Source organism: Aeromonas sp. 160P (assembly GCF_055193095.1).
Genome location: NZ_JBUXKV010000001.1, coordinates 1,114,276 through 1,229,618, shown reverse-complemented (window position 1 = coordinate 1,229,618; position 115,343 = coordinate 1,114,276). Strand labels below are relative to the sequence as shown.

General features: G+C 58.4%; 102 protein-coding genes, 5 tRNA genes and 1 other RNA gene (2 of these 108 only partly in view). 33 read left to right on the top strand and 75 right to left on the bottom strand.

Annotated features, from left to right (window positions below):
• The 5 genes from argB to ACY8FN_RS05810 all read left to right on the top strand — a co-directional run.
• Positions 1–51, top strand: partial view of an acetylglutamate kinase gene (gene argB / locus ACY8FN_RS05830; RefSeq protein ID WP_101348150.1) — the 3' end only. The gene continues 729 nt to the left of window position 1, outside the view; only the last 51 of its 780 coding nucleotides appear in the window; its start codon lies beyond the left edge, outside the window; it ends in the stop codon at positions 49–51.
• 25 nt (positions 52–76) lie between these two features.
• Positions 77–988 carry an ornithine carbamoyltransferase gene (locus tag ACY8FN_RS05825; protein ID WP_463099457.1) on the top strand — a complete coding sequence of 304 codons (912 nt, stop codon included), beginning with the start codon at positions 77–79 and terminating at the stop codon, positions 986–988.
• 73 nt (positions 989–1,061) lie between these two features.
• Positions 1,062–2,297: an argininosuccinate synthase gene (locus ACY8FN_RS05820; RefSeq protein WP_101326072.1), complete on the top strand. Its 1,236-nt coding sequence runs from the start codon at positions 1,062–1,064 to the stop codon at positions 2,295–2,297.
• Positions 2,298–2,876: 579 nt separating this feature from the next.
• A complete protein-coding gene (gene argH / locus ACY8FN_RS05815) occupies positions 2,877–4,259 on the top strand; it encodes an argininosuccinate lyase (protein ID WP_463099456.1) in 1,383 nt (460 codons plus the stop codon).
• 118 nt (positions 4,260–4,377) lie between these two features.
• Entirely contained in the window at positions 4,378–5,013 is a 636-nt protein-coding gene (locus ACY8FN_RS05810) for an FMN-binding negative transcriptional regulator (protein ID WP_463099455.1), read from the top strand.
• A gap of 62 nt (positions 5,014–5,075) precedes the next feature.
• On the opposite strand, the gene ACY8FN_RS05805 is transcribed toward ACY8FN_RS05810, so the two are convergent.
• Positions 5,076–5,531: a hypothetical protein gene (locus ACY8FN_RS05805; protein WP_463099454.1), complete on the bottom strand. Its 456-nt coding sequence runs from the start codon at positions 5,529–5,531 to the stop codon at positions 5,076–5,078.
• Between the two features lie 433 nt (positions 5,532–5,964).
• On the opposite strand from ACY8FN_RS05805, the gene ACY8FN_RS05800 reads away from it, so the two are divergent.
• Positions 5,965–6,657 (top strand): B3/B4 domain-containing protein, encoded by a 693-nt coding sequence (locus tag ACY8FN_RS05800; protein ID WP_463099453.1) that lies wholly within the window; start codon positions 5,965–5,967, stop codon positions 6,655–6,657.
• A 22-nt stretch (positions 6,658–6,679) separates the two neighbouring features.
• Here ACY8FN_RS05800 and ACY8FN_RS05795 read toward each other — a convergent pair whose 3' ends face one another.
• Positions 6,680–6,856: a ClbS/DfsB family four-helix bundle protein gene (locus ACY8FN_RS05795; RefSeq protein WP_256028992.1), complete on the bottom strand. Its 177-nt coding sequence runs from the start codon at positions 6,854–6,856 to the stop codon at positions 6,680–6,682.
• Between the two features lie 133 nt (positions 6,857–6,989).
• Between ACY8FN_RS05795 and ACY8FN_RS05790 the strand changes: the two genes are divergently transcribed.
• On the top strand, positions 6,990–7,322 hold the full coding sequence (locus ACY8FN_RS05790; RefSeq protein WP_463099452.1) for a hypothetical protein: 333 nt from the start codon (positions 6,990–6,992) through the stop codon (positions 7,320–7,322).
• Positions 7,323–7,408: 86 nt separating this feature from the next.
• Here ACY8FN_RS05790 and ACY8FN_RS05785 read toward each other — a convergent pair whose 3' ends face one another.
• The 6 genes from ACY8FN_RS05785 to plsY form a co-directional block, all read right to left on the bottom strand.
• Entirely contained in the window at positions 7,409–8,581 is a 1,173-nt protein-coding gene (locus ACY8FN_RS05785; protein WP_139717712.1) for a CD0519/CD1768 family membrane protein, read from the bottom strand.
• 104 nt (positions 8,582–8,685) lie between these two features.
• Positions 8,686–8,761 (bottom strand) — tRNA-Asn (locus ACY8FN_RS05780).
• 8 nt (positions 8,762–8,769) lie between these two features.
• Positions 8,770–8,845 (bottom strand) — tRNA-Phe (locus ACY8FN_RS05775).
• An 11-nt stretch (positions 8,846–8,856) separates the two neighbouring features.
• A tRNA-Thr gene (locus ACY8FN_RS05770) sits at positions 8,857–8,932 on the bottom strand.
• Positions 8,933–8,984: 52 nt separating this feature from the next.
• Positions 8,985–9,060: transfer RNA gene (locus tag ACY8FN_RS05765), tRNA-Phe, on the bottom strand.
• Positions 9,061–9,107: 47 nt separating this feature from the next.
• Complete coding sequence (plsY, locus tag ACY8FN_RS05760) at positions 9,108–9,770, bottom strand: glycerol-3-phosphate 1-O-acyltransferase PlsY (RefSeq protein WP_042019534.1); 663 nt, start codon at positions 9,768–9,770, stop codon at positions 9,108–9,110.
• A gap of 156 nt (positions 9,771–9,926) precedes the next feature.
• Here plsY and folB point away from each other — a divergent pair, with 156 nt between their 5' ends.
• Together folB and folK are read left to right on the top strand one after the other, a co-directional pair.
• Positions 9,927–10,298 carry a dihydroneopterin aldolase gene (gene folB, locus ACY8FN_RS05755; RefSeq protein WP_068978960.1) on the top strand — a complete coding sequence of 124 codons (372 nt, stop codon included), beginning with the start codon at positions 9,927–9,929 and terminating at the stop codon, positions 10,296–10,298.
• Positions 10,298–10,807: a 2-amino-4-hydroxy-6-hydroxymethyldihydropteridine diphosphokinase gene (gene folK, locus ACY8FN_RS05750; RefSeq protein ID WP_463099451.1), complete on the top strand. Its 510-nt coding sequence runs from the start codon at positions 10,298–10,300 to the stop codon at positions 10,805–10,807. The genes folB and folK overlap by 1 nt, the downstream gene beginning before the upstream one ends.
• 44 nt (positions 10,808–10,851) lie before the next feature.
• Here folK and mdtD read toward each other — a convergent pair whose 3' ends face one another.
• The 6 genes from mdtD to ACY8FN_RS05720 all read right to left on the bottom strand — a co-directional run bounded on the left by mdtD (position 10,852) and on the right by ACY8FN_RS05720 (position 21,987).
• A complete protein-coding gene (gene mdtD, locus ACY8FN_RS05745) occupies positions 10,852–12,264 on the bottom strand; it encodes a multidrug transporter subunit MdtD (protein ID WP_463099450.1) in 1,413 nt (470 codons plus the stop codon).
• 85 nt (positions 12,265–12,349) lie between these two features.
• A complete protein-coding gene (locus ACY8FN_RS05740) occupies positions 12,350–13,477 on the bottom strand; it encodes a CobW family GTP-binding protein (protein WP_463099449.1) in 1,128 nt (375 codons plus the stop codon).
• A 9-nt stretch (positions 13,478–13,486) separates the two neighbouring features.
• Entirely contained in the window at positions 13,487–14,881 is a 1,395-nt protein-coding gene (locus ACY8FN_RS05735; protein ID WP_463099448.1) for a D-arabinono-1,4-lactone oxidase, read from the bottom strand.
• Between the two features lie 158 nt (positions 14,882–15,039).
• Positions 15,040–16,617, bottom strand: coding sequence for an EAL domain-containing protein (locus ACY8FN_RS05730; RefSeq protein ID WP_463099447.1), 1,578 nt, complete (start codon positions 16,615–16,617; stop codon positions 15,040–15,042).
• A gap of 281 nt (positions 16,618–16,898) precedes the next feature.
• Entirely contained in the window at positions 16,899–19,496 is a 2,598-nt protein-coding gene (gene acnB, locus ACY8FN_RS05725) for a bifunctional aconitate hydratase 2/2-methylisocitrate dehydratase (protein WP_463099446.1), read from the bottom strand.
• A gap of 229 nt (positions 19,497–19,725) precedes the next feature.
• Positions 19,726–21,987 (bottom strand): patatin-like phospholipase family protein, encoded by a 2,262-nt coding sequence (locus ACY8FN_RS05720; RefSeq protein ID WP_463099445.1) that lies wholly within the window; start codon positions 21,985–21,987, stop codon positions 19,726–19,728.
• 236 nt (positions 21,988–22,223) lie between these two features.
• On the opposite strand from ACY8FN_RS05720, the gene ACY8FN_RS05715 reads away from it, so the two are divergent.
• Positions 22,224–24,134 carry a methyl-accepting chemotaxis protein gene (locus ACY8FN_RS05715; RefSeq protein ID WP_463099444.1) on the top strand — a complete coding sequence of 637 codons (1,911 nt, stop codon included), beginning with the start codon at positions 22,224–22,226 and terminating at the stop codon, positions 24,132–24,134.
• 85 nt (positions 24,135–24,219) lie between these two features.
• Here the strand turns inward: ACY8FN_RS05715 and ACY8FN_RS05710 are convergent, their stop codons facing one another.
• The 6 genes from ACY8FN_RS05710 to ampD all read right to left on the bottom strand — a co-directional run bounded on the left by ACY8FN_RS05710 (position 24,220) and on the right by ampD (position 33,269).
• The gene (locus ACY8FN_RS05710; RefSeq protein WP_463099443.1) at positions 24,220–25,182 is read right to left on the bottom strand and encodes a sensor domain-containing diguanylate cyclase; all 963 of its coding nucleotides are present in this window, start codon (positions 25,180–25,182) and stop codon (positions 24,220–24,222) included.
• 127 nt (positions 25,183–25,309) lie between these two features.
• Positions 25,310–26,737, bottom strand: a complete 1,428-nt coding sequence (gene lpdA, locus ACY8FN_RS05705; protein WP_101320383.1) for a dihydrolipoyl dehydrogenase — start codon at positions 26,735–26,737, stop codon at positions 25,310–25,312.
• 162 nt (positions 26,738–26,899) lie between these two features.
• The gene (gene aceF / locus ACY8FN_RS05700; protein ID WP_463099442.1) at positions 26,900–28,786 is read right to left on the bottom strand and encodes a pyruvate dehydrogenase complex dihydrolipoyllysine-residue acetyltransferase; all 1,887 of its coding nucleotides are present in this window, start codon (positions 28,784–28,786) and stop codon (positions 26,900–26,902) included.
• 124 nt (positions 28,787–28,910) lie between these two features.
• Positions 28,911–31,571 (bottom strand): pyruvate dehydrogenase (acetyl-transferring), homodimeric type, encoded by a 2,661-nt coding sequence (aceE, locus tag ACY8FN_RS05695; RefSeq protein ID WP_042019551.1) that lies wholly within the window; start codon positions 31,569–31,571, stop codon positions 28,911–28,913.
• 79 nt (positions 31,572–31,650) lie between these two features.
• Positions 31,651–32,415 carry a pyruvate dehydrogenase complex transcriptional repressor PdhR gene (pdhR, locus tag ACY8FN_RS05690; RefSeq protein ID WP_101326100.1) on the bottom strand — a complete coding sequence of 255 codons (765 nt, stop codon included), beginning with the start codon at positions 32,413–32,415 and terminating at the stop codon, positions 31,651–31,653.
• 269 nt (positions 32,416–32,684) lie between these two features.
• Entirely contained in the window at positions 32,685–33,269 is a 585-nt protein-coding gene (ampD, locus tag ACY8FN_RS05685; RefSeq protein ID WP_463099441.1) for a 1,6-anhydro-N-acetylmuramyl-L-alanine amidase AmpD, read from the bottom strand.
• Between the two features lie 130 nt (positions 33,270–33,399).
• Here ampD and ACY8FN_RS05680 point away from each other — a divergent pair, with 130 nt between their 5' ends.
• The 9 genes from ACY8FN_RS05680 (at position 33,400) to yacG (ending at position 41,294) form a co-directional block, all read left to right on the top strand.
• Positions 33,400–33,870, top strand: a complete 471-nt coding sequence (locus tag ACY8FN_RS05680) for a retropepsin-like aspartic protease family protein (protein WP_139691296.1) — start codon at positions 33,400–33,402, stop codon at positions 33,868–33,870.
• Positions 33,871–33,873: 3 nt separating this feature from the next.
• Entirely contained in the window at positions 33,874–34,749 is an 876-nt protein-coding gene (gene nadC, locus ACY8FN_RS05675) for a carboxylating nicotinate-nucleotide diphosphorylase (RefSeq protein WP_463099440.1), read from the top strand.
• A gap of 314 nt (positions 34,750–35,063) precedes the next feature.
• Complete coding sequence (locus ACY8FN_RS05670; protein WP_463099439.1) at positions 35,064–35,498, top strand: pilin; 435 nt, start codon at positions 35,064–35,066, stop codon at positions 35,496–35,498.
• A 6-nt stretch (positions 35,499–35,504) separates the two neighbouring features.
• The gene (tapB, locus tag ACY8FN_RS05665) at positions 35,505–37,211 is read left to right on the top strand and encodes a PilB family type IVa pilus assembly ATPase TapB (RefSeq protein ID WP_098970883.1); all 1,707 of its coding nucleotides are present in this window, start codon (positions 35,505–35,507) and stop codon (positions 37,209–37,211) included.
• Positions 37,212–37,451: 240 nt separating this feature from the next.
• Complete coding sequence (locus ACY8FN_RS05660; RefSeq protein ID WP_068978945.1) at positions 37,452–38,693, top strand: type II secretion system F family protein; 1,242 nt, start codon at positions 37,452–37,454, stop codon at positions 38,691–38,693.
• A gap of 143 nt (positions 38,694–38,836) precedes the next feature.
• On the top strand, positions 38,837–39,709 hold the full coding sequence (locus ACY8FN_RS05655) for a prepilin peptidase (RefSeq protein WP_463099438.1): 873 nt from the start codon (positions 38,837–38,839) through the stop codon (positions 39,707–39,709).
• A gap of 3 nt (positions 39,710–39,712) precedes the next feature.
• Positions 39,713–40,327 carry a dephospho-CoA kinase gene (gene coaE / locus ACY8FN_RS05650; RefSeq protein ID WP_463099437.1) on the top strand — a complete coding sequence of 205 codons (615 nt, stop codon included), beginning with the start codon at positions 39,713–39,715 and terminating at the stop codon, positions 40,325–40,327.
• A 37-nt stretch (positions 40,328–40,364) separates the two neighbouring features.
• Positions 40,365–41,087: a cell division protein ZapD gene (gene zapD, locus ACY8FN_RS05645; protein ID WP_162515526.1), complete on the top strand. Its 723-nt coding sequence runs from the start codon at positions 40,365–40,367 to the stop codon at positions 41,085–41,087.
• A 12-nt stretch (positions 41,088–41,099) separates the two neighbouring features.
• Entirely contained in the window at positions 41,100–41,294 is a 195-nt protein-coding gene (gene yacG / locus ACY8FN_RS05640; protein ID WP_042019568.1) for a DNA gyrase inhibitor YacG, read from the top strand.
• Positions 41,295–41,364: 70 nt separating this feature from the next.
• Here the strand turns inward: yacG and mutT are convergent, their stop codons facing one another.
• From mutT to rsmI, 20 genes are all read right to left on the bottom strand, one after another.
• Complete coding sequence (mutT, locus tag ACY8FN_RS05635; protein ID WP_101320360.1) at positions 41,365–41,769, bottom strand: 8-oxo-dGTP diphosphatase MutT; 405 nt, start codon at positions 41,767–41,769, stop codon at positions 41,365–41,367.
• 165 nt (positions 41,770–41,934) lie between these two features.
• Positions 41,935–44,655, bottom strand: coding sequence for a preprotein translocase subunit SecA (gene secA, locus ACY8FN_RS05630; protein WP_463099436.1), 2,721 nt, complete (start codon positions 44,653–44,655; stop codon positions 41,935–41,937).
• A gap of 58 nt (positions 44,656–44,713) precedes the next feature.
• Positions 44,714–45,619 carry a M23 family metallopeptidase gene (locus ACY8FN_RS05625; protein WP_101320356.1) on the bottom strand — a complete coding sequence of 302 codons (906 nt, stop codon included), beginning with the start codon at positions 45,617–45,619 and terminating at the stop codon, positions 44,714–44,716.
• Positions 45,620–45,759: 140 nt separating this feature from the next.
• Entirely contained in the window at positions 45,760–46,683 is a 924-nt protein-coding gene (gene lpxC, locus ACY8FN_RS05620; protein WP_005336146.1) for a UDP-3-O-acyl-N-acetylglucosamine deacetylase, read from the bottom strand.
• Between the two features lie 99 nt (positions 46,684–46,782).
• On the bottom strand, positions 46,783–47,934 hold the full coding sequence (ftsZ, locus tag ACY8FN_RS05615) for a cell division protein FtsZ (protein ID WP_042019576.1): 1,152 nt from the start codon (positions 47,932–47,934) through the stop codon (positions 46,783–46,785).
• A gap of 39 nt (positions 47,935–47,973) precedes the next feature.
• Positions 47,974–49,233 (bottom strand): cell division protein FtsA, encoded by a 1,260-nt coding sequence (gene ftsA / locus ACY8FN_RS05610; protein ID WP_042019577.1) that lies wholly within the window; start codon positions 49,231–49,233, stop codon positions 47,974–47,976.
• The gene (locus ACY8FN_RS05605; RefSeq protein ID WP_042019579.1) at positions 49,214–49,966 is read right to left on the bottom strand and encodes a cell division protein FtsQ/DivIB; all 753 of its coding nucleotides are present in this window, start codon (positions 49,964–49,966) and stop codon (positions 49,214–49,216) included. The genes ftsA and ACY8FN_RS05605 overlap by 20 nt, the downstream gene beginning before the upstream one ends.
• 97 nt (positions 49,967–50,063) lie before the next feature.
• On the bottom strand, positions 50,064–51,518 hold the full coding sequence (murC, locus tag ACY8FN_RS05600; RefSeq protein WP_101326111.1) for a UDP-N-acetylmuramate--L-alanine ligase: 1,455 nt from the start codon (positions 51,516–51,518) through the stop codon (positions 50,064–50,066).
• A 111-nt stretch (positions 51,519–51,629) separates the two neighbouring features.
• Complete coding sequence (gene murG / locus ACY8FN_RS05595; RefSeq protein WP_463099435.1) at positions 51,630–52,712, bottom strand: undecaprenyldiphospho-muramoylpentapeptide beta-N-acetylglucosaminyltransferase; 1,083 nt, start codon at positions 52,710–52,712, stop codon at positions 51,630–51,632.
• Positions 52,712–53,893 carry a cell division protein FtsW gene (ftsW, locus tag ACY8FN_RS05590; protein WP_042019584.1) on the bottom strand — a complete coding sequence of 394 codons (1,182 nt, stop codon included), beginning with the start codon at positions 53,891–53,893 and terminating at the stop codon, positions 52,712–52,714. Before ftsW ends, murG begins: the two co-directional genes overlap by 1 nt.
• A 91-nt stretch (positions 53,894–53,984) precedes the next feature.
• The gene (gene murD, locus ACY8FN_RS05585; protein WP_463099434.1) at positions 53,985–55,268 is read right to left on the bottom strand and encodes a UDP-N-acetylmuramoyl-L-alanine--D-glutamate ligase; all 1,284 of its coding nucleotides are present in this window, start codon (positions 55,266–55,268) and stop codon (positions 53,985–53,987) included.
• 4 nt (positions 55,269–55,272) lie between these two features.
• Positions 55,273–56,355 carry a phospho-N-acetylmuramoyl-pentapeptide-transferase gene (gene mraY, locus ACY8FN_RS05580; RefSeq protein ID WP_042019586.1) on the bottom strand — a complete coding sequence of 361 codons (1,083 nt, stop codon included), beginning with the start codon at positions 56,353–56,355 and terminating at the stop codon, positions 55,273–55,275.
• A complete protein-coding gene (locus tag ACY8FN_RS05575) occupies positions 56,349–57,704 on the bottom strand; it encodes a UDP-N-acetylmuramoyl-tripeptide--D-alanyl-D-alanine ligase (RefSeq protein WP_463099433.1) in 1,356 nt (451 codons plus the stop codon). The genes mraY and ACY8FN_RS05575 overlap by 7 nt, the downstream gene beginning before the upstream one ends.
• Entirely contained in the window at positions 57,701–59,197 is a 1,497-nt protein-coding gene (gene murE / locus ACY8FN_RS05570) for a UDP-N-acetylmuramoyl-L-alanyl-D-glutamate--2,6-diaminopimelate ligase (RefSeq protein WP_463099432.1), read from the bottom strand. The genes ACY8FN_RS05575 and murE overlap by 4 nt, the downstream gene beginning before the upstream one ends.
• A complete protein-coding gene (locus ACY8FN_RS05565; RefSeq protein ID WP_101320345.1) occupies positions 59,181–60,935 on the bottom strand; it encodes a penicillin-binding transpeptidase domain-containing protein in 1,755 nt (584 codons plus the stop codon). The genes murE and ACY8FN_RS05565 overlap by 17 nt, the downstream gene beginning before the upstream one ends.
• The gene (gene ftsL / locus ACY8FN_RS05560) at positions 60,932–61,246 is read right to left on the bottom strand and encodes a cell division protein FtsL (protein WP_042019590.1); all 315 of its coding nucleotides are present in this window, start codon (positions 61,244–61,246) and stop codon (positions 60,932–60,934) included. The genes ACY8FN_RS05565 and ftsL overlap by 4 nt, the downstream gene beginning before the upstream one ends.
• Positions 61,247–61,249: 3 nt before the next feature.
• Positions 61,250–62,188 carry a 16S rRNA (cytosine(1402)-N(4))-methyltransferase RsmH gene (rsmH, locus tag ACY8FN_RS05555; RefSeq protein ID WP_101320343.1) on the bottom strand — a complete coding sequence of 313 codons (939 nt, stop codon included), beginning with the start codon at positions 62,186–62,188 and terminating at the stop codon, positions 61,250–61,252.
• Positions 62,189–62,647, bottom strand: coding sequence for a division/cell wall cluster transcriptional repressor MraZ (mraZ, locus tag ACY8FN_RS05550; protein ID WP_042058663.1), 459 nt, complete (start codon positions 62,645–62,647; stop codon positions 62,189–62,191).
• Positions 62,648–63,076: 429 nt separating this feature from the next.
• An RNA gene (rnpB, locus tag ACY8FN_RS05545) (RNase P RNA component class A) lies at positions 63,077–63,463 on the bottom strand.
• A 167-nt stretch (positions 63,464–63,630) separates the two neighbouring features.
• Complete coding sequence (gene rsmI, locus ACY8FN_RS05540) at positions 63,631–64,464, bottom strand: 16S rRNA (cytidine(1402)-2'-O)-methyltransferase (protein WP_042019593.1); 834 nt, start codon at positions 64,462–64,464, stop codon at positions 63,631–63,633.
• A gap of 199 nt (positions 64,465–64,663) precedes the next feature.
• Between rsmI and ACY8FN_RS05535 the strand changes: the two genes are divergently transcribed.
• Genes ACY8FN_RS05535 through dolP form a run of 4 tightly spaced genes read left to right on the top strand, consistent with a single transcriptional unit; the run spans position 64,664 to position 67,947 of the window.
• Entirely contained in the window at positions 64,664–66,451 is a 1,788-nt protein-coding gene (locus tag ACY8FN_RS05535; protein WP_463099431.1) for a penicillin-binding protein activator, read from the top strand.
• Positions 66,393–66,764 carry a YraN family protein gene (locus tag ACY8FN_RS05530; RefSeq protein WP_463099430.1) on the top strand — a complete coding sequence of 124 codons (372 nt, stop codon included), beginning with the start codon at positions 66,393–66,395 and terminating at the stop codon, positions 66,762–66,764. The genes ACY8FN_RS05535 and ACY8FN_RS05530 overlap by 59 nt, the downstream gene beginning before the upstream one ends.
• Before the next feature lie 9 nt (positions 66,765–66,773).
• A complete protein-coding gene (locus tag ACY8FN_RS05525; protein ID WP_042019598.1) occupies positions 66,774–67,364 on the top strand; it encodes a D-sedoheptulose-7-phosphate isomerase in 591 nt (196 codons plus the stop codon).
• A 4-nt stretch (positions 67,365–67,368) separates the two neighbouring features.
• Complete coding sequence (gene dolP / locus ACY8FN_RS05520) at positions 67,369–67,947, top strand: division/outer membrane stress-associated lipid-binding lipoprotein (protein ID WP_042019599.1); 579 nt, start codon at positions 67,369–67,371, stop codon at positions 67,945–67,947.
• A gap of 42 nt (positions 67,948–67,989) precedes the next feature.
• Here the strand turns inward: dolP and ACY8FN_RS05515 are convergent, their stop codons facing one another.
• The 8 genes from ACY8FN_RS05515 to zapE form a co-directional block, all read right to left on the bottom strand.
• The gene (locus ACY8FN_RS05515) at positions 67,990–68,415 is read right to left on the bottom strand and encodes a ClpXP protease specificity-enhancing factor (RefSeq protein ID WP_042019602.1); all 426 of its coding nucleotides are present in this window, start codon (positions 68,413–68,415) and stop codon (positions 67,990–67,992) included.
• A complete protein-coding gene (gene sspA, locus ACY8FN_RS05510; protein ID WP_068978373.1) occupies positions 68,412–69,041 on the bottom strand; it encodes a stringent starvation protein SspA in 630 nt (209 codons plus the stop codon). Before sspA ends, ACY8FN_RS05515 begins: the two co-directional genes overlap by 4 nt.
• An 87-nt stretch (positions 69,042–69,128) precedes the next feature.
• Positions 69,129–69,863 (bottom strand): cytochrome c1, encoded by a 735-nt coding sequence (locus tag ACY8FN_RS05505; RefSeq protein WP_463099429.1) that lies wholly within the window; start codon positions 69,861–69,863, stop codon positions 69,129–69,131.
• Positions 69,860–71,077 carry a cytochrome b gene (locus tag ACY8FN_RS05500; RefSeq protein ID WP_463099428.1) on the bottom strand — a complete coding sequence of 406 codons (1,218 nt, stop codon included), beginning with the start codon at positions 71,075–71,077 and terminating at the stop codon, positions 69,860–69,862. The genes ACY8FN_RS05505 and ACY8FN_RS05500 overlap by 4 nt, the downstream gene beginning before the upstream one ends.
• 2 nt (positions 71,078–71,079) lie before the next feature.
• A complete protein-coding gene (petA, locus tag ACY8FN_RS05495; protein ID WP_101326135.1) occupies positions 71,080–71,670 on the bottom strand; it encodes a ubiquinol-cytochrome c reductase iron-sulfur subunit in 591 nt (196 codons plus the stop codon).
• 295 nt (positions 71,671–71,965) lie between these two features.
• Complete coding sequence (rpsI, locus tag ACY8FN_RS05490) at positions 71,966–72,358, bottom strand: 30S ribosomal protein S9 (RefSeq protein ID WP_042019610.1); 393 nt, start codon at positions 72,356–72,358, stop codon at positions 71,966–71,968.
• 15 nt (positions 72,359–72,373) lie between these two features.
• Entirely contained in the window at positions 72,374–72,802 is a 429-nt protein-coding gene (gene rplM / locus ACY8FN_RS05485) for a 50S ribosomal protein L13 (protein ID WP_042019612.1), read from the bottom strand.
• Positions 72,803–73,068: 266 nt separating this feature from the next.
• Positions 73,069–74,163 carry a cell division protein ZapE gene (gene zapE / locus ACY8FN_RS05480; protein WP_463099427.1) on the bottom strand — a complete coding sequence of 365 codons (1,095 nt, stop codon included), beginning with the start codon at positions 74,161–74,163 and terminating at the stop codon, positions 73,069–73,071.
• A gap of 140 nt (positions 74,164–74,303) precedes the next feature.
• Here zapE and ACY8FN_RS05475 point away from each other — a divergent pair, with 140 nt between their 5' ends.
• The 4 genes from ACY8FN_RS05475 to ACY8FN_RS05460 all read left to right on the top strand — a co-directional run bounded on the left by ACY8FN_RS05475 (position 74,304) and on the right by ACY8FN_RS05460 (position 78,422).
• On the top strand, positions 74,304–74,684 hold the full coding sequence (locus ACY8FN_RS05475; RefSeq protein WP_042019615.1) for a Z-ring associated ZapG family protein: 381 nt from the start codon (positions 74,304–74,306) through the stop codon (positions 74,682–74,684).
• Between the two features lie 81 nt (positions 74,685–74,765).
• The gene (locus tag ACY8FN_RS05470; RefSeq protein ID WP_101320274.1) at positions 74,766–76,127 is read left to right on the top strand and encodes a Do family serine endopeptidase; all 1,362 of its coding nucleotides are present in this window, start codon (positions 74,766–74,768) and stop codon (positions 76,125–76,127) included.
• Between the two features lie 109 nt (positions 76,128–76,236).
• The gene (gene degS / locus ACY8FN_RS05465) at positions 76,237–77,370 is read left to right on the top strand and encodes an outer membrane-stress sensor serine endopeptidase DegS (RefSeq protein ID WP_068978369.1); all 1,134 of its coding nucleotides are present in this window, start codon (positions 76,237–76,239) and stop codon (positions 77,368–77,370) included.
• Positions 77,371–77,750: 380 nt separating this feature from the next.
• Complete coding sequence (locus ACY8FN_RS05460) at positions 77,751–78,422, top strand: DUF6933 domain-containing protein (protein WP_438579850.1); 672 nt, start codon at positions 77,751–77,753, stop codon at positions 78,420–78,422.
• A gap of 94 nt (positions 78,423–78,516) precedes the next feature.
• Here the strand turns inward: ACY8FN_RS05460 and ACY8FN_RS05455 are convergent.
• Positions 78,517–78,602, bottom strand: a tRNA-Leu gene (locus ACY8FN_RS05455).
• 143 nt (positions 78,603–78,745) lie between these two features.
• Between ACY8FN_RS05455 and ACY8FN_RS05450 the strand changes: the two genes are divergently transcribed.
• Positions 78,746–79,273 carry an RDD family protein gene (locus tag ACY8FN_RS05450; protein ID WP_139719142.1) on the top strand — a complete coding sequence of 176 codons (528 nt, stop codon included), beginning with the start codon at positions 78,746–78,748 and terminating at the stop codon, positions 79,271–79,273.
• Between the two features lie 84 nt (positions 79,274–79,357).
• Here ACY8FN_RS05450 and lptG read toward each other — a convergent pair whose 3' ends face one another.
• Both lptG and lptF read right to left on the bottom strand, forming a co-directional pair.
• The gene (gene lptG, locus ACY8FN_RS05445) at positions 79,358–80,428 is read right to left on the bottom strand and encodes an LPS export ABC transporter permease LptG (protein WP_101326145.1); all 1,071 of its coding nucleotides are present in this window, start codon (positions 80,426–80,428) and stop codon (positions 79,358–79,360) included.
• A 25-nt stretch (positions 80,429–80,453) separates the two neighbouring features.
• On the bottom strand, positions 80,454–81,566 hold the full coding sequence (gene lptF, locus ACY8FN_RS05440; RefSeq protein WP_463099426.1) for an LPS export ABC transporter permease LptF: 1,113 nt from the start codon (positions 81,564–81,566) through the stop codon (positions 80,454–80,456).
• 172 nt (positions 81,567–81,738) lie between these two features.
• Here lptF and pepA point away from each other — a divergent pair, with 172 nt between their 5' ends.
• From pepA to ACY8FN_RS05415, 5 genes are all read left to right on the top strand, one after another.
• Positions 81,739–83,247 carry a leucyl aminopeptidase gene (gene pepA / locus ACY8FN_RS05435; protein ID WP_042019624.1) on the top strand — a complete coding sequence of 503 codons (1,509 nt, stop codon included), beginning with the start codon at positions 81,739–81,741 and terminating at the stop codon, positions 83,245–83,247.
• 174 nt (positions 83,248–83,421) lie between these two features.
• The gene (locus tag ACY8FN_RS05430) at positions 83,422–83,877 is read left to right on the top strand and encodes a DNA polymerase III subunit chi (protein WP_098971001.1); all 456 of its coding nucleotides are present in this window, start codon (positions 83,422–83,424) and stop codon (positions 83,875–83,877) included.
• 65 nt (positions 83,878–83,942) lie between these two features.
• Entirely contained in the window at positions 83,943–86,795 is a 2,853-nt protein-coding gene (locus tag ACY8FN_RS05425) for a valine--tRNA ligase (RefSeq protein WP_068978364.1), read from the top strand.
• 345 nt (positions 86,796–87,140) lie between these two features.
• Complete coding sequence (locus tag ACY8FN_RS05420; protein WP_463099425.1) at positions 87,141–87,863, top strand: MarC family NAAT transporter; 723 nt, start codon at positions 87,141–87,143, stop codon at positions 87,861–87,863.
• A gap of 159 nt (positions 87,864–88,022) precedes the next feature.
• Positions 88,023–88,226: a hypothetical protein gene (locus ACY8FN_RS05415; RefSeq protein ID WP_042019766.1), complete on the top strand. Its 204-nt coding sequence runs from the start codon at positions 88,023–88,025 to the stop codon at positions 88,224–88,226.
• A 132-nt stretch (positions 88,227–88,358) separates the two neighbouring features.
• Here ACY8FN_RS05415 and tldD read toward each other — a convergent pair whose 3' ends face one another.
• The 24 genes from tldD to ACY8FN_RS05295 all read right to left on the bottom strand — a co-directional run.
• The gene (gene tldD, locus ACY8FN_RS05410) at positions 88,359–89,807 is read right to left on the bottom strand and encodes a metalloprotease TldD (protein WP_172954031.1); all 1,449 of its coding nucleotides are present in this window, start codon (positions 89,805–89,807) and stop codon (positions 88,359–88,361) included.
• 241 nt (positions 89,808–90,048) lie between these two features.
• A complete protein-coding gene (locus ACY8FN_RS05405) occupies positions 90,049–90,855 on the bottom strand; it encodes a carbon-nitrogen hydrolase family protein (protein ID WP_463099424.1) in 807 nt (268 codons plus the stop codon).
• Between the two features lie 25 nt (positions 90,856–90,880).
• Positions 90,881–91,201, bottom strand: coding sequence for a Dabb family protein (locus tag ACY8FN_RS05400; RefSeq protein WP_463099423.1), 321 nt, complete (start codon positions 91,199–91,201; stop codon positions 90,881–90,883).
• A 48-nt stretch (positions 91,202–91,249) separates the two neighbouring features.
• Entirely contained in the window at positions 91,250–95,140 is a 3,891-nt protein-coding gene (locus ACY8FN_RS05395) for a YhdP family protein (RefSeq protein WP_463099422.1), read from the bottom strand.
• Complete coding sequence (gene rng / locus ACY8FN_RS05390) at positions 95,141–96,610, bottom strand: ribonuclease G (RefSeq protein WP_042019644.1); 1,470 nt, start codon at positions 96,608–96,610, stop codon at positions 95,141–95,143.
• Between the two features lie 93 nt (positions 96,611–96,703).
• Positions 96,704–97,291 (bottom strand): Maf family protein, encoded by a 588-nt coding sequence (locus tag ACY8FN_RS05385; protein ID WP_042019646.1) that lies wholly within the window; start codon positions 97,289–97,291, stop codon positions 96,704–96,706.
• A gap of 2 nt (positions 97,292–97,293) precedes the next feature.
• Positions 97,294–97,779, bottom strand: coding sequence for a rod shape-determining protein MreD (gene mreD / locus ACY8FN_RS05380; protein ID WP_068978355.1), 486 nt, complete (start codon positions 97,777–97,779; stop codon positions 97,294–97,296).
• A complete protein-coding gene (mreC, locus tag ACY8FN_RS05375; RefSeq protein WP_042019650.1) occupies positions 97,779–98,669 on the bottom strand; it encodes a rod shape-determining protein MreC in 891 nt (296 codons plus the stop codon). The genes mreD and mreC overlap by 1 nt, the downstream gene beginning before the upstream one ends.
• Before the next feature lie 42 nt (positions 98,670–98,711).
• On the bottom strand, positions 98,712–99,752 hold the full coding sequence (locus ACY8FN_RS05370; RefSeq protein ID WP_042019651.1) for a rod shape-determining protein: 1,041 nt from the start codon (positions 99,750–99,752) through the stop codon (positions 98,712–98,714).
• Positions 99,753–99,956: 204 nt separating this feature from the next.
• Positions 99,957–103,655: a DUF6701 domain-containing protein gene (locus tag ACY8FN_RS05365; protein ID WP_463099421.1), complete on the bottom strand. Its 3,699-nt coding sequence runs from the start codon at positions 103,653–103,655 to the stop codon at positions 99,957–99,959.
• Positions 103,652–104,119 (bottom strand): MSHA biogenesis protein MshP, encoded by a 468-nt coding sequence (locus tag ACY8FN_RS05360; protein ID WP_463099420.1) that lies wholly within the window; start codon positions 104,117–104,119, stop codon positions 103,652–103,654. The genes ACY8FN_RS05365 and ACY8FN_RS05360 overlap by 4 nt, the downstream gene beginning before the upstream one ends.
• Positions 104,109–105,023 (bottom strand): PilW family protein, encoded by a 915-nt coding sequence (locus tag ACY8FN_RS05355; RefSeq protein ID WP_463099419.1) that lies wholly within the window; start codon positions 105,021–105,023, stop codon positions 104,109–104,111. The genes ACY8FN_RS05360 and ACY8FN_RS05355 overlap by 11 nt, the downstream gene beginning before the upstream one ends.
• A complete protein-coding gene (locus ACY8FN_RS05350; RefSeq protein ID WP_463099418.1) occupies positions 105,023–105,643 on the bottom strand; it encodes a type IV pilus modification PilV family protein in 621 nt (206 codons plus the stop codon). Before ACY8FN_RS05350 ends, ACY8FN_RS05355 begins: the two co-directional genes overlap by 1 nt.
• Positions 105,630–106,121 carry a prepilin-type N-terminal cleavage/methylation domain-containing protein gene (locus tag ACY8FN_RS05345; RefSeq protein WP_463099417.1) on the bottom strand — a complete coding sequence of 164 codons (492 nt, stop codon included), beginning with the start codon at positions 106,119–106,121 and terminating at the stop codon, positions 105,630–105,632. The genes ACY8FN_RS05350 and ACY8FN_RS05345 overlap by 14 nt, the downstream gene beginning before the upstream one ends.
• A 60-nt stretch (positions 106,122–106,181) precedes the next feature.
• Entirely contained in the window at positions 106,182–106,640 is a 459-nt protein-coding gene (locus ACY8FN_RS05340) for a prepilin-type N-terminal cleavage/methylation domain-containing protein (protein ID WP_463099416.1), read from the bottom strand.
• A gap of 14 nt (positions 106,641–106,654) precedes the next feature.
• Entirely contained in the window at positions 106,655–107,326 is a 672-nt protein-coding gene (locus ACY8FN_RS05335) for a prepilin-type N-terminal cleavage/methylation domain-containing protein (RefSeq protein ID WP_463099415.1), read from the bottom strand.
• A gap of 77 nt (positions 107,327–107,403) precedes the next feature.
• Positions 107,404–107,865: a hypothetical protein gene (locus tag ACY8FN_RS05330; protein ID WP_463099414.1), complete on the bottom strand. Its 462-nt coding sequence runs from the start codon at positions 107,863–107,865 to the stop codon at positions 107,404–107,406.
• 87 nt (positions 107,866–107,952) lie between these two features.
• Complete coding sequence (locus ACY8FN_RS05325; RefSeq protein ID WP_098971035.1) at positions 107,953–109,173, bottom strand: type II secretion system F family protein; 1,221 nt, start codon at positions 109,171–109,173, stop codon at positions 107,953–107,955.
• A gap of 74 nt (positions 109,174–109,247) precedes the next feature.
• Positions 109,248–110,957: an MSHA fimbrial ATPase MshE gene (mshE, locus tag ACY8FN_RS05320; protein WP_068978345.1), complete on the bottom strand. Its 1,710-nt coding sequence runs from the start codon at positions 110,955–110,957 to the stop codon at positions 109,248–109,250.
• Positions 110,958–111,025: 68 nt separating this feature from the next.
• The gene (locus ACY8FN_RS05315) at positions 111,026–112,105 is read right to left on the bottom strand and encodes a tetratricopeptide repeat protein (RefSeq protein WP_463099413.1); all 1,080 of its coding nucleotides are present in this window, start codon (positions 112,103–112,105) and stop codon (positions 111,026–111,028) included.
• Positions 112,102–112,992 (bottom strand): MSHA fimbrial biogenesis protein MshM, encoded by an 891-nt coding sequence (mshM, locus tag ACY8FN_RS05310; RefSeq protein ID WP_463099412.1) that lies wholly within the window; start codon positions 112,990–112,992, stop codon positions 112,102–112,104. The genes ACY8FN_RS05315 and mshM overlap by 4 nt, the downstream gene beginning before the upstream one ends.
• 92 nt (positions 112,993–113,084) lie before the next feature.
• Positions 113,085–114,824, bottom strand: a complete 1,740-nt coding sequence (gene mshL / locus ACY8FN_RS05305; protein WP_463099411.1) for a pilus (MSHA type) biogenesis protein MshL — start codon at positions 114,822–114,824, stop codon at positions 113,085–113,087.
• Between the two features lie 70 nt (positions 114,825–114,894).
• A complete protein-coding gene (locus ACY8FN_RS05300) occupies positions 114,895–115,224 on the bottom strand; it encodes a SctD/MshK family protein (RefSeq protein WP_139729221.1) in 330 nt (109 codons plus the stop codon).
• Positions 115,217–115,343, bottom strand: the end of a protein-coding gene (locus ACY8FN_RS05295; RefSeq protein WP_463099410.1) for an MSHA biogenesis protein MshJ. It continues 521 nt past the right edge of the window; 127 of the gene's 648 nt are visible here — the last part of the coding sequence; the start codon falls outside the window, past its right edge — the gene reads right to left on this strand; its stop codon occupies positions 115,217–115,219. The genes ACY8FN_RS05300 and ACY8FN_RS05295 overlap by 8 nt, the downstream gene beginning before the upstream one ends.

Genomic DNA, 115,343 nt, shown 5'->3' with positions numbered 1-115,343 from the left:
CTGCTCAAGCTGCTGGCTGGCGGCGCGGTCGGCACCCAAGTCGCTATTTGATCTCCACCGGAACAAGGAACATCCGATGCAACATCTTCTGAAAGACAGTGATCTGAACAAAGCCCAGATCGAAGCGTTGATTGCGCTGGGCAAAGCGGTCAAGGCCGACCCGAAGAAGTACAGCCAGGCGCTGGCAGGCAAGAGCGTGGTCACATTGTTCGAGAAGCCCTCCCTGCGTACCCGGGTCACCTTCGACATCGGCATCGCCCGGCTCGGCGGCCACAGCGTCTATCTGGATCAGCAGAACGGCGCGCTGGGCAAACGGGAATCGGTGAAGGATTTCGCCGCCAACCTGTCACGCTGGTGTGATGCCATCGTCGCCCGTGTGTTCGACCACCAGACCTTAGTGGCGCTGGCAGAGCACGGCACAGTGCCGGTGGTAAACAGCCTGTGCAACCTCTACCACCCCTGTCAGGGGCTGGCCGACTTTATGACCATTGCCGAGCACTACGACGATCTGTCGAAGGTGAAACTCGCCTACCTCGGTGATGGCAACAACGTCAGCCACTCTCTGCTGCTGCTGGGGGCCACTCTGGGCACCGATGTCACCCTGATCTGCCCGAAAGGCCATGGCCCGGATACCCAGATCTTCCTGCAGGCGCAGGCGCTTGCGGCCGATTCCGGCGCCACCATTCACATCAGCGATGACGTGGCGGATATCGAAGGATTTGACGTGGTTTACACCGATACCTGGGTCTCCATGGGTGACAGCACGCCAATGGAGCAGGTAAAAGATATCTTTATGCCTTATCAGATCAACCAGGCCCTGCTCGACCGCACCGGCATCCAGCATGTGCTGCACTGCCAGCCGGCGCACCGGGAGCTGGAGATCACCTCGCAGGTGATGGATGGCCCCGCCTCCCTCATCATGGACGAGGCCGAAAACCGGATGCATATCCAGAACGCCGTGTTGCTGACCCTGTTTGGGCATAAATAATCAGGGCAACAAGTAACGCGCTACTCAAGCTGAATCACGACACCTTTATCGAATCATCATGGAGAGAAGTAAAATGAGCGGAATCAACAAGATCGTACTGGCTTACTCGGGTGGACTGGATACCTCGGCCATCATTCCCTGGCTGAAAGAACACTATGACGCCGAAATCATCGCCTTCGTGGCCGACGTCGGTCAGGAGCGCGACGATCTGGAAGGGATCGAGCAGAAGGCCATCGCCTCCGGCGCCACCAAGTGCATCGTCCAAGACCTGCGCGAAGAGTTCGTCAAAGAGTACGTCTACCCGACCCTGAAGACCGGCGCCGTCTATGAAGGCACCTATCTACTGGGCACCTCCATGGCCCGCCCGATCATCGCCAAGGCGATGGTAGAAGCAGCACTGGCGGAAGGGGCTGATGCCATCTCCCACGGCTGCACCGGCAAGGGCAACGATCAGGTGCGTTTTGAAGGGGCAGTCGCCGCACTGGCGCCCCAGTTGAAAGTGATCGCCCCGTGGCGGATCTGGGACATGCGCTCCCGGGAAGATCTGCTGACCTATCTGGAGACCCGCGGCATCCCCTGCAAGGCGACCCTGAAAAAGATCTACAGCCGCGATGCCAACGCCTGGCACATCTCCACCGAGGGTGGCGAGCTGGAGAGCACCTGGAACGAGCCCTCCGAAGCGGTCTGGCAGTGGACCGTGCCCGCCGAGCAGGCACCGGATCAGCCAGAGTACGTCAAGCTGACCGTGGCGCAGGGTGAAGTGGTGGCCGTTGATGACCAGCCGCTGAGCCCGCACCAGATCCTGATGACCCTGAACGAGCGTGCCGGCAAGCACGGCGTGGGCCGCATCGACATCACCGAAAACCGCATGGTGGGGATGAAGTCCCGTGGCTGCTACGAGACCCCGGGCGGTACCGTGATGGTCGCCGCACTGCGCGCCGTGGAAGAGCTGGTACTGGACAGACCGACCCGCGCCTGGCGGGAAAAGCTGGGGGCCGAGTTCTCCCATCTGGTCTATGACGGCCGCTGGTTCACCCCACTGTGCAAGGCCATTGTCGCCTCTGCCAACGCCATCGCCGAAGATCTGGACGGTGAAGTCATCCTGAAGATGTACAAGGGTCAGGTCACTGCGGTGCAGAAGAAGTCACCGAACAGCCTCTACTCCGAAGACTTCGCCACCTTCGGCGCCGACGAAGTGTATGACCAGAGCCATGCCGAAGGCTTTATCCGTCTCTACACCCTGGCCAGCCGGATCCGCGCCATGAAGGAGCAGCATCAGGCCATCGGTGGCGATCACACCCACGGCTAAGCAAGCGCGATAACCCGTTGATTCCGTTGAGGGGGCATAGCCCCCTCTTCTATAGACAGAGGGCATAGCCCCTGATCCATCATCGGCGGGAGTGACAAGAGCGGCAGCACCTCGGCCGCTTCTGTGAGATAACAGGGGTGGTTTCAATACGCTGCTGAAACATTTACCTCCCTTCTCCCCTTGAGGGAGAAGGGTTGGGGATGAGGGGAATTGCCCTCACCCTAACCCTCTCCCAAAGGGAGAGGGAACCGATCGCGTTTAGGTGAACAACAGCTGGCTAACCATTTAGCGCTGACAAGTTATCACACGTGGTTCGACAGAACAGCGCTCCGCTCCCTTCTCCCGCTTACTTGAAAAACAAGGGGATAAGGGTTGGGGATGAGGGGGAATTGCCCTCTTCCGGAGGGAGAGGGAACCAGTTCGCAGTTGCTGGATGTGACGTGTTCAACGGCAACAGCATCGCTCACCACTGCACTGTTATGCAGAAAAATACAGGGCAAGATTTCTGCGCGCAGGCCAAGGGGCCGCGCGAGTACGGCAGGCGCAAGCGCCGCCGACAACGCATTCAAGGAGAGCAGTATGGCACTTTGGGGTGGACGCTTCAGTCAGGGAGCCGATAGCCGGTTCAAGCAGTTCAACGATTCGCTGCGGTTCGATTACCGCTTGGCGGAGCAAGATATTCAGGGCTCCATGGCCTGGGCCAAAGCGCTGGTGAAAGTGGGCGTATTGACCGCCGATGAGCAGGGCAAGCTGCAACAAGCGATGGAGGTACTGCTCGCCTCGGTGCAGCAGGATCCGCAGCAGATCCTCAATTCGGACGCCGAAGATATCCACTCCTGGGTCGAGAGCGCGCTTATCGCTGCCGTCGGCGATCTCGGCAAAAAGCTGCACACCGGCCGCTCGCGCAACGATCAGGTCGCCACCGACCTCAAACTCTGGTGCAAGGCGCAGGGCGAGCTGCTGCTCGGCTCCATCACCGCCCTGCAGCAGGGGCTGGTCGCCTCCGCCCGGGCCAATCAGGCCGCGGTGCTGCCGGGTTACACCCACCTGCAGCGGGCCCAGCCGGTCACTTACGCCCACTGGGCGCTGGCCTATGTGGAGATGCTGGAGCGGGACTACTCCCGGCTGCAGGATGCCCTCAAGCGGCTCGATACCAGCCCGCTCGGCTGCGGCGCGTTGGCGGGCACCGCCTACGCCATCGACCGCGAAGCGCTGGCGCTGGACATGGGCTTTGGCGGCGCCACCCGCAACAGTCTGGATTCGGTCTCCGATCGGGATCACGTGGTGGAGCTGATGCACGTGGCATCCCTCTCCATGACTCACCTGTCGCGCTTTGCCGAAGATCTCATCTTCTACAACACCGGCGAGGCGGGCTTTGTCGAATTGTCCGATGCGGTCACCTCCGGCTCCTCCCTGATGCCGCAGAAGAAAAACCCCGATGCGCTGGAGCTGATCCGTGGCAAGACTGGCCGGGTGGTCGGCGCCCAGATGGGCATGCTGATGAGCCTCAAGGCGCTGCCGCTGGCTTACAACAAGGACATGCAGGAAGACAAAGAGGGGCTGTTCGATGCCCTCGACACCTGGCACGACTGCCTCGATATGGCGGCGCTGGTGCTGATCGATCTGAAGGTGAATGGTGAGCGCACCATGGCGGCGGCGCAGGGCGGCTACGCCAATGCCACCGAGCTGGCGGACTATCTGGTGGCCAAGGGAATTCCATTCCGTGAGGCGCACCATATCGTCGGCGAGACTGTGGTATTTGCCATCAGCGTAGGCAGACCGCTGGAGGAGCTGACCATCGGCGAGTTCCAGCGCTTCAGCCCGGTGATCGAGTTCGACGTCTACCCCAATCTGGAGCTGGAAGCGACCCTGGCCAAGCGAGTCGCCAAAGGCGGCGTCGCCCGCGAGCAGGTAGAAGCAGCCCTGATTGCCGCCGAAACCTGGCTGGCAAAACGCAGCTAATCACCGTTGATACAGAGAGAGGGCGCCAGCCCTCTTTTTTGCGCCCGAAACGGCTTGTCCCGCTGACTGGATGCCTGTACCTGTTGAATGGATTTCAGCCTAGATAGAAGGAATCTGCATGTATCTGCCACCTCATTTCGCCACCGATGACCCCGAGGCTCTGCATCAACTGATGCGGGCACATCCGCTAGGAGCACTGATCACCCACGGCTCACAGGGGCTGGATGCCAACCATCTGCCATTCGAGTTTGCAAAGGAAACCGGAGGGCAGGGTGTCTTGCGTGCCCATGTCGCACGCAACAATCCGCTCTGGCAAGAGGTCAGAGATGGGGACGACGTGCTGGTGATCTTCAAGGCTGCTGATGCCTACATCTCCCCCAATTGGTATCCGAGCAAGCATGTGCATCACAAGCAGGTGCCGACCTGGAACTACAGCGTGGTACATGCTCACGGCCGCATCAAAATTCGTGATGATGCTCGTTTTATTCGCCGTCTACTGGCCAATCTGACCCGAATCCATGAAGCTGGGGAACCCTCACCATGGAAGATGGCGGATGCGCCGAGAGAATATATGGAAAGCATGGTGCAGGCCGTCGTCGGTATTGAGATCGAGATAGAGCGGCTGGTTGGCAAGTTCAAACTTGGCCAGAACAAGGATGAGTCAGATCGCCAAGGGGCAGCTAACACCTTGCAAGCAAGGGGGCAGGTGGAAGTAGCCTGCGACATGGAGAACCCGCCATCACCTCGCTCATAACGTGTTAAACCACAAACAGAAACGGCAACCCGAGGTTGCCGTTTTTTATTGCTCGCCGCCCGTCACGCACTGGCATTTAGCAGTTTGCCAACCCCCTCCCCCTTGCCATTGGGCAGGGTCTGTTTAAAGGCGCCGAGCAGCTGATCGAGGTTGAGATTGCTGGCACCGAGGGAATCCTTAAGGGTATTGAGCTCGCTTTGCAGGGCATCAAAACGGGTGCTCTGGGTGCCGTTGGCCAGCTGGCCGCGGGCGCTATCGATGGCGGCAGGGAGGGATTGACCGCCATTCTCCTGCCCCAAGGTCTGCATCAGATCCCCCATAAAGTGGTTGATGGCCGCACGGTTCTGTTCGCTGTCGGCATCCTTGATGCCGAGCCGCTGAAACAGGTTCTGGACGGTCGGTGGCAGGCGCTCCTCCTGCACGGTTTGTTGCACGGGCTGGGGTTTGCTACTGCTGCTGAGCAACTGGCTGCCCAGCTTGAGGGCGATAGAGGTAAGGGGAAGCAGGGTACTGATCATGATATCTCTCCGCGACGGCAGCCCTTGGTGGTGTTGCAAAGAGATGTGCATAAGCGGGGCCAGAACGATGAAAAAAAACGCCAACCATAGCCAACTCATTGAGCCGCCGCACGATTTGAATGGCCGCCTCGTGCTTGGGCATGACAACTGCGGGTATCAGGAGGGAGCCGGGCGGCCAGCGGCTGCCGCGGTGGGTCAGAGCGGCAAAGGAAGATTGCCGGAGCAAACCGAAAGCGACGGGATTCCCTTCCCTCCACTCCTGCCATCCCCTCGATCACGCCATTTTTCATTCAAGAAACTTATGACCATTAAGATCATGTAAATTCTCTTATTTAACATATTCACGCATGATGGCTCTCAAACCGAATTTGCCGCTGCCGCTATGCTGGCCGGCAGCCGCTCTCCCCTTGCCTCTTTCGATTCTGGAGTCGTTATGTCCCTGATTACCCCATATATCTCCCCCGAAGTCAGCCAACTGGCTCCCGCCTTTCGCGCCCTGAGCATCACGGTGCAGGCCGCGGCCGTGGTTGACCCGAACGTGGGGGCGCGCGCCCTCGATGAAGCCTGCACCGCCATGCTGACTGCCGATGTGCCGTGGGCAGAGGCACACCTCGCCGCCTGGGGCGATCTGTTCAGAAAGTTCGGCGCCAAGCCGCAGCGGACCCCCTGCTCCGCCGAGGCCCTGAGAAAACGGGTCGCCCGAGATGGCAACATGCCCGCCATCGACCCCGTGGTCGATCTCTACAACGCCATCAGCATTCGCTACGCCATTCCGGTCGGGGGCGAAAACCTGCTTGCTTATGAAGGGCAACCGCGACTGGTAGTGGCCGATGGCAGCGAGCAGTTCGATACCATGAAAGGGGGCGAGCCCACCCAAGAGCCGGTGGAGCCCGGCGAAGTGGTCTGGCGGGATAACAAGGGGGTCACCTGTCGGCGCTGGAACTGGCGGCAGGGTGTGCGTACCCGACTAAGTGTCGATTCGGGCCAGATGTGGTTCATTCTGGAGAGCCTGCCCGAGATGCCGCTAGCAGCGCTGCATGAGGCGGGGGAAAAGCTGATTGCAGGACTGCGGGATATGATGCCGGAGGCGGTGATCACGCAGTGCCTCATCGGCCATATTGAATAAACCGGAGACCAGACGAGTTTCGTCAGCAGATAAGGTAGGCCAGCAGATTGGCGACGCTCATGGTGGTTCCCTTGCTGCGCCCTGCAATGGTCAGCTCCCGTACCCGGCTCTCGGGTACGACCTGCAACGCCTTGAACAGCATGCCGAAATTGGTCTCGATAGCGAGCAACAGCTCGGCCTTGTTTTGCGGGCTCCCCACTCCTCTCCCCCGTTCAGGTTTGCTTGCGGCGCATCCGAGGCGATTGCCGCAGCCAAGGCAGCGCGCTAGGCTAGCCCTCTTCCATCCTGTGCAGCTCATCCAGTGCAGGCCAACCATCACGGCAAGATCAGCAATGAATCAACTAATCAGCTATATCAGGGCCATTCATCGACAGGCGAGCACCGTCACCCTCACCCGCCAAGAGAGTGAACACTATAGCGAGCATGATGAGAGCGGCACTGTGATCCGGCACCAGATAACGACCAGCTGGTTTGCCAATGGGGTCGTCATCCGCCAGCAAAACGAGCAGGACGAAGCGCCATCGCAGCAGCTTTGCGCCGAGTGCTGGATCAGCTATCGGGTCATCGCCAGTCCTATCCCCATCACCCCCGCCAGCAAGCTGTTTCACAACCACTGTCAGGAGCAATTCTGGCTAAAGATGCAGGGCATCACGCCGCAAGGGTGATTGATGCGCCCGTGAGCAGGGCGCGGCAGGGAGAAACGCAAAGAGGCTCCGCAGAGCCTCTTTTTGTATCCGTATCTGAACCCGACTCAGCCCAGCAGCATATAAAGCTGGTGAGCCGCCACACCGGCACTCAAGCCGCCGATGGTGTGGGCGACGATGGCGCGGGAGGTGAGGTGGCGATAACCAAGGGCATCCAGCATAGCGGTGTGGGTGCTCAAGAAACCGCTCCAGCACATCCCCATGGCGGTAAACACAGCAACCTCGTTGCCGGTGATCCACCCCTTGGCGATAAAAGGCGGCACCAGCGACATGGCGGCACCGACCGCACCGAGCGAGGTGGCTGGAAAGGCGACCAGCTCCGGCTGCTTGAAACCAAACAGCAGGTCAAACAGCCAGCTCACCTTGGCGGCCAACACCGGCAGCAGGGCAACCCCCTGAAACGCTTCGCCGGTATACCCCTTGTCGCCCGGGCCGAAGGTCAGCAGCATCACGAAGGTACTGATGATCAGCACCCCGGGGATCACCGCCATCCCCAGCTCCACGCCGGATTTGCCGCCATCGAGCAGTGAGTTGAGGATCCGCAGCCAGCCGGGGGCGGCCTCTTTGGTCACCCCTACCTTGGGGCCGTTGCCCGCAGGCTGGTCATCGATCAGCTCCTCCCCCACTAACGGGCGGATCATCCGCTGCATCAGTCGGGTAGAGACCACCGAGCCCACCAGAGCGCCCAGCAGACCGATCAGCGCCGCGCTGGCAGTGGATTCACCGCTGGGCAACTGCAAGGTGGCCATAAAGGTCACCACGATCAGCCCCATGCCAAAGGCGGTGCCGAAGTTGGTCAGCGATACCAGCTGCCAGGGGGTGAAGCCTTTGCGAAAGCGGCTGTCCTTGGCGAGGCTGATCACCGCAGGGTTGTCGGAGAAGAAGGTCATCAGCGCCGCCAGCGCGGTGCGACCGGGCAGGCGAAACACCGGCTTCATCAGCGGGGCCAGCAGCACCTCCAGCAGGCGGATCACCCCAAATTCGCTCAGCAGCTGACTCAGGGCACCGGAGAGCACAGTGATCCCCATGATAAAGAGCACGGTATTGAGCAGCAGCTGGTGGGCGGTATTGAACAGGGTGTTGACCATGGCAGAGAGGCCCATCTGGCTGCCGAGGTAACCGAACAGGCTGCCGAGAATAAGCAGCACCAGCACCGGCTCCAGCCAGTCCCGAATGGCGGCAAGTCGCCCCTTTGACTCTATAACTACATGATTTTCCATATCTATCCTGCGGTTCATCTGTGCGTGTGTGGTTGTTTTTATGGTTATAAACGGGCTTGGCCCAATAGAAAAAAGCCCTTGTCTTGCGACAAGGGCTTTTTAAATGGCTCCTCCTACTGGACTTGAACCAGTGACATACGGATTAACAGTCCGCCGTTCTACCGACTGAACTAAGGAGGAATTGTACTTGGTGCCCAGAGACGGAATCGAACCGCCGACACGGGGATTTTCAATCCCCTGCTCTACCGACTGAGCTATCTGGGCAAATCTATAAATGGTGCCGGCTACCGGAATCGAACTGGTGACCTACTGATTACAAGTCAGTTGCTCTGCCTACTGAGCTAAGCCGGCACACTTTAAACTATTGTGCATGAACAAATTTTTATTTCATGGCACCAAATCTTGGTGCCCAGAGACGGAATCGAACCGCCGACACGGGGATTTTCAATCCCCTGCTCTACCGACTGAGCTATCTGGGCGTGGGCGCTATTAAACGGATTTTAAGGCTGATGGTCAACGGGAAATTTCACTTTTTGTTTCGTTCGTCTTTTTTTTGCGCAACATCACTCATTTTTGCCACTTCCTCGGCGCAGTTGCCGGATTTTCGCCCCCATAGCCGGGGTTCCTCCCCCTTTAGCAGGCGGGAGATGTTCTCGTGATGGCGGATCAGAATGAGGCAGGAGAGCAAAGAGACCGGCAGGGTGTACTCAGGTTTGAGCAGGTAGGTAAAGAGTGGGCTCAGTAACACCGTAATGATCGAGGCCAGCGAGGAGTAGCCGCTCACCAGCAGCACCAGCAGCCAGGTGCCGATAACGGCGCCGCCCATGGTAAAGCCGAGCGGCATCATGGTACCCAGTGCTGTGGCGACTCCCTTGCCCCCACGGAAATGAAAGAAGAGGGGATACATATGACCAAGGCAGGCGGCAACCCCGATAAAGCCGAGGTAGACGGGTTTGATCTGCAGATACCAGGCGAGATAGACGGGAGCTGTGCCCTTGAGCACATCGAGCAGCAGCACCACCAGCGCAGCAACTCGACCACCGAGGCGCAGCACATTGGTTGCCCCCGGATTGTGGGAGCCATGATCCCGCGGGTCGGGCAGACCGCTACAACGGGAGACCAGCACAGCACTGGATAGTGAACCACCCAGGTAGGCCAGAATAATCATTAAAATCGTCAGGGCCGTCATCTTGGTCGTTTTTACCACGATATGAATGGGGTATGATGCCGCCACACACGCTGGCATGGGTCCTTGCCCAACCTGAGCGCGCCGGCAAGCCTGTTGCCCGGCCAGCATCCCTGCGCTGTTATCACAGCCCATCAAGAGTAAAGAAGAAGTACAGTCATGGACAAGGTGTTTATTCGCGGACTCGAGGTTTTGACCACTATCGGTGTATATGAGTGGGAGAAGGGCATTCGCCAGAAGCTTCGCTTTGACCTCGAGATGGGGTTCGACAACCGCCCCGCAGCAGCAACTGACGATATCAAGCTGGCATTGGATTATGCCGACCTCTCCAACAAAATCTGCGCCCATGTCACCGGCAAGGTGGTCGAACTGGTCGAGACCATGGCCGAACAGGTCGCCATGCTGGTGCTGGATGACGAGCGAGTGCAGTGGGTCAAGGTGACCCTGACCAAACCGGGCGCAGTGCCCAATGCCGCCGGTGTCGGCGTCGAGATCCTGCGCCATCGTACGCCGGCCGCGAGCAGCAACTGATGACCACCATCTATATCAGCTTGGGTTCCAACATCGAGCGGGATCGCCATATCCGTGCCGGACTCGATGCCCTGCATGCCGAGTTTGGCGAACTGCAGGTCTCCCGGGTATTCGAGAGCGAAGCGGTCGGTTTCAACGGCCGCCCCTTCTACAACCTGGTGGCTGCTGCCGAGACCGAGCTGCCGCTGACCACCGTCTGCCAACAGCTTCGGGCCATGGAGTTCGCCCACGGCCGCGAGCCGGATGCCAAGAAGTTCGCCCCGCGCACCCTGGATCTCGATCTGCTGCTCTACGGCGATCTGGTCTGCGAGACGCCGCTGATGCTGCCGCGCGGTGAAGTACTCACCAACGCCTTCGTGCTGTGGCCGCTGGCCGAGCTGGCTCCCGCCCTGAGCCACCCCGTCGATGGCCGCACCATGGGGGAGCTGTGGCAGGCCTATGACAAGGCCTCCCAGCAGCTGTGCCCCATTCCCTTTCACTGGGAAGCGTGCGAATTGCAGCAGCACTGATCGACAAGGGCGCCTCGTGGCGCCCTTGTTGTTGATGCTACTTCTTATCCTTTGGCCTGAGCCGAAATCGTTCCCCCATCGCGCGCCAGCTGGGCGAAGATCAGCGCCGCCAGCATGGAGAGCAGCCCGACACAGAGGTAGGTAAGGTGAAAGCCCCCCAGCCACTGACCATTGGCCGCTGACGTACCCGCCGAGAAAAGCCCCAGCAGACTGGCGGATATCGCCACCCCCAAACTCATGGATAGCTGCATCACCACCGAGAGCAGGCCGTTGCCGCTGCTGGCCAGCGTCGGGCTGAGATCTTGCAACGTGAGAGTGTTCATGGCGGAGAACTGCAGCGAGTTGATGGCGCCGAAGATCGCCAGCCAGCCCAGCAATACCCCGTAGGGGAGCTGGTTGTCGATAAAGTAGAAGCTGGCGATCATCGCCCCAAGAGCCAAGGTGTTGCCGATCAGGATGCGGCGATAGCCCACCTTGGGAATGAGCTTGTTCACCAGCGTTTTGGTCAGCATGGCACCCAGCACTGTGGGGATCATGGTCATCCCCGCCTTGCTCGGCGAGAAGCCTAGCCCCAGTTGCAGAAACAGCGGGGTAAGGAACGGCATGGAGCCGCTGCCGAGGCGGGCAAACAGGTTGCCCCAGATGCCGATGGCGAAGCTGGATGTTTTGAACAGGCTCAGGCTAAAGAGCGGCTGCTCGGCATTGGCAGCATAGAGCCAGTAACTCGCCATCGCCGCCAGCCCGAAGATCAACGCAAACAGCGCCCAACCGGTGGCGATGCTGTGCTCCCCCAGCCCCTGCAAGCCGACCGACACCAGCACCATGCCGACGCTGAACATCACAAATCCCTGCCAGTCGAATCGGGCGGTCTGCTGTCGCAGATCCGGCATAAAGTGCCAGCTGGCGATAAAGCCGAGCAGCCCCACCGGCAGGTTGATGAGAAACACCCAGTGCCAGCTCGCTACTTCCACCAGCCAGCCACCGAGCGCCGGCCCCATCAGCGGGCCGAGCAGCCCCGGGATGGTGACGAACGACATCACCCGCAGCAACTCGTGTTTGTCATAGACCCGCAGCACCGCCAGTCGCCCCACCGGCATCAACAAGGCGCCGCCGACCCCCTGCAACACCCGGGCCGCCACCAACATGGAGAGGGAGTTGGAGGCGGCGCAGGCGAGCGAGCCCAGGGTAAAGAGCGAGATGGCGGCCAGATAGATGCGGCGGGTGCCGAACCTGTCCGCCAGCCAGCCGGAGGCCGGGATCAGCAGCGCCACCGTCAGCATGTAGGCGATGATCACCGACTGCATCTGCAGCGGGCTCTCCCCCAACGTCTCGGCCATGCTGGGCAGGGCGGTGTTGAGGATGGTGCCATCCAGCGCCTGCATAAAGAAACCGACCGCCGCCAGCAGGGGCAGCCACTTGCGCTGGGCGGGAGTCACCCTCTGTGAATGTTCTGACATAACCGCCACCCTCCTCTCTCGCATCGCTTGCATAAAAAGAGACCCGCACTCGTTGGGTTGCAACGGGGCGGGTCACGTTGGCCTGTCAGGCGTCCGGTTGGCCGAGCATGGCTTTGAGCCGATCTTCGAGGCTGGGCTCGGGGGCCTTGAGGGTCGCCATAAAGAGCTGCTCGATACCGGCCTTGTCCTGACTTTTCACGATAAACACCAGTCGGGACTGGGCCTTGCCCTCCGGCCAGTCGCCCAGCGCCTGCAGCGGATAGAGCTGGCCGTGGACGCCGTGGATCACCACTGGCTGGCTCTCCCCTTCCAGCTGCAAGATCCCCTTGAGGCGCAGCAAGGCATCGCCATATTGGGCCTGCACCGCATCGATGGCGGCCAGCAGGCGGGAGGGCTTGAGCGGCTCGCCGATGCGCAGGGAGAAGCTTTCGATATTACCGTGATCGAAGTGGGTCGGCGCCGCGGTGCCCACCTTGGCAGCGAACGGCTGCATCTTCGGTTGCATCGGTGATGCCAGCCCCTGTTTCGGGGATTCGGTGCGCAGCCAGGCCAGCAGCTGGCGCACGTCGCGCCCGGCCGCCTCGTTGTAGGCACCCAGCTTCTCCAGCACCTTGGGCGAGAGCTCGCCATTGGTCACCCGCTCGATGGGTGCCGCCGGGTTGAGGGCTGCCAGCTGGGCTTCGACCCGTGCCAGCTGCTCGCCATCCACCAGATCTCCCTTGCTCACCACCAGCAGATCCGCCAGCGCCACCTGCTTCACCGCCTCATACTGGGCTGCCAGCTGCTGCTCGATATGACCGGCATCCACCACTGTCACTGTGCCGTCGAAGCGGTAGCGCTGGGCGATAAAGCCCTCTTCACGCAGGGTAAACAGTACGGGGGCCGGGTCGGCCAGACCGGTGGTTTCGATAATCAGCCGCTTGAACGGTTTGATCTTGCGCTGGATGGCCTTCATAAACAGCCCCTGCAGCGCCTCCACCAGGGAGCCCTGCACCGAGCAGCAGATGCAGCCGGAGTCGAGCAGCATCACCTGCTCGTCCACCTGCTGCACCAGATGGTGATCCAGCCCCACCGAGCCGAATTCGTTGATCAGCACCGCGCACTCGCCAAGCTCCGGCTGCTTGACCCAGTGATTAAGCAAGGTGGTCTTGCCGCTGCCGAGAAAGCCGGTCAGCAGGGTTACAGGAATGCGAGTATCTTGCATATCGGTCATGTCGAGTCCTTACCGGTTGGCAAACAGGTCGGCGAGCCAGCGGTTTTCAAAGCGGCCATGGGGATCGAGCTCGGCTTTGAGGGCCACGAAGTCGTTCCAGCGTGGCAACAGGGCCGGGAAGTCGTAGAGATCCATCGCCAGATGCTTGCCAAAATGGGGAATGCCGCCGAGCGGCACTAGCAATTGCTGCAGCTCGCGCATCTGCTCCATGGAGCCGTTGACGAAAGTGCCGTCCGCCGCCAGATAGACCAGAAAACCGATCCAGCAGACCGACTGATCATAAGCGGCGCTGAGCCACGCCTCGGAGGGGCCGGTGCAGCGCAGAATAAAGGGATAGTGCAGCACGCCCGGATTGGCCTGCTGCCACGCTTGCAGAGTCTCCAGCGCCTCGTTCATGCGATGAAGCGGCACCGCCACCTCACAGTTGATCTGGGGGGCCGGGATCCCCTTGCAGAGGATCTGGTAGACGTTGCCCACCAGATCGGAGGCATCCTTGAAGCGACGCACCGTCTCGAAGTGCTCGCCGGCCAGCGCCTCATCCTTGGTATCTTTCGCCATCTTCTGCAGGGTGGCATCAATGGTAGCGTTCATGCGGGCGTCGATATCGCCATCCAGCAGCAGCGGCTCGCTGCCGCCAGCACGGTAGCGGGCCACCTCGTCATCGGAGGCGGGATCCACCAGCCAGATGTGGCTCTCACCGGTCCAGGCAAACCACCAGCTCTTCACGAAGCCGTGCTCGCGGTTGAGCCGCTCGTTGTGTTCCAAGAGGAAGGGGTAATCGGTGGTGAACTTGGTGCAGCGCATGATGCGGTTGGGCACGGTACGCAGGGTCACGTCGAGCAATATGCCGAGCATCCCCATCCCCATCACGAAGGCGCCAAAGCGCGGGTCATTGCGATCCACTCGGATGATGTCGCCATTGGCCAGCATCACCGTCATCGCCTCCACCGCATCGCAGAGGGCAGATTGGTGCAGCCCCTGGCCGTGGGTGCCGGTGCTGAGCGCACCACCCAGGGTCTGGATACCGATAACGCCCGGGGATGCGGGCAGCATCCGCTCCATAGCAATCAGCTCGGCATAGACGATGTCGAGCGGCGTACCCGCCTGATAGGTCACGGTATCGGCGGTTTTCGCCAGCTGGCCACGCAGGTGGTGCAAGTCCACCAGCAGCGCCTGACTACCCTCGGCATAGACGCTGTGAATGGGTTCAAAAGAGAGGCCGGAACCGATAAGGCGCAGCTTGCGCTCGGGATGTTCCCGCAACAGCGCCTGCAGCTGGTCGCGGGTTTTCGGGCGCCACACCTGATCCAGCGCCCCGAGGGGATTGGTTCTCGACCAGTTGAACAGCACCTCCCGATTTCCGATCGCCTTGATGCTGTGAAATGCCTGGAACTGAACCGTCATACCGCTCCTCATCTTTTACTGACGTCAAAATGAGCGCCGATTCTACCGAAAAGCGAGCCACAAGGCATGGAAAACAAGCCCCTGTAGTTGAGGCGGATTACCGGAAATCGGGCCGACACCCTTTACCGGGAGCGTGGGGGATATGGCGCAGCAACGCCTCAGGTAACTGCCCGCACGGCTTCAGGCAAGGCCGCCCGCGCCACTTGCGGAGAGAGCGTCTCACAAAATTGACGCAGCGGCATAGGGCGGGCGAACAGGTAACCCTGTAGGTAATCGACCCCCTTGGCCCTGAGGTAGTCCGCCTGACGCTCGGTCTCAACCCCTTCCGCCACCAGCGCCAGCCCGAGCCGGGTCGCCAGATCGATCACGTTATCCACGATATGTTCCGAGAGGGATTCGGTGCCGATGCGGGCGATAAAGGACTGGTCGATCTTGAGGTAATCCACATGAAACTGCTGCAGGTAAGCCAGGCTGGAGTGGCCGGTACCAAAGTCGTCGATGGCGAGTTTAACCCCCATCTCGTCCAGCTGGCGGAATAGGGAGAGGGTCTGGGGATCCGACATCAGCAGTTCCCGCTCGGTCAACTCCAGCACCAGCACCACTTTGCCGGGGACGAAGTGGCCAAGGAAGGCGCGACACTCGGCCAGCAGGGCAAAGTCGTGACAGTGGGCGGCGCTGATATTGAAGCTGAGATGAAAACCGTCGGGCAGTTGCTCCTGTACCCGGCTTAACTGACTCGCCACGCTGTGCATGATCTGGTTGGTCATGGGAACGATCAGCCCCGACTCTTCCGCCTGAGGAATAAACAGATCGGGGCGGATCATTCCCTCAGTCACATGTTGCCAGCGCATCAATACCTCTGCCCCTATCATACCGCCGCCATTACTGGCTACCAGCGGTTGTAGATAGGGCACAAACTCCCTGGCCCGCAGGGCTCGGCGCAGCTCGTCACTGGGTGAGCCGGGACGCCCCAGGATCCACCACACAGCCCAAGCCAACAAAAATGAAGACACCGCCAGCCACAACCGTGCCGTACGCCGCACCTCCCACACCGACTGCCAGTAACGCGGCAGGGAGTAACCGGCATGAATGGTGAAGGGATAGTGCGATGAGCTTAACGCCAAGCCGGTGCTGCGGTGCAGTTTGGGCGGGTCGCTCAGATAGCGACCCGACTCATCAAGGCGGGCCGACCCTACCTGCAAAAACAGCTCGCTGGATTGGCCACTCAGGGAGAGCATAAAACTGAGCTGGGTGCTGTCGATGGCACTCAAGGCGGCGTCCCTGCCCTGCTCGGTGCGCACCACCAGCAGCGGGTGATTCTGCCGCACCCGATTGCCACTCATCAGCAGCAGCTTGCGTCCGGTATAGATGGAGCCGTCGTCAGCATCATTGACCTCACCAAACAGCGAGGTGCAGTTGATGATGCCATTGCGAACCAGATTGACCGAACGCAAGAAGGGCTCCAGCGCAACCTTGGTCCGCAGGACCAACTTATTCTCGGCGCAAGGGGCATTGACCAGCGGCAATACCTCCCGATTGGCCTGCTCCGCATGATCCAGCATGGCCTCCAGCAGGGCTCTGGCCTTGTGGGCCGAGGCGCTGGAGTCCGCTTTCAAATCCTCTACATAATTGCTGTTGATGATCCAGCTCCCCGCCAACAGTGGCAGGACAAACACCAGCAAGGTGGCGCCGAAACGTAACCGGGTTTGGGATAGATCTAGCCTGAACAGAAACATTAATAACCACGCCGCAATTCGTCAGGCCTGCCCGAAGCAAGCACCCAGTGAACAAACACCCATCTTCCCTCGATAACGATGCCCCATCATTACCGCTCATAGCCGAACAACATAACGCAAAGGGTTTATAAAACGAACCACCAAACAGGTGGTTGGATCTCTCTAGCAAGGATCGTGCAAACAATCTTCAAAAAAGACGACAAATGACACACAAATAAATAATGCCGCGTAAATACGCGGCATTATTGGTTTCTTGGTGAGCTAAATGCGCAATAACTCGGTTAGACCGCTTGCTGCAAAATTACCGCATCGGCCTTCTTGGTGTAGGAGGCGATCTCGTTGAAGTTGAGGTAGCGGTAAGTATCTGCCGCTGTGGCATCCAGGGTCTTGGCGTACTGCAGATACTCGGCAACGGTCGGGATCTTGCCGAGGATGGCGGCCACCGCTGCCAGCTCCGCAGAGGCCAGATAGACGTTGGCCCCTTTACCCAGACGGTTCGGGAAGTTACGGGTGGAGGTAGAGACCACTGTGGCCCCTTCCGCTACCCGCGCCTGGTTACCCATGCAGAGGGAGCAGCCCGGGATCTCGATGCGGGCACCGACGCGACCGAAAATGCCGTAGTAGCCCTCTTCGGTCAGCTGATCCTTGTCCATCTTGGTGGGCGGGGCAATCCACATGCGGGTCGGCAGTTCGCCCTGATACTTCTCAAGCAATTTACCCGCAGCACGGAAGTGGCCGATGTTGGTCATACAGGAACCGAGGAATACCTCGTCGATCTTGTCACCAGCAACACTACTAAGCAGGCGGGCATCGTCCGGATCGTTCGGCGCACAGAGGATTGGCTCCTTGATGGTGGCCAGATCGATCTCGATGATTTCGGCGTACTCGGCATCCTTGTCCGCTTCCATCAGCACAGGGTTGGCCAGCCACTCTTCCATCCCCTTGATGCGACGGGTGATGGTGCGCGGGTCGCCGTAGCCTTCGGAGAGCATCCATTTCAGCATCACTATGTTGGACTTCAGGTACTCGATGATCGGCGCCTGATCCAGCTTGATGGTGCAACCGGCGGCGGAGCGCTCGGCGCTGGCGTCGGCCAGTTCGAATGCCTGCTCTACCTTGAGAGTCGGCAGACCTTCGATTTCGAGGATGCGGCCGGAGAAGATGTTCTTCTTGCCCGCTTTCTCGACAGTCAGCAGCCCTTTCTGGATGGCGGCATAAGGGATGGCATGGACCAGATCACGCAGGGTGATGCCCGGTTGCAACTCGCCCTTGAAGCGCACCAGCACCGATTCCGGCATGTCCAGCGGCATCACGCCGGTGGCGGCGGCGAACGCCACCAGACCGGAGCCCGCCGGGAAGGAGATACCGATGGGGAAACGGGTGTGGGAGTCACCACCGGTGCCCACGGTATCCGGCAGCAGCATGCGGTTCAGCCAGGAGTGGATGACGCCGTCACCCGGACGCAAGCTCACACCGCCACGGTTCATGATGAAGTCCGGCAGGGTGTGGTGAGTCTGCACGTCGATGGGCTTGGGATAGGCCGCGGTGTGGCAGAAGGACTGCATGGTCAGGTCGGCGGAGAAGCCGAGGCAGGCTAGATCTTTCAGCTCGTCGCGGGTCATCGGGCCCGTGGTGTCCTGGGAGCCGACCGTGGTCATCTTGGGCTCGCAGTAGGTGCCCGGGCGAATGCCCTGCACACCGCACGCCTTGCCCACCATCTTCTGGGCTAGGGTGAAGCCTTTGCCGGTATCGGCCACCGGCTGCGGGCGACGGAACACGGTAGAGAACGGCAGACCCAACGCTTCGCGGGCCTTGTCAGTGAGGCCGCGACCGATGATCAGCGGGATACGGCCACCGGCGCGCACTTCGTCGATCAGCACCTCGGTTTTCAGTTCAAACTGCGCCAGCACCTGCTCGGTACCGTGCTTGCAGATCTTGCCGGCAAACGGGTAGATGTCGATCACATCGCCCATCGCAAGCTCAGAGACGTCCACTTCGATGGGCAGCGCGCCGGCATCTTCCATAGTGTTGAAGAAGATCGGGGCAATCTTGCCACCCAGACAGACACCGCCAGCGCGCTTGTTCGGCACAAACGGAATGTCGTCACCCATAAACCAGAGCACCGAGTTGGTGGCGGATTTTCGGGAAGAACCGGTACCGACCACGTCACCCACATAGGCCAGCGGGAAGCCTTTCTCTTTCAGGGCATCGATGGTCTTGATGGGGCCGACGGCGCCATCTTTGTCGGGGGTGATGCCGGGACGGGCGTTTTTCAGCATCGCCAGGGCATGTAGTGGAATATCGGGGCGGGACCAGGCGTCCGGTGCCGGAGAGAGGTCGTCGGTGTTGGTTTCGCCGGTCACCTTGAACACGGTGACGGTGATCTTCTCGGCCAGTTCCGGGCGAGAGAGGAACCACTGCGCATCAGCCCAGGATTGCATCACCTGCTTGGCGTGGGCATTGCCCGCCTTGGCCTTCTCTTCCACGTCGTGGAAGGAGTCAAACATCAACAGGGTGTGGGAGAGCCCCTTGGCGGCCAGCGGCGCCAGGGTGGCATGATCCAGCAGATCGATCAGCGGCTGAATGTTGTAACCACCCTGCATGGTACCGAGCAGCGCAACGGCTTCTGCTGCGGTCAGGATCGGCGAGTGGGCTTCGCTCTTGGCGACGGCGGTGAGAAAACCGGCTTTAACATAGGCAGCTTCATCAACTCCGGGTGGAATGCGGGAGGACAACAGCTCTTTGAGAAAGTCTTGTTCGCCAGCGGGCGGGTTCTTGAGAAGCGTTACCAGGGCGGCGACTTGCTCTGCATCCAGAGGCTTGGCGACCACGCCCTCGGCAGCACGTTCTGCGACGTGTTTACGGTATGTTTCAAGCACGACTAATTCCTCTTTGGTCTTTTTTTGGGGTTCGCCCACGCTCGCGGCGATCGTCCTTGCAGGACACCCCGTAGGGTGCTCCCCACTATATAAGTTTTAACGACTAATTAAAATCCAAACCCTGTTTACTTATTCATCACAAAAACGTAACCAACTAACCAGCCTGATATTTTTTGAAAAATTACTGCCCACCATCAACCAGAGTTAACAAATTGGCAGCAATTTGGCATTATTCGAACGTACTGCCCAATTGCAGATAGAAGACGTCATTGCCCCCCTCCGCCATGCCGTAGCCAAGGAAGATGGGGCCAAGGAAGCTCTCGACTCCCACATAGACAGAGCCAGCCGTAAACGAGCTCTCCAGGCTGATATCATCGCCTTTGTTCCAGACCCCGCCCTGCTCGATGGATCCCCCCAGATAGAGCGGCACCTTGAGCGCGCCGAAGTCGTTGTCTGCCACCCGATAGATGTAACGCAAGCCGCCAAACAGGCTGTAGCGGCCACTCAGTTGGTAGCGCTGGAAACCGGATAGGCGGAACAGCCCCCCCAGATCCTGAATGTGCAGCGGCACCACCTCTTCACTGCCTGAGCCGCCCCCTTCGAGGATCAGGTTGAGACTATGGCGGTCCCAGGACCAGGGTTTGATCATGGAGAGGTGATAGTTCCACCCCTCACTGCGGGAGCTCTCGGAGGGCTCCCCAGCCAGATCGACGTGGGAATAGCCCAGCTTCATATCCCACTTAACCCCTTGGTAAGGGAAGTAGAGACTATCGAGGGTATCGTGCTCGAAACGGGCATAAGGGCCCCATGCATTGGCATCCACCTCCAGGTCATTGATATTTTTCACATCAATTTTGCCTGTCTGCCCCTCCAGCCCCATCGACAAGCGGCTCCATGGCTGGCGATTCCAGCCAACAGCGATATTAGTGCTGAAGAAAGAGTATTCAGAGTCGAGATAACTGAGCTGCACTGACGAGGGGTCAGGGTCGGGGAAGAACAGCCGGCGCTGCGTCTGGTCATAGGCCAGACTGGCCTCGCCATAGAAGGTCTGGGAAGGCTCAAGCGGGGTATAGAAGTTGGTCTTGATGTGCTTGGCGGTGCCCAGCGATGCCTCGGTCAGCCACTCGGCGCCCCAATCGTTGACGTTGGTGAGGGTATAAGACATGCCAACGTTGTAGTTGGAGGTGTTCTCGAAGTCATCAGAGAAGCCAAACTGAAAGTTGAGGTAACCCGGCCCCCAGCTCTTCTCGCTGGCATCCACCACCAGCACATTCTCCCCATCGCGCTCTTCCACCTCATAGGTGATGCGATCAAACGACTCAAGTGCATAGAGGCGACGAATCCCCGCCTCCAGACTCTCGTTGGTCTGCACCTTGTCCGGCCGCACTTTAAGCATGGCGCGCACTGTCTCGTCGGAGAGGCGCGACTTGTTGATGATCTCCACCTTGTCGATAAAGTAGGCGGGTTGACCACTGCGCTCGGCACGACGGCTCAATTTCTGGTTGCGATAGGCGGCGTACTGCTCTTTGCTGAGGGACAGCTTATCGAGCTGCAGCGCTGCCTTTTCGGCGACCGCCTCCCCCATCTTGATCCCCTCCGGCATGCGGGCGAAGTCGGCGATCCCCATGCCACCAAACTCGGGTACTAGCAAAATATCCTGAGGCCCCAGCAGCGCCTTCTGTTTTTCAGTGCCCACCTGGGTCATGTAGGTGGTGAGCTGATCGATCATCGCCAGACCAGACTTGAGGGACTCTCGGGTGCGCAGCTTGGCGCTGATATCCACCGCGATCACCACATCGGCCCCCATCGCCTTGGCGACATCCACCGGCATGTTGTTGACACTGCCCCCGTCCGCCAGAATATGCCCCTCCCAATCGACGGGCTTGAGCGCCCCCGGGATAGACATGGAGGCCTGCATCGCCTTGGCGAGACTGCCGCTCCCCAGCACAAAGGGGGTGACTGTCTCCATGTCGGTCGCTACCGCCCGATAGGGGATCGGCAGGTCATCGAAACTGTGCTGCACCGGCAGATTGGAGGTCGCCCCCCGCAGCAGACTGGCCATGGATTGGCCCTGGAAGAAGCCATCCGCTAACTGCACTGCATCGCCATTGACCCCGATATCGGTACGCAGCTGGTACTGCTCGTTTTGCTGCTTCTTGCGCAAAGAGAGCTCATCGCGGCCCACTTTGTCCTGATAGCCCTTGTTCCAGTCAATGGCCAAGGTGGTGCGCTCCACCTCTTCGGCGCTGAGCCCCATAGCGTACATCCCCGCCACGTAGGAGCCCATGCTGGTACCCACTATGATGTCGACCGGAATACGCTTTTGCTCCAGCACCTTGAGGATGCCGATATGGGCCGACCCCTTGGCGCCGCCGCCGCTGAGCACCAGAGCAATCTTGGGACGCCCACCATCAGCGGCGTGAACCAGCAGAGGGCTGAGCGCCACCAACATCAAAAGCAGACGGGTCCATCCCGCACCAAAGCTGCGCATCATATTTTCCATATTATTCAGGGGGTCAGTCACCAAAGATGGCTTCTACTATAAGGAGCGTGGCGGTTAGCGCAACCGCCAATCAGCATCCCGAATGGTCAGCACGCAGGAAGCGCGAACAGTCACCCCTGTGAGCGCAAACGTAATCCGTAAATTAAAGGAGTGCCAGCCTCATGGGTGGGGCTGCGCTGCCGCTAATATGAGGGTCGTCAACCCTCCACCCTTTGAGCACGTTTATGCTGGCAACCCTCACTCTTAAACAGAAAATACTGGCTACGGTCACCCTGGCCGTGGTCGTCTCCTGCCTGCTGGTAGGCTACTTCAGTCAACGCTCGGCCCAGCAACTGATCGAAAACCGGATGTTCGAGCAGGAGCTGCCCAACCTGACCCAGCGGATCAGCAAGGAGATTGAACAGGATCTCCATGGCATCGCCCAGGCCGCCCGCCAACTGGCCACCGACCGCTTCATCCTCGACTGGGTGGATCGGGGCATGCCCAAAGAGCAGGAGCCCATCCTCATCAACCAGCTCAAGGATGTGGCCAACCAGTATGGTCTGGTGACTGCCTCTTTCGCCGATCGCCAAACCGCCGCCTACTACAACCAGGATGGTTTTCTGCGCAACCTGACCCCCGCACAGGATGGCTGGTTCTATGACTACACCAAGAGCCAGAAGGAGATGACCCTCAGCATCTTTCGCGAGAGCAACGGCGAGGTGAAGCTGTTCGTCAACTTCCAGCAGCTCAACGGTCGCGGGCTGGCCGGCTTTGCCAAATCCCTCGACAGCATGGTGACCATGGTCGCCAACTTCCGGCTGGAAGAGAGTGGCATCGTCTTTATGGTCGATGGCAGCGGCAAGGTGAAGCTGCACCCCGAGGCCAACCGCATCGAACGTGACACCCTTGGCAGCATTGCCAGCGGTGATACCGGCAGCCTGCTGGCCAAACGCCCCTTTGCCGTCATCAACGCCGAGGTGAATGGCGAGCCCATGGTGCTGGCCAGCAGCTATATCCCGCTGCTCGACTGGTATCTGGTGGCCCAGGTGCCACAAGCCGAGATCTATGCCGAGCTGGATCAGACCCGCAACGAGATCCTGATGATCTCGCTGGTAATTGCGCTGACCATGGGGCTGATGGGGGTGCTGCTGGCAGGCTCGGTCAGTCGTCCGCTCAACGAGCTGGCCCACCTGTTCAAGGAGCTGGGCAGCGGCGATGGAGATCTCACCCAGCGCCTCAAGGTGGAGGGGCGTGACGAACTGAGTCAGGTCGCCACCGGCTTCAACAACTTCGTCGCCAAGATCCACGCCTCCATCGAACAGGTGGCAGAGAACTCCCGCCAGCTCGCCGACACCGCCAACGAGGTGGCCAACAAGGCGCAGCTGACCCAGCATAACTGTACCGCCCAGCGCGACCGCACCGTGCAGGTGGCGACCGCCATCCACGAGATGGGGGCCACGGTGAGCGAGATCGCCGGTAACGCCTCGCTGGCAGCGGACGTTGCCAAACAGGCCAACGATCAGGCCGATGCGGGGGCGGTAGTGGTGGCACAGGCACGCCATGGCATCGTCGGGCTCTCCGGCGATATTGAGCAGGTGGCAGGGGTCATCGAGTCGCTGGCAAGCCAGACCGACTCCATCGGCAGCATCCTCGAAACCATCCGCAGCATCTCGGAGCAGACCAACCTGCTGGCACTGAACGCCGCCATCGAGGCCGCTCGCGCCGGTGAACAGGGTCGCGGTTTTGCCGTGGTGGCGGATGAGGTGCGCAATCTGGCCAACCGCTCCGCCGCCTCGACCGCCGAGATCCAGGGGATGATCAACCGCTTGCAAGAGCAGAGTGCCCGCGCCGTCAGTGCCATGGCACAAGGGCGTAACCAGAGTCTGGAAGTGGTGAGTCAGGCCGATGCAGCCAACGCGGCCCTCGGCCATATCACCGCCCACATCACCCAGATCAACGACATGAATATCCAGGTCGCCACCGCCACCGAGGAGCAGTCCAGCGTGGTCGGCGAGATCAACCGCAATGTGGAGGATATCAACCAGCTCACCATGGAGACCGCCGATATCGCCCACCAGCTGACCGAGTCCAGCCGCAGCCTGCAGCAGCTCTCCGGTCAGCTGGACAAACTGGTTGGCAACTTCCGGCTCTGACCCTTCCCTTGACCTGAGCTATCAACAACAGAGAGCGCCGCGGCGCTCTCTGTTGTTTCTCGTGGCAGCTCCGTCGGTATAACCGTCAGCCCTTGCTATCCCGCTTGCGCTGATACATCAGCTCATCGGCGCGGGTGAGCAGCTCGGCCAGCGAGACACAACTGCGTCCATCATAGCTGACGATCCCGGTACTGCAGGCCAGCGCATAACCGCAACTACTTTGCCGATTGTGCTCGGCCAAGATGGTGTTGAAACGCTCATAAGCCAGTTGCGCCTGCGCCTCCACCACATTGGGCAACAGGACGGCGAACTCATCGCCCCCCATGCGGGCAAACACGTCAGCGCCACGAAAAGCCTGTTTGAGCAGAGTGGCAAAGACAATCAGGGCCCGATCCCCTTCCGCATGTCCCCAGCGATCATTGATCCCCTTGAAACCATTGAGATCGAGATAGAGCAACGCCAGTGGCATCTGCAAGCGACTGGCCAGCGAGAGACTCTTCTCTGCCAGCATCACGAACCCGCGCCGATTGGAGATCCGGGTCAACTCATCAATGGTGGCCAGTTGTACCGCTTCGAGCTCCCGCACCACCATCGCCGCCAGATCCTTGAGCAGCCCCACATCTTCGTCACTCAAGACCCGTGGCACAGTATCGATGATGCAGAGGGTCCCCAGCTTGCAACCGTTGGCGATCTGCAGTGGCTGTCCGGCATAGAAGCGGATGCAAGGCCCGCCCACCACCAGCGGATTGTCGGCAAAACGGGGATCAAGGGAGGCATCCGGTACGATGAAGGTCTCATTGCCCATGATGGCGTGGCCGCAGAATGAGATATCCCGCGCGGTCTCACTGACCTCCAATCCGATACAGGATTTGAACCACTGGCGATCTTCATCCACCAGGCTCACCAGCGCGATCGGGACATCAAACACCCGTCGGGCCATGCGGGTCAGCCGGTCAAACCGCTCCTCTGCTTCGGTATCAAGCAAAGAGAGCCGCCGCAGGGTGTCCAGTCGCAATGCCTCATCGGGTGGAATAGGAGCCTCTAGCATTGGGTATCTCTCGTCCGTGATAAAACCTATCTTTAGCATATTTGGCGTTAGAAAAGTCGGCGGGCTACGGAGAAAATAAAAAGCCGCTCGAATTGAGCGGCTTTTTCAGGCTAGCGGGGGAAGAAAATTACTTTTTCTTCTTGGCTTTGGCGTTCGGCAGGTCGGTGATGGAGCCTTCGAACACTTCGGCAGCCAGACCCACTGACTCGTGCAGAGTCGGGTGAGCATGGATGGTTAGCGCGATATCTTCGGCGTCAGCACCCATCTCGATGGCCAGACCGATTTCACCCAGCAGTTCACCACCGTTGGTACCGACGATGGCACCACCGATGACGCGGCCACTCTCCTTGTCGAAGATCAGCTTGGTCATACCGTCGGAGCAATCGGAGGCGATGGCGCGACCAGACGCAGCCCACGGGAAGGTGGCGACTTCGAAGTTCAGCCCTTGTTGCTTGGCTTCCTTCTCGGTCACACCGACCCACGCCATCTCTGGCTCGGTATAGGCGATGGACGGGATCACTTTCGGGTCGAAGTAGTGCTTCTTGCCGGCGATCACTTCGGCGGCAACGTGGCCTTCGTGAACACCCTTGTGGGCCAGCATCGGCTGACCAACGATGTCACCGATGGCGTGGATGTGCGCCACGTTGGTACGCAGCTGCTTGTCCACCTCGATGAAACCGCGCTCGGTCACGATCACACCGGCCTTCTCGGCATCCATCAGCTTGCCGTTCGGCACACGACCCACTGCCACCAGCACGTTGTCGTAACGTACCGGCTCGGCAGGGGCATGTTTGCCTTCGTAAGAGACGTAGAGACCATCTTCACGGGCTTCAACTGCGGTGACCTTGGTCTCCAGCATGATGTTGAATTTCTTGGCCACGCGCTTGGTGTAGATCTTGACGATGTCTTTGTCGGCAGCAGGAACCAGCTGGTCGGCAAATTCCACCACGTCGATCTCGGAACCCAGCGAGGAGTAAACAGTGCCCATCTCCAGACCTATGATGCCACCACCGATAACCAGCAGTTTGCCAGGCACGGTTGTCAGCTCCAGCGCATCGGTAGAGTCCCATACGCGGGGGTCGTCGTGGGGGATGAACGGCAGCTTCACCGGACGGGAACCGGCGGCGATGATGGCGTTGTCGAAGGTGACGGTGGTCTTGCCATCTTCCCCGGTGACTTCGAGGGTGTTCGGGCCGGTAAATTTACCAAAGCCGTTAACAACCTGAACTTTACGCATCTTGGCCATGCCAGCCAGACCGCCGGTCAGCTGGTTGATGACTTTCTCTTTCCACAGACGGACTTTGTCGATGTCGGTTTGCGGGGCACCGAAGATGATGCCGTGTTCGGCCAGCGCCTTGGCCTCTTCAATCACTTTGGCAACGTGCAACAGCGCCTTGGAGGGAATACAACCCACGTTCAGGCAGACGCCACCCAGGGTGGAGTAACGCTCGACGATAACAGTATCCAGACCCAGGTCAGCCGCACGGAAAGCAGCGGAATAACCGGCAGGGCCAGCACCCAGTACTACGACCTGAGTTTTGATTTCTTTACTCATCATGACCTCTTTGTCGTTCTTATATCCCCGGACGGCGCAGTCTCAAGCCTACTTTTTACTTAAATAAGAGGGCGGCTGCGGCCGTGAAAAAACGGGGCAAGTTTACAATCCTGTTAATGAAATGAGAAGTAAAAAGGGCAGGCTCTGGGCCCGCCCTCTCACTTACAGGACCAGTCGACGAATGTCGGACAGCACGCCGTTCATGGTGGTGACGAAGCGGGCACCGTCGGCACCATCGATCACGCGGTGGTCGTAGCTCAGAGCCAACGGCAGCATCAGGCGCGGCGCGAACTCTTTACCGTTCCACTTCGGCTTCATCTCGGACTTGGAGACACCGAGGATAGCCACTTCCGGCGCGTTGACGATCGGGGTAAAGCTGGTACCGCCGATGCCACCCAGGCTGGAGATGGTGAAGCAACCGCCCTGCATGTCGGCAGCGGTCAGCTTGCCGGCACGGGCCTTCTTGGAGATCTCGGCCAGATCGCGCGACAGCTCCATGATGCCCTTCTTGTTAACATCGCGCACCACCGGAACCACCAGACCGTTGGGGGTATCCACCGCCACACCGATGTTGATGTACTTCTTCATGATAATCCGGCTGCCATCTTCAGACAGGGAGCTGCAAAAACGCGGGTGCGCTTCCAGCGCCTTGGCGGCGGCTTTCAGGATGAACACCAGCGGGGTGATCTTCACGTCCGACTTCTGCTTCTCGAGCATCAGGTTCTGCTCTTTGCGGAACGCTTCCAGCTCGGTGGTATCAGCTTCGTCGAACTGGGTGACATGAGGGATCATGGCCCAGTTGCGGTGCAAGGCAGGACCAGAGATCTTCTGGATCCGGGTCAGTTCGACCTCTTCCACTTCACCGAACTTGCTGAAATCGACCTTCGGCCACGGCAGAACGCTCATGCCGTTGCCAGTGCCGGTGCCAGCAGCCGGAGCGGATTCGGCGCGCTTGATGGCATCCTTCACATAGGCTTGCACGTCTTCTTTGACGATACGACCCTTGCGACCTGAACCTTTGACCTTGGCCAGATTGACGCCGAACTCGCGGGCCAGACGGCGAACCGCCGGAGACGCGTGTACGTAAGCATCGTTGGCAACGAAATCGGTAGCGGCAGCAGCCTGAGCAACCGGTGCCGGAGCAGCGGCAACGGGTGCAGCAGCGACCGGAGCGGCAGCTTGTGCCACCGGTGCGGCAGCAGGAGCAGCGCCAGCCACTTCGAATACCATGATCAGGGAACCGGTGGAGACCTTGTCACCCGCCTTCACCTTGATCTCTTTAATAACACCGGCGAACGGCGCAGGCACTTCCATGGAGGCCTTGTCACCTTCCACGGCGATCAGCGACTGGTCAGCTTCAACCTTGTCACCCACGGCAACCATGATCTCGGTGACTTCCACTTCGTCGCCACCGATATCCGGTACGTTGACCTCTTTGGCAGCGGCGACAACCGGGGCAGCAGCCACGGGAGCGGCGGCTTGAGCCGGAGCAGCAACGGCAGCAGGGGCAGCGCCAGCCACTTCAAACACCATTACCAGGGAACCGGTAGAGACCTTGGCGCCAGTGGCAACCTTGATCTCGACCAGGCGACCGGCGAACGGTGCCGGCACTTCCATGGAGGCCTTGTCACCTTCCACTGCGATGATGGACTGGTCGGCTTCAACCATGTCGCCCACGGCAATCATGATCTCGGTTACTTCGACTTCGTCATCACCGATGTCCGGTACGTGTACATCTTTGCGCACGGCGGCAGCAGGAGCGGCGGCCGGTGCAGCAGCAACCGGGGCGGCAACTGCAGCAGGGGCGGCAGCTGCGCCCTCTGCTTCGAAGATCATGATCTGGGAACCGGTGGCAACCTTGTCGCCCACCTTGATCAGGATCTCTTTGACGATACCGGCGGCAGGAGCCGGGACTTCCATGGAGGCTTTATCACCTTCCACAGCGATCAGGGACTGGTCGAGCTCGACCTTATCGCCCACCGCCACCATGATCTCGGTCACTTCCACTTCATCGGCGCCGATATCCGGCACCATAATCTGTTTGGACATTGTGCTTTATCCTCTTGCGTGCATCCGCGTGACTGGCTGACCGCCCTCACGCGTATCGCGCGTTAACCGTTTACTGTAAACCTAGATAGTGTCGCGCCGCAGTGCGGCGCGACACTTGATCCTCTTACGCGTACAGCGGGTTGACCTTGTCGGCATCGATGCCGTACTTGGTGATGGCATCAGCCACAACCTGCTTGTCGATCTCGCCGCGCTTGGCCAGTTCGGTCAGGGCAGCAACCACCACGTAGAATTCGTTCACTTCGAAGTGACGACGCAGGTTGGCGCGGCTGTCGGAACGGCCGTAACCATCGGTACCCAGCACACGGTAGTGCTCGGTCGGAACGAAGGCGCGAACCTGATCGGCGAAGGACTTCATGTAGTCGGTCGCAGCGATGGTGGCTTCGGAACCCAGTACGGTAGCGATGTAGGGCACACGGGCCTCGGCGGTCGGGTGCAGCATGTTCCAGCGATCCACGTCCTGACCGTCACGGGCCAGTTCGTTGAAGGAGGTGACGCTGAACACGTCGGAACCGACGCCGTACTCGCTGGCCAGGATCTGGGCGGCGGTGCGCACATGACCCAGGATGGAACCACAACCCAGCAGTTGAACCTTGCCCTTGCTGCCAGCAACGGTTTCCAGCTTGTAGATACCCTTGCGAATACCCTCTTCCGCGCCTTGCGGCATGGCTGGCATCGCATAGTTCTCGTTCAGGGTGGTGATGTAGTAGAAGACGTTCTCCGGCTTCTCACCGTACATGCGGCGCAGGCCGTCTTGTACGATCACCGCCACTTCATAGGCGTAGGACGGATCGTAGGAGACGCAGTTCGGGATGGTGTTGGCCAGGATATGGCTGTGACCATCTTCGTGCTGCAGACCTTCGCCGTTGAGGGTGGTACGACCGGAGGTCGCGCCCAGCAGGAAACCACGGGCTTGCTGGTCACCGGCTGCCCACGCCATATCGCCGACACGCTGGAAGCCGAACATGGAGTAGTAGATGTAAAACGGGATCATCGGGCAGTCGTTGGTGCTGTAAGAGGTCGCAGCAGCCAGCCAGGAGGACATGGCGCCCAGCTCGTTGATACCGTCTTGCAGAACCTGACCCTGCTTGTCTTCCTTGTAATAGGAGACGATGTCGCGGTCTTGCGGGGTGTACTGCTGACCGTGCGGGCTGTAGATACCGATCTGGCGGAACAGACCTTCCATACCAAAGGTACGAGCTTCGTCGGCCAGGATCGGTACGATGCGCTTGCCGATGGACTTGTCTTTCAGCATCACGTTCAGAGAACGCACGAACGCCATGGTGGTGGAGATTTCGCGCGCCTGCTCACCCAGCAGCGGGCCAAAGGTTTCCAGCGCCGGGATTTCCAGCTTGGTGGTGCTCTCCTGCAGACGGGTCGGCACATAGCCTTTCAGCGCGGTGCGACGGTCGTGCAGGTATTTGTGCTCGGCAGAACCGGCTTCGATCTTCAGGTAAGGCAGATCAGCCAGCTGCTCGTCGGCCACCGGCAGGTTGAAGCGGTCACGCAGGTGACGCACGGAGTCCAGCTCCATCTTCTTGACCTGGTGCGCGATGTTCTTGCCTTCAGCCGCTTCGCCCATGCCGTAACCCTTGATGGTCTTGGCCAGAATAACGGTCGGCTTGCCCTTGGTCTGGGTCGCCTTGTTGAACGCAGCGAACAGTTTGCGAGGATCGTGACCACCACGGTTCAGGGTAAAGATCTCCTCGTCGGTCATGTCTTTGACCAGCGCGGCAGTTTCCGGGTAACGGTTGAAGAAGTTCTCGCGGATGTAGCCACCGTCGCGGGACTTCATGGTCTGGTAGTCACCGTCCACGGTTTCGTTCATCAGCTGGATCAGCTTGCCGGAAGTGTCTTTCTTCAGCAGCTCATCCCACTTGCGACCCCAGATCACCTTGGTGACATCCCAACCGGCGCCAGCAAACAGACCTTCCAGCTCGTTGATGACCTTGCCGTTACCGACCACAGGACCATCCAGACGCTGCAGGTTGCAGTTGACCACGAATACCAGGTTGTCGAGCTTTTCACGCACGGCAACGGTCAAGGCACCCTTGGCTTCCGGCTCGTCCATCTCGCCGTCACCCAGGAAGGCGTAAACGGTCTGCTCGGAGCAATCCTTGAGACCACGATCGGTCAGGTACTTCAGGAAACGCGCCTGATAGATGGCGGCGATAGGGCCCAGACCCATGGAAACGGTCGGGAACTGCCAGAAGTCCGGCATCAGTTTCGGGTGCGGATAGGAAGGGATACCCTTGCCATCCACTTCCTGACGGAAGTTGTCCAGCTGCTCTGCGGTCAGACGACCTTCGGCAAAGGCGCGGGCATAGATGCCCGGGGAGATGTGACCCTGGAAGTAGACCAGGTCACCACCATCCTTCTCGCTGCGAGCGCGGAAGAAGTGGTTGAAGCAGACATCATAGATGGTCGCAGAAGAGGCGAAGGAAGACATGTGACCACCGAGGTCCAGATCTTTCTTGGACGCGCGCAGCACGATCATCATGGCGTTCCAGCGGATGATGGCGCGAATGCGGCGTTCCATCTCCAGGTCGCCCGGGTAGTCCGGCTCATCACTGGACGGGATGGTGTTGATGTAATCGCGATTTGCCTTGGCAGCCACGTCCACACCGCTTGCGCGGGCTTTCTCAGCAAGCTGTTCAAGAATGAACTGAGCGCGTTGCGGACCCTCTTCACGCAGCAAGGATTCCAGAGAGGCAAGCCACTCCAGCGTTTCTATCGGGTCCACATCGTTCTTCAGGATATCAGACATGGCTGGTTCCTATTTTGTTGTGATTGCACGGCATTGCGCGGCGAAGGGCGCAAACATTCGACAATAAAGCCTTGTGGGATTAGTTTTCCTGCTGACGGATCCGACGCATGGATCGCTGGATCCGGGTCTCTTCCCTCTGCATATCCAACAAGGTGTCCTCGATAAAGGCCAGATGCTCATGACAAGCAGTTCTGGCCCGCTCCGGAGCCCCCGAAAGAATAGCCTCGATCAGATTCGCACGATGGCGACGGATCTTGGCTACCACTCCCGGGCGGCGATTCAAAATTTCGTTATTTTGCAGAATGTTCTGCTCAAGCATCGGGCCCATCGCCCGCAACAGGTGCAGCAGCACCACGTTGTGGGACGCCTCCGCCACCGCCAGATAAAACTGGGTGACAGCGGCGGATTCAGCCGCCAGCGAGCCCAATTGGCCCGCCTCTTCGATGGTGATTTGCACCTGACGAATGCGCTCGAAATCAGACTCGGTCCCGCGCAACGCTGCATAGTAGGCACAGATGCCTTCCAGCGCGTGACGAAACTCCAGCAGGTCATACTGGGCTTCCGGGTGGGTACTGAGCAGTTCAAACAGCGGATCGGCGATCCCCTTGTTCAAGGCATTCTGCACATAAGTGCCGCCGCCCTGACGGCGATAAAGCAACCCGCGCGCTTCCAGCCGCTGAATGGCTTCGCGCAGGGAGGGGCGCGATACCTGAAACTGGATGGCGAGTTCCCGCTCGGGCAACAATTTCTGCCCGGACTGCAGACTGCCTTCCAGAATCATCTGTTCCAGCTCGGCGACAATGGCGTCGGCCAACTTGGGTTGCGTAATCTTGCGATAGGGCATGAGGCTACTTTGTTAAATTGGTATTACCAATTTCATGGATGGGGCGAAAATTAGCAGAGGCCTTTTGAAAAGTCCACTCAAAAGATGATCTGAATCAAGAACCAACCCCACCACTTAAGGGGTAAAACGGGGTAAACATGATTTAGCTCATAGAAATTGGTCTGACCAATAAATTTGATGGCGCTCACAGATAACATTTGAGCAACTGGCGGGGGCAATGGCCTGCCAGTTCGGCAAGCCATTGATTTTAAAATCTAAACTAAATTTTATTATTTACTTTCAAGATTGAGTAACTGGCGCAGATGATCCCACTGAAAACTGGCACCGGGATCCGTCTTGCGCCCCGGCGCGATGTCGCAATGACCGACAATTTTTTCGTGGGTAATCGCCGGATAACGGCCTGAGATGGCTCGGGTGAGCCCTGCCAGTGCCCGATACTGGGCCTCGCTATAGGGGGTCTCATCGGTTCCTTCCAGCTCGATGCCGATGGAGAAGTCGTTGCACGCCTCCCGCCCCTGCCAGCTCGATACCCCCGCATGCCAGGCGCGCGCGCCAAATGGCACATACTGCACCAGCTCGCCATCACGGCGGATCAAACAGTGGGCCGAGACCCGCAACTGATGGATAGCAGCAAAATAGGGGTGAGCGTCAGGGTCGAGCCGCCCCATAAAGAGATCGTCGATAAAGGGGCCGCCAAACTCCCCCGGCGGCAGGCTGATGCCGTGCACCACCAGCAGGGAAATATCGTCCGGCGCGGCCCGTTCGTTGTGATGGGGAGAGGGCACCCGGCGCGCCTGCAGGCACCAGCCTGCGGCATCGATAGCAAAGTGAGGTTGCAAAGCGAGTTGAGTCATCGGCTACTCGATATGGCTGACAAATGGCGAAAAGAGGAAGATGCGTGATGGGTAAACCTGCAGCAACTCGCTGAATCAACGGGAAATTGTATGTTAGGCTGACTCATCTTCCACTCGATATGGATGGGCTATGCAGCAAACGGCGCGCTGGTTGTGGTTACTGGCCTGGCTCTCTTTGATGGGCCTGCTGACCCTCTATTTCCACTCCCGCTCGCAACCGAGCGTCACCGCCAGCGGCGAGCTGCTACTGCGGGCCGACCAGAGCGGCCACTATCGTCTGGAGGGTGCCATCAACGGCCAGCCGGTGCAACTGCTGCTCGATACCGGCGCCACCCGCGTCACCATACCGCAGCAGGTTGCCGAGCGGCTCGGCCTGACCGCCCGGGGCAGCAGCCAGGTCAACACCGCCGCGGGGCAGATCAGCGTTGGCAATGGCACCATCGAAACGCTGGCGATGGGGCCATTGACCTTGTACGATCTGGCCATCTTTATCAATCCGGCGGCAGACGGTGACGAAGTGCTGGTTGGCATGAACGCCCTCGGTCGGCTGGAGCTGGTTCAAAAGGAGCGGCAGTTGCTGCTCAGACCCTTGCAGGAATAAGGCATGTTTCAACAGGATGTCAGCCGCGCCGTGCGCGCCGCACTACTCGAAGATCTGGGCGATGCCCTCACCACACTGGATCAACCGGATGCCAGCGCCGATATCACCGCCCAGCTGATCCCGGCCGACCGCATGGCCAGCGCCCGGATCATCACCCGCGAAGCGGGTGTGTTCTGCGGCCAACCCTGGGTGGACGAAGTCTTTTTGCAACTCAATGCCCAGTTCGGTGGCGACGTGCAGGTCGAGTGGCAAGTGCAAGATGGCGAGCTGCTCGCCCCCAATCAGGAGCTGTTCCGCCTGCACGGCCCTGCCCGCCTGCTGCTGACCGGCGAGCGTACCGCGCTGAACTTCGTGCAGACCCTCTCTGGCGTCGCCACCCTCACCGCCCGCTATGTAGCAGAGCTGGAGGGCACCGACTGCCGCCTGCTCGACACCCGCAAGACCCTGCCGGGGCTGCGCACCGCCCAGAAGTACGCGGTCACCTGTGGCGGCGGCAAGAATCACCGCATCGGCCTCTATGACGCCTACCTCATCAAAGAGAACCATATCCTCGCCTGCGGTGGCATTGCCGAGGCGATTGGCGAAGCGCGCCGCCTCAATCCAGGCAAACCGGTAGAAGTGGAGGTTGAATCGCTGGCCGAGCTGGAGCAGGCGCTGGCGGCCCACGCCGATATCGTGATGCTCGACAACTTCGACGTAGCCATGATGGGCGAGGCTGTGGCCATCAATCAGGGACGGGCCAAGCTGGAGGTCTCAGGCAATGTCACCCTCGACACCCTGGCTGAATTTGCCGCCACCGGGGTCGATTTTATCTCGGTAGGTGCACTCACCAAGCATCTGCGGGCGCTCGATCTCTCTATGCGTTTTATCCAGCAGTAAGGCGAACCACCGGGACTGAGCAAATACTCGACCTAACCGGATAAACAACTTGCAAAAGGCGCCATTGGCGCCTTTTCTTTATGCAGGATCCCGCAGCAAAGGAGTGTGATGATGGGTCTTCCCCAACCGCTAAAAAAGAGTCGATAGAAGCCGCTTATTTTATGATTTATATCATGTTTTTGGTAAATGATAGAAAAGTGGTTAACAAAGAGCGCGATCTCTGTTGCCACCCCTGATAGCTCGGATAAGATACTGACGTGCGGACGATTTTCTACCGGCACTTCCCAGGAACCAAGGATAAAAGGATATTTTCCATGAAAAGCGAAATGAAGAAACAATCGGGTTTTACCCTTATTGAACTGATGATCGTAGTCGCGATCGTGGCCATTCTGGCGGCGGTAGCGCTGCCGGCGTATCAGAACTACACCAAAAAAGCCAAATTTACTGAAGTTATAGCAGCCACAGGGGCCGCTAAAGTTGGTGTCGAGGTTTGCTTTAGTAACCTCGGAACTGTCACTGGTTGCACTGGGGGTGTACAAGGGGTTCCTGGAAATGTAAGTGCCGCAACAGGAAGCTTGGTAAACAGTGTCACGACTGCTAATGGTGTTATTACAGCTATTGCAGTTGGCACATCAGCAGCAGCAGCAAGCGGCTTGAGTGGAGAAACGTACGTTTTAACTCCCAATACGACCTCAGGTAAGATTGTCTGGGGCGTTACTGGTACCTGTACAACCGCCGGTATCTGTTGATTAGGCATGACTTCTAGCCCTAATAGCGGCCTGGCGTTAAGCCTGGCCGCCTCTTCATTGATCAGTGAAGAGGACTCCCAGCGCTATCTGAGCCAGGCCAAGGCCCAGCGCAAGCATTTTGTCACCTTTCTGATCGAGAACGACATCCTCGACAGCAAGGCGCTCGCTGATTTTTGCGAGCTGGAGTATGGGGTACCTCTGCTGGATCTTGCCGCCTTCGATTTGGCCGAGATCCCGCAGAAGTACCTCAATCAGAAGCTGATTGAGAAACACCATGTGCTGCCCATCTACACCCAGGGCCACACCCTCTATATTGCCATGTCGGACCCGACCAATGTCTCAGCGTTGGAGGACTTTGGCTTCAGCTTCGGCCTGCATACCGAGGCGCTGTTGGTGGAGGAGAACAAGCTCACCATCGCCATCGGCAAGCTGCTGGAGAGCGAAAACGACGCCCTCGGCATGGAAGAGATCGACGAATCCGAGATCTCCGAACTCGAGGTCTCTGACGAAAACAGCAGGCTCGATGAGAGCGTCAATACCGCCGATGACGATGCCCCCATCGTCAAGTACATCAACAAGATCCTGATGGATGCCATCAAACGCGGCGCCTCCGACCTGCATTTTGAACCCTACGAGTTCAAGTATCGGGTGCGCTTTCGCATCGATGGCATTCTCCATGAAATCGCCACTCCGCCGGTCAACCTCTCCAATCGCTTCTCCGCCCGGCTCAAGGTAATGGCGCGGCTCGATATTGCCGAACGGCGCTTGCCGCAAGATGGCCGCATCAAGTTGAAGCTGTCGCGCAACAAATCGATGGATATGCGGGTCAACACCCTGCCCACCATGTGGGGGGAGAAGATCGTTATCCGGCTGCTCGACTCCTCGGCGGCCCGACTCAATATCGAGCAGCTCGGTTTTGATGACCGCCAGAAGGCGCAATACCTGCGGGCGCTGGCCAAGCCGCAGGGGATGATCCTGGTGACCGGCCCCACCGGCTCGGGCAAAACAGTCTCGCTCTATACCGGCCTCAATATTCTCAATACCACAGAGGTGAACATCTCCACCGCCGAAGATCCGGTGGAGATCAACCTGCCCGGGGTCAATCAGGTGCAGGTCAACCCCAAGGCTGGGCTCACCTTCGCCAGCGCCCTGCGCTCCTTCTTGCGGCAAGACCCGGACGTGGTGATGGTGGGGGAGATCCGCGATCTCGAAACCGCCGAAATCGCCATCAAGGCGGCGCAGACCGGCCACCTGGTGCTCTCCACCTTGCACACCAACTCCGCCGCCGAGACCCTGACCCGGATGATGAACATGGGGGTGCCCGCCTTTAATATCGCCTCCTCGGTGACTCTGATCATGGCCCAACGGCTGGCCCGTAAACTGTGCGATCACTGCAAGGCGCCAGAAGTGGTGCCGGAAGCCGAACTGCTGGAGCTGGGTTTTACCCCGCAGCAACTGGCGGCTGGCTTACGGCTGTTCAAGCCAGTGGGCTGCAAAGAGTGTTCGGCTGGCTACAAAGGGCGGGTCGGTATCTACGAAATCATGCTGATGTCAGAGAACATCGCCAAATTGATCATGCAAGGGGCAAACTCGCTGCAGATCGCCGCCATTGCCCAGAAAGAGGGGATGCGTACCCTGCGGATCTCCGGCTTGGAGAAGGCCCGCCTCGGCGTCACCAGCCTGGCTGAAATCAACCGGGTGACCACCAACTAGATCGCGTGACGAAGCGTTTCATCAGTTTGGTTGGCAAAGGGTATCGGTCGTTCACGAATACGGAACGGATGATAGCCACGGCAACAGAGTAATCAGACATTCAAGTTACTGGGCTGGCGCCAAGAAGGTACCACCCACCCTATCAGTACCCCGCAGGCATCAAGCCTGCCGGGCACCTTGACCCAGTTGGTGATGCGCAGAGCCCGGCTCTGACAACCAACCCCATTGCAGGATGCAGTCATGGCTACGCTAGCAAAAAAGAGTAATGCGCCCAAAAAAGTCTTCGCCTTCCGCTGGCACGGGGTCAATCGCAAAGGACAAAAAGTGTCCGGCGAACTGCAGGCTGACAGCATCAGCACCGTCAAGGCCGAGCTGCGCAAGCAAGGGGTCAACGTCACCAAGGTCGCCAAAAAATCCCAGGGGCTCTTCTCCAAGGGGGGCGCCAAGATCAAGCCGATGGATATCGCCATCGTGTCACGCCAGATCACCACCATGCTCTCTGCCGGGGTGCCGCTGGTGCAGAGCCTGCAGATCATCGCCCGCAGCCATGAAAAAGCGGCAATGCGCGAGCTGATGGGGCAAATTGCCTCAGATGTCGAGACCGGCACCCCGATGTCGGAGGCGCTGCGCCGCCATCCCCGCCACTTTGACGAACTTTATTGCGATCTGGTGGAGGCCGGTGAGCAATCCGGCGCACTGGAGACTATCTACGACCGTATCGCAACCTACCGGGAAAAATCGGAAGCGCTCAAGTCGAAGATCAAGAAAGCGATGTTTTACCCCGCCATGGTCATGCTGGTGGCCATTGTGGTGACCTCGATCCTGCTGTTGTTCGTGATCCCCCAGTTCGAGGATATTTTCAAAAGCTTTGGCGCCGAGTTACCAGCCTTCACCCAGTTTGTCATCGGCATCTCCCGCTTTATGCAGAACTGGTGGTACCTGATTTTTGGCGGTGTGGGGCTGGGGATCTTCCTCTATGTGCGCGCCTGGCGCGCCTCGCAAACGGTCAAAGACAACACCGACAAGTTTGTACTGACTATTCCGGTGGTCGGAATGATCCTGCACAAGGCGGCAATGGCGCGCTTTGCCCGCACCCTGTCGACCACCTTCTCAGCGGGTATCCCGCTGGTAGATGCGCTGATTTCGGCAGCTGGCGCCTCCGGTAACTATGTCTATCGCACCGCCGTGCTGGCCATTCGCAACGAGGTGGTGGCAGGGATGCAGATTAACGTGGCAATGCGCACGGTCGATCTCTTCCCGGACATGGTGATCCAGATGGTGATGATCGGTGAGGAGTCAGGTGCTATCGATGATATGCTCTCCAAGGTCGCCACCATCTTCGAACAGGAAGTGGATGATCTGGTCGATGGCCTCACCAGCCTGCTCGAACCCCTGATCATGGTGGTGCTCGGGGTGCTGGTTGGTGGCATGGTGGTCGCCATGTACCTGCCCATCTTCAAGCTCGGTGATGTCATTGGCTAAGGATGCGCGATAGACCCGCGTGCCCGAGCCCAGCCATTGCAACGCTCGATTGCTCTGCACTAACCAGACCGGTTCACACTGGCGATCCAGCAGGTCTGGTTTAACAGACCTTTTTTCACCCTTTGTTAGTAACGGTTGTTCTTATGCTTCTATTTATCGAGCTGGCTCACGGCTTGCCCTGGCTCTACCTCTCTCTGGTTTTTCTCTTCTCCCTGATGATTGGCAGCTTTCTCAACGTGGTGATCCACCGTTTGCCGATCATGCTGGAGCGGGAGTGGCAAGCGGAATATCGCGGCTACTTCACTCCCGATGAGGAGGCCGCTTCAGCAGAGCGTTACAACCTGATGGTACCGCGCTCCGCCTGCCCTCACTGTGGTCACGCTATTACGGCGCTAGAGAATATCCCGCTGCTGAGCTGGCTCTGGCTCAAGGGGCGCTGCCGTGACTGCCAAGCCCCGATCTCGGCCCGCTATCCGCTGGTGGAGCTGTTGACCGCCCTGCTCTCGGTTGCCGTTGCCATGGTGATTACCCCGGGTTGGGGCACGCTGGCAGCCCTGCTGCTGACCTGGATGCTGGTAGCCCTCACCTTTATCGATCTCGACAAGATGCTGCTGCCCGACCAGCTCACCCTGCCGCTGCTGTGGGGTGGCCTGCTATTCAACCTGCTGGGTGGTTTTGTGCCACTGGGGGATGCCGTGATCGGCGCCATGGCCGGGTATCTGGTGCTCTGGAGCCTCTACTGGGCCTTCAAGCTGCTCACCGGCAAGGAGGGGATGGGTTATGGCGACTTCAAGTTACTGGCGGCACTGGGTGCCTGGCTGGGCTGGCAAGCATTGCCCATCGTGTTGCTGCTCTCATCCTTGGTCGGCGCCATTATCGGCATCGCCCTGATCGCCTTGCACAAGCACCATCAGGGCAAACCGATCCCCTTCGGCCCCTATCTTGCCATCGCTGGCTGGATCGCCCTGCTGTGGGGCGATACCATTACCCGCTGGTATCTTCAGATGGTGCTCTAACCCATGTATGTAGTCGCAATTACCGGTGGCATTGGCAGCGGCAAGACCACCATCGCCAACCAGTTTGCCGAACTGGGCATCGAGGTAGTGGATGCCGATGTGATCGCCCGCGAGGTAGTGGCACCGGGTAGCACGGCACTGGCGGCCATCGCTGCGCATTTTGGCGCTGACCTCATCGATCCGGCCGGTCAGCTCGATCGTCGCCGCCTGCGCGAACAGATCTTTGCCGATCCACAGGCCAAGGGGTGGCTCAATGCCCTGCTCCACCCGCTCATTCGCAATGAAATGCTGCGCCAGTGCGCCGCTGCCCGCCCACCTTACTGCCTGCTGGTGGTGCCACTGCTGGTAGAGAACCAACTCACCACACTGGCCAACCGGGTGCTGGTGATCGATGTGGACGAAGCGACCCAGATTGAGCGCACCTGCCGCCGGGATGGGGTGTCAGCCGAACAGGCCCGTTTGATTATCGCGGCCCAGGCGAGCCGGTCGGAGCGTCTCGCTGCGGCAGATGATGTCATCGAAAACCACAATGGCGGCGAAATGGCGATTAAAACGCGGATTTTGGCGCTGCACGAAACATATCTGGCATTTGCCTCTCAACAAGCCCACCAACTGTGAGTACACTAGGCCGGTTTATGGCTGGCCAGGATTAGGCATGATTTACGATTTTCCTCTCAATGAAAAAAGCCGGACCTATCTTCGTCTGGAGTCTCTGTTTTCCCAGATCCGCGACAATCTGGAGAGCGACCAGCCTTGGGCACATATCGCCTTCTTCAAAGGGTTGTTTGACCTGCAAGAGTTGCTGGAACGGGGTGACCTGCGCGCCGATCTTATCAAGGATCTGGAGCGCCTCAGTCAGCGCCTGAGCCACTGGGCCAGCTTGCCTGACGTCGATCTGGAGCAGATCAAGCAGATGCAGCAAGAGAGCAGCCAGCTCTCCCGCAGCCTGCTCAAGTCCCCTCGCCCCGGCGCACGACTGAAAGAAGATCGCCAGCTTGCGGCGATCCGCCAGCGTTTCTCTATTCCCGGCGGCCTGTGTGCCTTCGATGTGCCGCAACTGCACCACTGGCTCGGTACCCCGGCCATTGCCCGTCACCAGCAGATGCAAAGCTGGCTTGCCGACATCAACTTGTTGATGAATTCCATTACCCTGCTACTGGGGCTGTGGCGCGACTCGGGTGCTTTCAGCGAACAGGTTGCCAGCAACGGCTTCTTCCAGGATACCGCCGAGAGCGCCGAGCTGATCCGCATCAAGCTGCCAGCCAATCTCTCTTGCTACCCGACCCTGAGCGGCCATAAAAATCGCTTTGCCTTGCGGTTTTTGTCCACCTCTGAACAGCTGGTTGGTGATGTGCCGTTCCAGCTCGCTTGCTGTTAAGGAGACATCCAGATGGTCACCAAGGTTAAGTGCCCGACTTGCCAAACTGAACTGGAATGGGGTCCACAGAGCCCGTTTCGCCCCTTCTGCAGCAAGCGCTGCCAGCTGATCGATCTGGGCGAATGGGCCGATGAAGAGAAGCGGATCCCCGGGGCGATCAACCCGGATCTGCTACCAGAGCCGGAAGAGGGTGATCAGTGGCTATAAGCCCGTGGTCACTCACCTCTGCAACATGAAAAAAGGGCCGAATGGCCCTTTTTCTTTTCTTGTTACCAGCTCACGCCAGGGTGGCCTGTAGCCGCGCCACAATCGGGCCATTGGCATCAGGGAACTGATAGTGGTGCAGCTCTGTTACCGGCACCCACAAGCACTCCTGCCCCTCTTTGCCGAACGGTTCACCACTGAAACGGGTCACCTTCCAGATATCCAGCAACACCTGTTTCTCGGGGTAGTCGTGCTGCAACTCCATGAAGGGTGCACAATCCTGCACCCGGATACCGATCTCTTCCCACAGCTCCCGATCCAGTGCGCCGAGCAGATCTTCGCCTGACTCCACCTTGCCACCGGGAAATTCCCAGCGATCCCCCTGATGACGATCGGAAGATCGTTTGGCAATAAAGATCTCACCCTGCTCATTCTCGATGACGCCAACCGCCACCCAGATCCGCTTTTTCTGTTCCATCTTGTTACCTTTGCACCATCTGCTTAATCAAGCTGCTCGATACCGCCAATCCCTGATTAGCGCTCACATCTGCTGTGGCTTGATATCGACAACCCTGGCGGTCTTCGCTCGTTTGATAAAAACAAGGCGGGCACCGGGCCCGCCTTGTTATGGCATTGCAATCGATCAGGTCAACTGACCATGGCAATGCTTGTACTTTTTGCCGGAGCCACAAGGGCAAGGATCGTTGCGGCCAACCTTCTGCTCGTCGCGCACGAAGGTGGTGTGACCCTCTTCACCTGCGGCCTCTTCATCGGCCAGCTGGCTCTCTGCGGTGGCGTGGGTGTAGGTACGGGGAGCGGCTTCTGCCTGCTGGCGCTGCTGCTCTTCCATCACTTCTACATCACGCTCTTGCACCTGAACCCGGCTCAGGATGCTGACGACATCGCGCTTGAGGGTTTCCAGCATCTGGGTAAACAGATCGAAGGATTCACGCTTGTACTCCTGCTTGGGGTTCTTCTGGGCATAACCACGCAGATGAATACCCTGACGCAGGTGATCCATCGCCGCCAGATGCTCCTTCCACAGGCCATCCAGGGTTTGCAGCATCACCGCCTTCTCGAAGTTACGCAGCACTTCGACCCCGACCAGCTCCTGCTTGTGGCTATAGAGCTTGTTGGCTTCTTCCAGAATGCGCTCGCGCAGCTTCTCTTCATAAAGCTTGTCATCTTCTGCCAGCCACTGTTGCAGCGGCAGATCCAGCCCGAAGTCAGCCTTCAAGCGTGCTTCCAGACCGGCGACATCCCACATCTCTTCCAGTGACTGGGGCGGAATGTACTCGTCGATCACCGCGCCGTACACATCGTCACGTATGACGTGGATGGTCTCGGAGATGTCGTTGGTATCCAGCAGCTCGTTGCGCTGCTCGTAAACCACCTTACGCTGGTCATTGGCCACGTCATCAAATTCAAGCAAACTCTTGCGGATGTCGAAGTTGCGACCTTCCACCTTGCGCTGGGCGTTTTCGATCGCCTTGGTGACCCAAGGGTGCTCGATGGCTTCACCCTCTTCCATGCCCAGCTTCTTCATCATGCCGGTCACGCGATCGGAGGCGAAGATCCGCATCAGGGTATCTTCCATGGAGAGGTAGAAACGGGAGGAACCTGGGTCACCCTGACGACCGGAACGGCCGCGCAGCTGGTTATCGATACGACGGGATTCGTGACGCTCGGTACCGATAATGTGCAGACCACCGGCAGCCAGCACCTCATCGTGGCGCACCTGCCAGGCCGCTTTCAACTCGGCGACTTGCTCGCTGGACGGGCTCTCCAGCGTGGCAATCTCTGCCTGCCAGTTACCGCCCAGCACAATGTCAGTACCACGACCAGCCATGTTGGTCGCAATGGTGACCGCGCCAAGCTGGCCCGCCTGAGCAACAATTTCCGCTTCCATGGCGTGGAACTTGGCGTTCAACACCTTGTGCGGGATCTGTTCTTTGTTCAGGATGCCGGAGAGCAACTCGGAGTTTTCAATGGAGACGGTACCGACCAGCACAGGTTGGCCCTTGGCCACACACTGGCGGATATCTTCAACGATGGCGGCATACTTCTCATTGGCGGTCAGATAGACCAGATCGCCCATGTCTTTGCGCACCATCGGCTGGTTAGTCGGGATAACCACGGTATCCAGACCATAAATCTGCTGGAATTCAAAGGCTTCGGTATCTGCAGTACCTGTCATCCCCGCCAGCTTGTTGTAGAGACGGAAGTAGTTCTGGAAGGTGATCGAGGCCAGAGTCTGGTTCTCGTTCTGGATCTTGGTCCCTTCTTTCGCTTCAACCGCCTGATGCAGACCATCGGACCAGCGACGACCCGGCATGGTACGGCCGGTATGCTCATCGACGATGACGATCTCGTCCTTCTGGACGATGTAATCCACGTTGCGCTCAAACAGAGTGTGAGCACGCAGACCGGCGTTGACGTGGTGCAGCAGGCTGATATTGGTGGCAGAGAACAGGGAGTCATGCTCATCGAGCAGCCCCTCTTTCTTGAGCAGCTCTTCCACGAAAATCTGACCGTTCTCGGTCAGCAGGGCCTGACGGTTCTTCTCGTCAACCGTGTAGTGCCCCTCACCGGTGTACTCCTCGGTGTCTTCTTTGTCCTGCTTGACCAACAGCGGGATCAGCTTGTTGATCTGGGTATACATGGCAGAGCTGTCTTCAGCCGGGCCAGAGATAATCAGCGGGGTGCGGGCTTCATCGATCAGCACCGAGTCAACCTCATCCACCAGCGCATAGTTGAGCGGACGCTGTACGCGCTGCTCCGGCGAGAACGCCATGTTGTCGCGCAGGTAGTCAAAACCGAATTCGTTGTTGGTACCGTAGGTAATATCGGCAGCATAAGCGTCACGCTTTTGCGACGCATCCATACCCGGCACGTTGCAATCCACGGTCATGCCGAGGAAGGTAAACAGCGGACGGTTGGCTTCGGCATCGCGCTTGGCCAGATAGTCGTTCACTGTCACCACGTGGACGCCACGGCCGCTCAGGGCATTGAGGTACGCTGGCAAGGTTGCGGTCAGGGTTTTACCTTCACCGGTCTTCATTTCAGCGATGCGGTTGGAATCCAGCACCATGCCGCCGATCAGCTGCACGTCGAAGTGACGCATGCCGAACACCCGCTTGGAGGCTTCACGCACGGTCGCGAATGCTTCCGGCAACAGCTGCTCCAGGGTCTCACCCTGCTCCAGACGCTGACGGTACTCGGCCGTCTTGGCCTGCAGCTCAGAGTCAGACAGAGCTTCGAACTGAGGCTCCATTGCATTGATTTGTTTTACAATTTTGCGCAAAGCCTTGAGCGTTCTATCGTTCCGGCTGCCAATAATCTTGGTAAGCAGTGTGCTAATCATGGGTACCAACTATTTCTGGTTATAAAAGCGTTCCGTCATGGGAACCTGGAGAAAAAACCTAACCCCGTCCGGCACTCAGAAAGCGTGCGGGGTTGACCTGACGACCGTCTTTCAACACTTCGTAATGCAAATGGACGCCGGTCGCGCGACCGGTGCGCCCCATCAAGGCAATCTTCTGGCCCTGATCAACCAGGGTACCCACTTCAACCAGCAGCTTGGAGTTGTGGGCGTAACGGGTGACCAGACCATTGCCGTGATTAATCTCCACCATATTGCCGAATTCCGGATGACGTCCCGCCCAGCTGATAATGCCGGGACCGGTGGCCAGAATGGGAGTGCCTGGTTTACCGCGGAAATCGACACCTTTATGCATTTTGGCTCGCCCATTGAACGGATCGACCCGTCCACCAAATCCGGACGAGACCCAAACTCGTTCCTGTTTGACTGGCGTGCCAGAAATAAAGCCAGCATCGGTGATATGGTGATTCATGATGAAAGATTCAAGTACCGACAGCTGCTCTTCGCGGCTACTGAGTTGCTGGCTAAGGTGTTTCATCGAGGCTTGCAGCTCGTTGAGGTTCACTTCCAGCTCTTCATCATAAGAAGGGCCGCCCATGGGAGGCAGCTCTTTGAAATTGAACTCGTCAGGATCGAGATCAGCCTGCTCGGTCAGTCGTTCACCGAGGGCATTCAAACGGCCCAACTGACCCTGCATGGTGCCCACCTGAGCCGCCAGCATTGCCAACTGTTCACGAGCCTCGTCGCCACTCTGGTCGACAGACTGCTGCTCGGCAACGGCCAGCGCCACTTCCAGCGCTTCCATTTTCTGGTGCCAGCTCTGCCAGAGCCAACCACCACCAAGAATGGCCAAAGAGAAGAGAATACCGCCGACCCAGGCCAGACGTTGTTTGGGTAAGTGCAACTTGCGTCGCTGCTTGCCGTGGAGGATCAGGGTAATGCTCATAGAAATCTGTCTGCTCGGTCAGGTGCGGCCAACAGCCTGCACAGGAAATAAAACCGGGAGATAATCGGTATTAAAGGATGGAGTCAATAAATGACGGAACGTCGGTGCGGAGAGAGGACCGACGTTCCGTTGCACAGCTATCAGGCCAGAACCAGACCGTTGTCGTAGTAAGCGATAGGCGCTTTGTCGCCCTCACCCTCGAAGGTCACCAGTTCCCAAGCCTCCTGCTCGGCCAGCAAGGCACGCAGCAGCTTGTTGTTCAGGGCATGTCCGGTTTTGTAGGCACGGAACTCACCGATGATGCTGCGGTTACACATATAGAGGTCACCGATCGCATCGAGCATCTTGTGCTTGACGAACTCGTCCTCATAACGCAAACCATCTTCGTTCAGCACCCGATAGTCGTCCAGTACCACGGCGTTTTCCAGGCTTCCGCCCAGTGCCAGGTTCTGGGAACGCAGGTACTCGATATCGCGCATGAACCCGAAAGTACGGGCACGGCTGATCTCTTTCACGAAGGAGGCACCGGAGAAGTCCAGTACGCAACGCTGGTTGCGCCCTTCAAACACCGGATGCTGGAAATCGATCTCGAGATCCATCTTGAAGCCATTGCGATAGGGGTGGAATTCCGCCCACTTGTCGCCGTCTTCAACCCGGATGCTCTTCTTGATCCGCACAAACTGCTTGGCAGCATTTTGCTCACGGATCCCGACTTCCTGCAGCAGGTAGATAAAGGGATGCGCACTGCCGTCCATCACCGGGATCTCGGGCGCGTCAACCTCGACATAGAGGTTGTCGATCCCCATCCCGGCCAGCGCGGCAGAGAGGTGCTCAATGGTTGAGACACGGACGCCGGCTTCGTTGACCAGTGCGGTACAGAGCACGGTATCGCGCACCTGATCGGCATTGGCTGGCAGCTCTACCACAGGATTCAAGTCGGTACGCAAGTAAACGATTCCTGTGTTCACAGGTGCCGGACGGAACGTCATTGTGACTTTCCGGCCCGAATGCAAGCCGACGCCAGTCGCCTGTACACTCGTTTTCAAGGTTCTTTGTCTAATCATGGGTGTACCCTACACAGCTTAAATTCCGGACCAGATGGTCGTTGGCTGGCCATCTTAGCACAATCCTTGAACAACAAACAAACCAGAGCCATAAGAGGCTTAGTCAGCTTGCTTGCGCAGGAATGCCGGAATATCCAGGTAATCCGGTTCGCGACGAGCTTGCGGCTCGGCGTTGACCACCTTGGCCGGGGCTTCGTCCATCACGCGGCCTTGCATCATGTCGCTCACCAGCGGCTGACGTACCGGGCGCTCTTGCACCTGGCTGCTCTTGACCAGGGTGATGTCCGGCTTGCGCTCGGCACCGATACCGGTCGCAACCACGGTGACACGCAGTTCGTCGTGCATTTCCGGGTCGATTACGGTACCCACAACAACGGTAGCGTTCTCGGACGCAAAGGCCTTGACCGCGTTACCCACGGTTTCGAACTCTTCGATGGTCATGTCCATGCCAGCGGTGATGTTGACCAGGATGCCACGAGCACCGGCCAGATCCACGTCTTCCAGCAGCGGGCTGGAGATGGCTTTTTCGGCCGCTTCTTCGGCACGGTCATCACCTGAGGCGGAACCGGTACCCATCATGGCAGTACCCATTTCACGCATCACGGTACGCACGTCCGCGAAGTCGACGTTGATCAAGCCCGGACGGGTGATCAGCTCGGCGATACCCTGTACCGCGCCCAGCAGTACATCGTTGGCAGCCTTGAAGGCATCCAGCAGGGAGATGCCGCGACCCAGCACCTTCAGCAACTTGTCGTTGGGGATGGTGATCAGGGAGTCGACGTTCTTGGAAAGCTCTTCGATACCATGGGCAGCAAACGCCATCCGCTTCTTCCCTTCGAAGGAGAACGGCTTGGTCACCACAGCAACGGTCAGGATGCCCATCTCGCGCGCCACTTCGGCCACAATCGGTGCAGCACCGGTACCGGTACCGCCACCCATACCGGCAGCAATGAACACCATGTCAGAACCGGTCAGCAGCTCACGCAGCGCTTCGCGATCTTCCATGGCCGCATCACGACCCACTTCCGGATTGGCGCCAGCCCCCAGACCCTTGGTGATGCCACCACCGATCTGCAAGGTGGTGTTGGCACTGGAATTACGCAGCGCCTGGGCATCGGTGTTGACGGTAATAAACTCAACACCTTCAATATTTTGACGAACCATGTGCTCGACAGCGTTGCCGCCGCCGCCACCTACACCGATCACTTTAATGACGGCTTCGTCAGTGTGGCTATCCATAAATTCAAACATGTTGTCTCTCCGCTTTATTTGCCTGACTCAGCAAAATTCTTAGAACTCGCCACGCAGCCAGTTGCTAACCCGTTTGACCAGGCCACCGACACTTGCCTTGGCGGTATATTCTTTGTTGCTACCAGTGGCTTGATGGGTGCGGCCATATTGCAGCAACCCGACTGCAGTCGAGTACACCGGTGCCTGCACGTAATCACTCAAACCACGTATGTTCATGGGCTCTCCCACCCGGACCTGGCATTGGAAGACCTGCTCTGCACACTCCACAATGCCTTCGATCTGGGCTGCGCCGCCGGTCAAGACCACACCGGCTGCCAGCTGATGCTTGACTCCCTGCGCTTTCAGTTCGCTTTGTACCCGCACCAGCTCATCATTCACCATGGAGAGCAACTCGGTGTAACGGGGCTCAATCACTTCAGCCAGTGTCTGCCGTTGCAGGCTACGCGCCGGACGACCGCCGACACTGGGCACTTCAATCGTGTCTTCTTTGCTGACCAGACGGCCGAGGGCGCAGCCGTAGCGCACCTTGATCGCTTCCGCATCGAGCGGCGGGGTGCCGAAGGCGTAGGCGATATCGCTGGTCACTGTGCTACCGGCGTATGGGATCACCTTGGTGTGACGCAGGGCACCGCCGGTAAACAGCGACATGTCCATGGTGCCACCACCGATGTCCACCACGCAGACACCCAGCTCTTTCTCATCTTCGGTCAACACGGCATAGCTGGAGGCCAGCGCGGAGAAGATCAGCTGATCCACCCGCAGTCCCACCTTCTCCACACATTTTTCAATGTTGCGGGCCATGTCGTTGTGGCAGGTGATCAGGTGCACCTTGGCGGCCATCCGCACACCGGACAGGCCAACCGGATTCTTGATCCCTTCCTGATAGTCGATGGCGAACTCCTGAGGCAGCACATGCAGCACCCGCAGCTCGTCGGAGAGACGGACCGACTTGGCGGTATGGATGACGTTGTCCACGTCCTCCTGGGTCACCTCTTCATCGGAGATGGGCACCATACCGGTCTCATTGCGGCAGTCAATATGCTTGCCAGACAATCCCAGATAAACCGAGCTGATCTGGCAATCGGCCATCATTTCGGCCTCTTCTACCGCACGACGCAGTGACTTGACCACGGAGTCGAGATCATTGACCCCGCCCTTCTCCATTCCGCGGGAAGCGTGACTACCCATGCCGATGACATTCAGTTCACCGTCCGGCAATACTTCCCCGACCAGAACCGCCACCTTGGTTGTGCCGATATCCAGTCCGACAATCAAATTCCTATCTGCGGTGTTGGTCATGCACTTTCTCTTCGCTCTTCTTCCAGCCAACTGCCACTCCGGTGTCGTATCGAAGATCCACGTAGGCAACCTGCGCACGGGGTTCGATCACCGGGAAGGCATCGATAAACCGCTGTAACCGGAGCGCAATATCGTTGCGCCCGAGGAACAGCTTGATGTTGCCATCCAGGGTCAGTTCCCAGGCATGGCGCGAGGTCAAATTCACCCCTTGCAACGTATATCCTTTGGCAGCCAGCTGCGACTGGTACTGCCGACTCTCTTTTAACACCCGGGCAGCCTGGTCATCCGGCCCTGACAGTTGCAGCAGCGGCGTCTTGACTCTGTCCGGGGCACTGAACACCTTGCCCTTGGCATTGACGAAGCGATTACCATTCCAGCGCGCCGCCACATCCTGTTCAGTGAGGTAGATCTTGATCTTGTTCGGCCACTTTTTTCGTACCGAGACCTGAGCTACCCATGGCAGGGCATTGAGCCGTGCCTGTAATTCGTTGACATCCAACTCGAAGAAGTTGCGCAGCTCGGCGCCATCCAGCACGGCCAGCCGCAACTCCTCGGTTTCCAAATACTGGTGTTGCCCCTGTAGCAACAGCTCGCTCATGGGCAACCGGTTGGCATCTGTCAGCCAACCTTTAACATCCAGCGCAGTCTGATAGCAGCCCCATAACACCAGCAGGAAAAACACTACGCCTGCGATGAAGCCACCCTTGGTGCGCCCTTCTGCCCTTGCCTCCACCCGACGATCCCCGTGTAACGCGCTAAACCGGCCTTTTGACAGACCGGTTCGCCATTATATAGGCCCCGGCTTGGCGGTCAAAATACTCATTGGGCCCTCAGGCGCCAGATTTCATGCTATCTATGCTCAATTTCATCTCTCCGAGACGACGGGCAAGCGCCCCGACGTTGCCGGCACCCTGAGTCAGCACCAAATCTCCCTCGCCGATCAGGTCGGCCAGCACGGCTGGCACGTCATCTGGCGTGGCGACGAAGATGGGTTCGAGGTTGCCACGGGAGCGAATGGAGCGGCACAGTGCCCGTCCGTCGGCACCCGGGATCGGCTCCTCACCGGCAGCATAAACCTCCAGCATCACCAGCACGTCTACCTTGGAGAGCACGTCAGCGAAGTCCTCGTAGAGATCGCGGGTGCGGGTATAACGGTGTGGCTGGAATACCATCACCAACCGCTGGTCGGGCCAACCGGCACGGGCAGCGTTGATGGTGACCTTCACTTCGCTCGGGTGGTGACCGTAGTCGTCCACCAGCATCGCCTTGCCGCGACCGGTTTCGAACTCGCCATATTGCTGGAAACGACGCCCCACCCCTTCAAACTTGGCCAGTGCAGAGATAATCGCCTCATCGCTGACACCGTCCTCGGTCGCGACAGCTATCGCCGCTGCAGCGTTCAATGCGTTGTGAATACCCGGCAAATTGAGGGTGACCTGCAACTCACCGGCATCTTTACGGCGTACCCGGAAGCAGCTGTGGTTGGTGGTCTGGACAAAATCCAGCACCTGCACGTCGGCATCGTCGGCGAGACCGTAGGTCAGAGTCGGGCGGGCAATCTCGGGCAACATGCCACGGATCACCGGATCATCGACGCAGACCACCGCCAACCCATAAAAAGGCAGGTTGTGCAAAAACTCGATAAAGGTGGCTTTCAGTTTGGCGAAATCGCCACCGTAGGTTTCCATGTGATCCGCTTCGATGTTGGTCACGATAGAGACCATCGGCTGCAGATGCAGGAAGGAGGCATCACTCTCGTCAGCCTCGGCGATCAGATAGCGGCTGCTACCCAGGCGAGCGTTGGTACCGGCGCTATTGAGCAGACCACCGATGACGAAAGTCGGGTCACGGTCAGCTTCGGCATAGATGCTCGCCACCAGACTGGTGGTGGTAGTCTTGCCATGAGTACCAGCGATGGCGATACCATGACGAAAACGCATCAGCTCGGCCAGCATCTCGGCGCGGCGCACTACCGGGATCCGCAGTTCGCGAGCAGCCAGCAGCTCGGGGTTATCCTGCTTGATGGCGGTAGAGACCACCACCACGCTGGCTCCTTCGATATGCTCGGCACTGTGACCAACGAAGATGTGAGCACCCAATCCGGCCAACCGCTCGGTCACTGCATTACGGGCCAAGTCAGACCCTGTTACCTGATACCCTTCGTTGGCAAGCACTTCAGCGATCCCGCCCATACCGGCACCACCTATGCCGATAAAGTGAATGCGACGCACGCGGCGCATTTCGGGGATCACAGTACGCAGTTTTGCCAATTCAACCTTGGTCATAATCGTCTCGCTAGTCTGCCGCTGGCCGTGTGCTGTCAAAGGGCAGCTGCACGGCGGCATCAATATAGTCAGGTACAAGGCTGCACAGTGTCACCGCGGCAACCTTGCTCATCAATCTTTACCACTCTGTCCGGTTGCGAGTCGCTTGCACTCGTCCGCTACCCGCTCGGCCGCATCCGTAATAGCAACGCGACGGGCCGCCTTCGCCATGTTAAACAGGGTCTCCCGGCGACCAGCCAGCCAGGTCAGACGCGCCGCCAGCGAAACGGTATTCAACTCGGACTGGGGCAAGAACTCGGCCGCACCACCGTCGACCAGCGTCAGGGCGTTACGGGTCTGGTGATCATCCACCGCATGGGGCAGCGGCACAAAAATGGCGGCCACACCGGCGGCAGCCACTTCGGAAACGGTCAGGGCACCGGCACGGCAAACCACCAGATCGGCCCAGGCATAGGCAGCGGCCATATCCTTGATAAATTCGTTCACCTCGGCGTTGATGCCGTGTTGGGTGTAGGCGGCGGAAACCGTCTCGTCATTGCCTTTGCCGCACTGATGACGTACTGCAATCGGCACACCGGCCGCCGCCACTGCTGCGGGCACCTGCTCATTGAGCACCCGGGCCCCCAGACTGCCACCAACGATCAGCAAATTCAGCGGCTCGCTGCTGCTGCGCAGTTGCGGATCCGGCAAGGCCACCACTTCCGGGCGCACCGGATTACCCACCACAGCGGTGCGACGGCTCGGGGCGAAGGCCCCCGGAAATGCCATCAACACCCGCTTGGCGATGCGCGCCAACAATTTGTTGGTCATGCCGGCAGCGGCATTCTGCTCATGGAGCAGCAACGGGATGCCGGAGAACCAGGCGGCCACGCCACCCGGCCCGGAGGCAAAGCCACCCATGCCGAGTACCACGTCAGGGCGAACGGTTTTGAGCACCTGACGCGCCTGCAGGATCGACTTGACGATACGGTAGGGTGCCACCAGCAACCGCTTGATGCCGTTGCCGCGCACCCCCTGAATATCGATAAAGGAGATGGGATAGCCATAGGCAGGCACCAATTCAGCCTCCATCCGGTCGGCAGTGCCGAGCCAGTGGACAGTCCAGCCCTGGGCCTTCAGGCGATCAGCCACGGCCAGACCGGGGAACACATGTCCACCGGTACCGCCCGCCATCACCAATAGAGTCTTGCTCACTAAACCTCCCGCACGCGCGCCTGGGCTGTCGCCTGACGCAACTCAAAATCAATTCGAATCAACATGCTCACCGCCACCGTCATGATGATGAGACTGGAACCGCCATAACTGACCAGCGGCAGGGTCAAGCCCTTGGTCGGCATCATGCCACTGGCCGCCCCGACGTTAACGAAGGTCTGAAAGCTGAACCAGATGCCGATACCGATGGCCAGATAGCCGTCATAGAGCCGATCTGCCACCAGCGCCCGATGACCCAGCTTGAGTGCCTTGATCGCCAGCGCAAAAATCAGGAACAGGGCGCCGAGCACACCGACATAGCCGAGCTCTTCACCGAGGATCGCAAACACGAAGTCGGTGTGCGCTTCCGGCAGGTACTCCATCTTCTGGATGGAGTTGCCAAGCCCCTCACCAAACCAGCTGCCGCGGCCAAATGCCATCAGCGACTGGGTCAACTGGTAGCCACTGCCAAACGGATCGGCCCAGGGGTCCATAAAAGAGGTAACCCGTCTCATCCGGTACGGTGCGGCAATGATCAGCATCACTACCACCCCCAGCCCGGCACCGATCAGGGTGATAAATTGCCCCAACTTTGCGCCCGCCAGGAACAGCATGCCGAACGAGGTGACGAACATTACCACGGTGGAACCCAGATCAGGCTGTAACAGCAGTAAACTTGCCAGCACGCCGAATACCGCCAACGGCTTGAGGAAGCCGAACCAGGCTTCCCGCACTTCGCTCTGACGGCGCACCAGATAACCGGCCAGATAGACAAACAGCGCCAGTTTGCCAAATTCCGCAGGCTGCAGGTTGAAGGGACCGAGCGGCAACCAGCGCACCGCACCGTTGACGTTGCGGCCCACCAGCAGCACCAGCACCAACATCAGGATCGCCAGCACCAGCATAGGGCCGTTGTACTGTTGCCAGCGGGCCATCGGCACCTGCAGCACAAACCAGGAGATCCCCAGCGCCATCACCAGAAACAGACCATGCCGCTTGACGAACATGAAGGGGTCATCCCCTAGCGCAATCCCTTCCGGGATCGACGCCGAGGCAACAATGACCACCCCCACCGCCATCAGGGAGAGCGCCAGCAGTACCAGCTGCCGATCGTAAAGACCGGCAGGGCGCGCCGGTAACAACCAGCGCTGGAAAAGACCTGCTGCTGCGCGAAGGGCGTTCATAGCGCCAGCACCAGTTCAGCGGTAAGGCGATCACCGCGAACGTCGAAGGATGTGAAGAGGTTAAGCCCGTCCAGGCTGGCAAGGTATGCGTTCATAGCATCTGTACCATCTCGGTGAAGCGGTCGCCGCGCACCTCGAACGACTTGAACTGATCAAGACTGGCGCAGGCCGGAGCCAGCAGCACCCAGTCACCGGGCTTGGCATCCGCCGCCGCCTTGGCAACCGCGGCAGCCAGATCGGCCACCAGCTCAGTCTGCTCGCCCAGCGCCAGCAGCACCTCGGCATCCTGACCGAAGCAGTACATGTGATCGATCTGGTTGCCCAGCAGCGCCTGGATCGGGCCAAAATCCTGCCCCTTGCCCTGACCACCGGCCAGCAACAACAGACGTCCCTTGACCGACTCGCGCACCCCGGCCACAGCAGCCAGAGTGGCCCCCACGTTGGTGGCCTTGGAGTCGTTGATCCAGCGCACCCCGTTCACCTCCCGCACAAAGCGGGCACGGTGAGGCAAGCCTTCAAAGCGGCGCAGCACGGTGAGCTGGGCGGCACGGGGAATACCAACCGCATCGCACAGCGCCATGGCGGCCAGCGCGTTGGCTTGGTTGTGGGCGCCGACGATCTTCATCTCGTCCACCGCCAGCAGCGGTTCGCCATGCAGGGTCAGCCAGTAGCGACCATCCAGCGGGCAGCGGCCATAGCCATTGCAATCGAGGCCAAAGCTCTGCCACACCTGACCCACATCGGGCAGGGTTTGGGCATCATCGCGATTGACCAGAATATGTTTGGAATGCTGATGGATCTCCATCTTGGCGGCGCGATAGTCAGCCATGCCCTGATAGCGATCCATGTGATCTTCGGAGAGGTTCAGCACCACGGAGGCCGCAGCACGCAGGCTGTAGGTGGTCTCGAGCTGGAAGCTGGATAGCTCCAGCACGCAGAGATCCATCGGCTGCTTGAGCAACTCCAGCGCCGGGATGCCGATATTGCCACCGACACCAACTTTGAGCCCGGCTTCGGCAATCATCTCGCCCACCAGCGTAGTGACTGTGCTCTTGCCGTTGGAGCCGGTGATGGCGATGACCGGGGTTTGGGTTTCGCGGACAAACAGCTCGATGTCGCCGATGATCTGCACGCCACGCTCGGCGGCGGCTTTCAGCTCGGGAGTTGCCAGCGCAATACCGGGACTCGCCACTATCATGTGTGCCTGCTTGAGCAGCGTTTCATCTAGCCCGTGGATCAACGCCACCTCCGGCGGCAGTTGATCCTTGCCAGGCGGGTTGACGCGGGTATCCATCACCAGCGGCGTCACGCCACGGCTGAGGAAATAATCGACGCAGGAGAGTCCGGTTTTGCCCAATCCGATGATGATGACCATGGCCTTATCGCACCTTCAGGGTGGCAAGACCCAGCAAAACGAGAACGAGGGTGATGATCCAGAAGCGCACGATGACGCGCGGCTCCGGCCAGCCCTTCTTCTCATAGTGGTGATGGATCGGCGCCATGCGGAAGATCCGCACGCCGCGCAATTTGTAAGAGCCCACCTGCAGGATCACCGACAGCGTTTCCATTACAAACACGCCACCCATGATCACCAGCAGGAACTCCTGACGAACCAGCACGGCTATGGTGCCGAGCGCTCCGCCCAGCGCCAGCGATCCCACATCCCCCATAAAGACCTGGGCCGGATAGGTGTTAAACCAGAGGAACCCCAGACCCGCCCCGACGATGGCGGTACAGACTATCACCAGCTCGGAAGTATAGGGTACATAGGGAATGTGCAGGTAGTTGGCAAAATTGACGTTACCGGTGGCCCAGGCGATCAGGGCAAAGCCCCCCGCCACCATCACGGTCGGCATGATGGCCAGACCATCGAGACCATCGGTCAGGTTAACCGCATTGGAGGTGCCGACGATGACAAAATAGGTCAGCACAATGAACATCAGACCGAGCTGCGGCATCACGTCCTTGAAAAAAGGCACTACCAGCTGAGTCTGGCCATCGTGGGTCGCGGTGCAGTAGAGGATAACCGCTACCACCAGTGCCACCGCGGACTGCCAGAAGTACTTCCAGCGGGCAATCAGACCGTCGGTATTCTTGCGTACCACCTTGAGGTAATCGTCGGCAAAGCCGATGGCACCGTAAGCACCGAGCACGAACAACACCAGCCAGACGTAGCCGTTGTCGAGACGACCCCACAGCAGCACCGAGATAAAGATGGACGCAATGATCATCAGCCCCCCCATGGTCGGGGTGCCTCGCTTGCTGAGGTGAGACTCGGGGCCATCGTTGCGGATCACCTGGCCAAATTTGAGGATCTGCAGGCGACGGATCAGCCGTGGCCCCATCCAGAGGGCGACCCCCAGACCGGTGATGATCGACAGGATGGCGCGAAACGTCAGATAGGAGAAGACGTTGAAGAAGGTGAAGTGCGGGGTGAGCAATTCCGCCAGCCAGACTAGCATGTGGCTGACTCCTGATGGCCTTTGACCATCTCGACGATATCTTCCATACGGGAGCCACGGGCACCCTTGACCAGAATCGAAATTTCCTGATGTGTATTTATCATTTGCGCAAGCACTTCAAACAACGACGCCTTGTTATCGAAATGTCGGCCAGCCGCGGCATCTGCGGTGTGGCGACTCTCTTCCCCTACTGTCAGCACGGCGTCCAGACCGCACTCGCGGGCATGACGGCCAACCCGGGCGTGTTGCTCGGCAGACTCCTCACCCAGTTCCCGCATATCACCGAACACCAGCACCTTGAAGCCGCCCATGGCGGTCAGGGCATCGATGCCAGCCAGCACGGATTCCACGCTGGCGTTGTAGGTATCATCCACCAGAGTCAGACCACCCCAGCGCTGGACGCAGAAACGCCCCTTGACCGGCGCCATCTGCTCCAGCCCCGCCTTGACGGAGTCGAGGGATGCGCCAAGAGCCAGACAGCCTGCGGCCGCAGCCAGCGCGTTGGCCACGTTGTGGCGGCCCGGGATCGCCAGGGTCAGGCTCAGCTCGCCCTGCGGGGTCACCATTACGAACTCGGCGCAACCTTGCTCATTGAGCACCACATCACGGGCGTGGAACGGCTGGCTCTGATCCTCAATGGAGAAAGCGCAACCAATGCCGCGTTCCCGCCACTTGGGCCAGAACTCGTTGTCGGCATTAACGATGGCAGTGCCGCCTGCGCGCAGGCCCTCAAAAATTTCGCTTTTAGCGTAATAAATGCCTTCCAGCGAGCCGAAGCCCTCCAGATGGGCCGCCGCCACGTTGTTGATGATGGCGGCATCGGGCAGGGCCAGCGAAGTGGTCCAGGAGATCTCGCCCTTGTGGTTGGCGCCCAGCTCCATCACTGCAAACTGATGCTGCGGCTCAAGGCGCAGCAGGGTGAGTGGCACCCCCACTTCGTTGTTGAAGTTGCCTGCGGTGGCCAGCACCTCTCCTTCGTTACGCAGGATGGCGGTCGCCATCTCCTTCACTGTGGTCTTACCACAGCTGCCGGTAATGGCCAGCACTTTCGGATTGATGCGCTCGCGCACCAGCTTGCCGAGACGGCCCAGCCCCTTGAGGCTATCGGCCACCACCAACTGGGGAATCGCCAGCGGCAGTTCACGCTCGACCAGCAAGGCTGAGGCCCCTGCCGCCAGCGCCTGATCGCAAAAATCATGGGCATCGAAACGCTCGCCGCGCAGGGCAACGAACAGGGCACCGGCACCCAGGGTGCGGGTGTCGGTACTGACTGCGGTGATCTCGCCATCTTCACCAATCAGACGGGCATCGAGTACCTGCGCCAGCTCGGCAAGCTTGAGGGTCATCATGTGAATGACTCCAGTAATGTGTGCAAAGCGGCTGCGACGGTTTCCCGATCGCTGTAGTGCCGCTTGTCGGTTCCAATGATCTGATAATCCTCGTGGCCCTTACCGGCCACCAGGATGATGTCCTGTTTGCTCGCCTGACCGATGGCCAGCGCTATCGCCTTGACCCGGTCGTGCTCCACCTGCACCGCAGCAGGATCGCGAAGACCCGCCACCATGTCGGCCATGATCCGGGCCGGCTCCTCGGTACGGGGATTGTCGTCGGTCAGGATCACGCGATCCGCATACTGCTCGGCCATCGCCGCCATCATGGGGCGCTTGCCGCGATCGCGGTCGCCGCCACAGCCGACCAGACACCAGAGCTGACCTTGGCAGTGCACCCGCAGGGCCTGCAATGCCTTCTCCAGCGCGTCCGGGGTATGGGCGTAATCAACCACAGCCAGCGGGGTATCACCACCGCCGAAACACTCCATGCGGCCGGTCACCGGCTGCAATTGGGGGGCGGTCGCCAACAACTCGTTGAAGTCGTAACCGAGCACCAGCATAACCCCCATCGCCGCCAGCACATTGCTGACGTTGAAGCGCCCGAGCAAGGGGGCGGATAATACACCATTCCCCCAGCTGGAGTTAATCTGCGCACGAAAACCTTGCTGGTGAAAATCGAGCTGCTGCGCCGTTAATTGACGGCCGACATGATTTTCAATTGGGCCACCCACGCTAAAGGCCACCGCCGTCGGGTATTTTTCGAGCCAGTTGGCGCCCAGCTCGTCATCTCGGTTTATCACTGCATTCGGCTCATCGACCAGTTGCAGCAGTTGCTCCTTGGCGGCGCCATAGGCTGCCATAGTGCCGTGATAGTCAAGATGATCCCGGCTCAGGTTGGTGAAGACGGCGGCGGCAAAGGGCAGCGCGGCGACACGATGCTGCACCAGCCCGTGGCTGGAGACCTCCATCGCCACCAGATCAGCCCCCTGCTCTTGCAGCGCAGCCAACGTGGACTGCACCTGCACGGCGCTGCCGGTGGTGTTTTCCGCTTCGATCAGCTTGCCAAACAGGCCGTTGCCGATGGTGCCCATCACCCCAGCCTTGCCACTCAGCAGGGTGCGCCAGTTGGCGACCAGCAGCGCCGTGGTGCTCTTGCCGTTGGTGCCGGTGATGCCAACCAGCGCCAGTTTTTTGGCCGGCTGATGGTAGAAATACCCGGAGAGAGCAGAAAGATGAGCGGGCAGATCCCGCATCCCGATACAGGGAACCGGAGTCGATGGTGGGATAAATTCACCATCCTCCTCAAACACAACAGCGGTCGCTCCCTGAGCCACCGCCTGTTCGATAAAGCGTCTGCCATCCACCTGATGACCACGAATGGCCACGAAGAGCGAGCCGGGGCCGACCCGCCGACTATCCAGCTGGATATCGGTCAGGGTGAGCGCCGGCGCCTGGATACCGAAGGGGCGCAGTAATGCATCAAGTACGCGGTACTCATGTGCGCGGGACAAGGGAAGCCTCCGTACGGGCAAGTTTGGTGGGCACCGCTGTGGGCACCGCATCGGGACGAATATTGAAGAGCTGCAGCACCCCGCCCATGGCCTCTGCAAACGGTGGGGTCGCCACGGCGCCACCATAATAGGCGCTGCCTTTCGGCTCGTTGATCACCACCACCATGACGAAACGAGGGTCACTGGCTGGGGCGAAACCGGCAAACCAGGCCATGTAATCCTTGCCATAGCCACCGGCGACGGCGACCTTGGCGGTACCACTCTTGCCGCCGACCCGATAGCCCGGGATCTTGGCCTTGGGAATGGCGTTGTCGACCACATACTCCAGCGCCTGCAACATGGCAGAGGCGTTGTTGTGGTCGATCACCTGCTCACCCTTGGGCGGCGTGGTGACCTTGACGATGGAGAGCGGCACCCGCTTACCCTTGTTGGCCAGGGTGGCGTAGGCGGAAGCCAGCTGCAGCGGGGTGACCCGCAAGCCATAGCCGAATGAGAGGGTCGCCCGCTCAATATCAGACCAGCGACGACGCTGGGGCAGCATGCCGCTGCTCTCGCCCATCAGCCCGCTGCCGGTATCCATACCGAAACCGAACATGCTGAGGGTGTTGATCATCTCCTGCGCCGGCATCCGCAGCGCGATGCGCGACATACCGATGTTGGAGGAGTAACGCAGGATATCGTAGAGGTTGGTCGCCTTGTGAATACTGACGTCCTTGATCTGCTTGGCGCCGATAAACAGTGGCCCACCCGGAATGGTGTCTTTCCAGCTGGTCACCCCGGCCTGCAGTCCACTTAACAAAATCAATGGTTTAATGGTAGAGCCCGGCTCATAGGTATCGGTTACTACCCGATTGCGAACCCGGAAGCTCTGATACTGACCACGGTTATTGGGGTTGTAAGAGGGGGTATTGACCATGGCGAGCACTTCGCCGGTCTTGATATCCAGCATCACCATGGAGCCGGAGGTCGCCTTGTTCTCGTCGGTGGCCCGTTTGAGGGCGCGGTAGGCCAGTGCCTGAACCCGCTGATCGATACTGAGTTGCAGATCGTTGGCGTTCTTGCCCTCTTTGACGACACCAAGGCGTTCAATTACGCGACCCTGACGGTCCTTGCGCACCCGCATTTCGCCAGAGGTGGCCGTCAGCCACTCGTTGTAGCTTCGCTCGATACCCTCTATGCCGTTGTCATCGATGTTGGTCACCCCCACCAAATGGGCGCTGATCTCGCCAGTCGGGTAGAAACGGCGCGCTTCAGGGCGCAGGTAGACCCCACCCAGCTTCAACCCCTTGATATACTCGGCAACCGCAGGCGTCACCTGACGCTGAAGGTAGACGAAACGCTTACTGGGGTTGGCAAGGCGGTGCTTGAGCGTATTGATGTCGAGTTTCAGCACTGCTGATAATGCCAGCCAGGCCCGCTCGTTATTGATGGCGCCGGACTCATGGACTGTTTTGGGATCGGCCCAGACCGCCTCGACCGGCACGGAAACCGCCAGCTGCTCGCCATTGCGATCGGTGATCATGCCGCGCACCGCCTGGGTGGAGGTGGTCCGCAGCGAACGCATGTCCCCCTCCTGACGCAGACGATCCGGGTTGATCACCTGGATCCACGCCAGACGCAGGATCAGACCCACAAACGCGATGCCGATAAATACCACCAGCGTGCGAAAGCGCCACGGATAGATCGAGGGCGCTTTGACAGTCGCTTTGGCAGCTTTGGCTGTAGCCTTGCGTTTCATGGTTGGGTAATTACCTTCTCGGTGGTCACCAGCGGACGTCCCATCTGTAACTTGTCCATCGCCAGACTCGCTACCCGGGAGTGTTCAGCCAGGGTGCCCTGCTCCAGCAGCAGATGGCGCCATTCGATATTGAGGCGATCTTCTTCGGCCATCAGATCGTTCTGCTTGGCAGTCAGACCCCGGGTCATGTTGGTCACCAAAATCACCGCAAAGGCGGTGACCAGCACGGCAACTGACAGCAAAATCTGCAGCTTGTGGCGCCAGAGATCACGGAGGATCTCCTTGGCCAGATGAACACGCACCTCGCTCATCGGTTACTCCGCCAACCGCTCTGCGACGCGCAGCACCGAGCTGCGCGAGCGGCTATTTTCAGACACTTCAGAGTCAGATGGCTTGAGCGCCTTACCCACCGCCTTCAATTTGCGACCGCCAGCCAGCTGGGCCTCGGTCAACGGAATACCGTAAGGCACTTCCGGCCCTTTTTCATGCTTGCGGATGAAGTGCTTCACCAGCCGGTCTTCCAGTGAATGGAAGCTGATCACCGACAGACGCCCTTGGGGTGCCAGCACCTCCAGCGCACCGTTGAGCGCGGTTTCAATCTCGTCCAGCTCGCTGTTGATATAGATGCGGATGGCCTGGAAGCTGCGGGTTGCAGCATGCTTGCCTTTTTCCTTGCTCGGGTTGACCCGGGCAATCATCTCCGCCAGCTGACGGGTACGCACGTAAGGTTCGGTAACGCGATCGTGGACGATGGCGCGGGCGATCTTCTTGGCAAAGCGCTCCTCACCGAAGGTCTTCAGCACCCAGGCGATGTCATCCACATCAGCCTTGGCCAGCCATTGGGCAGCGCTTTGGCCTGAGGTGGGGTCCATCCGCATATCGAGCGGACCATCTTTCATAAAGCTGAATCCGCGCTCGGCATCGTCCAGCTGGGGAGACGAAACCCCCAGATCCAGCAAAAAGCCATCCACCTTGCCCAGCAAGCCACGCTCATCAAGATAAGAGGCGATACCGGAGAAGGGACCATGGACGATTTCGAAACGGGGATCTTGGATCTTGGCCGCCTCGGCAATCGCCTGCGGATCGCGGTCGATGGCAATCAACCGGCCATTGGGGCCAAGGTGCTGCAGGATCAGACGAGAATGACCACCACGGCCAAAAGTACCATCGACGTAAACGCCGTCCGGCTTGATGTCCAGACCTGCGACGGCTTCGTGCAACAGCACTGTGATGTGTTCAGCGGCTTGGGTCATTTATAAAGAGAAATCCTGTAGTCGTGGTGAGCTTGCCCAATCGTCCCCGGGCAGACCCAAGATGTCGTCATTGACCTGTTGTTGCCAGCGGGCTTCATCCCACAGCTCAAATTTGTTGAGCTGGCCCACCAACATGATTTTCTTGTCCAGCCCCGCATGGTTGCGCAGTGGCTGGCTGAGCAGCAGACGGCCATTGCCATCCAGCTCGCATTCGGTTGCATGCCCCAGCAATAGCCGCTGCAAACGGCGCTCTTGCGGATTCATGCTGGAGAGAGTCTTGAGCTTGCGCTCAACCTCTTCCCATTCGTTCAGGGGATAAAGCAGCAGACAGGGATGGGCAATATCGATGGTGCAGACCAGCTGGCCGTCGCGCTCAGAGCGCAGCCAATCACGGAATTTGGTCGGAATAGCCAGCCGCCCTTTACTGTCCAGGCTGATGGCATGAGCGCCACGCAACAAATTGCAGTCCCTGAAGGTGAGTGAGCGAGCTGATTGCCCCTCTAAAAACCACTTTGATCCACTTTTCCCCACCATGAAGTTTAAGGACGTGGAAGGGGCTTTTCAAGCAAGGAGATGGGACAGAGAGAACATATTGACGCAGCATTTGGACACTGCTGGTTGAGTGGGTTGATTTTCCACAAGTTATTTGTGGTAAAACTCAGCGTATTTATTGCAATAAGTTAATGAAATACGTTGATAAGTAATCAATCGATACCACAAATCAGCGAGTCATCAGACAAATACTCGAAGCAAAATAAATATATCTCATTGATTTAACAAATTAATTGCCGATAAATTGCAAGAAAGCCCATTTCTTCGTTCAGCGCGGCCATATTCCTATATGCAAAAAAAGAGCCCTGCGATTAATCGCAGGGCTCTTCGGAATGAGGTCGGAGTTGGCCTGTAAGCCGGGTTCTGTACCGGGTTGCCCCGGGTAGCAATCATTCCTCTAGGCCAGCAATCACTCACTGGCTCAAGCAACCTACCCGCCCCCAACGCGGGCCGCGCCAATAGGGGCCTATTTGGTCTTGCTTCGGGTGGAGTTTACCGTGCCACGAACTGTTACCAGTCGCGCGGTGCGCTCTTACCGCACCCTTTCACCCTTACCTGATCCCTTGCGGGCCATCGGCGGTTTGCTCTCTGTTGCACTGGTCGTGGGCTCACGCCCCCCAGGCGTTACCTGGCACCCTGCCCTATGAAGCCCGGACTTTCCTCCCCTCCGCCCGTCTGTCCCGAGGGACACAACGACGAAGCAGCGATTGCCCAGCCAACTCCGAGGCGCGGATTATAGCCTTGCGATGCGGGCGGGGTAAACCGGCAATTCCTGTTTACAACGATTTATCGTGCTTCTATCGCACCTCAACTCTGACTTGAGAGCCTAAGTTTGCTGGCACGCTGGTTTGCACCGGTTAGAAAGCAGCCAGCAGGCACGATCACACGACTTAATAGTGCTCAAGGCCGTATTTGTAGAGGGCATTCTTCTTCACACCGTGGATCTCTGCGGTCAGGGCGGCAGCTTTTTTCAGTGGCAATTCGGTCACCAGTAGCCCTAACGTGCGGATCGCCTCAGCAGGGAGGTCCTCTTCATGCTTATTGGCCCCAGCCACCACCAACACGATCTCGCCGCGACAACGGTTATCATCCTCACCGAGCCAAGTAAGCATTTCAGAGGCTGGCAGACCGTGGATCGACTCAAAGGTCTTGGTCAGTTCGCGGCACACCACCACCTGACGTTCGCCGAGAATGCGAGCAATCGCTTCAACGGTATCCTGCACCCGACGCGGCGATTCGTAGAACACCAGCGAGCGGGTATCTTCGATAACAGCTTGCAGACGATCGTCACGGCCTTTGCTCTTGGCGGGCAGGAAGCCTTCGAAGGCAAAACGATCGGTGGGCAGACCGGCCGCGCTCAAGGCGGTAATGGCAGCGCAAGGGCCGGGCAGCGGCACCACCTTGACCCCTGCCTCGCGACAGCGGGTGACCAGGTGGTAACCGGGATCGCTGATGAGCGGGGTGCCAGCATCGGAGACCAGCGCAACACTCTTGCCCTCTTTGATCCGGCCGATCAGCACATCGGCCTTCTGCTGCTCGTTGTGATCGTGCAGGGCGAAGGTGGGCACCGAGATTTGGTAGTGACTGAGCAGGATACCGGTATGCCGGGTATCTTCGGCGGCCACCAGATCAACACTGCGTAAAATGTTCAATGCACGCTGGGTGATATCCGCCAAATTGCCGATCGGAGTGGGGACTATATACAGGGTTGGGATGTCACTCATGGGATCTCCGAGTGTCCCGACAATTGTGTCGCCATATTGGCCCGTTTACACTATGGCTAACTTCAACACTGGTCGGGGAATGAACTTGAACCGGGTTACAAAGCAGCTAAGTGTATCACGACTCTTCGGCATCATACTCGCGGCAGTACTGCTCGCCGCCTGTGCGTCGGAGCCCAATCAACCATCAGGGCAGTCAGGCATGCCCTCTGCGTTCTCCAATCTGACCAAGAATGCCCAGTGGTATCTTGAGCAGGTGGACCCGGCCAAGCCAGCCGAGGCCTTTACCTGGCAGATGCTGGCGGCACGCAGTTATCTGGCGCTGGGCCAGGCCAAACCGGCCTCGGCACTGTTCCAGCAATTGCAGAAGCAGGCCAAGGAGCCCGCCCAGAAGGCGCAGCTGCAACTGCTGCAAGCCCATCTGCTGCTGGCGCAGGGCCATGCCAATCAGGCGTTGATCCTGCTGGAAGGCAAACCCGAGGTAGTGCTGGATGCCGATACCCAGAAGGATTGGTATCGCCAGCGCGTGGTGCTGCAGCTCGACATCAACAACAAGTTTGGCGCAGCCAAGTCGTTGATTGCACTGGAGCCCTACCTCAATCAGAGCGAGCAGGCGACCAACCATCAGCAGATCTGGTCGTTGCTGAAAAGCATGACCCCCTCCACCCTGCAAGCGCTGGAAGAGGCTCAGGCACCTGACGTGACCACTGGCTGGCTGCGACTGGCGGCACTGGTCAACGAGTTCGGCGCCCAGCCAAACCTGCTGGCCCGTCAACTGGCAGGCTGGAAGCGTGACTTCCCAAACCACCCGGCCCAGAAAGATATGCCGGCAGGATTGGGCGATCTGGCTACCACTGCCAGTACCTCGGTGCAGCAGATTGCAGTGCTGCTGCCGCTCTCCGGTAACCTGGAACCGCAAGGATCTGCTATTCGCAACGGCATGCTGATGTCTTACAAAGAGAATCAGGGGCAATTCACCCTGAACTTCTACGACACCCAGAGCAAGGCGATCGGCGATCTTTACAAGCAGGCGATCCAGGAGGGGGCAGACATGATTATCGGCCCGCTGCTCAAAGATCGGGTCGAGGCGCTGCTGCAGGCCAATCCGACCGTACCTGTGCTGGCACTCAACGAGCTGGACAAGCCGATCGTCAACGACACCACTTACTACTTCTCCCTCTCAGCCGCTGCCGATGCTGCGCAGGCCGCCCAGTACCTCTACGCGCAAGGCTACCGCAAGCCATTGCTGATTGCCGCCCAGGGGCGGATCGGCTATAGCAGCATCAAGGCTTTCGAGCAGAGCTGGGCGACCCTGAGTCAGGATAAGCCGGTTGTTGCCACCTTTGGCGCCCGCAATGAAGTACAGGGAATGGTCAAAAACGCCCTGAGCGGTCGCTCGACTGCCCGTGCCGGTGAGGTGGTTCAGCTTTCCGACACCGCGCCACGCAGCATCGATGCCGTTTACATGGTGGCCAACAGCCTGGAAACCCGGATGATCAAGCCCTATGTGGATATCTCGGTCAATCCGATGGGTAGCCTGCCTATCTACAGCAGCTCCCGTGGCTACGACAGTGCAGCCACCGAAGTCGCATCCGAGCTGAATGGCATGCGGATCGGTGACATGCCGCTGCTGCTTGGCGGTTATGAAACCCAGCGCGAACAGATTGCGCTACTGTGGCCACAGATCCAGGGTGACCTGCTGCGGCTGTTTGCCATGGGTTACGATGCCGTGAGTCTGGCAGAAAACCTGCAACAGATGCGCAAGGTCGGTGGCATGCAACAGGCGGGCATGAGCGGCCAACTGAGCGTGGATACCCAGGGCAATATCGTGCGGATGCTGAGCTGGGCCACTTACCAGAACGGCAAGCTGGTCGATGAGAACGCTGTTCAGCAACTGGAGGAGCCATCCAGTGAAGGAGCTATGGAAACGGATGCGCCAGCAATTGCAGAGCCTGTTCCCCTCACCAACGAGCAAGGGACAGCACTTTGAGCTAGTGGCTGAACGCTGGTTGCAAGCACGCGGCCTGCAACCGGTAGCTCGCAACTATCGCTGTCGTGGCGGAGAGATAGACCTCATCATGCACCAGGGCCAGACCCTGGTGTTTGTTGAGGTGCGCTACCGGGCCACCGGCAGCCATGGCGGAGCCGCCAGCTCGGTCACCCGCGCAAAACAGCGCAAGATCGTGCTGGCAGCGCGCCACTATTTAAAGCAACATGCCATCAACGAGGCTCATCAGGCCTGCCGATTCGATGTGATCGCGTTCGAGGGTGACCAGCCAGACTGGATCCGGAACGCATTTTAAGAGGACCCTATGACTGACCGCATTAAAGAAAACTACACCGAAAGCATCCAGACCAAGATAGCTGCCGCCGAGGCGCTGCCGGATGCCATCCATACGGCAGCCCAGATGATCACCATCTGCCTGCTCAATGGCCACAAGGTGCTGGCATGCGGTAACGGTCCTTCTGCCGCACTGGCGCAGCTGTTTATCTCGGAGCTGGTCAACTGCTACGAAACCCAGCGCCCTTCCCTGCCCGGCATGGCGCTGACTGCCGATATGGCCACCATCAGTGCCATCGCCACCGATCACGGTTTTGAAGAGGTCTATGCCAAGCAGATCCGCGCACTGGGCCAACCAGGCGATATTCTGGTAGTGATCACCACCTCCGGCCACAGCCGCAGCCTGATCAAGGCCGCCGAGGCCGCCCTCTCCCGCGATATGACCATAGTGGTGCTGAGTGGTGGTGACGGTGGCGAGATGGCTGGTCTGCTTGGCCCGAACGATGTGGAGATCCGCGTGCCATCTGCCCGTCGGCCTCGCATTCTGGAAGTGAACCTGTTGACCCTGCACTGTCTCTGTGATCTCATCGATCAGACACTTTTCCCGCAACAGGAAGATTGAACCAATGAACAAGCAGATCCTCATTCTTGGCATCGTCGCTGGCTCGTTGCTGCTGCAAGGCTGCGCCGCTGTGGTAGTCGGCGGTGCCGCGGGGACCGCCAAGGTTTCCGGCGATCGTCGCACCATGAGTGCCCAGTGGGATGACCAGACCATAGAGTTGAAAGCCGCCAACCAGCTGGCCGACAACAAGCCAATGAGCGCCACCAGCAAGATCAGCGTCTACAGCAACAATGGCCGCGTCCTGCTGGTTGGCCAGACACCTTCTGACGTTTACAAGCTGGAGGCAGGCAAAATTGTCGGTCGTATCGAAGGGGTACGGCACGTCTACAACGAGCTGCGCCTCGGACAACCGGCCAGCCTGACCACCCGCAGTAATGACTCCTGGATCACCTCCAAGGTAAAAGCCGACATGTTCGGTACCAAGAATTTTGACAGCGCCAAGGTCAAAGTCGTTACTGAAAACAGTGAAGTATTCCTGATTGGGCTGGTAACCCGTCAAGAAGGGGAGCAAGCGGTAGAGATTGCCCGCCACGTTGATGGTGTGAAACGCGTCATCAAGGCATTCGAATTCGCCCAGAACTGAGCCAAACCGGCATAAAAAAACGCAGCCCATCGGCTGCGTTTTTTATTTGATCACTGTCAGGGTCGGACGACCGCTTGGACGCGGCGGTTCCGGCTCTGGCTCCACCGGAGCCTCGGCCTGCTCCAGCCAAATATCATAACCAGGTTCGGGCGGGAACATAGTGCCAACGCCGTTCTCCCGGGCATGAATGGCCAACACAGCCGCCATCGGGATATAAACCTGCTGGGATACACCGCCAAAGCGGGCGCTGAAGCTGATGGCATCATTGTCCATGTGAAATTGCATCACGGCACGAGGCGCGATATTCAGCACAATCTGCCCATCCTGGGCAAACTGCATCGGCACCATCACATGGGGCAGGTTGACGTTGACCACCAGATGGGGGGTCAGGTCATTGTCCAGCAACCAGTCAAAGAACGCCCGCAATAGATAGGGGCGGCTCGGGGTCATTGTTGGCTCGCTACTCATACGCCAGAACGGATCTCGCGTTCAGCTTCGGTCAGGGACGCCTGGAAGGATTCACGTTCGAACAGACGAACCATGTAAGCCTTCAGCTCTTTGGCACCACGACCGGTGAGGTCAATCCCCAGACTCGGCAAACGCCACAACAGCGGCGCCATGTAGCAATCCACCAGACCGAACTCTTCGCTCATGAAATAAGGCATTTCGCCAAAGATCGGGGCGATGGCCAGCAGATTGTCACGCAGTTCGTTGCGCGCAGCATCGGCATCAGTTCCAGCCATGACCTTGTCAGCCAGGGAGTACCAGTCCAGCTCGATGCGATGCATCATCAGACGGCTGTTACCACGGGCAACCGGATAAACCGGCATCAGGGGCGGATGCGGGAAGCGTTCGTCCAGATACTCCATGATGATGCGTGAGGTATAAAGAGCAAGCTCACGATCCACCAGGGTCGGTACAGTGTTGTACGGGTTCAGCTCGGCCAGCTCATCCGGCAGGTTAGCTGGGTCAACCTGGCAGATATCCACGCTAACACCCTTCTCCGCCAGGACAATACGCACCTGATGGCTGAACATATCGTTGGCACCGGAAAACAGCGTCATTACCGAACGCTTATTGGCAGCTACAGCCATTGAACCCTCCCGTCATTAAAAAGCAGAAACGGCAATGAAGCATCTTGGTCTTCATTGCCGTGCATTATATTACCCACTTCTGGTCGCTTAGTGAACGTCGCGCCAGAATTCCTTCTTCAACAGCACAGTGAAGATGAAGAAGATTACGATGAAGCCAAGTACCCAGAAGCCCATACGTTCACGCTCCTGTTGTACCGGTTCAGCCGAGTAGACCAAGAAGTTTACCAGATCCAGCACCGTCTTATCATACTCTTCATCATTCATTTCGCCATTACCGTCAGATTTGATACTGACAACCTGCTGGGTTTCCACCCCATCGACCGTGTGGGTCACGAACTCTGCCCGCGGAGTACCCTGCAGCGGCTCCAGCACATGGGGCATCCCTACGGACGGGAAAACTGCGTTGTTCACGCCAAATGGGCGAGTCGGGTCCACATAGAAAGAACGCAGATAGGTATAGATCCAGTCTGCACCACGCACCCTAGCAACCAAGGTCAGATCAGGGGGCGGCGCACCGAACCACTTGGCAGCATCCTTCTCTGGCATGGAGATCTTCATTAACTCACCGATTTTGGCACCGGTGAAAACAAGATTTTCCCTCATCAACTCTTCCGGAATATCCAGATCCTCTGCAACCCGGTTGTAACGCTGATACTGCGTCGAGTGGCAACCAGCACAGTAGTTCATGAAGGTTGTCACACCGCGCTGTAAGGAGGCCTTATCACTCAAGTCGTATTCAGCCTTGTCCAGATGCACTGCCCCTGTATTGGCAAACACCAGTGACGGCAGCAGGGTCAGCACCGCAAATATGATTCTTTTCATTTGAATGTAACCCTCTCCGGCAACGGCTTGGTGCTTTCGTTCTTGCTATAGAAGAACAGCAGGACAAAGAACCCGAAATAACCCAAGGTACAAATTTGGGCAATCAGCGTCAGCGTCGGCGTCGACGGCAGCACCCCGAGGATCCCCAGAATCACGAAGCAAACCACAAACTGGGCGATGTTCAGCTTGTGCAGCTTGCTGCGATAACGCACCGAACGCACCTTGCAGCGATCCAGCCAAGGCAGCAGAAACAGCACCACAATGGAAAGTCCCATCATGACGACACCCAGCAATTTGTCCGGTACCGCCCGCAAAATGGCGTAGAACGGCGTGAAATACCACACTGGTGCAATGTGTGCCGGGGTCTTCAGCCCATTGGCCACTTCAAAGTTAGGCTTCTCGAGGAAGTATCCCCACATATCCGGCTTGAAGAAGATAACGGCGCAGAACAAGAACAGGAAACCTGCCACGCCAATCATGTCCTTCACAGTGAAGTAAGGGTGGAATGCCACCGCATCCAACGGCCAGCCTTTCGCATCCTTATGCTTCTTGATGTCGATGCCATCCGGGTTGTTGGAACCCACCTCATGCAGCGCCAGAATATGCATGGCAACCAGCATCACCAACACCAGCGGCAACGCGATGACGTGCAGCGCAAAGAAGCGGTTCAGGGTCGCACCAGAAATGACATAGTCACCACGGATCCACAGGGTCAGATCGTCACCGATGACCGGAATGGCACCAAACAGCGAGATGATAACCTGGGCGCCCCAGAAGGACATTTGCCCCCAGGGCAGCAGATAGCCCATGAAGGCTTCCGCCATCAGCACCAGGAAGATCAGCATGCCGAAGATCCAGAGCAGTTCACGAGGCTTCTGATATGAGCCATAAATCATGCCGCGAAACATGTGCATGTAAACCACAACAAAGAAGGCAGAGGCACCAGTGGAGTGCATATAACGCAACAGCCAACCGTACTCCACATCCCGCATGATGTACTCAACCGAAGCAAATGCGCCCTCGGCGGAAGGGTTGTAGTTCATGGTCAGCCAGATGCCGGTGATGATCTGGTTGACCAGCACCAACATCGCCAGGGAGCCAAAAAAGTACCAGAAGTTCAGGTTTTTCGGTGCCGGGTACTTGGCCATGTGATCGTTGTACATGGCAGTGAGCGGGAAGCGGTAGTCGATCCAGCCCATCAGTTTACTCAACATGGTCAGGCCTCCTTGCCATCGGCACCGACCAGAATGGTGGTGTCGCTAAGATATTGGTACGGTGGAATGACCAGGTTCAATGGTGCAGGCACCCCCTGGAACACACGACCAGCCATGTCGAATTTGGAGCCGTGGCACGGGCAGAAAAAGCCGGATGTGACTCCCTTTACCTGCTCGCCAAAGTTATCCGGCAAATACGAGGGTGAACACCCCAGGTGGGTGCAAATACCCACAGCGACAAAAATTTCGGGCTTGATGGATCGATAGCCGTTATGGGCATAGTCAGGTTGCTGTGGCTCTTCAGATGAAGGATCCCGCAATTGGCCATCGTGGGTCGCCAGCGCATCCAGTGTCTGCTTGGTACGCTTCACCACCCAAACCGGTTTACCTCGCCACTCGACACGGATGAGCTGGCCCGGTTCCAACTTGCTGATATCGACTTCAACCGGTGCACCGGCTGCTTTGGCCTTGGCACTCGGATTCCATGATTTAATAAACGGCACTGCGGTAAACGCAGCTCCCACCCCGCCAACGGCAACCGTTGACCAGGTAAGAAATCTGCGGCGACCGGTATCAACTGGCGCATTGCTCATCCAAAAACTCTCCCATGTGGACTCCGCACATTCTTATAGTGTCCCTGTTCCCCATTTTTCCTGTGACAACAGCGGCGGAAGCTGGATTTACAATCGCCACAGAAAACAGGGTAAATTTTAAAGAAAATATAACAAGTTGACAAGAAAGAGAGGTGTGCAATGAAAACAATAAAGAAACAAATTTTTGTCTTTTGTGACGCGTGGTTAGCATTGATGTCGGTAATTTTACCAATAAAAAAAGCCTGGCAATTGCCAGGCTTTTTTGACACTCGAAAGAGCGAGTACCAGCAGCGAATTAACGCTTGGAGTACTGCGGACGCTTACGAGCTTTGTGCAGACCAACTTTCTTACGCTCAACCTTACGGGCATCACGAGTAACAAAGCCAGCTTTGCGCAGTTCGGCACGCAGGGTTTCGTCGTACTGCATCAGAGCACGAGTAATACCGTGGCGGATCGCACCAGCTTGACCAGAGATGCCACCACCGTTAACGGTGATGTACAGATCCAGTTTCTCGGTCATCTCAACCAGTTCCAGCGGCTGACGAACTACCATACGGGCAGTCGGACGGCCAAAGTATTGCTCCAGGGAGCGCTGGTTGATGATGATTTTACCGCTACCCGCTTTGATAAATACGCGAGCAGTGGAGCTTTTGCGACGGCCGGTACCGTAGTATTGATTTTCTGCCATGTTGCCAGTTCCCGATTAGATATCCAGTACTTGAGGTTGCTGAGCAGCATGAGCATGCTCGGCGCCTGCGTAAACTTTCAGTTTACGGAACATGGCACGGCCCAGAGGACCCTTCGGCAGCATACCTTTGATAGCAGCTTCGATTACCATTTCCGGCTTACGCTTGATCAGCTTGTCGAAGCTGATTGACTTGATACCACCCGGGAAACCGGAGTGAGAATGGTAGATTTTGTCGGTAAATTTCTTACCGGTTACATGTACCTTCTCAGCGTTTACAACGATGATGTAATCACCGGTGTCAACGTGCGGAGTATATTCAGCTTTGTGCTTACCACGCAGACGAGAAGCGATCTCGGTTGCGATACGACCCAGAGTTTTACCCTCTGCGTCCACAATGTACCAGTCACGTTTTACGGTTTCTGGCTTGGCAACGAAAGTTTTCATTAAGTTAAACCCAATTACCTGTTACAGACCCAATTGCTTATGGGGGCTCTCCCACAAACAACAAACGATGGCCTACCTGTACCCCTTCGAATACAAGTAAAGCTTAAAGTGTCGCTGTCTTATCGACAGCTGTAACGTGGGCCGGGCGATTATAAGTGAAGTTGCCTTAAATATCACCTGCTAATTTCACTGCCATGACACTAGCAAATCTCGCCCAGCCCTACCTGCCGCAGATGCCCATCCGACTGGCAGGCGCGGTATTGTGACTAAGGAAGGTGCTCTCTGGCAAGGTATTCGTGCGATTGCATTTCCTGAAGCCGCGAAAGACAGCGTTTGAATTCGAAATTCAGCAGCCCTTCGCCGTAGAGTTCTGTCATGGGAACCGCCGCCGACATGATGAGTTTAACGTGCCGTTCGTAGAACTCGTCGACCATAGCAATAAAGCGGCGGGCCGCGTCATCCGTGCCATTCCCCATTGGCTGCACATTGGCCAGCAGGACGGTATGAAACAGTCTGGCCAGCTCGATATAGTCGTTCTGGGAACGGGGAGTACAACAAAGTTGCTCGAACTCCATGTAGATCACCCCTTCCCCCATCCCCAGTGACGTCAACTGACGATGATTGATCTCCACACTCCCCTCGCGGGCCTCGTTTCCACCGGTTAATTGCTGGAAATAGTGGTCAAGATTGCTTTTCGCCCGCACATCCAGCGGACAGTGATAAATCTCGGCTTGCTCCAGCGTGCGCAAGCGATAATCGACGCCACCATCCACGTTAAGTATTTCGCAATGGCGCTCGATAAGCGCGATAGCCGGCAGAAAACGGGCTCGCTGCAGCCCGTTGCGATAGAGATCCTGCGGCGGAATATTTGAGGTGGCAACCAGCACCACACCATGGCAAAACAGCTCCTGAAACAGGGTGCCCAGCAACATGGCATCGGTGATGTCGGAGACAAAAAATTCGTCGAAACAGATGATGTCTGTCTCGCTGGCAAGCTTGCTGGCGACCAGTTTGAGCGGATCAGGTTGGCCGCTCAACCCCTGCAGTTCATCATGGATGCGATGCATGAAACGGTGGAAATGGCTGCGCATCTTGCGCCCCCCCGGCAGGCTGTCGAAAAAAGTATCCATCAGCCAGGTCTTGCCTCTGCCCACTCCACCCCACATATAGATACCAAGGACAGGCTCCGGTGGCGTGGGCTTTTGCAACCAGCCAAACAGCCTCCTGGATCTGGTCGGAGTCGGGCTGCGCTGCAAATCCTGATACAGTCGCTCCAGCCTGCTGATCGCCATCCCCTGCGCGGGGTCGGCCACAAAGCCGGGGCGCAGCAGATCCTGCTGGTATTTTTCCTGCGGTGTCATCCCTGAACGCCTCTCCAAGTCCCTGAATAGAGGACAAAATGGTATCACGGCCTCAGGACGCACGGTATAGTGCCATCAAGGCATGGCGGTTTTGCCAACCGCATAAACCCATACTGTTTTAGCTGTAACAAGGAGCATCTATGAGTCTGTTAACTGGGATCCTGCTGGCTGTCGCGGCCTTGATTATCGGTATCATCCTCGGTCGTTTTTCAGTGCGTAGCCGGGATGCCGGTCGCCTGGAGCAGGAGCTGAAAAAGGCCCACAAGGAGCTCGAAAGTTACCAGGGCCAAATCAATACCCACTTCGCCGATAGCGCCGCGCTGATGGAACAACTTGCCGAGCAATATCAGAGCCTCTATCGCCACATGGCAGAGCAGAGCAAATTCCTGGCCAAAGCACAGGAACCGCTATTTCGTGAGTCGCTGGTAGAAGAAACTCCGGCAAAAGTAGTCGACGAGCCAAGTATTCCGCCTCGTGACTATGCGGGTGCCTCTTCCGGGCTGCTCAAACAACCAAACTAGTTCCTCGAGGAACTAATCGGCTACTCCCGTGGTCTGACCTTGACGATTGCAACGCAACTTTTTCTGGGAGCTGTTTTTCATATGCGTAAACCTCTTTCCTTGCTCAGTGTGCTAGCCCTCAGTGTCGGTATCGCCATGTCTGCGGCTCCTGCACAGGCTGCTCTGCCTTCCCTGTTAGGTTCAAATCAGGAGATGCCAAGCTTGGCGCCTGTTCTCGAACAGGTCACACCGGCGGTGGTCAATATCTCGGTCTCTGGCAAAAAAATTACCCGCCAACGCCTGCCGGAACAGTTCAAATTCTTCTTCGGCCCCAACATGCCCGATGAGCAGGTGAGCGAACAGCCGTTCCAGGCGCTGGGCTCAGGTGTCATCGTCGATGCCAAGAAAGGTTATGTGATCACTAACGCCCACGTGGTTCACGAAGCGGACGAGATCAAGGTCAACCTCAAGGATGGTCGTGAATATGCGGCCAAGAAGATCGGTGAAGACAAGCAGTCCGATATCGCCCTGCTGCAAATCAAGGCCGAGGATCTGGTGCAGATCAAGTTTGCCGACTCAGACGAACTGCGGGTCGGTGACTATGCCCTGGCGATCGGCAATCCCTTTGGTCTGGGTCAGACCGTGACCTCGGGGATCGTCAGCGCACTGGGCCGTAGCGGCCTCAACATCGAAAATCTGGAGAACTTCATCCAGACCGATGCGGCCATCAACTCCGGTAACTCGGGCGGTGCCCTGCTCAACCTGCGTGGCGAGCTGATCGGTATCAACACCGCTATCCTGGGCCCTAACGGCGGCAACATCGGCATCGGCTTTGCCATCCCGTCAAATATGGTGCGGGATCTCACCGAGCAGATCGTCAAGTTCGGCGAAGTACGGCGTGGCCAGTTGGGCATTACCGGCACCGAGTTGACCTCCGACATCGCTAAAACCTTCGGCTACAACAAGAAGGATGGCGCCTTCGTTAATCAGGTCATGCCCGGATCATCGGCAGATAAAGCCGGGATCAAGGCGGGTGACATCATCATCAGCATCGATGGTAAAGCGGTTCGCTCCTTCGGGGAGTTGCGTGCCAAGATCGCCACCATGGGCGCTGGCAAGCAAGTCGAGCTGGGCCTGATCCGCGACGGCAAGGCACAGAGTGTCAAGGTGACCCTGAAACAGGCCGATGACACTGAAGTGCGTGCCAGCGCGCTCCACCCGGCACTGGAAGGGGCCAAGCTCAGCACCACCACTGACCCGGTCTCCGGCGTTGCGGTGACAGACATTGATCCCCGCTCACCTGCCGCCGCCTCCGGCTTGCAGAAAGGCGATATCATCATCGGAGTGAACCGCTTGCGCATCAACGCTCTGGGCGATCTGACCAAGGCGCTGAAGAACAAGCCTGACGTGCTGGCGCTGAACATCCAGCGTGGTGACTCCTCGCTCTATCTGGTGATCCGCTAGCACTCTGGTTGTTCGCCAACTCCTCCATCACCCGCGGCCTTCACCGCGGGTGATTTTTATCCATCGATAGTGTTATTCTCTGCCCGCTGCCTGTCCGGATGAGAATCAAATGAAAATCCCCCCTTTAGTCAGTTACTTGGGCAAGTCTGTCGGTTTTGGTTTGACCGTCGCTGCGCTGCTGTTGCTGCTGTTTCCCCATTTTCGCGGTGGTGCCCAACTGCCCGGCATCATCACCAATGCCCGTGAATTAAGCTTCTCTTACGCCGCCCATCGGGCAGGTCCAGCCGTCGTTAACATCTATACTCGCAGCTTTGCCCCCAATCAGGGCAATCAGGGAGAGCTGCGCCCACAGGGGCTGGGGTCCGGCGTCATCATGAACCAGCGCGGCTATGTGCTGACCAACTACCACGTCATTGCCGATGCCGATCAGGTCATAGTGGCACTGCAAGATGGCAGGGTGTTCAGCGCCGAACTGGTCGGCACCGATCAGCTCACCGATCTCGCGGTGCTCTATATCGAATCAGATGACCTGCCGGTGATCCCGCAAGACCCGGAACGGCTGCCAGAAGTGGGGGATGTGGTGCTCGCCATCGGTAATCCCTATAACGTCGGCCAGACCATTACCCAAGGCATCATCAGCGCCACCGGCCGTACCGGCCTCTCCAGCATGGGCCCAGACAGCAATGGCCGTCAGGACCTGCTGCAAACCGATGCAGCCATCAACGAGGGGAACTCGGGTGGCGCCTTGGTCAACGGCCGTGGCGATCTGGTGGGCATCAACACCGCCACCTATCACCTCAACGGTAATCAGGAGAGCTACGGCATCAGCTTCGCCATCCCCTACCGGCTGGCGAAACGGATCATGGATGAGCTGATCGCCAACGGCCGGGTGATCCGCGGTTATCTCGGGGTCTCCAGCGTCGAGATCAACCCAATCGTCGCGCGGATGATGAACCTCGGCGACCTGCGCGGTCTGGTGGTTGAAAGTCTGGATCCCAACGGCCCTGCGGCCAAAGGTGGTCTGCAGCGAGGGGATGTGCTGCTCAAGATCGATGGAGAAGCCATCAACGGCGTGCGCAGTGCCATGGACAAGATTGTCGAAAGTCGCCCCGGTACCAAACTGACTATCTCGGTATTCCGCTCCGGCAAGCCACTGGAGGTCGTGGTCACCATAGAAGAAGACCTGCGCTATCAGCAAAAGCTACAAAATAAAACCGCCCCGAGTGGGGCGACCGCCAGCTGATATTACCGCTCCACTCACCCTCACCAGGGCGGGCTACCGCCCTTGGTCATTTTGCCTCCCCTCATCCCGTGCAACGCCGCACACCGCGCATCAATCATTACCCGGCAGCACCCCACTGCAGGGGGAGTGCCATGGACCACATTAACCCCACATCAATACACACCTGCTTACCTTTATCCTCGTCGCGAGTCACGCTGCAACTATGCGCCCCGTTGCAGTGGAAAACAGCCTTTTCGGCAGAGGCTTGAAATTGAACAGAAGCAGACTGTAGGCTAACCCGCTGACATATGTCTCTGATCTTATGCCAGATAGAGAAACAGCCACACCTGTAACACAATAATGTCGAGAAGATCGTCGCAGCTGCATGAGGGGAGTTATCTATGTTGTTATTTCATTGTTCGCAAGCGGCAGCTGAAGGCTTGAGTATCACCCGTAAAGGCAAGAGAGAGAGCTGGATCAGCCCAGCCCCCTCGCCCACAGTCCTGAACGACGTGAACGCTATGCACTGGCATTTACATCAAGTCACCATTGCTCGTCAGCGGGTGTGGGTTGCAATGGAGCAGCAGAGTCGCTTTGCCATGGTGCTGTGGGGATTTAAAAAAGGCGAAGGAGAAACACTACTTCACTGCTTTTACGAGCGATTGATCAACCATTTGATATGGTCGTTGACCGACCTGGAGCTAATGAACGATCAGCAGGCTGAACAACTGCTGCCGCCGTTGCTGGAGCAATTGAGCCCATTTCACTTTGTGACGGGGTCAGACCGCAGCGTTCAGGCCCATATCACTGATGTCGTACAGGTTTGCCGGATAGCGGTAAGCGAGCAAGGTTGCCTGCCCAATAATCAGGAACAAGCTGCAGATTTTGACCAGCGCCTGAACCAGACACCACGCACGGTGCGTGGCGGCCCTTACCTTTTTCCTGATGAACGCCTGCTGTGTGACCTACTGGAACGCTTGGCGGGGCATCATCACGTCAGCACCGATGCGGCCAAGGCTGCGTTGACAACCGCCCGTCGCGCCTATTTCGCGGACATTAGCGGGGCCCGTTAAGGGCTGTCTGAAAAAATCAAGATAACAAAAAACCCGCGAAGCTTTACGCTATGCGGGTTTCTGGTCTGCCGTGGTACGGCATGAAACTGTAATATGGTGCCCGGGGTCGGACTCGAACCGACACGATTATTCATCGGCGGATTTTGAATCCGCTGCGTCTACCGATTTCGCCACCCGGGCAACTGCGAGGGATTATACGAATGGCGCGATGCCATGCAAGGGGTTTTTCTATTGAATACGCTCGTTTGCTCATTTATTCAACGCCTTGCCGATACGGGGCCAGTTACATAGAATGCCGCCATCATCTTAATGGAATAAAAACGATGGCCAAGCCTAAACAAGTCCAACAAAAATCCCCCACACTCCCCCGATACCCGTCGGCCACTCTGCTGCGACGAATTGGCGCGCTGATCTATGATGCGCTGGTCGTGACCTCCCTGCTCATCATCGCCGGTTTTATCGGGATGGCAGTGGCAAAACTGCTGCTGGTCAGCGGGTTGGCCAGCGTCCCGGCTGGCGAAGATACGGTCTGGTTGCTGACCCGCCACCCCCTGAGCCTGATCTATACCCTCTGGCTCGCCTTCGTTGTCTGCGGTTTCTACACCTGGTTCTGGACCCGCGCTGGCCAAACCATTGGCATGCGCGCCTGGCGCCTGCGTATTCAGAACGAGGATGGCAGCCATATCCGTGTCACCCAGGCGCTGATCCGCCTTGCCACCGCAGCCTTTGGGCTGGGTAACCTGATGTGCCTGTTCAACCGCAAGCAACCTCGCGCCTTCCAGGATATCTGGGCCGAGTGCGAGGTCATTGTGTTGAGCAAGCAAGAGAATCTGGAGATGCTAAACAAGTAATCCCGAATCAATGTAGCAACGTAAGCAATGTAGCAACGAAAGAGGGCACCAACAGGTGCCCTCTTTGCATGGCCGCGTCACGGCTTACTGCTTGCGACTGAGAATGTAGAAAGAGATACCGCCAAACAGCAGGCTGGGGGCAACGGCAGCCAGGATCGGCGGCACCGCGTAGACCAGACTGACGGGACCAAATACCCGATCGCTGACATAGACGGCGAAGCCGGTCATGATCCCCATCAGCATCCTCGCCCCCATGCTCACCGAGCGCAACGGGCCGAAGATGAAGGAAGAGGCCAGCAGGATCATCGCCACCACCGAGAGCGGTGACAGCAGCTTGCGCCACATCTCCAGCTTGTAACGACCGGCATCTTGCTTGTTGGCGTCCAGATAACCTATGTAGTCACGCAGACCTGAGACCGAGAGATTTTCAGGGTCGATACTCACCACCCCCAGCTGTTTTGGGGTCAGCTCGGAGTTCCACTCCATCTGGGCATGCTGCTCGCTGTTGATCTGCGCAGGGTCGTCGAAGCGAGTGACCAAGGTCTGTTTGAGCAACCAGTGGTGCTGATCAAACACCCCTTCTTGCGCCTGTACCACATCAATCAACTTGCGCTCGGGGGTAAAGCGATAGAGGGTGATGCCGGTCAGAGCACCATCATTGCGCACCCCGTTGATATTGACGAAGTTGTTGCCATCGCGAGCCCACACCCCGTAGGCGGAGACCGTCAATCGCCCCTCGGAGATGGCACCGGCACGGATATCATCCGCCATCCGCTTGGCGATAGGAGCCACGTACTCACCCATCAACCCCACCAGCAGCATCAGCGGAATAGCAGTCTTGAGCGCGGCCATCACGATACTGATCTTGGAGCGGCCCGCCGCCTGCATCACTACCAGCTCGGAGCTGGTCGCCAGCTGGCCTAAACCGATCAGGCCGCCAAGCAGCGCCGCCAGCGGGAAGAACAGCACCGCCTCCTTGGGCATGGAGAGCAGCACATAGTAGAGGGCATTTACCATGTCATAGTTGCCCTCCCCGACCGACTTGAGCTGCTCCACATACTTGATGAGCGCAGCCAGACCAACCAGGGTGATTTCACACAGCAGGATCGACATGAAAATGACCCTACCGATATATCTGTCGAGAATGCCAAACATCAGCAGAAGTTCCTATGTTGCAGCATCATGCTGATTTTCTGTTGAAATAACGGCCCTTCACCCCGTTCCACCAGCTGGTACCCTGCACATTGAGGGGCAAGCCGATCAACAGCAGGTAACCGAGCGGCACCAGGAACATCCCCGGCCAGTAGGGAAGCCGACCGCTGTCGATGGCCGAGCGGGCAGCACTGAGCAGCAGGAAGTAAGAGAGATAGAGCATGATAGCCGGCAGCAGTTTGGCATAGCGCCCCTGACGGGGGTTAACCCGCGCCAGCGGTACCACCAGCAGAGTCAGCACCGGAATGGAGAGGGGCAGCGACAGACGCCACTGCAGCTCCGCCATCATGCTGTTGTCCTGAGTACCGAACAGCTCCAGAGTCGGTTTGGCCGCCGCCTTGCGGTTGGAACGCTCCAGCTCTTGCTGGCGGATCACCAGACCATATTCGCTAAAATCGGAGACTTGGAACTGCTTGCCGGAGAAGTTGCCCTCGTAGCGGGAGCCATCTTTGAGGGTCAGCCACTGCAGACCGTTCTCATCGACGGTCACTACCCCTTCAGTCGCCACCACCACCGAGGGGGGATTGTTTCCCTCCGCCCGCTGCAATACGAAGATTTTCTGCAGTTTTGAACCGTTTTCGTTCAAATCCTGGATATAGGCAACCAGACGCCCCTTGTCGAGCTCCATAAAGCGGCCTGCCTGCAGGAAGGAGATCCCCGGATCCGCCTTGAACTCGTCGATCACCTGATACTCGCGCTCCTTGGCTTGCGGGGCGATCCAGCCGGTGTTGAAGGCGGCGACGGCGGCAGTCAGCAACGCCAGCACCATGGCGCTGCGCATCACGAAACGGTGACTGAAACCCACCGCATGCATCACCGTCATTTCGCTTTCGGCATAGAGACGCCCGTGGGCAAACAAGATGGCTAAAAAGAGACTGATTGGCAGCATCAACAGCGCCATATTGGGCAAGTTGAGCAGCAACAAGGTAGATACCAGCCGTGTCGGTACCTCACCATCGGCGGCATCACCGATAATCTTGATAAATTGTTGGCTGACAAAGATAAGCAGCAATACGAAGAGCACTGCCAGCTGGGTTTTCAGGGTTTCCCTGAACAAATATCGGAATACGATCACAGTCATTCCCAAGTAAACTTGTGTTTTTAGTCGAATGCCTGAAAAATAGGGCCGTATATTGGATTTTTACCAGTTTGAACTGCGGAGCCTGTGGCTGTTCGCTCCGCCTCTGATACCCCAACAAGCACCGCATTATTCAATAAAAGGTGCCTTTTGTCTTTAGGATGTAGGAGATTCCATGGAGTTCAGTGTAAAGAGTGGCAGTCCTGAGAAGCAACGTAGCGCCTGCGTCGTGGTCGGCGTATTCGAGCCTCGTCGCCTCTCTCCGGTTGCCGAACAACTGGACAAGATCAGCGATGGCTATATCAGTTCGCTGCTGCGCCGTGGCGACCTGGAAGGGAAACCAGGCCAGATGCTGCTGCTGCATCAAGTACCGGGCGTGCTCAGCGAGCGCGTACTGCTGGTCGGATGCGGCAAGGAGCGGGAACTCGACGAACGCCAGTACAAGCAGATCATCAACAAGACCATCACCACCCTGAATGAAACCGGCTCAATGGAAGCGGTCTGCTTCCTGACCGAGTTGCACGTCAAGGGCCGGGATACCTATTGGAAGGTGCGCCAGGCGGTAGAAACCACCAAGGCGGGCCTCTACAGTTTCGATCAGTTCAAGACCAACAAAGCTGAACCACGTCGCCCGCTGCGCAAGCTGGTATTCAACGTGTCGACGCGTCGGGAACTGACCATTGGTGAAAAAGCCATCGCCCACGGTCTGGCAGTAGCCAAGGGTGTGCGAGTCTGTCGTGATGTGGCGAACATGCCGCCCAACATCTGCAATCCGGCTTATCTGGCCTCCCAGGCCCGTCGTCTGGCCGATGCCTTCGACAACATCACCACCAAAGTGATCGGTGAGCAGGAGATGGCCGAACTCGGCATGAACTCCTATCTGGCGGTGGCCCGCGGCTCTGATAACGAAGCCATGATGGCCATCATCGAATACAAGGGCAACGCCGATGCCAAACCCATCGTACTGGTCGGCAAGGGTCTGACCTTTGACTCCGGCGGCATCTCCATCAAGCCGGCCGATGGCATGGATGAGATGAAATACGACATGGGTGGCGCCGCCTCCGTGCTCGGTACCATGCATGCGCTGGCCCAGCTGCAACTGCCGATCAACGTTATCGGTGTGCTGGCTGGCTGCGAAAACATGCCCGGTGGCAACGCCTATCGCCCGGGTGACATCCTCACCTCCATGTCCGGCCAGACCATCGAAGTACTCAACACTGATGCGGAAGGTCGTCTGGTGCTGTGTGATGCGCTGACCTATGTCGACCGCTTCGATCCGGAAACAGTGATCGATGTGGCGACCCTGACCGGAGCCTGTGTCATCGCTCTGGGTCACCACACCTCGGGTCTGCTGGCCAACCACAACCCGCTGGCCCACGAGCTGCTCAACGCCTCCGAGCAGGCGGGCGATCGCGCCTGGCGTTTGCCGCTGTTTGACGAGTATCAAGAGCAGATCGACAGCCCGTTTGCCGACATGGCCAACATCGGCGGTCGTCCGGCCGGTACCATCACCGCAGCCGCCTTCTTGTCACGCTTCACCAAGAAGTACAACTGGGCCCACCTGGATATCGCCGGGACCGCCTGGAAGAGTGGCAAGGATAAAGGCTCCACCGGTCGTCCGGTGCCCCTGCTGACCCAGTTCCTGCTGAACCGGGCTGGCGTGGACATTGAAGAGAAAGAGTAACTCCCCTGCCCCTTCCGATGGCTGCATCGGAAGGATTGGCGTTACCCTGAACCACAAGGAAGAGGCCTGCCTCTTCCTTGTTTCATTGTTGTTTCAGTGAGATGCAGACGGGAAAATCCCCCGTCAGCCTCTGCGGCGGTCAATAGTCCGTCACCGCAAAACGGGATCCACCTGATGAGCCAAGTGACCTTTTACCTGATGAACGAACCGGATGACGAGCAAGCCTCGGCGGTCGAGCGGCTCGCCTGTACCCTGGCGGCCGAGTCGTGGGGCGCGGGCCATCTCTATCTGTTGTGTGACGATGAAGCCCAGGCCCTGCGCCTCGACGAGCTGCTGTGGCAACTGCCACCGGAGCGCTTCGTACCGCATCAACTGCAGGGTGAAAGCGGCATGGCACCGGTGGAAATTGGCTATCAGCCGCCGAAACGGCGCTATGCCCGCCTCATCAATCTGGCCAGACAGACACCTTTGTTTGCAGGACACTTCGCTCAAGTGGTAGATTTTGTCCCCACTGATGAAACTCAAAAGCAGCAAGCCCGCGAGCGCTACAAGCACTATCGCCAGGCAGGCCATACCCTCGAGATGAGGGAGCAGCCCGTCCTTGCCGCACCGGATCCGGCGCAGCCCTGACTGCAAGCTATTGATCTAAAAAACAATCAACACCAGACTCCATCCATCCAGATTACGGCGAGACCATGGAAAAGACTTTTAATCACAATGCCATCGAACAGGCGCTCTATCAGCACTGGGAATCCCAGGGTTACTTCAAGCCCCACGGCGACACCAGCAAAGACTCCTACTGCATCATGATCCCGCCGCCGAATGTCACCGGCAGCCTGCACATGGGTCACGCCTTCCAGCAGACCCTGATGGACACCCTGATCCGCTACAACCGCATGCAGGGCAAGAATACCCTGTGGCAGTCAGGCACCGACCACGCCGGTATCGCCACCCAGATGGTGGTTGAGCGCAAGATCGCTGCAGAAGAGGGCAAGACTCGCCACGATTACGGCCGTGATGCCTTCATCGACAAGATCTGGCAGTGGAAGGAAGAGTCCGGTGGCACCATCACCCGCCAGATGCGCCGTCTGGGCGACTCGGTGGATTGGGAGCGTGAGCGCTTCACCATGGATGAGGGTCTCTCCGCCGCCGTGCAGGAAGTGTTTGTCCGTCTCTACGAAGATGGCCTGATGTACCGCGGCAAGCGTCTGGTGAACTGGGATCCGAAACTCAACACCGCCATCTCCGATCTGGAAGTGGAAAACCGCGAGATCAAGGGCCACATGTGGCACCTTCGCTATCCGCTGGCCAACGGTGCCAAGACCGCCGAAGGTCAGGATCACCTGATCGTCGCCACCACCCGTCCGGAGACCATGCTGGGCGATACCGCCGTGGCAGTGAACCCGGAAGACCCACGCTACAAGGCGCTGATTGGCCAGCACATCCTGCTGCCGCTGGTGAACCGTCTGATCCCCATCGTCGCCGATGAACACGCCGACATGGAGAAGGGCACCGGTTGTGTGAAGATCACCCCGGCCCACGACTTCAACGATAACGAAGTCGGCAAGCGCCACAGCCTGCCGATGATCAACATCTTTACCTTGGACGCCCATGTGCGTGCCGAGGCCGAAGTGGTCGACACCAACGGCAACCCTTGCACCGCCTACGACGCCGCCCTGCCAGCCGAGTTCGCCGGTCTGGAGCGCTTCGCCGCCCGCAAAGCCATCGTGGCCAAGCTGGATGAGCTGGGCCTGCTGGCCGAAATCAAGGATCACGTACTGCAACAGCCCTACGGCGATCGCGGCGGCGTGCCCATCGAGCCGATGCTGACCGACCAGTGGTACGTGCGCGTGGCACCGATGGCCAAGACCGCCATCGAAGCGGTGGAAGATGGCCGCATCCAGTTCGTGCCGAAGCAGTACGAAAACATGTACTTCTCCTGGATGCGCGACATTCAGGACTGGTGTGTCTCCCGTCAGCTGTGGTGGGGTCACCGCATCCCGGCCTGGTATGACGACGCCGGCAATGTCTACGTGGGCCGTGACGAGGCGGAAGTGCGTGCCAAGCACAGCATCCCGTCCGTGACCACCCTGCGTCAGGACGAAGACGTGCTCGACACCTGGTTCAGCTCCGCCCTGTGGACCTTCTCCACCCTGGGCTGGCCGAACAACACCGAGGCACTCAAGACCTTCCACCCGACCGACGTGCTGATGAGCGGCTTCGACATCATCTTCTTCTGGATTGCCCGGATGATCATGATGACCATGCACTTCATCAAGGACGAAAACGGCCAGCCGCAAGTCCCGTTCAAGACCGTCTACATCACTGGCCTGATCCGTGACGAAGAAGGCCAGAAGATGTCCAAGTCCAAGGGCAACGTGCTGGATCCTCTCGACATGATCGACGGCATCTCGCTGGAAGATCTGCTGGAGAAGCGCACCGGCAACATGATGCAGCCGCAGATGGCCGAGAAGATCGGCAAGCGTACCGCCAAGCAGTTCCCGGAAGGGATCGACGCACACGGTACCGACGCCCTGCGCTTCACGCTGGCAGCGCTGGCCTCTACCGGTCGTGACATCAACTGGGACATGAAGCGCCTGGACGGCTACAACAACTTCTGCAACAAGTTGTGGAACGCCTCCCGCTATGTGCTGATGAACACCGAAGATCAGGATTGCGGTTTTGCCGGTGGCGAAATGCAGTTCAGCCTGGCGGATCGCTGGATCCAGTCCCAGCTGCAAGTGGCCATCCGTGACTTCCGTACCGCCCTCGATACCTATCGTTTCGATATCGCCGCTGGCGTGCTGTACGAATTTATCTGGAACCAGTTCTGTGACTGGTATCTGGAGCTGACCAAGCCGGTACTGGGCAAGGGTTCCGAGGCTGAGCAGCGCGCTGCCCGCCACACCCTCGTCAGCGTCCTTGAAACCCTGCTGCGTCTGGCGCACCCGATCATCCCGTTCATCACCGAGACTATCTGGAAATCGGTGGCACCGCTGGCTGGCGTGCACGCCGACACCATCATGATTCAGGCCTTCCCGGAATTCGACGCCGCCAAGGTGGACGAAACCGCCATGGCGGATCAGGAGTGGGTGAAGGAGTTCATCGAAGGGGTGCGTAACATTCGTGCCGAGGTGAACGTAGCACCCAGCGTCGGTCTGAACGTGCTGCTCAAGTGCGATGCCAAAGATGCCCAGCGCGCCGGTGACAACGAGGCCTTCCTCAAGTCCCTGGCCCGTCTGGAGTCTATCCGCGTGCTGGCGGACGGTGAAGTGGCCCCCCTGTCAGTGAAGAAGCTGATCGGTGCCACCGAGCTGATGATCCCGATGGCCGGTCTCATCGACAAGGACGCCGAACTGGCCCGTCTGGCCAAAGAAGTGGCCAAGCTGGTTGGTGAGTGTGGCCGCATCGAAGGCAAACTTGGCAACGAAGCCTTCGTCGCCAAGGCGCCGGAAGCGGTCATCGCCAAAGAGCGCGAGAAGCTGGAAGATTACCGTCTCCAGCTGACCAAGCTGGAAGCCCAGCAAGCCGAGATCGCCGCCCTCTAATACCGCGTACTGCGCGCGACAGACACTCCTCTACTTTGAGCGCTGTCTGACCTACAGCCCAGCAAGCCTGCCTTGCTGGGCTGTTTCTTTTCTGCTACCGGACGACCCGCACGACCGCGATACGGATCCCCTTATCTGGTCAGGCAGGATGCCCTCCTCGGCTTCGCAAGTGAATTCGCCGCACCGGCGGGTTTACCCCATCACTGTGGCCAGCAAACCTCGGGTTAATCAGAAATTGTTGTACGGCTTGTGTTCACCCTGGCCAACATAAGATAGCCTCCCTCTTGAGTCAGGCGAGCACCTGATTCAAGGCTCCCCATCCATCCCTGTTATCCGAGGCTCAACATGTTTTTTCAGGTCGTCTTTCTCGCCTTGCTGGCGCTACTGCCCATGGTCAACCCGCCCACCACGGCCACCCTGCTGCTGGGGCTGAGCAAGGGGATGTCGCGCGAACACGTGCGCCGTCAGGTCAACCTGGCCGCCATCTATCTGTTCTGCACCCTCTGCATCACCTTCTTTATCGGATCCTCGATCCTGGATCTGTTCGGGATCTCCATCCCGGGCTTGCGACTGGCCGGTGGCCTCATCATCGGCTTCATCGGCTTTCGCATGCTGTTCCCCGCCCCCAGCCAGCAAAGCGGAGTCGATATCAACCAGAGCATCGCCTTTGTGCCGCTCACCATGCCAAGCATGTGCGGACCGGGCACCATGGCGCTGGTAATAAGCGGTGCCGCCCAGATTGCCGAGCTGCCTGACGAGTACAACCGCCTCACCATCTACGGAGGTGTAGTAACGGCGTTTGCCCTGATGAGCCTCATCAGCTGGGGCGTCTTGAAGCTGGCGGATCCGGTCTGCAAGATCCTCGGCGCCACCGGCATCGACGCCATGACCCGCATCATGGGTTTCCTGCTGGTTTGCATGGGCATGCAATTTTGTATCAATGGCATCAAGGAAGTGGCACAGGATCCGGTCTTCCACGGCGGCCAGGCCGTGCAAACCGCACCGGCGCTACCGCAGGTTTCCAGCGCGTTTGATCAGTTGCCGCAGAAGCACGCCAGCGCTGATTGAAAACGGTGTCAAAAAGTCCCTGACGATCTGCACTGATCTTGTTCCTGATCATGTTATTGACACACAGATGAGTTAGCTTGTTTTTCATACAGACTATATTCAGACGGACGCTGATAGGTTTGTTGGTGAATACCCACTCAATTTCAGGAGAGTATGCAGATGGATAAAATGCTGACCGAAATAGGAAGCCATAGCCTGTTTCACGAATACCTGAACGTGGTGGGGATTGCGAGCCCATCTCTCGCCAAGATCGAACAGCGCTGGGAATATAAAGATCAAGAGCAGCTGGTTGCCAAAATCCAGATCGACAAACTGGGTAACGCCCGCTACTTCATCGACGCCCGCGCCATCTCCGTCAACTGATACCGATTACTCCGCCAGCCCCGGCCAACTGACCGGGGCTTTTTGTTGCCTGCCATCCGCTAAATAGCAAAACCCCGGCACATGGCCGGGGTTTGATTGCGTCGGGTTACGCCGCTGCGCGGCTAACCCAACCTACGACGTGCCGCCCACGGTGAGCTGGTCCAGTTTGAGGGTGGGCTGGCCGACACCGACCGGCACGCTCTGCCCCTCTTTGCCGCAGATGCCGACCCCGCGATCCAGCGCAAGGTCACACCCCACCATGGAGACCTGGCTCATCGCCTCCGGGCCATTGCCGATCAAAGTGGCACCCTTTATAGGGGTGGTGATCTTGCCATCCTCGATGAGGTAGGCCTCAGAGGCGGAGAAGACAAACTTGCCGGAGGTGATGTCCACCTGACCGCCACCGAAGTTGGGGGCATAAATGCCCTTCTTAACCGAGGCGATGATCTCGGCCGGATCGTACTGACCCGCCAGCATATAGGTGTTGGTCATGCGCGGCATCGGCATGGCGGCGTAGGATTCGCGGCGACCGTTGCCGGTGAGTGGCACGCCCATCAGGCGAGCGTTCTGCTTGTCCTGCAGGTAGCCCTTGAGGATGCCGTTCTCGATCAACACGTTGTAGCCGCCCGGCGTCCCCTCGTCATCTATGCTGACGGAGCCGCGCCGACCCGGCAGGGTGCCGTCATCGACGATGGTGCAGTGCTTGGAGGCCACCTGCTCGCCGATGCGACCGGCAAACGCGGAAGATCCCTTGCGGTTGAAATCCCCCTCCAGACCGTGGCCCACCGCCTCGTGCAGCAGCACGCCGGGCCAGCCGGAACCGAGCACCACCGGCATGGTGCCGGCAGGGGCGTCGATGGCCTCCATGTTGACCAGTGCCTGACGCACCGCTTCGCGGACATAACCAAAGGCGCGGCTCTCCAGCCCGTCCAGTTCGAGGAACCAGTCGTAACCGAAGCGGCCACCGCCACCGGCACTGCCGCGCTCGCGGCGATCCCCCTTCTCGGCGATCACGGTCACCGACAAGCGCACCAACGGACGCACATCGGCAGCCAGGGTGCCATCGGTGGCGGCCACCAGGATCTCTTCATAAACACCGCTGATGGAGGCCATCACCTGATTGATGGCAGGGTCCAGACTTCTGGCGAACTTGTCCATCTGCTCCAGCAGGGCGATCTTCTGGTGCTTGTCGAGGGTCTGCAGCGGATCCATGGCTGGATAGAGCAGGTTCGCTTCGGTGCGAGCCCACGCCTTCACCTTGCCGTGAGCACCGGCAGCGGCAATGCCGCGGGCGGCAGTCACCGACTGTTGCAGGGCCAGCAGGCTCAGCTCGTCCGAGTAGGCGAAGCCGGTCTTCTCGCCGCTGACGGCACGCACCCCGACCCCCTGATCGATGTTGTAGCTACCATCCTTGACGATGCCATCTTCCAGCATCCAGGACTCGTGCCAGCTGCGCTGGAAATAGAGGTCGCCGAACTCCACCTGATGGCTCATCAGGCTGCCGAGCAGTTGCTGCAGTCGCCCTTCGTCGAGATCATTCGGGGCCAACAGGGAGGCACTAACCTGGCTCAATAGACTCAATCTTCTTCTCCAATCTCGCGGTGAGATGTCGTAACGGTTAATTCATCCGGTGTGGCCCGGTGTTCAGTTCGTATTCGCAGGGTGCAATGAACGCCGTGAATGGCGCCGCCAACCCCAAGATCGACACAGGTGCAATGCGCTTCGCTTGTTGCACCCTACCTCAATCAACACCCCGGAATCACAGCAGCCGGGCATGGTTCACTACCGGCAAACGGCTGCGTTTCAATTCTTCACCACACCCTCAGAGCAAACGAGCGTGCTCCATCACTGGCATGGTGCGTTTCAATTCGTCGATCAGCCCTGGCTCCAGCTTCGCCAGCACTGTGCCACGCCCTGTCTTCTGACAGGCCAGCACTCGACCCCAAGGGTCGATCACCATGCTGTGGCCCCAGGTCTGGCGCCCCGTCTCGTGAGTACCGCCCTGATTGGCAGCCACCACATAGCACTGGTTTTCGATGGCGCGGGCCCGCAGCAACGGCTCCCAGTGCGCCTCGCCAGTCACAGCGGTAAAAGCGGCAGGCACCAGCAACACGCGGGCACCGGCAAGGGTCAGCTGGCGGTAGAGCTCGGGAAAGCGCAGATCATAACAGATCGAAAGGCCGAGGGGACCAAAGGGGGAGTCCACCAACACGCACTCCTGACCAGCACTGAAGGTTTCCGACTCCCGATAGCGACCGTGATTGTCCGCCACATCCACATCGAACAGGTGGATCTTGTGGTAGTGGCCCTTGAGCTCACCGCTTGGGTCAAACACCAGCGAGCTGGTGTGGATATGGTCGGAGCCTGCGATGGTGGTCGGCATGGCTCCCGCCACCAGCCAGATGCCGTAATCGCGGGCCCACTCGGCCAGCTGCTGCTGGATGGGGCCAGCACCGATCTCCTCGGCACCATCCAGATAGCCCTGCCGCTCGCCAAACAGGGCAAAGTTCTCCGGCAGCAGCACCAGCAGCGGCCGCTCGTTTGGCAAGGCCGCCAGTTCGGCGGCTATCTGTTCCCGGTTATCCTGCCAGTGACGGCCAGATACCAGCTGTATTGCGGCTAACCACATGACTATCTCCTTGTCGCTTGGGCCATCAGAGGGTGACAGCATCCCCCGCCTGCAGGGTGTAATCCAGCACTATGATGCGCTCCAGCACCGGGCGGAAAATGGCCTTGAGGGCCTCGTGGTCAGGATGGGGCAGATAGCGCTGGCGGGCCGCTTCGTCGGCGAAGGTCATCAGCACGCTGTGGCTAAAGCCGTCATCCTTCCCTTCGGGGCTGTCATTCTCCCCCCACTCCACGGCGGTCACGCCGCTGACCTTGGCCGGTATGGCGAGGAAGGCGGCCCTGACGGCGGCAATATCAGCGGGGAGTGCATCGGGCTTGAAGGTGATCAGCAGAATATGTCGGATCATGGCTCTCTCCTTGAGCGTGAGCAGGTCGAGGTTAGGTTGGCGCCAGCATCAGGGCTGGCGCGGGCTACCCGGTTGTGGATTCAGCAAGAAAGGGGTGGCGGCTGGCAACGTGGGCGCCGCCGCATCGACCGCCTGTTTCTGCTGCTGGTTGAGCTTGATGCGAGCGCGATCTCGCCCCGCCTCGATCAGCTTGGGTGCGTCGAGCGGGCCCGAGATACGAAAATCGATGCGGGTCACCACATCCACCACCGGCTCCAGCAGTTTGGAGAGGGCCAGCACATAGAGGCCCGTAACCGGCGTGATGGAGAAGGCCGCCACTACCGGCAGGGTGCCCCCCAGATTGGGGGAGAAGCTCAGCTCGTAGTCGAGCTGCCAGCGCACCAGATCGGCGATCCCCTCGCCGCGCAGATTACCTGCCGCCCCCTTCATGTAGAAGTCATCATTGCTGACCTGCCCCTGCTTGATGGTGGCAGAGGCGGACATGGATTCGAAGTAGAAGCCCTTGTCGAACACATCGCGAAAATCGAGGCGCAGTTTGCGCAACAGGGAGTCGAGACTAAGCAGGGAGAGCAGCCGCGCCCCCTTGTCATTGACCTCCCGCAGGGTGCCGCCCTCCAGCTGATAGTTGGCACTTCCCCCCAGAGTCGGCAGGCTCGGGCGATAGGGCACATCCTGCCAGTTGAGATCAAAGGCGAGGGAGCCGGGGGCATCGCCGATGGGCGAGGTGTAGCCGAGCCGCTTGAGCAGCAGCTCGCTGTTGTTGCTGGTCAGCTTGCCACGGGCCCGGGTCTGCATCCGGTTGCCATCGGCCAGCCAGTCGACGCTGCCGGTCAGTTGACTGCCCGCCAGCCGCACATCCAGCCCCTTGAGGGTCACCTTGTTGGCACCGGGCACCAGCTCCCCTTTCACTTCGCCGAGCGGCAGCTCGCCAAAGCGGCAATCGACACAGCTCACCTGCAGCCAGGGGATGGAGGCCATGATGGCGTTGTCCTGCTTCGCATCGGGATCCGGGCTGAGATCCGAACTCTTGCCGGACCAGTGGATGCGGGCAAACTTGGCATCCACCGGGCGATTGGCCACCGCAGGCAGGCGGATCACCCCCATCACGTCGGGGCTGTCGATCATCACCTCGGTCGCCTGATTGGTCGGCCCCACGGTGAAGCGAGCCGCCTTGAGGGTGGCGCTGCCGATATAAGCACGGGCCAGCTGACCATCCACCCACCACTCCTGCGGCAGGAAGGCGGGGCCGACAACCGCATTGCCGGTCTGATTCTGCGCTGGCAGCCACTGCTTGAGTCGCGCCAGCCAGCCACCGACGTCAGCCTCCTGCTGGTTGATGGCAAGCAGCATGGGCACATCCCGTAGTACCCGGGCGCCAGGCTGCCCCACATCGACCCGCACCCGGCTGAGATATGGCACCCCTTCGCCGTAGACCAGCCGGGTCTGCATATCCACATCGGCACCCAGCACGGCACGAATGTCGGCGCTGCCCTCCCGGCCACGGGCGATCACCTTGAGCGGCAGACGGCTGCTGGCAGCCTTGGCCAGCGGCAACGGCAGATCCAGCTCCATCCCCTGCAGGTTGGAGTCGAGTGCCAGCTGGAAGCGCAGCGGCTTGCTGTCGGGCAGGGTCAACCCCAGTTTGCCGCCCCAGTTACTGCGGCCATTGAGCACCCCGAAGGCGGAGATGGCGGCAGGTTGGCGGCGGCTATCCCACTGCCCTTTGAAGTCGAGATCGACCTGATAGCGATCCGGGTGCTGGCGCCCCTGATAGTTGAGGGTCAGCGGCTGGTTCCACAGGCTCGCCTTGAGATTGCTGAAACGGGTCTGCTCGTTGTCATATTCAAGGCGTCCCTGCACCTGCTCTAGCGGCAGATCCAGACTGGCGACCCGCACCTTGTTGTTGCTGAAGGTGGCATCGCCGCTCGCCTTCACTTCGCTCTCGCCATCAAGGGGAATATCGAGCTTGACCGAGCCGGCCAGCGGGCCGCGGATCTCGATCTCCCGCAGCGCCTGTCCCACCGAACTGCCCAGCGGGGAATCCTGCAAGTAGTCACTGATGGCTTGGCCCTCACCCTGCACCTTGGCATCCACGTAAAGATGGCCACCGGGAGAGAGGCTCGGGATCCAGGCATGCACCGAGTCAGAGCTGGCCTTGCCGAGCTGGGTGGAGCGGCTGTGCATATCGAGACTGGCGTTCTGGAACAGCAGATCGATCTGCAGGTCAGTCAGCGATTGCCAACCGGGGAAGAACTGGTAGGTGGCCTGCTCAAGGGGCACCGCCACCTGGAAGATGCCCTCGCCTTTCTCATAAGGGAAATCCCTGAACTCGCCATACCAGAGCAGGTCAGCGCCCCTGGCCTTGCCACCCTTGAGCGCACCGCTCAGGTAGTCCACCAGCCCCTTGTCCATCACTTGTAACGGGTAGTAGCGATCCGCGTTGCCCGCGTTCTTCACGTCGATGCGGCCGGTCAGGGCCAGAAAGGGGTGTTCGAACAGATCGAGCCGAAAGCGGCTGGCCAGGGTCAGGTCCGGGTTATCCAGCGCGATATCCTGACCATAGAGCACCCAGCCTTGCGCCTCACGCCACCAGTCGAGGCGGGCCGAGAAGCGATCCACCGGGATCGGCTCCTTGAAATGGCGGGCCGGATCCAGCTTGTCGTTGAGCAGTGCCACGCTGGCGCTGCCCCCCTTGGGGGTCAGCCAGAACTCACCGTTGAGATCGCCAAAACCGGGCACATCGTGCCAGGCGTTCAGGCTCACATGGGCGATCTGGCCGCTGAGGGAGAGATCCTGCCAGTCGGCATCCGCCTGCAGGGTCAAATCGGTCAGCTTGCCCTTGGGCTTGCTCTGCTTGAGCAGCTCACTCTGGGCGGGATAAATGCCGGAGACCAACTGACTCAGCTGGGCGATCTGATCGAGATCGATCTGCGGCACATAGCCTTGCACCCGCTCGCCGACCCGCTCCAGCTGCAACCGGCTATGTAGCCAGGGCTTGTCATCCAGCTTGAAAATCACATCGTGGCTGGCCAACTGCCAGTTCTGGCCATCACGGCGCAACTGGATCTTGCCACCATCCAGCCCGAGACGATGCAGTCCCTGATCCTTGAGATCCTTCCAAATCAGGTAATTGTTGCCAAATTCCAGCAAGGTGTTGCCCAGCTTGCCGTGATCAAACTCGCTCCAGAGCTGAAAATCGATCTGGCCCGCCAGTTTCGGCTCACCGGCATGAATTTTGGCAAGAATGGGGCTGATATCGAGCTGGCGAGCGCCCAGATAGAGCTGCCCCTTGAGGCGGTCGAGCCGGGCGGTCGGCGCGTCCACATCCAGGATCAGATCGATGGTGCTTTCGCCCACCCCGTTGATCAGGTAGGCCTTGCCGACCCCCTGATGGCGTTTGCCGCGGTTCTGCCAGCGCAGTTGGGCAATATCAAGGGCGCGCAAATCACCAACGGAGGTGGTGACACTAAGACGGGTGTTATGTACATCGAAGGTGGCGAGCTGGGTCAGCAGAAAGCGCAGCAGGGCACCTTGCTGCGCGTCGCCCTCGGGCTCGCGGCTATTGGCTGGCTGGCTGAAATCGAGGGTGATATCCCCATCACTGAGGATCAGCTCGCCAAACACCGGCTTGAGCTGATTGAGGGTGCGCCAGAAGTCGAGATGCACCCAGGCTTTGCCGAGCTGAACAGTAAAGCGCCCCGAATCCGGGGCGATGGTGAGTTGTTGCAGTTCGAGCGCAGGGCCGGACTGTGTCCAGTCCAGTCCCACCTGACCTACGCTGACCTTGAGTTGTGAATCCCCCAGCAGAGTGTGGATCAGACTCTCCCGGTATTGGTTCAGCAAAGGACCCCCGACCCGCACCAGGGTGACCATCATGGCCAACAGTACGAACAGGATTCCCAAGGCAAACCAGCCCCGACTCAGCCAGCGATAGACCAATTACATCATCACCACGTCAAACTGCTCCTGACCGCAGAGGGGTTCGCTCACCACCCTCACCTGCTTGCCGATGAACACCTCAAGCTCAGCCAGACTGTGGGACTCTTCGCCACGCAGATAATCGGCCACGGCTGGCGCCGCATAGACGGTGAACTGATCCGCATCATAAGCACGGTTGACCCGGATCAGCTCGCGCAGGATCTCGAAGCAGACCGACTCTACCGTCTTGACCCGGCCACGCCCCTTGCACTCCGGGCACTCCGAGCAGAGCACATGCTCCAGACTCTCGCGGGTGCGCTTGCGGGTCATCTCTACCAGACCGAGCTGGGAGAAGCCGTTGACGTTGGTTTTGGCGCGATCTTTGGACAGCGCCTGCTCCAGACTGTGCAGCACCCGACGGCGGTGATCTTCCGACTGCATATCGATGAAATCGAGAATGATGATGCCGCCGAGGTTGCGCAGGCGCAGGTGACGGGCAATGGCCGCCGTTGCCTCGACGTTGGTGTTGAAGATGGTCTCTTCCAGATTGCGATGGCCGACGAAAGCGCCGGTGTTGATATCCACCGTGGTCATGGCTTCGGTCTGGTCGATGATGATGTAACCGCCAGATTTCAACTCTACCTTGCGCTCCAGCGCCCGCTGGATCTCGTTCTCCACATCGTAGAGATCGAAGATCGGTGACTCGCCAGAGTAATACTCCAGCTTGTTGGCCAGCTCCGGCACGTACTCCTCGGTGAAGCGCTTGAGCTGATCGAAGCTCTGGCGTGAATCGACCCGGATCTTGTCGAGCTCGGCGCCAACAAAGTCGCGCACCACTCGAAACGCCAGACTGGGATCCTCGTAGAGGATCTTGCAAGGGGGATACTTCTGCTTGCGCTCGAGGATCTTGCGCCACAGTCGCTTGAGGAAGGCAGCATCCTGCTCCAGCTCCTGCTCACCCACCCCTTCGGCGGCGGTACGGATGATGTAGCCACCCAGATCATCTACATAGCTGGCCACGGTGCGCTTGAGTCGCTCCCGCTCCCCTTCGGATTCGATACGCTGGGAGACGCCGACGTGGGCACTGCCCGGCATAAAGACCAGATAGCGGGATGGCAGGGTGATATCGGTAGTGAGACGGGCCCCCTTGGTACCGAGAGGATCTTTCACCACCTGCACCATGATGTCCTGACCCTGGCGCACCAGCTCGGCGATGTTGCCGACCTGGAACTGCTCTTTCTCTTTGACTGCCACACATTCGGTGTGGGGCACGATATCGGAGGCATGGAGAAAAGCGGCCTTGTCCATGCCGATATCGACGAATGCCGCCTGCATACCGGGCAGCACCCGACTGATCTTGCCTTTGTAGATATTGCCCACAATGCCGCGCTTGGCCTGACGCTCGACATGCACTTCCTGCAGCAGGCCGTTTTCGACCAGCGCAACCCGGGTTTCAGAGGGAGTAACGTTAACCAGCAGTTCTACTGACATAAGTAACCTTGCCTGTTCCAGTTTTGAATTCTATAGAGCCAATCCGGTACAACGCGCGCAAGGGAAACGCAGCAGAGCACAGCTGACGGGAAATTATTTGAGCTGTTCCAGATGATGCTTGATCAACAGGTCCGTCTCCAGCAGGGGCAGGCCGACCACGGCGCTATAGCTCCCCTCGATACGGCTGACAAACTTGCCGGCAATGCCCTGAATGCCATAAGCCCCGGCCTTGTCACAGGGCTCTCCGGTCTGCCAGTAGGCCTCGATCTCGGCCTCGTCCAGTTTGCGAAACGCCACATTGGTGCTGACCAGACGAACGTCACAACGGTCCTTGCTGGCCAGCGCCACCGCCGTCATCACTTGATGGACCTTGCCGGAGAGTGCCTCCAGCATATCTTTGGCGTCCAGCAGATCGGAGGGCTTTTCCAGCACCCGATCCCCCAGTACCACAATAGTGTCGGCACCGAGCACAGGTAAAGCCGTCGGTGCGGCGGCGACACCGGCGGTGGCCTTGTCACGGGCGAGGCGGCAGACATAATCCTGCGCCTTTTCACCCTCTTCCCGCTGCTCGGGCACATCCAGTTTCAATACCTCAAAGCGGTAGCCAAGCTGGGTCAGCAGCTCACGGCGGCGGGGAGAAGCCGAGGCGAGATAGAGTTGTGGTTCGTTGTTTTTGTTCATTTTTACCTAATGTTGAAGCGGCGCCGCAGATTGCGCAGCACCAGAAACACCCAGGGCCATATTAACATCGTCGTCAACGTCGACCAGAAATAGGCAAGATTCAGGCTGGCCTGGCTGAACAGGTGCTCGGCCCAGAATATCGTCATCTTGCCCACCAGCGACAGGCAACCGATGATCAGCGCCTGCTGCCAGAGGGAGAAGTTGCGGATCTTCTGGAACTGGAAGGCCGCCAGATAGGTGGTGATGGCCATCGCCATCGCCCGCACACCGAGGGTGCTGCCAAGCAGCACATCCAGCAGCAGGCCAGCGACCCAGGCGGTACCAACGTTGGTGCGATGGGGCAAGGCCAGCGCCCAGTAGATCAGCACCATGGCCAACCAGTCCGGACGGAAGGGATCAAATTCGAAAGGAAGCGGCAGGATCGACAGGCTCAAGGCCAGCAGGATCGAAATCCAGATCCAGATCCTGCCACTGGCGGGTTGTAGCATCAGCGCGTCGCTCCTGCGGCGGACGCAGCCGGCGCGGCAGCTTCACCAACCTCATCATGCACTTCAGGGTTCTTGTCGGTCCACAGCAGCAGCAAGTAACGCAGTCGATCCAGCTCCACCAGCGGCTTGGCTTCGACCTGGGCGAAAGGCTTGCCCTCCACATACTCAGAGCGGGTCACGGTCGCCACCGGATACCCTTCCGGGAAGCGGCCACCAAGACCCGAGGTGACCAGCAGATCACCCACCTGAATATCGGTGTTGCGCGGCAGGTTGCGCAGCTCCAGCGTGTCGAGCTCGCCACTGCCGGAGGCGATGGCACGCAAGTCGTTACGCAGCACCCGCACCGGAATGCCGTGGCTGGAGTCGGTGATCAGCAGCACGCGACTGGTGGTGGAGCCCACATGGAGCACCTGACCAATCACCCCCTGATCAGTGATCACCGCCTGACCGTTATAGACGCCATTCAGCGCGCCTTTGTTGATCAGCACCTGATGGCTAAAAGGGTCGGAGTCCACCGACAGCAGCTCGGCCACCATCTTGCGGGACTCTTTATGCACCGGCGAACCGAGCAGCTCGCGCAGCCGCTGGTTCTCGTGCTCCAGATGATCCATCTTGAGCAAACGGGAGCGCAGGGTGAACAACTGTTGTTCCTGCAGCTTGGTCTGTTCGATGAGATCGGCACGGGTCTGCACCTGGGTCGACATGGTGTCGAGCAGGGTACCGGGCGCATTGGCCATGTATTGCAGGGGACTGACTAACGAACTGAGGTAGACGCGGACGTGGGTAAACACACCGAAGCGGGAATCCGCGACGATGGCAGCGATGGAGATGATGACGGCGAGAAACAACCGTAACTGAAGCGAAGGGCCTCTACCAAAAATGGGTTTCATGGGTCGTCAAAAAAGAGCCGGCACGCTGGCCGGCTTTGGGTCTTATTCGTAGTGGAACAGGTCGCCACCGTGCATATCAATCAGCTCCAGCGCCTTGCCGCCACCTCGGGCCACACAGGTGAGGGGATCTTCAGCAACGACAACAGGAATGCCGGTCTCTTCCATCAGCAGACGGTCGATGTCTTTGAGCAGTGCGCCACCACCGGTCAGCACCATGCCGCGCTCGGAGATGTCGGACGCCAGTTCCGGCGGGGACTGCTCCAGCGCCACCATGACTGCAGCGACGATACCGGACAGCGGCTCTTGCAGCGCTTCCAGGATCTCGTTGGAGTTGAGGGTAAAGCTGCGCGGTACACCTTCAGCCAGGTTACGGCCACGCACTTCAATCTCGCGCACCTCTTCACCCGGATAGGCGGAGCCGATCTCGTGCTTGATCCGCTCGGCGGTGGCTTCACCAATCAGGCTGCCGTAGTTGCGACGAACGTAGCTGATGATCGCTTCATCAAACTTGTCGCCACCGATACGGACGGACTGGGAGTAGACCACACCGTTCAGGGAGATGATGGCCACTTCAGTGGTACCACCACCGATATCAACCACCATGGAACCGGTCGCTTCGGAGACCGGCAGGCCGGCACCGATAGCAGCAGCCATAGGTTCGTCGATCAGGTAAACCTCACGGGCACCGGCGCCCAGAGCGGACTCCTTGATGGCGCGACGCTCAACCTGAGTGGAACCACACGGCACACACACCAGCACACGGGGGCTGGGGCGGAAATAGTTATTATCGTGAACCTGCTTGATGAAGTGCTGCAGCATCTTCTCGGTCACGTAGAAATCAGCGATCACGCCATCTTTCATCGGGCGGATGGCAGAGATGTTGCCTGGGGTACGGCCCAGCATCTGCTTGGCGGCATGACCGACAGCAGCGACCGATTTGGCGTTCCCGCGCTCTGTGCGAATGGCGACAACTGAGGGTTCGTTAAGGACGATCCCTTGATCTTTTACATAGATCAGGGTGTTGGCAGTTCCCAAATCGATCGACAGATCGTTGGAAAAAACGCCTCTGAGCTTTTTAAACATGGCTACGGGAAATCCTAAGAATTTGGAGGTGCAGAAAACCGGCTAACTTTACCAATGCCCACCCCAATGGGCAAGCGCTCAAACTGTCGCCAGTCAATCAGTCGCGACAAAAGTGCGAGTCATCACTCACTGCCGCGGGCTTACAAACGCTAATAAACAAGGAGATAGGGGGTAAGATCCTGAAGATCCATCCCCCCACCTCCGTTACTGCATCACTTCACGTCGATAAATAATTCTGTCATTACCACGGCTGGAGCCGAAAATGGCCTCACCTTGCAGGCTTGTCGGGTCAGACAACCACGTCGGCGAAGATGGCTGTTTTGCCAAATCGACCTTGTAGGGGATCCGTACCGAGATATCCGGCTTGGCAAAGTGGAACAGGATCACCCCGTCTTTCGCCAGCGCAGCATCACCACCCGGTGCCGAGCTTCCCAACCCCAGCTTGATCTTGCGACCCGCCCCCAGATTCAACTCGCGGGTCGCCGCATCAAAGGTCTGGCTCGGGTTGATGAAAGTGAACCCCTGATTGGCCAAAGAGAGCTGGGTACATTGGTCTTCCTTATTCAGCAGCCAGTTGCCCGCTTCGTAATATTGCATCCGCTGTGGAATGGCCAGCGGTGCCGAGGCAACCCCGGCTTCAGTCCCGGCCAAAAGGCGGCCATACAACAGTTTTTGAGTGCCCAGCCGCACCGCATCACAACTAGCCCCCGCGCAGGCTCCTGCTACAGCCGCATTCATATTTGGATTCGCCAACAGCGTAGTACCGCCATCCTTATCATCGACTTTGATACCAAAGCTCAACGTGGCAAACGGTGCTTCTGGACTAGCAGCACGATCAAAGCGGGTATTCAGCCCCAAAGGTGACTGCTGATTAACGCTCGCAATACCACTTGCCCAGCTGAGCGAGGGAGATAGTGTAATACGCTTGTCACGCGCAACCCCATCCAGAGCATTGGCCGCCACCATCTCAGCAACCCCTTTAGCGAACGCCCCCTTATAGTTCTGTGTCGTCCCTTGCTGCAGATTGCGCGCAGTGAGCACAAAGCCGCTGGCAAAGGGCTGACTCATGTATGTAAAGGCATTGCAGGCTGGCGTAATAAAACCACCACTCAAACTGTAATCCCAAGGCACGAAACGGCCGATGGGGGCGCTCCAGCGCAATGGCACCTTCAACTGGGGCGTCTCGTCCTGATAACCTGGATAGGGCACAAAATCAGTAATACCCACCTTGAGCACCCCCACTTCATCCCACTTTGCTATCGTGCTACTCACGCCTTTAGAGATAGATAGCAAGGCCGGTGACACAGTGCCATTCACGCCTGTTAGTGGGGCCAGCCTCGCCCATTGCACGGCCAAGTTCGTCGCGCCAAAACCGGGGGTAAGGGCCTCCTGTTGATTAAGCGCCTGGGCCTGCAGCATGAACTCTTCACCGGCCTTGCGATACACGCCACAGTTAGCCATGTAGCTTGTATCATCTGCTCCACTACAAGCAGGTTGGTCCTGACCTCGCAATAGAATAGAACTTGGCAACACCGCAAACGTGTCGCTGCCAATCAGCTTGAGGGTACCTGTGGCATCGCTTTTTTGGAAAGTAGCGTCCAACCGCAACACCCCCGCATCCGGGTATTGCACTGTCAGCTGACCAACACCATCTCCATTAAACGGCACGATAACGCTTCCCGATGGTGCGACAGCTGTGCTATTGACCATCGGTACGGCACTACTGACCTCAGAGACGACCTTGGTCGATGCAAATTGGAGGGTCTGATTACCGGTCAGTAATGGCACACATACCTTGGTCGCCCCCGCATCGTTTGATTTGATAGCGCGAATCGAGGTGACACCCGAGGCACCGGCATAGAAGGTGGGCACATTGAAACGCAGTGCAGCATCGGCAAACGGGAGCGTGCAATATTGTTTAGCAGGCCCCAATGAACCGGACCGACATAATGTATCACTCTGTGGCCGCAGTGGCGGAGTCGAACTTGACACCCCCATAGTGATTGAATTGGCCGAATAATTACTCAACATCACTTTGGTGACACCATTAGTAATGGTCACAATGCCATTGTTGACATTATTTAAGCCACTGCCAGACGACCAGCCACCATTCGGAATTGATTGGGGAGTGAGTTTCGCCGTTACCGAGCCTGACATCAATTGCGAGCAATCTGCATTGGCGCAGGCTTTAATCGTGACTTCTTCTGGTTGACACGTAATTCCCTGCCCTGAATGGGAAAACTCAAAATGATGCACCTGAACTCCGACCGGGTTCACTTTCAAAGCACATATCTTTACGTTATCGATGTCATGTTTGTTGTTTGAACCACCCGTTGAACCAGTGAACGATAAATAAAAATCCTCAGGTATCGAGGACTGTCCAGGTTCCTTAATGGCATCAAATGATGGAATGCCAGATACAGTCGCATAGCCAGCGCCGACATTTCTCTCCAGCGACACCATGGTTTTATTTCCCGAACGGGAATCAACCGTCAAGCGATAGCGATGTGGGGGGGTAGGGTAATCTTTGCCATTGTGTATCGCAGGGCTCAGAGTTGCTGAACCATACAGATACCGATATCCAGTCGTACCGGATCCCGAGCCTCGAATAGCAATTGAATTCTTGCGGCTAGGTTTATTATTACTACCGCCTTCAGCAGAAAAGTTACCAAATTCATCAATGCCAACACCTAACCAGCCACCTGCGAATCCGGGTGCAGCACTGCCTTTATGGCCATACCCCAACGGTCCACCAAATGCCCCCGGTTGAGGGGTTATCTTGGCGTCTGACAACACCATGGCAATACCATCTGCACCAGTACCACCATAAGCGGAATGATCGAACTCTACCGTCACCAAGTTATTAGCCGCAGGAAATAATTTCAGGTAGGTCAATGAGGTCGCTTGATCATTTTGATTTTCAGTTAAACGCAAGCGGCCATTTTGAATAGAAGGGGAAAATGTACCTTTACTGGTTTTAGTTACCCACTCAGGCTTGAGTGGTAATGAATTAAAATTATCGTTAAAACATTGCAACTCAGGCTCAAATTTCTGTACGGTATCTCTTATGATGCCATTACTATTCATTGTCAGGCTTTCACTTGTGACTCGCCCATTTATTACCGAGTTTGAATTTATCACCACGGCACCAGCAGAATATACGTAGCCAGTAAGCGCTGAATTGGAGTTTAGTTTCACGTCAGAGTAACCAAACAATAACAATGAGCGTTCCGAAGCTGTTCCGTTCGTATTTGAATTAAAAAAACCATTAATATCAAAATTGTTTTTTACAAAAACTCTAGCATCACCAATTAATTTTACAGCCTTTCCTGCAGACAGGTTAAGTTGTTCAATCCAGTAATCCCCAGGCCCTAATGTTATATCTTTATTTACATTAAGGACGTTAATGAACATCTCTTTTTCTTTTGGCAAAATGCTGAAATCTTTGCAACCACCATTTATGCTTACTTGGCCAAAGTTATTTTCACCATCACCAATTGTCACACTACCACCATTACACTCAATATTATTTTCCGGTAATGACGTATATTTAAAGCTATTCCCACCTTCTATACTAAGCCCTTGAGCTGTCACGGGAGGAGACGTTAACTTACACGTTATCCTGCCTCCTTTTAAATCATCACACCCATCATTAGGTGGGTAATCATTTATAGTGCAAAATTTCAGCGGATCTGCATTGGTACCATATATTTTAGCAGTGCCATACTGAACCAGCCCATCATTATTAACACCGCTACATACAGTATTATTTCCACCTTGGTGACCTTGTACAACAGCAGGAAACACTTTATTTATATCAATATCAAAAGCGTAAGCATTGAATGTAGTTAAACTAATAGCAACAGCTTTTAGTAGTAATAAGTGAAGGCTAGATTTCATCATTTAGCTCCATCATAAGCTTCGGCCATCAGGGTTCTGCTTACTGCAAAATCGGGGTTAGCGCTGTTGGGATTAGCAGTACCACATTGACCCACACTCTGTAGCCGATAGCCGGTGCTTGACTGGTTGTTATAGGTCACCGGTACCTCCTGGCAACTGACCTCCACCTTGCAGCCTACCAAGCCAGGATTGCTAAACTGACGCTCCCCCTCCTGCACCAAGCTGCATCGATCCGAAGGTGGCGTGGTCGGTCGGTTGGGAAAAAGCTGATACAGAGCAATCTCCAGCCCGCTTTGGGCAGCCAGCAGGGCGCGCACACTGCGCACCTCTACGGTATTTTTCTCGCCGCTATCGACCAAAAAACGGCCCATGGCAGCAGCCAGTAGCGCCATCACCACAATCACAAACAGGGCGATCATCAGGGCACTGCCGCGCATCCGGCCGAAAGAGTGCGGATCAAGGGACATTCAGCACCTCTATCTTGTGGTTGAAGGTGACCGACTCGCCCTTGCGCTCAAAGACAAAGCGCATGCCAAATCCCCCTGCAGCATTAAAAGTCGAGGCAGAGGTCTCCCGATAGAAGACATTGCCAGGCCGCAGTGATTCTGCCATCAAGGTACCTAATGGCATGCTGCCGCCTGCAGTGCCGATCGCGTCACTGGCGCGATATAAGGCACCGTTTTGCACGCAATAACGCACCTGCTCACGAGCAAAATAGACCCGGCTGCCAGGCGATTGGCCATCCAGCGGCGCACCGCTATATCCGATTGCCTGGGCGCCAGAGATCACAGGCCCCACCGCGGCGACCTGCACCACGCAGCGGCCATAATCACAGCGGTCCCATATCGACTGCGTACCGCTGGAAACGGGTTGGGGAAACACCGCCAACCAGTCCTTGTTTTGCTCAACCGAAACAGGCGGCGCCACCATTACCAGCTCAAGTGTGGACGAGGAGCCAGACGGGCGATTAAGGGCAAGATAGCGGCCAGAGTTGCTGATCGGCCAGAACCGCAGACAGGGGCCTTGGTCCAGCCAGTTGCCACCCAGATCTTCAATTCGCTCCGAGCCCGGCACCGCATCACGCAGTTCGCGGTTAAGCCGCTCCATGGCGAAGCGGGCGTCGCTCATCAGCTGCTCACGGCTGCTGGCATCACCATAAATCTGGGTGCCAATGCCGATAAACTGGCTGGTAAAGGTCGCCATGATACCGAGCAGCAGGATCACCATCACCAGCTCAACCAGGGTAAAACCCCTGTTACCCCGAGGTTTGCCGTAGGTTCGATTAGCCGGTAGGCGTAATCGGACGTCGGAAGTAGCTGCAGGAGCAGACATTCGGGCAGGAAGGCAACACCCGACAGCGGAGCGGTCCATCAGTAGTTCCCCCGATAGAAGGAGAAGTCGAGCACACTCCCATCCGGCAGCTTTACCTGCAACAGGATCCGCTTGCCGATAGACTCCGCCTTAAGGCCCGGGCTTCCAAACAGGTCATCCGGCGTGACGGAGATCCTGACCTGATAGTTGCGATACTCATCGTCGTTATTCGTCACCACGCTGGTTTGCGTAAACCAGCTGGCCTTTTGCCAGCTGCCTGCAGTATCAAAATCATCCACATCATTAAAGGTGTAGGGTGCCAGTTCACCACTATCTGGGCCATAAGCGCTGGCTTGCCAACCGGTGATGGCTGGAGCAGGAGGCTGCTGGGTACAGGCCACACCCACAGGGCAACTGCAGTCCCCGTAAAACTGGCCATTGAAGGTCTCGCCACAGCGATAGCGACCGCCGTTATGATCCGACTGTACATCAAACGACTTTTGCAGGATCTCACCTGAGAGGCGCTGGGCCAGCTGAGCAGCACGCACCTGCTGCACCGGATCCACCGCCTGCGGCGCCTGATTAATGAGCAACCCAAGAATGCCGGTCAATGCCACCGCCAGCAGCACTATGCCGACGATCAGTTCAATCAGGGTAAAACCGCGCTTAAGGGATCTCATGGATAAACCCCTCGGATTCAATCTGGATGCGGCTAGTCTCACGGCCATCGGTTACTTGCAGGGTACAACCCGTCGCACAGGTGCCCAGCGGACGCCCCATCTGATCGAAGCGGATAACAAAAGGAGCCTTGCCATTGTTCCAGGAGAGGGTTAACCCGGCAGAAGGGGTCACCGGACGACCACGGGTGAGTTGATTGGGGTTCCAACTCGATATGGCCGCAGGATCACTACAGGGAGCGATGGTACTGTGACCAAACTGGCCCGCCTCGACACGCAGTGACGTACAGCGATTGGCAGGTTCATGCATATTGACGGTCTGCACCAACCGCAGCCGGGTCAGCAGCTCGTCGCGCACGGTTTGAATTTCAAAGCCGCCTTTGCCCAGCCATTTGGGCACGGCAAAGGCGGCCAGAATCCCGAGTAACAAGACTACTAAAACCAGTTCAATAAGAGTAAAGCCTCGGTTTTGTTCTGGCATATGTAGACCTTTAAAAAGATGGAGAGACAGCAGCTCTCCATCTTTGTGTATGTATCAGGCTTATTTACAATCTTTAACTGCTGTAGTCGGCAAAGATCCAGATACTGCTTGGGTATAAGTAACAAAACAATTTGTCGCAGTACCAGCAGAAACACCTGCGGGGAAAATCTGAATACTGCTTGATGCTGGAGTACCGAAACTCCAATCGCCAGCACTCAAATCGAGCACCTTTTTGAGGTCTGCCTCGGTAGCTTTCGGATAGCCATAAGCAATCGCAACATTGACACCATTGCCAATATCCAGAGTAGTATCAGGCAACTTATCATTACCTGCGATAACTGATTTGCTGTAAACCATCGCACCTGCGGAGTTCAGAGAACCCTCCACACCTTTTAGAGTTGATGTACGCGCATCATCCTGCAGATTCAGGAACTTGGGTGCAGCGGTGACCGCCAGAATACCCAGAATGATAATCACGATAACCAGTTCGATCAGGGTAAAACCCGCCTGTTTTTTCATTTCACTTTCCTCTGTTAATTAATATTGGTGGTCACCTGCCCGGATGCCGGACGGTAACTGAAACTCATAAATGCATCAGTTTTGCCTTGCGGATCCTGATACTTGCCATCACTGCCCTTACTCAAACTATTGACCAAATAGTAGCGGCAGACCGAACTCAGGCCATTACTGCTCACTGTGGCATAGTATTTCAGGTCATTCCCGCTACCGCGCACTTCATTGAAGCTGGCCGTAGCCTTGGGCGGGTTTTGCAGTAACCCCTCCCAAATATTGAGACAACGATCTGCGGTCAGATTGGTCGGGTCCACATCCGGTGTGCCGCTGGCGGCGCTATCCATCGGATAACCAGGGGACAGTTCGCCATTGCTGATCTGGCTGTCGGTCGGTGTGGTCAGATAGAAACGGCTGCCATCATAGAGTACGGTATTGAGGCTGTCCTGCTTGGCTCGCCCCTCCGCTTCCCACTGGGCCCGCACCAGCGAGACACCAGTGGCAAAACCGCCGGAAACCCCTTCCACACTGGCCTTTTTCGCTTCATCTGTCACATCGAGAAAACGGGGCAACGCGGTTACCGCAAGGATCCCCAGGATCACGATCACGATCACCAGCTCAATCAGGGAGAAGCCTGATGCGCCTCTCATCATCCCGTTCTGTGGCATTGATGGTGCCATTGGTTTCATTGACATGCTCCCTTGGTAAGGGCCGGCATTATTCCATGCTGGCCTAAAAAAATCATGTAGTTGGGTCATATGATTAGCTTCATTCAAGGCTTTTTTATCACTCGTCCGTCAGCAAACTGATAAAAGAGCCAATAACCATCCCAGCCCATCTCGCAACCACGGCCATCGGGGCTGACCAAAAACTGCAGGGGAGGCATGCCACCGTCCGTCTCACCCACCAGTGCCAGCCACAACTGGCGGCAATTTTCCGAAGGGGATTGCAGTGGCACTAGCCCCAAGGGCCAACCTCTGGCGTCAAACTGCCACCCCTTTCCCACCACATGCAGCACTGGTGGACGCCGCTCATCAAGCCAACGTCCGTGCAAACGCTGTGCCCGTTCGGCAAACTGCTCCCCCAGCAGGGTAAGAGTGAGCTGCTGCGCCTCCTCCCGGTTGCTCTGATAGCTGCGCACCAGGGTTGCGACGATCACCAGCAGCAGGATCACAGCGGCAATCTGCCGATATCCCGCCAGCCAGCGATCATCTTGCTGCGTCTGTCTGTTCATCCAGCCCTCGACTCCACCGATCACTTGCCACGTACTGCTCTCAGCATGTCCCGCCACTCAGACGTGAAGATACCCAATGACAGGGGATTACTTGCCTCTTACTGCTCTCATCATGTCCCACATTGGCGTAAAGATACCGAGCGCCAGGATCAACACCATCACCGCCACGATCCCGATCAGGATCGGCTCGATGCGGGCGGTAAGGCTCTTGAGGTCATAATCCACCTCCCGCTCGTAATACTCGGCCGCCTCGTGCAGCAGGTCATCGACCTGACCTGTCTCTTCCCCCACCGAAATCATCTGCATCACCAGCGGGGTAAACAGGCCGCTGCTACCGGCGGTGCGCAGCAGGCTCTCGCCCCGTTCGATACCGGCGCGCATGTCCCGCACCTTGCCAGCCATAAAGGCGTTATCGACCGCATCAGCCACCAGGGTCAAGGCGGTATTCAGCGGCACACCGGCTTTAAGCATCATCGAAAAACTGCGGGCAAACCGGGCCAGCAGGGAGCGCTCTATGATGGTGCCGACAATCGGCAATTTCAGTTGCCATCTGTGCCAGGTCAGCTTGCCCTTGGTGGTGGCAACCCAGCGACGCCAGCCAAACACCATGCCCGCCAGCATGGCGAGCAGCAGCCACCAGTAGTTGACGAAAAAGTGGGAGGTGGCGAGCAGAATGCGGGTCGCCAACGGTAACTCCACCCCGAATTTGGCGAACATACCGGCAAAGACCGGGATCACCATGATATTGAGGATCACCATGGCGATACCGATGGCGATCATCACGAAACTGGGGTAACGCATGGCAGTTTTGATCCGCTTGCGGGTCTCCAGCTCCAGCTCGAAATAGGTGGCAAGCTGCAAGAAGGCCTCTTCCAGCTGACCGGTGTTCTCACCCACATGGATGATGGCGACAAACAGGCTATTAAACACCTTGGGGTGAGCCTGCATCGAGCTCGACAGTGGCCGACCGTTACCAAGATCCTCCCCCAGTGAATGGAGTGCCCGCTTGAGCGGCTTGCTGTGGGAGCTCTCCTCCAATCCGGCGATGGCGCGCAGGATCGGGATCCCGGCGCGGGTCAGGGCATACATCTGGCGACTGAAGATCACCAGTTCGTCCAGCTTGACGCCCCCTTCCAGCAGCAGTGACCAGTCGATGGCGGCGGATTTGGCCTTGCCCGGTTTGAGCTCGGTCGGCATCACCCCGCGACGCATCAGCTGTTCGGCAGCGGCCATCTCGTTGGCCGCCTCAACGACGCCACTGGTGGCATTGCCCTGACTGTCACGACCCTTGTAGGCAAAGGAACTCATAAGATGTACCTGCCCCACAGCGCGCTAGTGTCATGGCAGCCATAGCAGGTGTTGGCGATGAAGTGAGTCATGGCTTACCCCAGATCCTCGGCCAGTCGCAGCACCTCGTCCACCGAGGTGATCCCCTGACGGGCATAATCGAGCGCCGTCAGCGCCAGCGGGCGGAAGTGTTCGTGCTGACGGGCCGCCTTGGCAAATCCTTCTGCATCGTTACGGCGCAGGGCATCCATCATCGGTTGATCCAGCTCCAGCAGTTCGTAAACCCCGATCCGGCCAGAATAGCCGGTAAAGTTGCAGCTCTGGCAGCCACGGCCCTTGTGATACGTGTGCTGGCCCGGCGCTTCGCCAGAGAGCACGGTGAGCCAGGTGGCCTGCCCTTCGTCCGGCGCACTCTCCTCGACGCAGTGCTCACATACCCGCCGCACCAGCCGTTGCGCAACCACAGCACGCAGCGCACTCGCTACCAGATAACCCGGCGCGCCCATGTCGATCAGGCGCAGGGCACTGGTGATGGCATCGTTGGTGTGCAAGGTGGTCAGCACCAAATGGCCGGTAATGGCGCCACGCAGGCCGATCTCCACGGTTTCGTTGTCCCGCATCTCCCCCACCAGCAGGATGTCCGGATCCTGACGCAGGGTGGAGCGCAGCACCTGAGAAAAGGTGAGACCAATCTTGGGGTTAACCTGCACCTGATTGACGCGAGAGAGACGATACTCCACCGGGTCTTCCACCGTGATGATCTTGTTGCTGGCCTGATTGAGCTCGGAGAGCGCCCCATAGAGGGTGGTGGTCTTGCCGCTACCAGTCGGGCCGGTCACCAGGATCATGCCATGAGGACGGTGTAACTGACGGCGGAAGCGGGTCAGGATATCCGGCGGCATGCCACTGTCGGTCAGTGACAGGATGCCGGAGGATTGATCCAGCAGACGCATGACCACCGACTCGCCATACTGCACCGGCATGGTGGACATCCGCACATCCACATCGCGGCCACGCACCTTCATGTTGAAGCGGCCATCTTGCGGCAAGCGTTTCTCGGAGATATCGAGCCCGGCCACCAGCTTGAGGCGCAGCACCAGCGCCTGGGCGATCCGCACCTCGTTGAGGATATTTTCGTGGAGAATGCCGTCGATCCGCTGACGAATGCGCAGCACCTTTTCGTCCGGTTCGATGTGGATATCCGAGGCACCCACTTGCACCGCATCTTCGAACAGGGAGCGCAGCAGCTTGGCCACCGTTGCCTCCCCCTCGTCATTGGCTCCCAGATTGCTGGAACCCAGCTCGAAGCCGGAGTCCTGATACTCCTCCTGCAGCTGTTCGGCGAAGCTCTCGATCTCGCGGGTACGGCGATAGAGACGGTCGAAATACTCCAGCAGTTGCCCTTCCCGCGCTACCGCCAACACCATGATGCGCGGACTGAGCAGCGCGGCGATGGCATCGAGGGCACTCAGATCCGCAGGATCCGACATCGCCACCGTGACCCGGTCGTCGGTCAGATTGACCGCCAACGCCCGATAGCGACGCGCCTGCACTTCAGGCAGCAGCGGCACTGCGGCAGCATCGATGGTGAGGTTGTTGAGATCGAAGAAGGGCACATTCAGCTGGCGAGCCAGGAACTGCAGCAACTGCACTTCACTGATAAAACCGAGGTCAATCAGGGTCGAGCCCAGCTTGCGACCGGTCTGACGCTGCTGCTGCAGGGCAAGCTGCAACTGATCATCAGAGATGATCTGCTCTTGTACCAGCAGGTCGCCGAGGCGCATTTTCAGTCTGGGTTGTGCCATTACTACTCCGATAAATGTGATTCAAAACCCGCCACCAAGCCCGCTTCGCTAATCGAATCTACGATTTATCAAGGGGTTAGTTGGCCAATACGTTGTTCCAGCCAGCTGGTTGACGCCTCGCCGAGGTTGCCGTGCAGCAGCGCATTGCGATAAGCATCAAGCGCCCGCTGACTGTGGCCCTGACCATCTTCTGCAACGCCGAGGCCAAGCCACCAGCGGCCCTGATCCGGCTGCTGATGCAGCAGTTTCACGTAGAGCGCCGCCGCATCGGCATTCTGGCCCAGCTCCTGAGTCAGCCCGGCCCAGGTGGCGTAATAGTCCATGTTGCTGGCCAGATCCGGCTGATAGCCGGACAACCAGCCAAGCGCCTGCTGCTGCTGCCCCTCGCTGATGGCAAGGCGGGCCAGCAGCAGACGAAAATCGGCCTGTTGGGGATCGAGCCGGATCCCCTCTTCCAGCAGCTGACGCGCCTCGGTCAGACGGCCCTCGCCGTAGAGCAGCCCCGCCAGCTGCTCGCGCGCCCCCTGATTGTAGGGATCGTGGGCCAGCACCTGATAGTAGTTGTCCTGCGCATCCCGCAGGCTTCCCTTGGCCATGGCGGTGGTCGCCTTGCGCTCCGCCAGTGCCGCCAGCTCCTTGGCCGACAGCTCGACCGTCTCGATCTTCAATACGCTCGGCTTGCGCGGCGCGCTGGCGACTGCCTGCTGCTCTGCCGCCAGTTCGGCGTAAAGCTCGGGCTGCAGCTCTTCATCGGTCGGCTCGGACTCGTCAACATCGCTGGAGGCATCAAAGGGCGCCCCATAGGCCGTATCGCCAGAGTCATGCTCCCCAACCTCATCATTCACCTCATCCTGGCTTGGCAGTGGCAGCGCAGCTGCCACCTCGACCGGCTCGGGCTGGCTGACCGGCGCGGCGGCCCTTGCCACCACATCGGGGGCGATCACTTCGCTGGCAGGCGTCACGGTATGGGTCTGCTGCCAGTAGATCCAGGTTCGCCAACCAAGGATCCCCAGTGCCAGACCGCAGATCAGGGTCAGCAGCAACATCCACCATCCCTGCTGGCGCGCAGGGGCAATATAGACGGCAGCACCTTCGGATCCTTGCTGGCGCCGATCCAGATCTTTCAGCATCTGGTTGATGACACTCATGGCCAGACTCCATAAGCCAGGGCGCACCCCAGCAACAGTAACAGGGGCCACCAGCGCCGTGGCGCAAAGCGGCTCGCATCGTCGGTATCGCGAATGGCGAGCCGCACCAGACGGCTATCGATCTGGCGCACACCCTGACCATAGGCCAGCATCAGGCACTTCTGCGCCAGGATATTGATAAGTCTCGGGATCCCTCGCGATGCACGCCACAACAGGCGCATGGCTCGACCTGCAAACAGCGGTGCCCCGCGGTAACCGGAGACCTGCAATCTGTGCTCTAGATAGGCGCGAGTCTCGTCAAAACGCAGCGGCCGCAGGCAGTAGGAGAAGCCAATCCGCTGGCGCAGTTGGCGCAGATGCGGCTTGCCCAGTCTGGTATCCAGCTCCGGCTGGCCGAACAGCACGATCTGCAGCAGCTTGCTCGATTCGGTCTCGAGATTGCCAAACAGGCGGATCGCCTCCAGGGTCTCGTCCGGCAGCGCTTGCGCCTCGTCGATCAGCACCACCACCCGACTGCCCTGCTGGTGCAGGCTGATCAGGTGACGGTGGATACGATCGGTCAGATCCAGTTCGCTCTGATCCCGTACCGCCAACCCCAGCTCCAGTGCCAGCGCGATGCGCAGTTCGGCCGGAGTTAGGTGGGGATTGGGCAACCAGGCAAGCCGCACCGGACGCGCTTCCGAACCCAGCTCGCTGAGCAGCTTGCGGCAGAGCAGGGTCTTGCCGGTCCCCACCTCGCCGGTCACCTTGATAAAACCCTCCCCCTGCGCCAGCGCCCAGTTGAGCACCTGCAGCGCCTCTTCGTGAGGCGGCAGGCCGTAGTAGAAGCCGGTATTGGGAGTGAGGCTGAATGGTGCCTCCTGCAGGCCGAAGTGGGTCAGGTACATGAGACCTCACCTGCCACGGCAAGCAAGCAGCCTGTGCTGGCAAGGCAGCACAAGCCGTTCGGGATAAGGGTGACCGCATCTGGTGTCATGGGTCAGCCCTTGGCCGGATACCACTTGTCGAGCAGCTCGGAGGAGCGTTGCAGCTCGTTTTGCCAGGTATCTTTCTCCACCACGGTCGGTTTGAGCATGATCACCAGCTCCACCTTCTTGGTGCTCTCGCGGCGGTTGGTAAAGGCTTCGCCCACCCAGGGAATATCCCCCAGCAACGGCACCTTGCTGACGATCTCCTGCTTGTCGGTCTTCATCAGACCGCCGATGACGATAATGTCACCGTTATTGGCCTGCACCACGGTATCGGATTCGCGGATCGAGCTCTTGGCGAGCGGCAGGCTCATCTTGCCTCCCGTGGTGCCCAGATCGATGGTTTTGTTTTGTTCTTCGGTATCAATCACTGAGGGATGGATATGAAGCAGCACCTTGCCCTCTTCATCGATCTGTGGCGTTACGTCCAGCGCGATGCCTGAGAAGAAGGGGGTCAACTCAACATTTGGCGTCCGCTCAGTCCCTGTTGTGGTTGAGGTAATTGTCGTCGTCGCATTGGTGACGAAGTACTCGTCCGTCCCGACCTTGATCACAGCCTTCTGATTGTTTGTCGCAGTGACACGGGGGCTGGAGAGGGTATTCACATCCCCCTGAGTCTTGAGCAAGTTGACCGCCACGTTAAAGTTGCCGTCAGTAATAGTGAAACCAGCCCCTCCACCAATTGCGTTAAAGATGGGATTTACTGCACCAACAAGACTCTCGCCAAGGGATCCTCCTCCATTCAGCAAGTTGTACTCTGGAGTAGCCCCCGGAGCCACCAGCTTAGGCTGAGCAACCTTGGGAATACCTTTATTTCCATCCCAACTAGCTGTCAAACCGCTCCAATCTACCCCCTGCTCATAACCTTCACTAAGAGCTACTTCCATAATTCGCGCTTCGAGTACGACCTGACGTTTTAGATGGCTTTCGGATTGAGTCAGGAATTCACGGACTGCTTTTAGCTCTTTCGGATAGGCACGAATAGTGACCAAGCCTGCCTGTGGGCTGGTAATGACAGCCCGACCATCACCATTTCCAATCAGTGTTTGCAAAGTGTCACGTAGGTCGGTCCAATAATCACTGTTGGTATCAGTCTCAATCTGGGTACCATTCGATGTGGTTTGAGTATTGGAATTACTCGAAATACCTGTGCCATTCTGGCTAGATGATATTTCGGTATTGCTGTTGGAATTCAACCCGCTGTTGTTTGAGTTGTTCTCACTAGAAGTCACCCCGCCGGTGCTGACCGAGGTGCGCGAGAGGCCACGGCGGGACATCATCAGATAGTTGACCGGGATGGTTTCGGTACGCAGACCCGCCGGATAGATATGGAAGACATTGCCCTTGCGCTGCACGTCGAAGCCGTACATATCGCCCACCACCGCCAGCACCTCCGGCAGAGTCACATCCTTGAGCTCGACGGAGACCAGCCCGGCCACCCCGGGGTGAACCGCCACGCTGTAGCGGGAGCCCTTGAACAGGGAACCGAAAAACTCCACCGCCTCCACGTCGTGAGCCGCGATACGCAGCCGCTTCTCCGGCATGCCGACCGGCATCTGCGGCCGGTTCAGCTGCAGCAATTCACTTTGCACCGATTTGGGCAAAGCGGTCAGAGGGGCAGCCTGTTTCTGCTGTTCGTTCATGGCATGCTTGAGCGCATCCTTGGCCTGGGTCGGCTCGGGGTGCTGATACGTGGTACAGCCCGCGGCCATCATGGCCACGGTGATCAGACAGAGACGGTGTGTTTTCATGTAATTAGGGCACCCTGACTTGCAATTAAACTCGATAAAACAGGCTCACCTCACAGGAGGCAACACCGATTCAAACCCGGATCTTGCTGGCAAACAGCGCCACCGTATGGCGTTTTCCCGCCTTTTCCAGCACAACGGCATCGGCATTGATGGCCACCAGCATATAGCCATCCACCTGCTGCCCGACCCGATAACTCTTGCCATTGAGCACTGCCAGTGCCGGGCCATTACCCAGCATGACGCTCTGCAGCTTCGGCAACCCGGCACTGCTCTCGCCAGTCGCACTGGCACCGACCGCCACATCCGCCAGCGGCGCAGTAGGATCCTGCAATACCTCGACCTGCTCCGCCTGTACCAGCACGCTGAACAGGCAACAGCACAATGCAAACACTCTAGCCACGGATAAACTCCTTGCTGGTACTCAGGGTGTAGATCTCCATCTCCACCACAGCGCCGGGATAGGCCTTGACCTGATAGTCGAACTGCTTCCAGTAGAAGTGGCGCGGCAAGGCTTCCAGT

Bases quoted from the DNA above. Each gene is read 5' to 3' on its own strand.
- ACY8FN_RS05345 (WP_463099417.1), bottom strand. From the start codon at position 106,121: ATGCCAGAACAAAACCGAGGCTTTACTCTTATTGAACTGGTTTTAGTA.
- ACY8FN_RS05660 (WP_068978945.1), top strand. From the start codon at position 37,452: ATGGCTACGCTAGCAAAAAAGAGTAATGCGCCCAAAAAAGTCTTCGCC.
- ACY8FN_RS05425 (WP_068978364.1), top strand. From the start codon at position 83,943: ATGGAAAAGACTTTTAATCACAATGCCATCGAACAGGCGCTCTATCAG.
- lptG (WP_101326145.1), bottom strand. From the start codon at position 80,428: ATGTTTGGCATTCTCGACAGATATATCGGTAGGGTCATTTTCATGTCG.
- mreC (WP_042019650.1), bottom strand. From the start codon at position 98,669: ATGAAACCCATTTTTGGTAGAGGCCCTTCGCTTCAGTTACGGTTGTTT.
- ACY8FN_RS05405 (WP_463099424.1), bottom strand. From the start codon at position 90,855: ATGTGGTTAGCCGCAATACAGCTGGTATCTGGCCGTCACTGGCAGGAT.
- ACY8FN_RS05355 (WP_463099419.1), bottom strand. From the start codon at position 105,023: ATGGACCGCTCCGCTGTCGGGTGTTGCCTTCCTGCCCGAATGTCTGCT.
- ACY8FN_RS05525 (WP_042019598.1), top strand. From the start codon at position 66,774: ATGACTGACCGCATTAAAGAAAACTACACCGAAAGCATCCAGACCAAG.
- mdtD (WP_463099450.1), bottom strand. From the start codon at position 12,264: ATGTCAGAACATTCACAGAGGGTGACTCCCGCCCAGCGCAAGTGGCTG.
- ACY8FN_RS05385 (WP_042019646.1), bottom strand. From the start codon at position 97,291: ATGAACAAAAACAACGAACCACAACTCTATCTCGCCTCGGCTTCTCCC.
- mshE (WP_068978345.1), bottom strand. From the start codon at position 110,957: ATGGCACAACCCAGACTGAAAATGCGCCTCGGCGACCTGCTGGTACAA.
- ACY8FN_RS05810 (WP_463099455.1), top strand. From the start codon at position 4,378: ATGTATCTGCCACCTCATTTCGCCACCGATGACCCCGAGGCTCTGCAT.
- ACY8FN_RS05720 (WP_463099445.1), bottom strand. From the start codon at position 21,987: ATGCGCAGCTTTGGTGCGGGATGGACCCGTCTGCTTTTGATGTTGGTG.
- ACY8FN_RS05575 (WP_463099433.1), bottom strand. From the start codon at position 57,704: ATGATGACCCTCAAGCTTGCCGAGCTGGCGCAGGTACTCGATGCCCGT.
- ACY8FN_RS05625 (WP_101320356.1), bottom strand. From the start codon at position 45,619: ATGAGCATTACCCTGATCCTCCACGGCAAGCAGCGACGCAAGTTGCAC.
- folK (WP_463099451.1), top strand. From the start codon at position 10,298: ATGACCACCATCTATATCAGCTTGGGTTCCAACATCGAGCGGGATCGC.
- ACY8FN_RS05460 (WP_438579850.1), top strand. From the start codon at position 77,751: ATGTTGTTATTTCATTGTTCGCAAGCGGCAGCTGAAGGCTTGAGTATC.
- ACY8FN_RS05350 (WP_463099418.1), bottom strand. From the start codon at position 105,643: ATGAGATCCCTTAAGCGCGGTTTTACCCTGATTGAACTGATCGTCGGC.
- ACY8FN_RS05800 (WP_463099453.1), top strand. From the start codon at position 5,965: ATGTCCCTGATTACCCCATATATCTCCCCCGAAGTCAGCCAACTGGCT.
- ACY8FN_RS05360 (WP_463099420.1), bottom strand. From the start codon at position 104,119: ATGTCCCTTGATCCGCACTCTTTCGGCCGGATGCGCGGCAGTGCCCTG.
- zapE (WP_463099427.1), bottom strand. From the start codon at position 74,163: ATGACACCGCAGGAAAAATACCAGCAGGATCTGCTGCGCCCCGGCTTT.
- ACY8FN_RS05475 (WP_042019615.1), top strand. From the start codon at position 74,304: ATGAGTCTGTTAACTGGGATCCTGCTGGCTGTCGCGGCCTTGATTATC.
- yacG (WP_042019568.1), top strand. From the start codon at position 41,100: ATGGTCACCAAGGTTAAGTGCCCGACTTGCCAAACTGAACTGGAATGG.
- ACY8FN_RS05470 (WP_101320274.1), top strand. From the start codon at position 74,766: ATGCGTAAACCTCTTTCCTTGCTCAGTGTGCTAGCCCTCAGTGTCGGT.
- ftsZ (WP_042019576.1), bottom strand. From the start codon at position 47,934: ATGTTTGAATTTATGGATAGCCACACTGACGAAGCCGTCATTAAAGTG.
- dolP (WP_042019599.1), top strand. From the start codon at position 67,369: ATGAACAAGCAGATCCTCATTCTTGGCATCGTCGCTGGCTCGTTGCTG.
- argH (WP_463099456.1), top strand. From the start codon at position 2,877: ATGGCACTTTGGGGTGGACGCTTCAGTCAGGGAGCCGATAGCCGGTTC.
- mshM (WP_463099412.1), bottom strand. From the start codon at position 112,992: ATGTACCTGACCCACTTCGGCCTGCAGGAGGCACCATTCAGCCTCACT.
- ACY8FN_RS05370 (WP_042019651.1), bottom strand. From the start codon at position 99,752: ATGTTTAAAAAGCTCAGAGGCGTTTTTTCCAACGATCTGTCGATCGAT.
- sspA (WP_068978373.1), bottom strand. From the start codon at position 69,041: ATGGCTGTAGCTGCCAATAAGCGTTCGGTAATGACGCTGTTTTCCGGT.
- ACY8FN_RS05825 (WP_463099457.1), top strand. From the start codon at position 77: ATGCAACATCTTCTGAAAGACAGTGATCTGAACAAAGCCCAGATCGAA.
- ACY8FN_RS05505 (WP_463099429.1), bottom strand. From the start codon at position 69,863: ATGAAAAGAATCATATTTGCGGTGCTGACCCTGCTGCCGTCACTGGTG.
- ACY8FN_RS05740 (WP_463099449.1), bottom strand. From the start codon at position 13,477: ATGACCGATATGCAAGATACTCGCATTCCTGTAACCCTGCTGACCGGC.
- rplM (WP_042019612.1), bottom strand. From the start codon at position 72,802: ATGAAAACTTTCGTTGCCAAGCCAGAAACCGTAAAACGTGACTGGTAC.
- zapD (WP_162515526.1), top strand. From the start codon at position 40,365: ATGATTTACGATTTTCCTCTCAATGAAAAAAGCCGGACCTATCTTCGT.
- aceE (WP_042019551.1), bottom strand. From the start codon at position 31,571: ATGTCTGATATCCTGAAGAACGATGTGGACCCGATAGAAACGCTGGAG.
- aceF (WP_463099442.1), bottom strand. From the start codon at position 28,786: ATGTCCAAACAGATTATGGTGCCGGATATCGGCGCCGATGAAGTGGAA.
- ACY8FN_RS05415 (WP_042019766.1), top strand. From the start codon at position 88,023: ATGGATAAAATGCTGACCGAAATAGGAAGCCATAGCCTGTTTCACGAA.
- tapB (WP_098970883.1), top strand. From the start codon at position 35,505: ATGACTTCTAGCCCTAATAGCGGCCTGGCGTTAAGCCTGGCCGCCTCT.
- rpsI (WP_042019610.1), bottom strand. From the start codon at position 72,358: ATGGCAGAAAATCAATACTACGGTACCGGCCGTCGCAAAAGCTCCACT.
- pdhR (WP_101326100.1), bottom strand. From the start codon at position 32,415: ATGCCCTATCGCAAGATTACGCAACCCAAGTTGGCCGACGCCATTGTC.
- mreD (WP_068978355.1), bottom strand. From the start codon at position 97,779: ATGCTACAACCCGCCAGTGGCAGGATCTGGATCTGGATTTCGATCCTG.
- lpxC (WP_005336146.1), bottom strand. From the start codon at position 46,683: ATGATTAGACAAAGAACCTTGAAAACGAGTGTACAGGCGACTGGCGTC.
- ACY8FN_RS05340 (WP_463099416.1), bottom strand. From the start codon at position 106,640: ATGAAAAAACAGGCGGGTTTTACCCTGATCGAACTGGTTATCGTGATT.
- ACY8FN_RS05680 (WP_139691296.1), top strand. From the start codon at position 33,400: ATGCAGCAAACGGCGCGCTGGTTGTGGTTACTGGCCTGGCTCTCTTTG.
- ACY8FN_RS05790 (WP_463099452.1), top strand. From the start codon at position 6,990: ATGAATCAACTAATCAGCTATATCAGGGCCATTCATCGACAGGCGAGC.
- ACY8FN_RS05710 (WP_463099443.1), bottom strand. From the start codon at position 25,182: ATGCTAGAGGCTCCTATTCCACCCGATGAGGCATTGCGACTGGACACC.
- nadC (WP_463099440.1), top strand. From the start codon at position 33,874: ATGTTTCAACAGGATGTCAGCCGCGCCGTGCGCGCCGCACTACTCGAA.
- ACY8FN_RS05315 (WP_463099413.1), bottom strand. From the start codon at position 112,105: ATGAGTGTCATCAACCAGATGCTGAAAGATCTGGATCGGCGCCAGCAA.
- lpdA (WP_101320383.1), bottom strand. From the start codon at position 26,737: ATGAGTAAAGAAATCAAAACTCAGGTCGTAGTACTGGGTGCTGGCCCT.
- mraY (WP_042019586.1), bottom strand. From the start codon at position 56,355: ATGCTAGTCTGGCTGGCGGAATTGCTCACCCCGCACTTCACCTTCTTC.
- ACY8FN_RS05565 (WP_101320345.1), bottom strand. From the start codon at position 60,935: ATGAAACGCAAGGCTACAGCCAAAGCTGCCAAAGCGACTGTCAAAGCG.
- ACY8FN_RS05820 (WP_101326072.1), top strand. From the start codon at position 1,062: ATGAGCGGAATCAACAAGATCGTACTGGCTTACTCGGGTGGACTGGAT.
- ACY8FN_RS05515 (WP_042019602.1), bottom strand. From the start codon at position 68,415: ATGAGTAGCGAGCCAACAATGACCCCGAGCCGCCCCTATCTATTGCGG.
- ACY8FN_RS05325 (WP_098971035.1), bottom strand. From the start codon at position 109,173: ATGAGTTCCTTTGCCTACAAGGGTCGTGACAGTCAGGGCAATGCCACC.
- ACY8FN_RS05735 (WP_463099448.1), bottom strand. From the start codon at position 14,881: ATGACGGTTCAGTTCCAGGCATTTCACAGCATCAAGGCGATCGGAAAT.
- ACY8FN_RS05500 (WP_463099428.1), bottom strand. From the start codon at position 71,077: ATGTTGAGTAAACTGATGGGCTGGATCGACTACCGCTTCCCGCTCACT.
- ACY8FN_RS05670 (WP_463099439.1), top strand. From the start codon at position 35,064: ATGAAAAGCGAAATGAAGAAACAATCGGGTTTTACCCTTATTGAACTG.
- murC (WP_101326111.1), bottom strand. From the start codon at position 51,518: ATGACCAAGGTTGAATTGGCAAAACTGCGTACTGTGATCCCCGAAATG.
- ACY8FN_RS05715 (WP_463099444.1), top strand. From the start codon at position 22,224: ATGCTGGCAACCCTCACTCTTAAACAGAAAATACTGGCTACGGTCACC.
- ACY8FN_RS05330 (WP_463099414.1), bottom strand. From the start codon at position 107,865: ATGAACAGACAGACGCAGCAAGATGATCGCTGGCTGGCGGGATATCGG.
- ACY8FN_RS05535 (WP_463099431.1), top strand. From the start codon at position 64,664: ATGCCCTCTGCGTTCTCCAATCTGACCAAGAATGCCCAGTGGTATCTT.
- petA (WP_101326135.1), bottom strand. From the start codon at position 71,670: ATGAGCAATGCGCCAGTTGATACCGGTCGCCGCAGATTTCTTACCTGG.
- ACY8FN_RS05450 (WP_139719142.1), top strand. From the start codon at position 78,746: ATGGCCAAGCCTAAACAAGTCCAACAAAAATCCCCCACACTCCCCCGA.
- pepA (WP_042019624.1), top strand. From the start codon at position 81,739: ATGGAGTTCAGTGTAAAGAGTGGCAGTCCTGAGAAGCAACGTAGCGCC.
- rng (WP_042019644.1), bottom strand. From the start codon at position 96,610: ATGTCAGTAGAACTGCTGGTTAACGTTACTCCCTCTGAAACCCGGGTT.
- mutT (WP_101320360.1), bottom strand. From the start codon at position 41,769: ATGGAACAGAAAAAGCGGATCTGGGTGGCGGTTGGCGTCATCGAGAAT.
- ACY8FN_RS05365 (WP_463099421.1), bottom strand. From the start codon at position 103,655: ATGATGAAATCTAGCCTTCACTTATTACTACTAAAAGCTGTTGCTATT.
- degS (WP_068978369.1), top strand. From the start codon at position 76,237: ATGAAAATCCCCCCTTTAGTCAGTTACTTGGGCAAGTCTGTCGGTTTT.
- ftsA (WP_042019577.1), bottom strand. From the start codon at position 49,233: ATGACCAACACCGCAGATAGGAATTTGATTGTCGGACTGGATATCGGC.
- ACY8FN_RS05805 (WP_463099454.1), bottom strand. From the start codon at position 5,531: ATGATCAGTACCCTGCTTCCCCTTACCTCTATCGCCCTCAAGCTGGGC.
- ACY8FN_RS05785 (WP_139717712.1), bottom strand. From the start codon at position 8,581: ATGGAAAATCATGTAGTTATAGAGTCAAAGGGGCGACTTGCCGCCATT.
- ACY8FN_RS05430 (WP_098971001.1), top strand. From the start codon at position 83,422: ATGAGCCAAGTGACCTTTTACCTGATGAACGAACCGGATGACGAGCAA.
- rsmH (WP_101320343.1), bottom strand. From the start codon at position 62,188: ATGACCCAAGCCGCTGAACACATCACAGTGCTGTTGCACGAAGCCGTC.
- murD (WP_463099434.1), bottom strand. From the start codon at position 55,268: ATGGTCATCATCATCGGATTGGGCAAAACCGGACTCTCCTGCGTCGAT.
- folB (WP_068978960.1), top strand. From the start codon at position 9,927: ATGGACAAGGTGTTTATTCGCGGACTCGAGGTTTTGACCACTATCGGT.
- plsY (WP_042019534.1), bottom strand. From the start codon at position 9,770: ATGACGGCCCTGACGATTTTAATGATTATTCTGGCCTACCTGGGTGGT.
- ACY8FN_RS05730 (WP_463099447.1), bottom strand. From the start codon at position 16,617: ATGTTTCTGTTCAGGCTAGATCTATCCCAAACCCGGTTACGTTTCGGC.
- ACY8FN_RS05420 (WP_463099425.1), top strand. From the start codon at position 87,141: ATGTTTTTTCAGGTCGTCTTTCTCGCCTTGCTGGCGCTACTGCCCATG.
- rsmI (WP_042019593.1), bottom strand. From the start codon at position 64,464: ATGAGTGACATCCCAACCCTGTATATAGTCCCCACTCCGATCGGCAAT.
- ampD (WP_463099441.1), bottom strand. From the start codon at position 33,269: ATGACTCAACTCGCTTTGCAACCTCACTTTGCTATCGATGCCGCAGGC.
- lptF (WP_463099426.1), bottom strand. From the start codon at position 81,566: ATGACTGTGATCGTATTCCGATATTTGTTCAGGGAAACCCTGAAAACC.
- mshL (WP_463099411.1), bottom strand. From the start codon at position 114,824: ATGAAAACACACCGTCTCTGTCTGATCACCGTGGCCATGATGGCCGCG.
- ftsL (WP_042019590.1), bottom strand. From the start codon at position 61,246: ATGAGCGAGGTGCGTGTTCATCTGGCCAAGGAGATCCTCCGTGATCTC.
- ACY8FN_RS05530 (WP_463099430.1), top strand. From the start codon at position 66,393: ATGCGCCAGCAATTGCAGAGCCTGTTCCCCTCACCAACGAGCAAGGGA.
- secA (WP_463099436.1), bottom strand. From the start codon at position 44,655: ATGATTAGCACACTGCTTACCAAGATTATTGGCAGCCGGAACGATAGA.
- ACY8FN_RS05335 (WP_463099415.1), bottom strand. From the start codon at position 107,326: ATGTCAATGAAACCAATGGCACCATCAATGCCACAGAACGGGATGATG.
- coaE (WP_463099437.1), top strand. From the start codon at position 39,713: ATGTATGTAGTCGCAATTACCGGTGGCATTGGCAGCGGCAAGACCACC.
- ACY8FN_RS05655 (WP_463099438.1), top strand. From the start codon at position 38,837: ATGCTTCTATTTATCGAGCTGGCTCACGGCTTGCCCTGGCTCTACCTC.
- ACY8FN_RS05400 (WP_463099423.1), bottom strand. From the start codon at position 91,201: ATGATCCGACATATTCTGCTGATCACCTTCAAGCCCGATGCACTCCCC.
- ftsW (WP_042019584.1), bottom strand. From the start codon at position 53,893: ATGAACGCCCTTCGCGCAGCAGCAGGTCTTTTCCAGCGCTGGTTGTTA.